Source organism: Iodidimonas sp. MBR-22 (assembly GCF_029946565.1).
Lineage (GTDB): Bacteria > Pseudomonadota > Alphaproteobacteria > Sphingomonadales > Rhodothalassiaceae > Iodidimonas > Iodidimonas nitroreducens.
The window spans coordinates 1-114209 of the sequence record NZ_JARKVQ010000005.1; the positions used below are offsets into that span (position 1 = coordinate 1).

Sequence of the window (114209 nt, forward strand, 5' to 3'; positions counted from 1 at the left end):
GGCAGCGATTAGCGAGCTGTTTGCCTGGTATCATTCACCCGACTATGCTCCCGGCGATCTCCCGCCTGAGATTGAGGAAATGATTGAGGGATGGAAGACTGACAGCGGAGGACGCTGGCGGGATGGCAAATATGAAGGCAAGCGCTATGAGGATATCAAGCGCGATTTGATGGCGAATCTGGATCGGGTGAATGCGGGCGAACTGCCTGATGCACCGGAGGCGGATGTTGCCGATTACGGCACGATGCTGTTTCTGATCGCTACCGGACGGCTGCTGCCACCACTGGGGGATGAGGGCACCATAAGCCCCTGATCCCATGATCCTTTAGGCTGCCGCCGATGCTTTTGGGCCGCCTCGGGCCCATGATCTCAATCAATCATCACGAAGCCAATGATCAGCACCCTTTTCGGGTGCTGTGGTTTTTGGCGTTCAGCATTTGTGGATCAGAGAGAAGAGGTGGCCATTGTGATGGACCAGACCGAGGCGGCTGTTTTGGCCGCGCTTGTGGAACAGGCGCGCGTGCAAGGGGCGAATGTGCCGACTTTGCGGGCATTGGTGGAAGAGGCCAGCGAGCGCGGAGCCATGCGGGTTTTGCGCCATATCGGCCTTGAGGACGAACAGGCGCTGCGGGATGTGCGGGAATTGCGTGATCTTTTGGGCGCATGGCGGGCCGCGCGCCGGACCGCCTGGCACACGGTTGTGCGCTGGATGATCACCTGCCTGATGCTCGCTTTAGCGGCTGGATTAGCGCTGAAATTTAAACTTTTGCCGCCTGCCGGCTGAGAAAGGACCCAAAGATGATGGATGAAACGGCACGCGCTGCTTTTGAAGTGAAGGCAGCCGATGAGGATGGTGTGTTTGAAGGCTATGCCTCGGTTTTCGATCTGATCGATGATGGGGCGGATATCATCTGCAAGGGGGCGTTCAGTGCGTCTTTGAAGGTTCGCCCCCCTTCTGCGGTCAAGCTTTTATGGCAGCATGATCCGGCCCAGCCTTTGGGGGTGATCGAGGCGCTGACCGAAGATAGCCGTGGGCTTTATGTGAAGGGGCGGCTTTTACCCGATGTGGCCCGGGCGGCCGAGGCTTTATCGCTGATGCGCAATGGTGCCCTTGATGGGCTTTCCATCGGCTATCGCACCCTGAAGGCCCGTCAGGATCAGAAAAGCGGGGCGCGGATGCTTTTGGAGGTGGATCTGTGGGAGGTGTCATTGGTGACATTTCCCATGCAGCGCGCCGCCCGCATCCATGCCTTCAAGGCGGCAAATCCGCAGAGCATCCGAGATTACGAAGCCTTCCTGCGCGATGCAGGGGGCTTTTCGCGGCGTGAAGCCAAGGGGCTTGCGGCGCATGGCTGGAAGGCGCTGGACCGGCGGGATGACGGGACTGGCTGGACACAGACTTTGGCGCTGATCACCGAGATGATCGGCCAAATGGAACAGAACCAACATCATGAAGGAACGAAGCATGCATGACGATATGACAACGGCCATTGAAGTGAAGGCCGCCGTTGAGCGACTGGGTAAAAGCTTTGAGACATTCAAGGAAACCAATGATGCCGCTGAGATCGAACGTCGCAGCAAAGGCTATGCCGATCAGTTGATCGAGGAAAAGCTGGGGCGTATCGGGGCGGAAATGGATCGCCTGCAAGCGCAGGTCGAAGGTTTGTCCGTGGCCTCGAACCGCCCGGCGCTCGGGCTGGGAGGCGCTGTGGTCGCGGCGGGTGGCGAGCATAAATCGGCATTTCTTGGCGGCTATGTGCGCAAGGGGCTGGAGCGCGACCTGGCCCAATTGGAGGCCAAGGCGCTTAATACGGGCATCCCGGCGGAAGGGGGCTATGCCGTGCCCTTGGAAATCGATCATCTGATCGAGCAGCGCTTGAAGGATCTGTCGCCCATCCGTTCCATTGCATCGGTGACCCAGATCGGCTCGGCCAATTATCGCAAGCTCATTGCCAAAACCGGTCCGGCTTCGGGCTGGGTGGGGGAAAGCGATCCCCGCAGCGAAACCACAAGCCCGGATTTTGCCGAGGTGGCCCCGCCTTTGGGTGAAATCTATGCCAATCCGGCGGCGACCCAATCCATGCTGGATGATGCCTTTTTCGATGTGGAAAACTGGCTGGCGACCGAATTGGCGCAGGAATTTGCCCAAAAGGAAGGCGCTGCCTTTATCAATGGTGACGGGATCAACAAGCCCAAGGGCTTTTTGACCGGGGCGACCAGCGCATCGGGGGATGCCAGCCGCGCCTTTGGCAGCTTGCAGCATGTGGCGACTGGCAATGCCGGGGCTTTTCCGGCTTCAGACCCATCGGATATTCTGTTTGATCTGATGCACAGCCTGAAGGCGGGCTATCGGGCCGGGGCGCAATTCGTGCTCAATTCCGCAAGCCTCAATATCATCCGCAAATTCAAGGATGCGGATGGCGATTATCTGTGGCGCCCGGGCCTGGCTCAGGGGCAATCGAGCACATTGCTGGGGTTTCCGGTGGTTGAAGCCGAAGATATGCCCGCCATCGGACCGGATAGCCTTTCGGTGGCCTTTGGCAATTTTGCCCGTGGGTATCTGATCACCGATCGGATGGGCACGCGCATTTTGCGTGATCCTTATTCCAACAAGCCTTTTGTGCATTTCTATACCACCAAGCGCGTGGGCGGTGGTGTCATCAATTCCGATGCCATCAAACTGCTGAAATTCGCCATCGCCTGAGCGGCGGCGAGCACGATCAGAAAAGGGGGCAGAGGCATGGTGCATGTCTCTGCCCTTATCATATGCGCGCAGGACCGTTCGTTCGGGGCGCGTGGGCTTTTGGATCAGACGAACGGGAACAGCACAGATGATGAGCCAGCTTCAGCCACCCCTTATCGAGCCGCTTGATCTGGCCGAGATCAAGGCACATCTGCGGATCGACCATGATGATGAAAATAGCCTTTTGCAAAGCTATCTTGCCGCCGCCCGGCAGCTGGCGGAACGCATTCTGGGCCGGGCCCTGATCAGCCAGCATTGGCAATATGCTTTTGCGCGCTGGCCCGATGGCCCCCTGTGCCTGCCCAAAGCGCCCCTGCAATCCGTGATGGCGGTGCGGATCGTGCATGAAGATGGCACATCCACCCTGCTTGATCCTGATCGCTATCGGGTGGAAAGCCGCGCCGAGCCGGGCTTTGTGCTTTTAAAAAGCGGTTTGGGGTTGGTCCCGTTGGGCTTGTCCCGGGATCGTTTTGAAATTGATTTTATCGCGGGCTATGGCGATCAGCCCGGGATGGTGCCTGCCCCCCTGCGCCATGCCATTTTGCTGATGGTGGCCGCATTTCATCAATCGCGGGGGACCACTGAAAATGTTTTGTCCGGGGTGGTGCGCAGTCTGCTCGATCCCTATCGCATGGTGCGGCTATGAGCCCGGTGATTGATGCGGGCCGCCTTGATCAGCGGTTGGATCATGAACGGCCGGTTGAAACGCTTGATGAAAACGGGCTGATGCAGGTGATATGGCAGCCCCTGGGCCGCCTGTGGGCTGCGGTTAAGGTGCAAGGCGGACAAGCCGCGCGCGAGGCAGAGCGGCCAACGGCGCGCTTGTCTTATGCCCTCACCCTGCGTTCGGGGAGCGATTGCATCGAAGGCGATCGGCTGCATTGGAAGGGCCGGATTCTGGATGTGGTGGCGGTGTTGGCTCATGGAAGCGATCCCCGTTTTATCGAGATTTTATGTAGCGAGACACGGCCATGATCCAACGCCAGATCACCACATCGATCCCGATCACAAGCTTGCTGTCTCGCGATATCGAGCTATTGATCAAAAGCTTTGATGATCGGCTGGCCCGGCTGGCCCGCATGATCGCTGAGGATGCCCGGGAACGGGTGCTGCTGAACAGTAGTACGAAGCCAAGCCCGGATGGCTTGGCCAATAGCCTTGATGTGCGCGCGATCACTGGGGGCCATGAGGTTTTTACCGACAAGCCCTATGCCGTATTTGTGGAATTGGGCACCGCGCGGATGGCCGCTGAGCCATTTTTGCAGCCTGCTTTCGATCAGGCGCTGCGCATTTTAACCGATCAGTACAAAGATCAGAACCGAGCAGGAGGCAACCCATGAGCGAAGCCGGATTTGCCGCTATCAATCAGGCCATCAAGGCGCATTTATTGGCAGATGGGGTGCTGATGGGCGGGCTCAAAGGGGTTTTCGATGAACCCGATCATCGGGCCAAGCTGCCTTATGCGATCATCGGGCCGCACAGTATCAGCGATTGGTCGGCGCAAAATCTTGATGGCACGAACTGGCGGATCATCATTCGCGTTTTTTCCCGCCATCCCGCCAATCGGGAGGTGCTTTTGCTGGCCGATCAGATCAGGGCGCGTCTTTTGGATGGCGGGCTGGCGATCGAAGGCTGGCATCTCGCCCATCTGCAATTTGAAGGCCTGCAAAGCCTGCGCGATGGCGATGGGGTGAGCCAGGCACAGCTTCGCTTCAAGGCCCTTATCCATCGTCTTTGAACCACCGATTTGGAAGCACCGGTTTTGAACCGGATTTCGACCTTTTTTATCATGTGAAACAACAGGAGCGTGCCATGACGGCAGAATCAGGACGTGGCTTTCTCGTCAAGATCAGCAATGGAGAGACCCCGCCGGTTTTTTCGACCCTTGCAGGATTACGATCCACTTCATTGAGCATTAACAGCACGGCTGTGGATATTACCAACAAGGATTCCGGCGGCTGGCGGGAATTGCTGGGCGGGGCCGGGGTGCGGCGGTTGACCCTTTCGGGATCGGGGGTTTTTACCAATAGTGCAGCGGAAAGCATCCTGCGCAGTCAGGCCCTGACGGGCAGCGTCTCGGCCTATCAGGTGATTTTTGAAAATGGTGAACAATTTACCGGGCAATTCCAGATCACGGCTCTGGATTATTCCGGCGATCATAATGGCGAGCGCACTTATAGCCTGTCGATGGAAAGCTCTGGCCCGATCAGCTTCACGGTGGCCCCATGAGCGGGGTGGTGATCCATGAGCGGGGCGATGTGCTGCTGATATTAGGGGATCGGCGGGTGCATCTGCGCCCCACTTTTGCCGCCCTTGCAGCCATCGAGCAGGCCCGGGCGCCCTTGATGACTTTGGTTCATGAAGCCAGCGAAGGCCGCCCGACGTTAAGCGATATGGCTCTTGTTTTTCACCATTGCTGGCTTTTGGACAAGGGGGATGAACGGCCCGCGATCGAGGCGATTGGCGAGATGATCGTGGCAGCCGGATTGATGGCGCCGCTTCATAGCTATCGGGCTTTGCTGGCGGCGATTTTGGGGGGGCATGATGCCGATAAAGGCTGATCGGCCCGATCCTGCCAAAACTGATTGCAAAAGGCTGGATTTCAGGAAATTGGCCGGTTTTGCGATGGTTCGCATGGGCTGGTCGGCCGAAGCCTTCTGGTCATCCACGCCTGCGGATTTTTTGATGGCGCTCGATGCCCTTGATCCCCATATCCGGGCCCTGCCCGATGGGGGGATGGGATCGTTTTTCGATCATCAGGATCTGGATCGACTGATGCAGAGATTCCCTGATCAGACTGTTGACGCTGACCGGCTAAAAACGTCATAAATGGGGCCATGACCCCGCATCCAAAACGAAAATCCTTAAGAGAACGTGTGGCAGCCCGCAAGGCGGGCCTGCCGGAATATGAAGGCGTTGCCGAACCCAAACCCTGGCGCCGATGGCTGCGCTATAGCGGCATGGTGATGCAGATCATCGCCTTTGTGCTTTTGGTGATTGAGGTGTTCCGCATGATCGAAACCGATTTTTTCGGCATCGATCAAAGCCGGATCATCATCTATCTCGTGGTGTTTTTCACCGGGCGTGTGCTGCAGATGATTGCAGGCTTTTCGCGCCACTGACAGAAAAGATCAAACATGACAACAGAACTGGACGCGCTTGTCGTGAGCTTGCGGGCCGACACGCGCCAATTTCGTGCGGATATCGCGCAAGCGCAATCCGCAATGAGCGATCTGGAGGCCATGGTTACTTTGCCGCAGGATGCGATGGGGCAAAGATTATCCCAACTTGCTGATTTAAGCGGGGCGATTGACCAATCGGTACGATCCAGCTTTTCCGGCCTTGATCAATTGCTTTCGCGCTTTGTGGAAACGGGCAAGCTGTCATTTGGTGATTTGCGGTCGGTGGCTTTATCAGCGCTCAATGATATTGCGCAGGCGGCTTTGCAGTCATTGTTCCCCGGTGGGGGTGGCGGCGGGGGCGGTTTTGGTGGCGGGGGGATTTTTTCGTCATTTCTATCTGGTGTGGTGGGTTTGCCGGGCCGCGCCCATGGGGGGCCGGTGACCCCCAATCAGCCCTATATGGTGGGGGAACAGGGGCCGGAATTGTTTGTGCCACGCACGGCCGGGGATATTCGCCCCAATCGTCCGGCTTCGGGGCCGGCGGCGGCGGGCGGCAGCGGGCGGCCCATTTCCATTGTTATTAATGTTGCGGGTGGCGGCGATGGGGCGGATGCCCGCCAGCAAAGCGCCACGCAGATTGCCTTGTCGGTGCGTCGGGCGCTGGCACAGGCCCAAAGGTTTGATTGAGCCATGCTGTGGCTGGCCTCAAAGGCGGATCGCTTTGACGAGCGATCCGTCACCCGGTTCGATCCGCGTTTCTGGACCGTCAATTTTCCGCGTCCGATGATGGCGGCGGTGACCAATCCCGGTGGAGAGGCGCTTCGGGCTTCTTTGGTTTTTTATCGCCGCAATGATCTGGCGGGCCTCATCTGGGATAGTGAGGATCATTTCGATCACCCTTTGCTGGGCTATGAAACGAACCGCGATTATCGGGGCCTTGTGCTGCGTTTTCGCTGGCAAAGCACGGGCTTGCGCACATTATCCGAAAGCTTTGGCCCGACCCTTACCATCGAGGGGCGGGATGCCGCAGGCGTGCCGCGCACCTGGTTTGTCAGGCTGTGGAACTATGCCGTGGGCACCGCGACAAATGCGATTATCACTCTTGATTTCGATGATCTGGACGGGGGCTTTTTCCTGCCTGCCGAGGCCGATCCGGTTTATGCCGGTGATCTGGATCGGATGTTCATTTCGATGGTCGCGCCCGGCTATGATCCTGATGATGAAGCCCCGCTCACGGGCGGTGCTGTTGAAGGATCGGTGCTGATCAGCGATCTATCGGTGCGTGGCGGGCGGGCCGATTTGGCCCTTGGTGATGACGCCATGAAGCCCCATAGCGTGCGCATCGCCAATGGCTATGATGATAGCTTTAATATCACCCCCGCCCGATTGCTGCGCAATATCGTGCAGATGGGCTATCGCGACTGGTTTACCCATTATGTGGGGATGAGCCATTATTATACGCTGGGCTGGCGGGCTGATGAGGAACGCTGGGTCGTCGATCCTGATGCTCCGGCGCTCAATCTCGCCACCCGGGCCTGGCATCAGGATCTTTTTGCCCGTTTGGTACAGATGAAGATGACTTTGGCTTTGTCTTTGTCGTTTGAGATTTTTGCCGCGAATGCCCCGGATGAATGGGCGCAGCGCGATTATGACGGCAATCGTGCCCTGACCGGCTGGGAGCCGCCTTCAACCCTGATCGCCCCCACGAATGGGGATGCGCTTTTTTATCTCGAACGGGTTTATACGGCCTTTGGCGATCTGATGATGGCGGCGGGCCTGCCTCCGGTTTTTCAGATTGGCGAGCCCTGGTGGTGGGTATCGCTGGGTGGCGGACGGGTGCCGCATTTTTATGATGAGGCCACACGCGCGCTTTATCTACTCGAAACCGGGCTGGAGATGCCTGTGGCACATCAAAGTGCCACGGAAAGCCCCGATGGTGATCAGCAGCTTTTTCTTGATTGGCTGGGGGAAAAGCTGGGGGCAGCCACCCACCGGCTGCGCGATCATGTGAAAAATCGCTATTCCGGGGCGCAGGTGACCTTGTTGTTTTTCACGCCACAAGTGCTTGATGAGCAGGCGCCGATGCTGAAAACAGCCAATTTCCCGGCCACCCATTGGGCTTATCCGGCTTATGATTTCGTGCAGATCGAAGATTATGATCATGTCATCGATGGGGATTGGTATGCCCATGAAAAGGGCATTGAAACGGTGGTGGCCGAATTGGGCTACCCGCTCGATAAAACGCAATTTTTCAGCGGCTTCGTCCTGCTTCCCGAAGATCTGCATATCTGGCCCAATATTGAATGGGCCTTGATCGATGCCGAAAAGCGCGGATTTTCCGAACGGGTGATCTGGGCCTATACCCAGATCATGCGCGATGGGGTTGTGGTTTTTGATCAGGATATGGAGGAGCCGGATATGACCGGATTTCATGATGTGCGCCTGCCCGAAGCGGTGAGCTTCGGCTCGACCGGCGGGCCGGGATTTTCCACCCGAGTGGTCTCGACAGCTTCGGGGCATGAACGGCGCAACCGGGAATGGGATCAGGCCCGTGCTGTTTATGATCTATCGAGCGGATTGCGCTCGGCCCACGATCTTTCGGTTTTGATGGCGTTTTTCCGGGCGCGGGCGGGGCGGGCCTATGGCTTTCGCTTTCGCGATTGGGCGGATCATAGCTCGGCGGCGAATATGGGGGCGCCATCCCCCCTTGATCAGCAGATCGGCACCGGTGATGGGGTGACGCGCGATTTTCAACTGATCAAGCGTTATGGGGCGGGGGAAACAGCGCATTTGCGGCGGATCACCCGGCCGGAAAAAGAAACCGTGCGCCTTGCCGTTGATGGGGTCGAGCGCCTTGAGGGCTGGAGCTGCGACGCCGCTTTAGGGCTGGTGCGCTTTGATAACCCGCCGCTGGCGGGCGCGGTGATCACGGCGGGGTATTTGTTTGATGTGCCGGTGCGCTTTGCCGAGGACAGGCTCGCCTTATCCCTCGATGCTTTTGATGCCGGGCAGATCCCGGCCATCCGCCTTTTGGAAATCAGGGAGTAGGCCATGCGCGCGATTACCCAGGCTTTTGCCCGGCATCTGGCAGAAGATGTGACCAGCCTTGCCCTTTGCTGGCGGCTGCAAAGACGCGATGGGGTTATGCTGGCTTTGACATCCCATGATCGCGATCTGCGGGTCGATGGCCTGATTTATCGCGCCGATGGCGGGCTTTCGGCCAGTGCGGCCCGAGAAACTGCAGATCTGGCCATCGATAATCTGGAAATCGATGGGGTGCTGATGAGCCGAAGCCTTTTGGCCGAAGATTTGTCCAGCGGACGGTTTGATGATGCCCGGATTTGGGTGTTTTTGGTCAATTGGATGGACCCGGATGCGGGAAGCCTGTTGATCAAACGCGGGTCATTGGGGCGGATCACCCGGATCGATGATCGGTTTCAGGCCGAAATGCGGGGGATGACCCATGGCCTTTCAGCGGTGATGACGGAAAGCTATTCGCCGGGTTGTCGCGCCGAACTGGGGGATCGGCGGTGCAAGAAATCGCTCAATGCCTTCACCGAAACCGCCGGGCTGACCGCGATCATGAATGAAACCACCTTTCGCGGCTCCTTTGGCCCGAAACCTGCGCGCTGGTATGATTTCGGGAAAATCCGCTGGCATACGGGAAAAAATGGCGGCCTGATCAGCGAAGTGCGCAGCCATCAAGGCGATCAGATCAATCTTTTACAGGCACCACCGCAGCCCATGGCGGTGGGGGATATTTTTACCATCATCGCCGGGTGCGACAAAACATTGGCGATCTGCCGCGATAAATTTGACAATATCATCAATTTTCGCGGCGATCCCTTTGTTCCCGGTACGGATGCCCTGCTTGATTATCCGGGTCTGCTTTAGGGGCAAACCCGGATCGATATCAGGCGTCTTTGCCTGATTTGGCCGCTGGTTTTTTGCTGGCCGCACTTTTTGTGGGCTTTTTGGCTTCGCTGGTTTTCGCTGCTGCCTTGGCTGGTGCCTTGGCCTCCGATTTAGCGGGGGCTTTGGTCTCAGCTTTTGCGGGAGCCTTGGTTTCCGGCTTAGCGTCAACCGGGGTCTCAGCCTTTTTGGCCTCTGCGGCCGGGCCAGAGCTTGCAGGTTCGTCGGCCAGCGGCGCATCTGTTTTCAGGGGGCTGATGCTATCGGTATCGTCCGCGCTATCATTGGCGGGTTCTTCGGCGCGACCTTCGCTGGCGCCGCCAAGGCCCATCTGCGGCCCACTGGCGGATGGAGCCGGGCTCGTTGCCGGGCCGTTTGCGCTGTCCTGACCATTGGGATTTTGGGCATTTTGCGCGGCCTGGCTTTGCTCCATGATCTGTTTCATGAGCACTTCAGCGCGGCGGCCGATTTCCTCGATGGCTTTGGCAAGATTGCCCAGATTATAGCCCACGCCCCGAAAAACCAGAATCTGGCTGGTGGTATCATAAAGCCGATACACGCTCGATTCTTTCAAACCGGGCAGATTGATGGTTTTGGGATCGCCCACGAAATCGAACAGTACGCGCTCGCCCTTCGTGGTTTTGACCCAATCATCGAGTTTTTCATCGGCATGTTCCCACAGCTCGACAAAGCGGCGGTCGCCTAAAGCATGGCTTTCGGGAAGCTGCAACTTTTCGCGCAGCACCTCGCCCCGGCGACGGGCACGGGCGCGTGATGGCCATAAAATAGCCCCGACCTGAGCCGCAGCTGAGAGCGCCGATTGCCCGGCAAACAGAACGCCCGTCTGGTTTTTCTGCTCAAGGCACTGGTTGAAAATATTCAGCGCCGAATGGGTGTAGAGGCACTGATTGCGAAGTTCGTGCAGATAGATAATGAAAGAGTTGACGTCCATGATTCCTCACTATGGTGATGAGGCGATGATCGGTTGCGGACCGGATATTGCCTGTTCAAAGAGAAGCGATAGCACAGGCAGTGCGCAAAATAGAAGAGCGGTTTCACAATCTGATATTTTAGTGACGGCCAGATCGGTCTTGGGAACCCCCTTTCGTCATCAGGGGCGGACGCCTCAACATGGTTTCGATTGCGTGGGCCTGATCTTGTGGGTGGCCTGGGAGCTTGATCTCAGCCGCTATGATCAAAGCGGATATCCGCGCAGTTTTCGCGATGATCGCCTTTTGAAAGGGGCAGTGGCGGCTGGCTTTACCCGTGTCGATTGGCCAGAATCCGGGGATATGATCTGCTTATCTCTGGAAGGCGGCGGGGTGAGCCATGCCGGCATTTCGACCGGTAAGGGCATCATCCATGCCTGCGAGCGCGTGGGCAAAGTGATCGAACATCGCATGGATGCCGCTTGGCGGCGCTCCATTCACTGCGGCTTTCGTTTTCCGGGGATAAAATAATGGCCAGTTTGCTTTTGCGTACGGTTGGGACGGCTCTTGGTGGCTCCATAGGGGGGCTTTTGGGGGCCGCAGTGGGCGGGATCATCGATCGCTCGATCTTTTTTGGCAATGGTGGGGAGCGGGAAGGGCCGCGTCTTGATGATCTTAGCGTTCAAAGCTCGGCCCTTGGATCGCCCATTCCATTGGTTTTTGGCACGGCGCGGGTGGCGGGTAATGTTCTTTGGTCAAGCGGCCTGATTGAAAAGCGCACGCAATCAAAGCAATCTTCGGGCGGCAAGGGGGCAAAATCCACCTCCACGGTGGAATTCAGCTATTCCGTCTCCATGGCGGTGGGCTTGAGCGCCCGCCCGATCATCGATATTGGCCGGATCTGGGCGGATGGTAAATTATTGCGCGATCAGGCGGGGGCGTGGCTTTCGCCTGCGCGCCTGCGGGTTTATCGCGGGCTGGAAACGCAAGAACCCGATCCCCTGATCGAAGCCCATGAAGGTGTGGCCAATGCCCCGGCTTTTCGCGGGCTGGCTTATGCCGTTCTCGAGGGCTTGGAACTGGCCGAATTTGCCAATCGCGCCCCTAATCTAAGCTTTGAGGTGATGGCGGATGAGGGGCTGACATCTGGTCGATTATTGCAACAGATCGGCGTTGAGGCGGGGATGAGGGATATTGCCCATCTCGATATGGATCAGCCGATCACCGGGCTGGCCGTGGCCCGGGATATTGCGGCGCGGGCGGCGATGGAGGGCGTTTTGGCCCTGTTTCCGGCCAGTGCTTCTGAAGGCTCGGGACGTCTTGGGTTTCGCGGGCTTTTGAGCGGCGATGAACGGACCGTGCCGCGCAAAGATCTGGGGACGGCGGCCACCGATGGCTCGGGGGATCGGTTTTCGGTGCGGATCGAGCGGGAGCAGGGTGCGGATTTATGGCAGGAAATGGCCGTTCGTTATGGCGATCCCCAGCGTGATTTCCAGCCCTCGGTTCAGCGCGCCCGCCGCCAACAAAGCCATACGGAGCGCCGCTTTACGGTTGATAGCCCGCTTTTCGTGACGGCGGATCGGGCCAAAAAACAGGCCGAGCTTTTGCTGGCCTTATCCTGGATGAAACAGGAAAATCACCAGCTTTTATTGCCATCCGATTATGCCACTTTAGAGGTGGGGGACCGGATCGTTTATCCGGTCGATGGCCGCATGATCCGCCTTTTGATCACCGAGATGACGATCGCTGCCGATCATGTGGAGGTGACCGCTCATCCCATTGGGCCCTTGCCGGATCTGGTTCTGGCGGGGGCGGCGAGCGGGACCTTTACCCCGCCGGTGGTTTTGCCCGTGGGCAGCAGCCTTGTGCATTTGCTGGATCTGCCGGGCCTGGGTTTTGGCTCGGGTGTTGTTGCGGGTACGCCCCGATTGTTGGCGGCGATGGCTGGGCCCTCGCCGGGTTGGCGGGGGGGATCGGTTTATCTGTCGCGCGATCAGGGAGAAAATTACGATCTCATCACCAGCAGCCGGGCCAGCGCCATCATCGGGGAAACGGTGACGACCCTGCCTGCGGGAACTGCGGTTTATTGGGATGAGCATCACGAGCTGTTCATAAGGCTGGTGCGCCCCGACATGGCTTTGGAAAGCCGTTCGGCTTTGGCGGTGCTTAATGGTGCCAATGTGGCGGTGGTGGGCGATGAAATCATTCAGTTCCGCAATGCCCGTTTGGAGCCGGATGGGCGCTATAGATTGAGTGGCTTGTTACGGGGTCGTAATGGAACCGAATGGGCGATGCCCGGGCATCAGGCGGGGGAAAGATTCATTCTGCTTGATGGCGGCGCGCTTTTAGAGATCGAAGCGCCCGTGGCTTTGATCGGGCAATCAACCCTGATAAAGGCGGTTTCGGTCAATGCGGCCCTTGATGACATGGATGCCAGTGTTTTCAGCTATGGTGGGCGCGCCCTGATGCCTTTGGCGCCCGTGCATGTGCGAGGCCAGCGGCTGCCTAATCTTGATCTGGCCATCCAATGGCTGAGGCGCACGCGGGTGGGGGGCGATTGGCTCGATGGCCGCGATGTGCCTTTGGGTGAAGAGGCTGAGGGCTATGAGCTTGATATCCTTTTAAACGGTGTGCGCCTGCGGACCTTGAGCACATCAACCCCATCGCTGATCTATAGCCTTGATCAGCAAATGGCGGATTTCGGCAGCCCCCAAAGCCGGATCGAGATTGCCCTGTATCAGATGAGCGCCACTGTTGGGCGGGGCTTTGCCGCATCCGGCTTTGTGGAGATGGCATAGCCAATTTCGCGATCAAATCGTCAGCTTCATTTCAAAATATGTGTACCGGAGACCATCATGACTCAATCCCCAAGATATGCCTTTCCTTTTATTTTGACCAATCAGTCTCAAAAAGAAATCACCCATAATGAGGCGATTGCCCGCATTGATCTTTTGCTGCATTTGCATATAGAAAGCGCTGTTTTGGCCGCTCCCCCTGAAGAACCGCAAAATGGTCAGGCATGGATCGTGGCGGCCGGGGCATCGGGGGCCTGGGCCGGGCATGAAAACCAGATTGCCCAATGGCTTGATGGGGGCTGGATTTTTGTGCCGCCGGTCACCGGCATGCGGGCGTGGCTTGCGGATCGCCTGTTTGATACGATTTATGATGGCACATTCTGGCGCAGCGGCGATGTGTGGGCGGATCGCTTTACCATCTGGGGGCAACAGGTGGTGGGGCCGCGCCAGCCGGCGATTGCCGATCCTGCGGACGGTGAGATCATCGATGCGGAGGCGAGAGCCACGCTGAGGCAGATTTTATCGATGCTACGCACCCATGGACTGATCGGCAGTTGAGTGGCGATTGATCTGTGCGTGCAACAACCTAAGATCATAATCATCATGATTTCGACAAATTTTAAAGGCTATAAATTAAAAGGCTTATCTGGTGCTGTTTGAGGCGGTGCGTTAGGATATGCCGCATCGGTCGGATAGACATAATATTTGCGTTTATAAGGGGATCATCGTGAGAATATCATTGGTTTTGTTGGCATCATGCAGCTTATTGCCATTCGGCGCATTGGCGATGGCGCAGGAAACAACCCAAGGCGAGGACGGAAATTTCTATGGCGCCGTTCGGGCCGGGGTCAATTGGGCCCATGACGAGGCTTTGGAAGGTAATTTCAGATCAAAAGATGATCGCGATACCGGGTTCGTGCTGGGCGGCGCTTTTGGTTATGATTTCAAGCCCATTCGTGTGGAGCTTGAATATCTTTATCGCCGCAATGATCTTGATGGTCTTGATGTGCGTGCGGATGGTGGTGCCGGTGCGGCTTTGGGCCTTGCGGCCCTGTCTGGCCCTGTAGCGCTTGATGATTCGCGGGTCAGTGCATCGACCATCATGCTCAATGCCATCTATGATGTTCCTGTGGTGCGCGGAATTCAGCCTTATCTGGGGGTTGGCCTTGGCTTGGCTGTGGTGGATACGGAATATCGTTTGGCCGGCGGACAATCCCTTTTGAACAGCAATACGACCGAACCGGCTTTTCAGGCTTTGGCTGGTTTAAGCTCTCCCTTGAGCGAGCATTGGACGGCGGAACTGGGCTATCGTTTTCTGGTGACGGGCCTCAGTGATCTTCAGGTGGCCGATAGCATCGATGCACGGGGAAAATACAAGGCGCATTCCGTGCTCTTTGGCTTGCGCTATGCCTTTGGCGGCAATGGCCAGGCGGCCCCCAAACGCACCGCCGCACCCGCTCCTGCACCGGCTCCTGTCGCAGTTAATCAACCACCACAGGCCAATGATGATCGCGCCCGGGTGATGGCGGGTGAAAGTGTTGAGATTGATGTGCTGGGCAATGATCGTGATGCCGATGGCCGGATTACCGGCATTGCCACCATTGGTGAAGCCGGGCATGGCACCATTACACGCGGCGAGTCGGGTCGTTTGCGCTATCAGGCCGACCCCCGCTTTGTTGGCCAGGATCGCTTTACCTACAGCATTCAAGACGATGCAGGCGATGTGGCAACGGCTACGGTGATGGTGGATGTTCTGGCCCCCGAAATTGGCCCCTTCATCGTGTTTTTCGATTTTGACAGCACAAAGATAACTGCGGATGCCCAGCAGATTTTGCAGGATGCAGCCGATGCCTTTGCCAAATATGGCATTGCCCGGGTTGAGCTTGTGGGCCATGCGGACAAGGCCGGACCACAAGCCTATAATGAAAAATTATCGCAAAGGCGCGCGGATCAGGTGAAAGACGCTTTGGCTCGCATCGGGGTGCCGGACGGGGTCATGACGACGCTTGCCAAAGGCGAGCTTGACCCGCTGGTGCCCACCAATGACGGGGTGCGCGAACCGCAAAACCGCCGTGTGGAGATTTTATATCCCCAACCCGGCGAATAAGCGGGCAGCGCTCTTTTTAAGCAAGGCCTGAAGCCTTATTCTGGAGGCTTTATTGGGCGGTATCGATTTTATTCGGCGTGCTTGCCCGATCATTGGACGCCAAATTATTGGATGCTGGACCACTGGAAGAGAGGATGCTGGCGGGAGCGTTGTTTCCCGCCATGCAGACCTTGGGATCGGCGGACAGCGGCACTGTGATCGGCAGATCGATCATCTGTTCCAGATCAAGCGAGCCATCCCGAACCATTTCGCCAATCCCGGCAATGCGCTGGCAAAAATCAGGCTGTGTGCGAACGGCAGCTGAAATCTGATTGGCCAATTTGGTGATGTGTTTATCCAGATGGGTTTTGTGGGCGGCTCCATATTCCCGCTTGAAATAGGAAATAAGCGCGGCTCCATGCTCGGCGAGGGCGCTTTGATGGTTTTCCACGAATTGATTATAAAGCTGCCGCTGCCCCAGATCCTTGCGCCCCCGACATTGCAAAGCGCCCACCATCATCTGGGTTTGCAGCAGCCGTACCTGATGCGCCATGCGATCATCGGCAGACAGGCATTGCGCGATGGCTTTTTCAGCCCAAAACAGGCTTCCCAAAGCTGCGATCAGAAGGACGACGGATCTACTCATCTTCATGACACCTGCTCCCATAACGACACCCAATGAGAAACCTATGGTTCAGGAGTGTCGAGGACAGAGCTTAATGAATGGTCAAACTGACAATTCATGTAAAATCTGATGTCAAATGCAGATTTATGAAGCTGGAGAGATCACCGCAAGCCAGCGTTCCACACGTTTGCGATTGGCACCAAGATCGGAATGACCATAAACGGATCGGCTATAGATGGCCAGTGTTGATCCGCTATCCCCTGCAGGATAGATGCGGACCGTGATGATATCGGGGAAGCGCATCATTGGCGTGCGTTCTATGAAATCATATTGCGCATTGGCCGGATCCATCGTTCGGGTTTGGATATTCGGGGATTTATCCACAAATTCCAAAATGCGATCCCGTAATTGTTCGGGGCTGGCTTCAAAAACCGGGGCGATTCGATCGGGGGTGGATTGAAGGCAGGTGTTTAGAGGGCAGAGCAGATAGGTATTGGGGCTATCGGGGCGTTTTAAAGTGGCAAAATCAATCTCGGGCAGGGTTTTGCTCCCAAAGATGCTTTCAAGTTGGGCCGGGGTCATGAATAAAAGCCCAAGCCCCACGATCACGATCAAAATCGACAAGGCAATGGCCGTATAGCGAATGGCATCAATGATCGACATGCGGAAGCCTTTCAGGCGCGGAGTAACAGCTTGGCCATGATATTTTTTTGAATTTCATTGGTGCCACCATAAATCGTTGCGGCACGCGAATAAAGAAAATGCGCAACGCCATTGGCCGCGCCCCGTGGCCCGCTTTCCGGCATATTGCTGCCATGGTCTCCACGGTTTGTGGGGTAGGGCAAGGCAAAATAGCCCAAAGCCTCGACATAAAGTTCGGATAGGGCCTGCTGTAATTCGGTGCCACGGACCTTCAGGATCGAAGGTTCAAAACCGCGTTCTTCGCCGCGCAATTGGGCATCGAGAAAACGCAGTTCGGTATATTCAAGGCCGCTGACCTGAATATCGAGATCAGCCAGCTTTCGGGAAAAATCGGGGTCTTGTGATAGAGGCTTGCCATTCGCATGGATTTGCGCGGCAAGAGCGCGCAAACGCTGCAACATACGTTTTTTGGCACCCAGATCGGTGATGGCCTGACGCTCATTGGCCAGCAGAAATTTGGCGCAGGTCCAGCCCGCCCCTTCTTTGCCGACCCGGTTTTCCGCAGGCACCCGCACATCTTCAAAGGTCACCTGATTGACATGATGTTCCCCATCAATGGTGATCACCGGATCGATGGAAATGCCCGGAGTGGTGATGTCCACCAATAAAAAACTGATACCTTCCTGGGGCTTTGCCTCATTCGAGGTGCGGACAAGGCAAAAAATCCAATCCGCCCAATGGGCCATGGTGGTCCAAAGCTTGGTGCCATTCAGGATATAATGATCGCCATCACGCACCGCCGCCATCCGCAGGGATGCAAGATCAGACCCCGCCCCCGGCTCGGAATAGCCCTGCGCCCACCACACATCGCTTTTCAGGATGCCCGGCAGATGCTGCGCTTTTTGCGCTTCATTCCCAAAGCTGTAGATCACCGGGCCCACCATATTGAGGCCAAAAGGAATGGGCCGCGGAGCCCCCGAAAGACCCAACTCCAGATTGAAGATATATTGCTGCGTGGCATTCCAGCCGCAGCCACCGGCCTCTTTTGGCCAGCCGGGGGCGATCCAGCCCTTTTCATAAAGAATTTTTTGCCAGCCCACATAATCGCTTTTTAAAAGCGGGGCGCCCTGATCCAGCTTGTCGCGCAGGCTATCGGGAATGGATGTAGCCAGAAACTGCCTGACCTCATCCCGAAATGCACTGTCTTCGGCGGTGAATGACAAATCCATTTTTATCCGCTCTCTTATTGCTTGGCCATATCCGGGTTGCTCGGCAAATTCGGGGTGATCGGCCCGGCCCTTTGGGCGCTGATCCCATGATCAGGCTTTGCGGCCGCGCCGATGAAGGCTTAAAGAGCGCCCGCAAGCTGCATGGCTGCGCCCATATCGCCTTCCACCTTCAGCTTGCCCATCATAAAGGCCATCTGCGCATTCTGGCTGCCATCCATGATATCGCGAAAATCATCAAGACTGACTTTGATCGTGCAATCGGCATCGCCATCTTCATTATCCACGGCGGGCGGCTTTTGGCTGCCATCAATGCGAATCACGCCGGTTTCCCCCAGATCGAATTTGATGATGCTGGAAATGCTGGAATTGGCGACTTTGCCGCGCACGGTTTCGGTCAGGTCGGTGAGGCTCATAGATCAGTTCCTGTGAAAAAGGCGGTTGCCCTGTTGATATCAAGCTAAAGGCTAGCATGGGCCGCCACGGATGACAGCCCCCCGGCAATGGGAGTGGCCAGATTTATTTGCCCTCCTCTTATCCACCGGCGGGCGGATCGGCGGGTTCTTCAGGCTTTTTCTTTTTCAAAAGGCCGCCCAGCCCCGAGTCTTTCAGGCCGGATTTGACGCTGTCCTCGATTTTATCTGCTGTGCCTTCAGGCAGTTTGTCTGTTTGTTCCTTCAGGCTATCACCCAGCTTGCTTTTGGCTTTTTCCAGTTCCTGATTAAGTTCCTGCCGGGCCTTGCCCTCGAGATTATCAAGCTTGGCGCGCGCATCGCCCAGCAATTGCCTGCCCAGATCGCTGGCCAGAGCCGCCTGTATCTGCGGCATCACCGCTTTTAAGATCAGTTGGGCGGCATCGGCGGGGGCTATGCCATTCGCGCCGCCAATATCTTCAAGATGAATATCGGCGAGTGTGAGGGTTTGATCGGAAAAACCGATGGAGCCGCCCCCGATCGAAATGACTGCGCCATTCAGGCGGAAATGATCGATAAAGATATTCGCGGTCGCGGCTTCTTCCTCTGCTGGCTGCAGGGCGATAAAGGATTCGATATTTTTCTGGATGGTTTGCAGATTGGTCGTGCCGGGCCCCGGTTCGATGTGAATTTTTGGGGCATCGATGGTGATGTCATTGATTTTGATCAGATCGGTTAGCACAGAACGCGGTTCGAGCCTGATCGATAGGCTATCCAACTGAAGCGCATTGGCATCGGAATAGCCATCGGGATTGCCGATGCGAAATCCCTTAATCCCCGCAGCGCCGCTGAAAGGCGAAAAGGAAACAGCCGCAAGGGAAACCGGCGCACCCAAAATGGGGGGTGTATGGCGTTCCAGCCCGGCGCGTATTGCTTCTTCACCTTCGGTGTAAAGCCAAAAGGCCCCGCCGCCGATCACCAGCAGCAACAAGACAACAATCGCCAACAAAATCTTGCGCATGATTATCCCTTTCTGTGCAGACAGCCTCTCCTTCAACCTTAAGGCCTGATCGCTCTGAAAGCGATACTTAATAAGTGATTAACTATTATCTTGATCCTTGGGATTCAATGGGCCATGATTAATTCATATCGGGATAAAGTACATAAATACAGTGTGTTGATGGGTTTTGTTCCAGTGATTTATGAATGATCGGAGATGCAGATGGATGGTGCATTGAGCGAGCGGAGCAAGCCGTTCCAACCCTTGACCCTTCCTTCTTTGGTGCGCAGGCCCGGTCCCTCCGGTTTATTCGATACTGTGTTTGAAGAAACTGAAGCCGGGCTTTTGCTTCTGGATCTTGATCTGGCCCAGCATCGGGTCAGGATTTCCGATGCCAATCGCGCGATTTGTGATTGGCTGGGCTGCCCAAAAACCGATCTGATCACGCAGCATTTTGTGTCACTGATTGATGATCAAACCGCGCATTCGGAAATCGAGCGTTTGCAAAAAGCCCTGATCCGGCAGTCTGAGCTGAGTATCTCGTGTTTTTTATGCCATGCTGATGGCACACGCTTTTCATGCTCCATCACCTGTCGCCCCATATCGACGGGGACAGTGGGATCTGCCGGTCCGAGGCTGGTAGCGATCATCCGGCGCGATGATCAGCAGGTGGATCAGGCTTTATTGAAAGCTCAGCAGGATCGGGATATGGCCCTGCAGGCGCGGCAAAGGATGCTGGCCCGTATCAGCCATGATCTGCGCACGCCCTTGAACGGGATATTGGGCTTTGCCGAGGTGATGGCGCTGTCGTGCAATGGCGGGACCACTTGCGATGCCCCACATAAGGATGAGGAGAAGAGTGCTGACGGTCGGCAGACCCAGATGATCCAGACCTATACCGATCACATCATGAACGCCGGGCGTGAGCTTTTGGCGCGGATCGAGGATCTTTTGGCGGCAGCCGAGGAGGGGGCCCCGGTGGTCCGGCGCTCTATCAGCCAGATTAGCCCGGCTCAGCTCATTTCCGAAAAAGCCATGATTTATGAATCCCGCCTGATCCGTGCCGATTTGCGCCTTGATCTCAATATCGAAGCGGCCTTGCCCGCTTTGCTGGCAGATCAGGGGGATTGCGATCAGATGATCGCAGCCATGTTCGAGCATGTGCTTTTATCGGCCCCGCGCCATGGCACCATCAGCATATCGGCGCATCTGGATAGCACCGGCCAGTTGGTTTTCGGCTTTTATGATGACGGCCCGGCGATCAGCTTGAAGCAGGTTGATGCCGCTATCGCCAAAACGGCGGAAGACGAGGATGTTTATGCCAATCCGGTGGCGCGCACGGTGGCTGGCCTGCCTTTGGCGCAAAGCCTGGCTCTGCGCAATGGCGGGCTGATGCGAATCGGTGATCAAGCTGAAAATGCTGCACTGGCAGGCCCCAGGGCGGGCCGTTTTTCGTGCGAATTGTGCTTTTCCGCTGATTGTCTGGGCGGTTAATCCTAAAGCCGCTCTTTTCAGCGACCCATCCCTGCGCTAGGTTTCATCGAAATGTCTGAGGGGCGCAGAGATAGCATGACAATTTTTCTTTCCTTTCTGGTTTTTTTTTCTTTGCTGGCCACCGCCATCGCGGCCACGCTGATCGTGCCATCCTATGCTGCCTGGCCCCAGTCTTTGGTGGCATTGGTCGCTTTTTCTCTGCTTGCCGGCTTCGTAGTTTTGCTGATGCTGCTCAATCGCCGCCATGTGGATAAGCGCCTTGCCGGTCTTGAACGATCCATAGATCGTTTGGCGCGGGAATCGGATCGTTTGGCCCTGCGGGTCACATCGGTGGACCGGAACAGTGAGCTAGATGATGAAAAATCAGGCGATATGATCCGCGAAATGCGGGTTTTGCAAACCCTTCTGGGTCAGATTATTGGCCGGAGCGGGGTGGGATTGCGCAAAAGCGACATCAATATCGATGCGGTTTTGAAGGGCGCTGCGGTGACAAAAGCCGCGCGCGAGACCCTTCCCCCGGAAATCGAGGCGGATATCCTGACCGTGGTGCAGGGGGCCTTGTCAGAAAATCGGGTGGATCTCTATCTGCAGCCAACCGTTGCCCTGCCGTCGCGTCGTCCGCAATATTATGAATGTTTTTCAAGGGTGCGAGGCGAGCATGACGAGGTGATCTATCCCCAGCAATATTTGCCGGTGGCGGAAAGCTCGGGTCTGATCGGCACGCTGGATAATCTGTTGCTGTTTCGCTGTATTCAGCTTGTGCGCAAATTGGGGCCACGGCGCCCGAATGTGAAATTCTTTTGCAATATCTCGTCGGCATCGGTTCTGGATGAAGATTTTTTTCCCCAGTTCATCGATTATATGGCGTCGAATACCGAATTGGCCGAGCGGCTGGTGTTCGAATTTCCGCAGGCGGATCTGCAGGCTTTGGATCGCAAAACCCGCAATCGGCTGATCGCTTTGGGGGATCGCGGCTATGCTTTTTGCATGGATCATGTCACCTCGGTGCGTCTTGATCCATCAGAGCTGAAAAGCTGGAATATCCGCTTCGTCAAGATCGATGCCGATCTGCTTTTGGGCGATAAGATCGATATCCATCCCGCAGATATTCGTCGCAGTCTGAAAAAACAGGGCATCGACCTGATCGCCGCCCGGGTGGAAGATGAAAATCAGGTGCCCGAACTGCTCGATCTGGACGTGTCCTTTGCTCAAGGCTATGTCTTTGGCAAGCCGCGCCTCAATCGCGAAGACGCCGGCACCGAGGATGAATAAGCCTATGTCTGTTCCGCTTTTGCCCGGCTTGTCTGCTTTGGTCGCGGATCATCCTTATATCATCTGTGATATCTGGGGTGTTTTGCATGATGGCGAGGTGGCTTTTCCCCTTGCGGTTGATGCTTTGTGCCGGGCGCGGGCGGCGGGGGCGATGGTCGTTCTTGTGACCAATTCCCCCCGACCGGCGCAAAGGGTGGCGGCGCAATTATCGGCTTTTGGCATCGATCAAACAGCTTATGATGGCCTTATCACGTCAGGAGAACTGACCCGCCATCATCTGCAGGCGCATTTCACTGGGCAGCGTTTTTTCCATATCGGGCCTGATGAGGATCGCGAGACGCTGGCAGGCCTTGATCTTGTCGAAGGCGCTGATGGCGATGATGCCGATGTGCTGGTGGCGACCGGGCTTTTTGGCCCTGATCTTGATGCTCATGCGGCCCTGCTCGCCCCCGCCGCCCGCAAAGGCGTGCCCATGCTCTGCGCCAACCCCGATCGCGTGGTGCGGGATGGAGGCAAAATTTTCATCTGTGCAGGGGCTGTTGCGGATCTTTATGAAGAGATGGGCGGTTCGGTGCGGTGGCTGGGCAAGCCTGCACCGCCGCCTTATGAGGCCTGCCATAAAATGTTCAGTAAAAAAGCCGGACAATCGGTAACGCCGGATCAGCAATTGATCATTGGCGATGGATTGGCCACCGATATTACCGGCGCTTTGGGGCAATCGATCAAGGCCATTCTGATCGAATCCGGCATTCATCATGATGATCTGCGGGCCCATGGCCTGGATCATCTGATTGGTCATCATCGGGCCGCACCGGATTACCGGATGCACAGCCTGGCCTGGCAGGATCAGGGCTGAAACGCCAAAAGCGGGCTTTAGAGGTCTTGTCCCCTAATTGAACAGGGCGTCGATTTCGTCCTGACTGCTGGAAACCGGTGCACTTGCGCCTGATGTTTCAGCTGCTTTCTCAGGGGCTTTTGGGGGGGCTTTTTCGGCAGGTTTTTCTGCTGCTTTGGCCGCTGGCTTGGGTGGCGCTTTAGCCGCTGGTTTTGCTGCTTCCGCTTTGGGCTTTGGGCTTTGCGGTTTTGGCGCGGCCTTTGCCTCTGGTGCCTCTGTTGCCGGGGGCGGTGCGACGACAGAAGGCTTCGCCGGGGCAGGCTTGGCCGATCCCATCAAGGCATCCACAGCATCCTGATCGATGCCTTCACCTGCCAAAGCCGGGCCACGCAACAGGCTGCGATCATCGCCTTCAGGATAACCCTCTTCCGCAGCTTGCGAGACATCATCATCGGTGATGCCCAACAGATTGCGCAATTCATGGATGCGGGTTTCCACATAGGTCAGGGTTTGCACAACCTTGGAAATGCGTTGGCCGGTAATATCCTGAAAAGAGCAGGCTTCGAATATCTGCATGATATTCTCCTGCACCGTTTCCTGAAATCCTTCCACATCACTGGGATCGGCCCCCATGATCGCTTCGGCCGATGACATGATGGTGTTGGTGGCTTCTTCGGTTTGCTGAACGATGGCATCCAGCTCCATCCCGGCGCGGGGGATTCGGTCGGTTTCCAGATCCTTGGGCTGAAGCGCGGCAATTTCCTTCCGGGCATTGCCGATATAATCGCTCAAGGTGCGACATTCCCGATAGATATTGGTATCGATCGAGCGGAAATAGGTGCGCATAGTGCCGATCAGCACTTCGGTGACCGAAGCCACATCGGCAAGCGAGAATGTTTCATCCCGTTTCCCCCGAAGATGATCGACCAGAGCCTCGATCTTTTCCGGGAGTTCTTCGGCACCCATCAGAAATCTCCAAGCACAGCCGAGAGCTTTTGCTTGAGCGTCGCAGCGTTGAAGGGCTTGACGATATAATTGTTCACGCCCGCTTTTTTCGCAGCGATCACATTATCGGTTTTTGATTCCGCAGTCACCATGATGAAGGGCAAGCCTTTGAGCTGGCCATCAGCACGGACTTCTTTCAAAAGCTCATAGCCGGTCATTGGTTCCATATTCCAATCGGAAATGACCAGGCCATAATTCTTGGTGCGAAGTTTTTCCAGTGCCTGTGATCCATCAGTGGCTTCATCCACATTATCAAAGCCGAGCTGCTTGAGCAGGTTACGCACGATTCGAAGCATCGTCTTATAATCATCGACGATAAGGATGGGCATCGCCTTATCTACGGCCATAACTGTTCAAACCCTTGAAATTGATACTGAATTGAGACGAGAAAGTGCCCCCGCCGGCTAAGAGGACATCAGATTAATACCGGTCATCTAAAAAACTGGTTAATTGCTATCAAACAATATCCATCTCTGCTATCGGCTTTTTGAAAGGCATGCCGGGCTGATAGCCTTGTGCGTTTTTTGGCCCAGCGCTTATAGTGCACCGCCTTAATAGACGATCCGATCATGGGATCACGATCCGATCCCCAGCTTGTGGGCATCTTTTTATACCAAAGATCAAGGAGCCAGATACCCCGTGGACCTCATAAGCCAGCCTGGCTCTCTTCCCGATGATTTGCGCGGATCGGTGGCAGCATTAGGCAATTTCGATGGATTTCATTGCGGCCATCAGGTCGTTGTGGGTGAGGCGGGCCGCTTGGCGCGGGCTATGAATCTGCCCTTGACGGTGATCACCACCGAACCGCATCCGCGCAGTTTTTTCCGGCCCCAGGATCCCCCCTTCAGGCTCACCCCCCATAAGGATCGCGCATGGCTCCTGCAGCAATTTGGTGTGGATCTGCTGGTCAGCCTGCCGTTCGATCAGGCCTTATCGCGCCTTTTACCCCAGGAATTTGTGGAAACAATTTTATGTGCAGAACTGGGGGTGATGCATCTGGTGGCGGGCTATGATTATCGTTTTGGGGCGAAAAGGGCGGGCGGCACCGATCTTCTCGCTTATATGGGCCAGATGGAAGGCTTTGGCCTGAGCGTGGTGGAACCGGTGCGCTTTCCAGCTTTTGATAATGCCGAGGATGGTTCTCCTGAAGGCGGAGTGGTTTATTCCTCCAGTCTGGTGCGGGAAACTCTGAAGGCTGGCAATCCCCGGCTGGCCGCCCGGATGCTGGGCCATTGGTGGTCCATATCGGGGACGGTGGAGGAAGGCGACAGGCGGGGCCGCACCATCGGCTTTCCCACCGCCAATCTCAGGCTGAAGGATATTATGGAACCGGCATTCGGGGTTTATGCCGTGCGGGTCGAGCTCGTGAAAACGGGTCAGGTTCATGAGGGTGTCGCCAATCTGGGCCGACGGCCGACCTTTGCCAAAACAGATGTGATGCTGGAAGTGTATCTGTTTGATTTCGAGGGCGATCTTTATGGGTGTGAGCTGCGGGTGGATATGGTTGATTTTATCCGACCCGAGCAGAAATTTTCGGGCCTCGATGCCTTGAAAGCGCAGATTGCCATGGATTGTGATCGGGCGCGGCTGATTCTGGCCGATCCGGCCCATGATCGCCGCCATCATCGGCCTCCCCGCCTTGAAAGCTATCTGGCGCAGAACCCCACCCCCTTGGCCCGCTTACGCTAAGGCGCGACAGGGGGCTTAATGGGGCCTGACCCCAGGGTCGTGATCAGCAGGCTTGCCCGTTTCATGCAGCATTGATAAAAGGCAGGCCATGAGAATGAAACCGATCTGCGGCATGGCTTTCGGGCTTGGAAAAAGCGCGCGAATTACCGGCCCGGCTCTCGATCAGGGGGCCGGGGCGTCTGTATTCCACGTGATCTTTTGCCTGATTTGAGTGAGAATTGAAAATGTCTGGTGATGAAGCCGCCAAAGCCGATTATCGCGCCACTGTTTTTCTGCCGGAAACCGATCTGCCCATGCGCGCCGGATTGCCCCAGAAAGAGCCGCAATGGCTCGCCCAATGGGAGCAGCAATCCCTTTATCAAACTTTACGCACGGATGGCCGGGGGCGTCCTCGGTTCATTCTTCATGATGGCCCGCCCTATGCCAATGGGGATATCCATATCGGCCATGCGATGAACAAGATCCTCAAGGATGTGATCATCCGTTCACAGCAGATGACCGGCCATGATGCACCTTATGTGCCCGGCTGGGATTGCCATGGCCTGCCCATCGAATGGAAGATCGAGGAAGCCTATCGCAAGAAGGGCCGCAATAAGGATGAGGTGGAGCCCATCGAATTTCGCAAGGAATGCCGGGCCTTTGCCGCCGATTGGATCGATCGCCAGCGGGAACAGTTCAAGCGCTTGGGGATTTTGGGGGATTGGGATCACCCCTATACCACCATGGCTTATGAGTCCGAGGCGAAAATCGTTGAGGAACTGTTGAAATTTGCCACGTCCGGGGCGCTTTACCGGGGGTCAAAACCGGTGATGTGGTCGCCGGTGGAAAAAACCGCTTTGGCCGAGGCGGAAGTGGAATATCACGATCATAGCTCGACCCAGATCGATGTGGCCTTCCCCGTGATCCACAGCGATCAGCCTTTGCTCAAAGATGCCTCCATCATCATCTGGACCACAACCCCCTGGACCATTCCGGCCAATCGCGCCATTTGTTTCGGACCCGAAATCGATTATGTGCTGGTCGAGGTCGAAAGTCCGGGCGAGGGGGCGCTGCTGGCGCGTGGGGCGCGCTTTGTGGTGGCCGAAGCCTTGCTGCCGGCTGTTCTGGATCGCGCCAAAATCACCGGCCATCATATTCTGGGCCGGATGACGGGGGCCGATCTGGCCGGAACCCTGTGCGCCCATCCATGGCGCGGGCAGGGTTATGATTTCGATGTGCCGCTTTTGCCGGGGGAGCATGTCACGGTGGAGGCCGGCACCGGCTTTGTGCATACCGCCCCCAGCCATGGCGAGGATGATTTCATCATCGGTCAGCGCCATGGCCTTGAAACCCCGATGACGGTGGCCGATGATGGCCGCTATTATGATCACATGCCGCTGGTGGCGGGGGATCATGTTTATAAGGTGGGCGATAAAATCTGTGCTCTGCTCACCGATGTGGGCTGCCTGCTGGCCAGTTCAAATTTCATCCACAGCTATCCCCATAGCTGGCGGTCCAAGGCCCCGCTGATTTTCCGCAATACGCCGCAATGGTTCATTTCGATGGAAAAAAACGGCCTGCGCGATAAGGCGCTGGCGGGGATTGAGGATGTCCGCTGGATTCCGGCGCGGGGGAAAAACCGTATTCGCGGCATGGTGGCGGATCGCCCGGATTGGGTGATCAGCCGTCAGCGCGCCTGGGGGGTGCCGATCACCGTGTTTGTAAAGCCGGAAAGCGGTGAAATCCTGCTAGATCCGGCGGTCAATGCGCGGATTGTGGCCGCCGTGCGTGAAGAAGGCGCGGATGCGTGGTTTGCGGGTGACCCCAAGCGCTTTTTGGGGCCGGATCATCAGCCCGATGATTGGGACGCGGTGACCGACATTCTCGATGTCTGGTTTGATTCGGGCTGCACCCATGCCTTTGTTTTGGAATCCCGTGATGACTTGGATTGGCCTGCCTCCCTTTATCTGGAAGGGTCAGATCAGCATCGCGGCTGGTTTCAATCAAGCCTGATGGAATCATGCGGCACACGCGGACGGCCCCCTTATGAAGCGGTGCTCACCCACGGCTTCACCCTTGATGCCGATGGGCGGAAAATGTCGAAATCGGCGGGCACCGGCCTGTCGCCGCAGGATATCGTCAATGAATATGGGGCCGATATTCTGCGCTTGTGGGTGATGTCCACCGATTATTTTGATGATGTGCGGATCGGCAAGGAAATCATCAAGGGCCAGGTGGATGCCTATCGCAAGATCAGGAACACCCTGCGCTTTTTGCTGGGCAATCTGGCGGGATTTGAAGAAGCCGAACGCCTGCCCTATGATCAGATGCCGCCATTGGAACGCTGGGTTTTGCATCGCACCGAAGCCCTTGATCGGCTGGTGCGGGAAAAGATTGCCGATTTTGATTTCAATCCCTGTTTTCAGGCCTTGTATCAATTTTGCATCCTCGATCTTTCGGCCTTTTATTTCGATGTTCGCAAGGATGCTCTTTATTGCGATCAGAAAGACAGCATCCGCAGGCGGGCGGCGCGCACCGTGCTTGATCTTCTCTTCTATCGTTTGACAAGCTGGTTCGCCCCGATCCTTGTTTTTACCACCGAAGAAGTGTGGCAGGCCCGCTTTGGGGCAGAAGCACTGAGCGTGCATCGCCAGCAATTCCCCGAAACCCCTGCGCATTGGCGCAATGATGCTTTGGCCGAACAATGGGCTGGCGTGCGGGCTGTGCGCCGGGTGCTGACGGGGGCGCTGGAAGTGGCCCGGCGCGAAAAACAGATCGGGTCATCATTGCAAGCGGCCCCCATCCTTCATGTGGCGGATGAAACGTTGCATCAGGCTTTGCAGGATGTGGATCTGGCCGAGATCTGCATCACCTCATCGGTTAGGATCATCGCGGGCGAAGGCCCGGCGGATGCCTTTCGCCTCGATGATGTGGCCGGGGTCAGTGTGGAGATGGCCATGGCATCGGGTGAAAAATGCCAGCGCTGCTGGGTCGTTAGCGAAGAGGTGGGCAGCCAATCGGATGCGCCCGATCTGTGCACACGCTGTGCAAAGGCCGTCGCCTCGATGGATGAGGGATCATTATCCGGCCAAAATGGGCCGGGTCGGGATCAGGGGTGAAACCGCTTTTTGCATCCTCCTTACGCGCCCAGCGCGCCGCCCGCCGCATCGGCTGGTCGGTGGCGCTTTTGGTTTTGGTGCTCGATCGGCTGAGCAAGCTGTGGATTTTGCGTGATCTGGCGATGCAGCCCGGGGATAGCCTGCCCCTGTTGCCCTTTTTAAGCCTGACTTTTGTGTGGAATGAAGGGATCAGCCTTGGTCTTTTACAACAGGGCAGTGATGGCGGGCGGCTGGCTCTGATCCTTGTCACCGGGCTGATATCACTGCTTTTGGCGGTGTGGCTGCAACGCACCCGCCTGCGGCTCCCGGCTATGGCCCTGGGCCTTATTCTGGGGGGGGCGGTTGGCAATATCTGGGATCGCGTGGTTTATGGCGCGGTGGCCGATTTCGTCCATGTCCATAGCGCTGGCTGGTCTTTTTATATTTTCAATGTGGCGGACGCAGCGATTTCCGTCGGCGTTGTTTTGCTGCTTTTGGATAGTTTTGTGCACCCGCATGATAAAAATCCCTGAATGATTTTTTGATGCGCCTTGTTGTTTGCGCGGAAAGTCCCTAAAAACAGAGACAACGTTTCTTTGATCTCATATGATGAACGAGGAAAATCTTTGACCTTCTCATCCGGTTTGCGCGTTTTGATGCGGCTTTTGGTTCCGGGGTCCGTGATGCTGGCTCTTTCGGGCTGTGTCTGGGTTGGTGAGCTTGTGGGCTCGGGCAAAAATCCCCCTGATGAATTTGTGGTGGTGGATAAACGCCCCCTTGTGGTGCCGCCCGATTTCCAATTGCGTCCGCCGCGCCCCGGCGTGCCGGTGCCGCAGGATATTCAGCCCACGGCGCAGGTGATCGATGCCTTGTTCCCCGGCCATACATCGGTGCCCCCGGCGCCATCGGATGGCGAGATTGCCTTTCTAGAGAATTTTGAAGCCACCAGCCCGGATGTGCGGTCGCAGGTGGGGGGCGATACCAAAACAGTAGATAAGGGGCCGATGCTCTCTGAATTGCTGAGCATGGAACCGCGCCGATTGGAAAGTGATGGTGCCACCATCGAGCGGATCAAGCCTAAGCGCCGCTGAAAATCCGGCGCCGCTGAAATCCGCTGCTGGTAACCAGCGTGAAGGCGGCGCTGAGCCCGGCGCGCTTCCCTGCCGGACTTGGTCCTGATGCAAGATGAACATGGATAATCCCCCAACAGGCAAAATCCATCGTCTGGATGAACGCACGGTCAATCAGATTGCCGCAGGCGAGGTGATCGAGCGTCCGGCCAGCGCGGTCAAGGAACTGGTGGAAAATGCCATCGATGCCGGGGCGCAGCATATCGAAATCACGTTGCGCGAAGGTGGGCGGCGGCTGATTTCCGTTAGCGACGATGGCTGCGGGATGACCGGCGATGAGCTTCTGACCGCTATCGAGCGTCATGCCACGTCAAAATTGCGAACAACCGATGATCTGGCCGCCATTGCCACTTTGGGCTTTCGGGGCGAGGCGCTGCCCTCCATTGGCTCGGTCAGTCGTCTTGGTTTGCGCAGCAAGGCACAAGGCGAAAAAGACGCTTGGGCCTTGGACGTGGATGCCGGGCGCATCGGCGATCTGTTGCCCGCTGCTCAGTCCGAAGGCACCCGGATCGAGGTGCGCGATCTTTTTTATGCCACCCCGGCGCGCCTCAAATTTTTAAAAACCGACCGCACCGAAACCGCCAATTGCCTTGATGTGGTGAAGCGTTTGGCCATGGCCTCGCCGCAGGTGGCCTTCAGCCTTTCGGATGGGGATCGCATCCTGTTCAAGGTGGAACGGTCGATGGCCGAACCTTCGGCAGCCCTTAAAAACCGTCTGGCCGATATTCTGGGCCGGGTCTTCAGCGACAATGCGATGGCTGTGGATGCCGAACGCGAAGGCATTCGCCTTTATGGGCTTGCGGGGCTTCCCACCTATTCAAGGGGCAATGCCCAGCAGCAATATCTGTTTGTCAATGGCCGTCCGGTCAAGGATCGCCTTCTGGTGGGGGCCGTGCGCGGGGCCTATGCCGATTTTCTCGCCCGCGATCGCCATCCTGTTTTGGCCCTGTTTGTCGATCTTGATCCCCGCTTTGTGGATGTGAATGTGCATCCGGCAAAGGCCGAGGTGCGCTTTCGCGATCAGGCGCTGGTGCGGGGGTTGATCGTCTCGGGCCTGCGCCACGCCTTGGGGGATGCCGGGCATCGGGCATCCAGCTCGATCAGCCATGCCGCCTTGGGGGCGGTGCGCCCCGGCGGGTCCATCCCTTATCGCGGGGGCGCAGCCTATCCCGCGCGCCCCGCAGGTGCCGGGTTTCATGATCCCATGCTGCATTGGCAATCCCCACCCCAAGGATCGTCTCCCCCGGCTGTTTCGCCCGCACCCACCCCGGATGGCTCCGGCTTTTCCTTTGCCCCCTCGGCCCGCCATGAAATGGCCCCCGAAGATGGAGCCGTTCTTGTCGGGGCCTCTGGGGCATCCGAAGACCGCTATCCCTTGGGCGCAGCTCGCGGGCAATTGCATGAAACCTATATCGTGGCGCAAAATGCCGATGGCATCATCATCGTTGATCAGCATGCCGCCCATGAACGGCTGGTTTATGAACGCATGAAAACAGCGCTGGCCACCGCATCCGTCCCCCGCCAGATGCTGCTTTTGCCCGATGTGGTGGAACTGGAGTCCACGGCTTGCGAGCGATTGACCGCGCGAATCGATGAATTTGCCGAATTGGGGCTGGTTCTGGAACCCTTTGGCGAGGGTGCGATGGTGGTCCGCGAAGTGCCAGCGATGCTGGGCAAGGTGGCAACGGATCGGCTGGTGCGGGATCTGGCCGATGATCTGGCGGAACTGGATCAGGGGCTGAGCCTGAAAGAGCGGCTGCTCGATATCTGCGCGACCATGGCCTGCCATGGCAGCGTGCGCGCCGGGCGTCGGCTGACATTGGATGAAATGAACAGGCTTTTGCGGGATATGGAGGCAACCCCCCATTCCGGCCAGTGCAATCATGGCCGCCCCACTTATGTGGAATTAAAGCTCAAGGATATCGAACGGCTTTTCGGCCGCCGATAAGGTCAGTTTTCAGGGCGGAAAAACCACAGCCTGCTTTTGCCAATGGCACGGCTGTCGTCCATAACCAGCCCGGCCACCGGCGGCAGGATGCTTTTGCCGTCGCTTTCCACGATGATCAGGCTCGAAGGCTTGATCCAGCCCCCCTTTTGCAAGGATTGCAAGGCCGGGATGGCCAGATTCTCGTGATAGGGCGGATCGAGAAAGATCACATCGGCGGGGCGCTGCGCCTTGGGCAGGCGGGTGGCATCCACGGCCAGCAGATTGGCATGGGCGGTGGCCTTCAGTTTGGCCAGATTGCTTTTGAGCAGAGCAAGGCTTTGGGGCGCGTTTTCAACAAAGGTCACATGCGCCGCCCCGCGAGACAGGGCTTCCAGCCCGAATGCCCCGGTCCCCGCGAAAAGATCCAGCATATGCAGCCCGGCAAAGGGGCCATCCGGGTCATTGTCCCCGATAGCCTGATGGCGCAGGCGGTGGGAGAGAATATTGAACAGGCTTTCGCGCATCCGATCACTGGTGGGGCGGATGCTGTCGTCTTTGGGGCTGTTGAGGGATTGACCGCGAAAGCGCCCGGCGATAATCCGCATCAGTCGCGCCCATCTTTCGGCCTGTTGCCCCGCACGGGTTTCGCTGCCCCTTTGGCCGCACCTTTGGCTTTGTCATTCACTTTGGTAGCGGATTCAGCGGATGCCATGGGATCGCGGGGGGTGGATCGCCGCGACCTCAGCTTTGCTTTCGGTTTGGCCTTGGCCCATTTTTTGGGATTGGGGATTTTGCGGTTCTGCCCGGCAATGGATTGATCGGCCATTTGCCCCAGAATGCCGCCGCAATGCGTATAAAGCGCTTTGGTGGCGATTTCCACCACCGCCCCGCGCGGCAGGCTGCCAAGGGTGAAGGGGCCATAAGCGGTACGGATCAGGCGATTGACTTCAAGCCCGATCGAGGCCAGAACCCGGCGGACTTCGCGATTTTTGCCTTCGCGCAAGCCCACGCTGAGCCAGGCATTGCTGCCCGATATCTTGTCGAGCCGGGCCTCGATGGGTTCATAAACCACGCCATCCACCACCACCCCTTCGGCCAGGCCCTGCAGCTTTTTTTCATCGATGGCGCCATGTACCCGCACCTTGTAACGCCGCAGCCATCCGGTTGTGGGCATTTCCATCCAGCGGGCCAGCGCCCCATCATTGGTCAGCAGCAAAAGCCCTTCGGAATTGAGATCAAGCCGCCCCACCGAAATCACCCGGGGCAAATGGCTGGGCAGGCGATCAAAAACCGTGGGCCTGCCATTGGGATCATGATGGGTGCTGACCAGTCCGCGCGGCTTATGATAGCGCCAAAGCCTGGTGGCTTCGGCCTGCATCACCGGCTTGCCATCCACTGCGATCCCATCCAGAGTTTCGATCACGCAGGCGGGGCTTTTCAAAATCTGGCCGTTGATTGCCACCCGCCCGGCTTCAATCATCCGCTCCACCTCTCGGCGCGATCCAATACCGGCGCGGGCCAAAGCCTTGGCGATTCGTTCCTGCGTGGCCTTGGGGGTGGGGTTGTCTTTGGTCATATCAAATGGGCGCTCATATCGGTCCTGTTTTTTCGATTGCAGACCATAAGCCCGTGCAGGGCCCACGGCAATCATCTATGCAAGCTTTCAGGGCTTGACCGCGGATGCCGGCCTTTCCATGGTGATCTGATGGATAAAAACGACCCAAGTCCCATGGCGCTGGCTTTGGCTGAAGCCCGCAAGGCTGCGGCCCGCGGCGAAGTGCCGGTGGGGGCGGTGATCTTATCGCCTTCGGGCGATCTTCTCGCCCGGGCGGGGAATGAGGTTCTGGCGCGCAAAGACCCCACCGCCCATGCTGAAATGCTGGTGATCAGGGCGGCGGCGGCGATGATCGGTTCCGAGCGCCTGATCGGCTGCGATCTTTATGTGACGCTGGAGCCTTGCGCCATGTGTGCCCAGGCCATCAGCCTTGCCCGTATCCGGCGGCTTTATTATGGCGCCGATGATCAAAAAAGCGGCGGCGTGCGCCATGGCGGGCGGATTTTTTCCCAGCAAAGCTGCCATCACAAGCCCGATATCTATTCCGGTTTTGCCGAGCGAGAGGCGCGCGATCTGTTGCGCGGATTTTTTCGTGATCGCCGGGATACCGGTTGAGCCCATCATTTTGCTGGTTTTTCCACGCGTTCGCTTTGATACTGCGGCCATGGAACCGAACGCCCCCGCCCCATCGCTTGAACATTTAAATCGCCTGTCCGAAATCATCGGAGCATGGCTTGGCAGTGATGTGTTTTCTTTGGCGGGCGGCCTTCAGGGCCTGGTCCTCGGCCTTTCCTTGGGGCTGGCATGGCTTTTAGCGGGGATCATCCATCAAAGTTTTGAACGGGCCTCTTTTGAACAGGCGGTGGTGCGTCGTCTTGGCCAGATGATCCGGCCTCTGATGCTCCCCTTGCTGGCCTTGCTGCTGTTGGCCTTGGGGCGCATCCTCCTCGCCCAAACCGGATTTCCCACAGGGCTTGTGGCCGGGGCGTCCAGCCTCATCACCGCATGGCTGGTGATCCGCTTTGCCGTCACCTTCATCCGCTCGGCCCTCATCGCCCGGCTGGTGGCGCTTTTTGCATGGTCCTTGGCGGCCCTTGATATTGCCGGGTTGCTCGATCCCCTGACCGGGGTTCTGGATGCGGTCCGCTTTTCGGTGGGAAGTTTATCGATTTCCGTGCTCGCGGTGATCAAGGGCTTTTTGGCCTTCGTTCTGCTGATTTGGCTGGCTCTGGCTTTGTCGCGCTTGCTCGAGGGACGTCTCGACAGCCTTCATGAAATCAATGCATCGACCCGCGAACTGATCAAGAAACTGTCGCGCATCACGCTGGTGATCCTTGCCCTTTTGATTGCCCTCAATGCCACGGGTATCGATCTCACGGCATTGGCGGTTTTTTCCGGGGCTTTGGGTGTTGGCCTTGGTTTTGGCCTGCAAAAGGTGGTGGCCAATTTCGTATCCGGTGTGATCTTGCTGATGGATCGCTCCATCAAGCCCGGGGATGTGATCGAAACGCAGGGCACCTATGGCTGGATCAATCATCTCAGCGCCCGCTATACCTCGATCATCACCCGCGATGGCACGGAATTTCTTATCCCCAATGAGGATATGATTACCCAGCCGGTGATCAACTGGTCTTTTTCCGATAGCCGGGTGCGGCGCAAGATCGCCTTGGGGGTGAGCTATGATAGCGATATCCGCAAAGCCATGCGCCTGATGGAGGAAGCGGCTTTGGGGGTGGATCGCGTGCTCGAAAATCCGGCTCCTGTGGCGCGGCTGATGGGTTTTGGCGAAAGCAGTGTGGATCTGGAATTGCGTCTTTGGATCAATGATCCGCAAGCGGGCGTGGTGAATGTTTCCAGCGATGTGATGCTGGCCATCTGGGATTCGTTTCATCGCGAAGGGATCGAATTTCCCTTTCCCCAAAGGGTGGTGCATATGGCCCCGCATCCCCAGTCTCAGGATAAGTCTCAGCCCTAAAGGCCGACAATCGCATCGGCATGAAGCCTCAGCATATCGCCGATCATGGCATTCACCTGATCGGGCATCACCAGATGATTGAAATGTCCGGTGCCGATGGTGCGCCCCCAATGCAGGGTTTTGACCAGCGCCCGGATATCCTCCTCGCGGTTTTGCGGACGATCCGCATTGATGAATAAAAGCGGCACGGTCACGCTTTGCAATGGGCTTTCGGCCTGATAGCCCACAATCGCATCCCATGTTCTGATGGCGGCGTCCTCATCGGTTTTCGCGGCGATGCGCTGCACCTCATCGGGCAGTTCCGGGGGATCAGTGCGGCGAAAAAACACCTTGTCGCCCAAAATCTGCTGGGTACGGCGTCGCCCTACCTCCTTGATCATCTGCTGGGTGCGGGCGAGCGAACGCTGCACCGATGGGCTGCGGATGAGGGGGGCGGGATCGATCAGGATCGCCAAAGGATGGGCCGCATCGGGCCGGGCGGCCAATTCCAGCGCCAAAATCCCGCCGAGGCTGTGGCCAATGGGGATGATGGGTGTTTGCGCCAAGCCCAAAGCGGCGATGAAGGCGGAAAGCCTTTGGGTATAAAAAGCGATGTCATAAGCCGCCCCGGTTACCGGATCGCTCTCCCCATGGCCGGGCAGATCCACACAGATGGTGCGATAGTGCGGCGCAAAATGGGCGACCTGTTTTGCAAAGGTGTTGTGATCGGATGTCCAGCCATGGATGAACAGCAGGATGGGCGCATGGCCCGCGTCATGAGGATTGCCGCCCTCAGCACTGCCGCTGTCGATATAGGCGATGGCGGCCCCATCGATCAAAAGCCTGTGCATCAATATCAGCCCTTTTGGATTTGCGACCAGGCAAGATCGGCCAAAGGCCCACACATCTGGCCCTGAGCTTCGGCATGTTTGCTGGCTGCGGTGCCGCGCTTTACCCGCCCCCTGATGCCGTGCAAAATAGCCGCCAGCCGAAACATATTGAAGGCGACATAAAAATTCATGTCGTGATCGGGAATGGGGGCGCGCCCCGTGCGGGCGCAATAGCGGGCGATATAATCGCTCTCAGATGGGATATTGAGGGCGGCAAGATCGGTGCCCAAAAGCCCGGTAAAGCCGGTGGGGGGCATCCGATACATCATCAGATGATAGGAAAAATCGGCCAATGGATGGCCCAAAGTTGATAATTCCCAATCCAATATCGCCAGCACCCGTGGCTCGGTGGGATGAAAGATCATGTTATCGATGCGGAAATCGCCATGCACGATGGTGGTTTCATCGCCAGGGGGGATATTGTCGGGCAACCATTTTACCAATCGGTCCATGGCATCGAAGCGCCCGGCCTCTTCGTCTTGTTCATATTGCCCGGCCCAACGGGCGATCTGGCGGGCGAAATAATTGCCCGGCTTGCCATAATCCCCAAGGCCGATGGCCTCATGATCAACAGAATGAAGGGCGGCGATGGTGGCATTCATGGCATCAAACAAGGCGGCGCGCTCGTCATTCTCAACCTGCGGAATGGCGGCATCCCAGAAAATCCGCCCCTCCACATAATCCATGATATAAAACCATGTGCCGATCACCGTCTCATCGGTACAAAGGGCATGGGTGCGGGCCACCGGCACGCTCGTCTGCTGGCCAAGGGCGGTAACGACGCGATATTCGCGATCCACGGCATGGGCGGATTTCAGCAAGACCCCGGGGGGTTTGCGGCGCAAAACATAACGCTTCCCCGCCCCATCGATCAGCCGATAGGTGGGATTGGATTGCCCGCCCTTGAATTGCTCCACATGAAGGCCGGGGGTATAGCCCGCCACATGCGCGGCCATATAGGCATCGAGGGCCGCCTCATCAAAACGATGGCGCTCCCGCACATCCATGGTGCCGGAAAAGGTCTCCTGACGACTGGTCATGCTTTGCGTCCTTTATCTATTTCTGCGCCTATTTCGCGTGCACATCATGGAGGCCTTGTTTTTTTGAGGAAGAATTTCGACCTCAAGAAAAAGGGCCTTCATTATAATTGATTTGCGTTTTGGTTTCATAATCCTCATTTTCAAACCTGTTCATGCGTGCTGTCATGCTGTTTTTTTGCAGCAGTTTTTTTAAAGGGAATGGAGCGAGACAATGCAACATAAGGAAAATTGTGAGTCTTTCCCGCCCGAATTGCAGGACTTATACGAAAAAGCCAGAAACATACCTGTTTCGGCAGGCGCTGCAGAAGCCCAGCGGCAAAGTTTTGCCTATGGAAACGCAAAGATTGAAAACGATAGAATCACGCCCAATATGATCGCTCAGGCAGCAGATCATTTAAAGGGATAGGTGCGTGGGGGCCGATGATCGCGAAAGCATTGCGCAAGCGCCGAACATTATAAATGATCCGGATGCGATAGCCCGGAAAGAAGCGGAAAATGCCCTGCGTCAGTTTGATGCGGTGCTTGATACCATAGATAGTGTTTCACGTGACGGTAGAGATTTCAAGCTCAGGCCATCCCTGATTTTGGGCTTGCATCGGCTTGCGCTGGCTGATCTGTCGGAATATTCAGGTGTTTTTCGGCCCGGGTCTGTAAGCATCGGGAAAAGCCGTCATCAGCCACCGCCCGCCCATCTTGTGCCCAGTCTCATTGAAGAGATGTGTGATTAGGTGAATGATCATTGGCAGTCCGAGGCGCTTCATTTATGCGCCTATGTGATGTGGCGTTTGAATTGGATACATCCCTTCACCGATGGCAATGGCCGAACCTCACGGGCTATTTCCTATGTGGTTTTATGTTGCCGCATCGGGGATCGTCTGCCGGGGCGTCAAACCATACCGGAAGCTATCTCAAATAATAAAACACCTTATTATGAAGCGCTGGAAGCCGCGGATGAAGCTTTCACCAAAGGCCCGGTGGACGTGTCAAAATTGCAGGAACTCTTGAAAACCTATCTTGCGCAGCAGCTTAAAAGCGTTTTCGAGGATGCCCTAGCCGAAGGCGGCAACAACTTTTCGGATCGCAAATTTCACTGATCACCCTCAAATGGCCCGCCAGCCGATATCGGATCGGCAGAAACCCTGCGGCCAATCGATCTCGCGGATCGCTGCATAAGCCCGCGCCTGTGCTGTTGCCACGCTTTTTCCTGTGGCGGCGATATTAAGCACCCGCCCGCCATGGGCCAGCACCTCGCCCGCAGGCGTGCTTTTGGTTCCGGCATGAAAGATTTCCACCCCCTCCATCAGGGCGGCCTTATCCAATCCCTTGATCACGGTGCTCTTTTCATAAGGGCCGGGATAACCCTTGGCGGCCATCACAATGGTGAGGGCTGCATCCTCATGCCAGCGGGGCTTTTGATCGCCCAGCGTGCCATCGATGCTGGCCAAAAGCAGGGGCACCAGATCGGATGCCAGCCGCATCATCAGCACCTGACATTCGGGATCGCCAAAGCGGGCATTATATTCGATCAGCATCGGCCCTTCGGCGGTGATCATCAGCCCGGCATAAAGCACACCCTTATAAGGGCAGCCTTCGGCCTTCATGGCGGCCAATGTGGGCGCGATAATGCTGGCCATCACCTGATCTTCGAGCGCCGCATCAAAGATCGGGGCGGGGGAATAGGCTCCCATGCCGCCGGTATTGGGGCCCTGATCGCCATCGCCCACCCGCTTGTGATCTTGCGCATTGCCAAAGGAAATGGCCCGCTCGCCATCGCATAAAGCGAAAAAGCTGACCTCTTCGCCCTCCAGAAAAGCTTCGATCACCAGTTCGGCCCCGGCCTCGCCAAATTGCCCGCCTAAAATATCGTCAATGGCGGCCTCGGCCTGGCGATGGCTATCAGCGATGATCACCCCTTTGCCAGCGGCCAGCCCATCGGCCTTGATCACCAGAGGCAGCGGCTGTTGGCGGGCATAGATGCGGGCGGCATCCGCATCATGAAAGCGGCGATAGGCCGCCGTGGGGATATGATATTTGGCGCACAGATCCTTGGTAAAGCCTTTCGATCCTTCGAGCCGCGCCGCCAGAGCCGAGGGGCCAAAAGCCTTGATCCCGGCGCGGGCCAGATCATCCACAAGCCCGGCCACAAGGGGCTGTTCCGGGCCGATGACCACAAGGCCAATGGCCATGCTGCGGCAAAAATCGATGATCGCCTGATGATCGGCCAGATCAAGGCTCACCGCGCGCGCCAATTCGGCCATGCCGCCATTGCCCGGCGCGCAGAAAAGCGCTGCGCAGGCAGGGGATCGGGCCAGGGCCCAGCACAGGGCATGTTCGCGCCCGCCCGCACCGATGACAAGGATGTTCATGGAAGGCGTTCCTTTTGTGATCGTCATCTTGCGATGATCCATGCCGATGCGCCCTGCTTTTAAGGGCCGGGGGCGAGGCTGGCAAGGGCCGGAGATTCTGGCGGAGATTCTGGCAATGATTCTGGCAATGATTCTGGCAGAGATTATGAATGAGCGGCATTGAAGCCGGGCCCGGCGCGGTTTACAAGGGGCTATGATTGAACCCAGCCACAATATTCATGAATTCACGGTCTCGGAACTGGCTGGCGCCCTGAAGCGCACGGTGGAAGATACCTATGGCCATGTGCGCCTGCGCGCCGAGTTGTCTGGGGTGAAGCTCCATGGATCGGGCCATCTTTATTTAAGCCTGAAGGATGATCGTGCCGCTATTGATGGGGTGTGCTGGCGCGGGGTGGTGGCCAAGCTGGGTTTTCGCCCCGAGGATGGGCTCGAGGTGTTGGTCACCGGCAGGCTCAGCACCTATCCTGCACGTTCCAAATATCAGATGGTGATCGAACAGATGGAGCCAGCAGGGGCGGGGGCCCTGATGGCGCTTTTAGAGGCGCGGAAGAAAAAGCTGGCCGCTGAGGGGCTTTTTGCCAGCGAGCGCAAGCGGCCCTTGCCCTATCTGCCGCAGGTGATTGCGATTGTCACCTCGCCCACGGGGGCGGTGATCCGGGATATTCTGCATCGCTTGTCGGATCGCTTTCCGCGCCGGGTGATGCTTTGGCCGGTGCCGGTTCAGGGCGAGGGGGCGGCCGAGAAAATCGCCGCCGCCATTCGCGGCTTCAATCAGCAGGCCGAGCAAGGGGCGATCCCCCGGCCCGATGTGATGATCGTGGCGCGGGGTGGCGGTTCGATCGAGGATCTCTGGGCCTTCAACGAAGAAGCGGTGGTGCGGGCGGTGGCCGAAAGCGCCATCCCGGTGATTTCGGCGGTGGGGCATGAAACCGATACCACCCTGATCGATCATGCCTCTGACCGTCGCGCCCCCACGCCCACGGCGGCGGCGGAAATGGCGGTGCCCGTGCGCAGCGAATTGCTGGCGCAACTGGCCCAGCTCAATCATCGCCTTGATCATGGGAAATCGCGGTTTTTTGTGCGGCTGGCCGATCAAATACACAGTCTGGGCCGCGGCTTGCCCCGACCACAGGATCTGTTGGGGCTATCCCGGCAAAAGCTTGATGATCTGGCGGATCGTCTGCCCCGCGGCTTGCGCTTTGTGGCGCAAAATCGGCGGCTGGCTTTGGGGCAGGTGGCCCCGGCCCTTGGCCCGGCCCGGCTGCAGCAGATGCTGGTTTATAAACGCCATGAAATGCAGGCGGTTTCCCGTCGGCTTGAGCCCGCGCAAAAGCAGATTTTAACCGGCGGGGCGCAGCAGATCAGCGCCCTTGCCCGGCTTTTGCAAAGCCTGAGCTATCAAGGCGTGCTGGCGCGCGGCTATGCGGTTTTGCGCGATGAGACAGGCCGCCCGATCAGCGAGATTGCCGCCCTGAAGCCCGGCAGGCCGGTCGAGGCCGAATTGCATGATGGTCGGGCGCGGCTTTTGGTTGAAGCCAAGAGCACGCGATCCAAGGCCGAAGCCCCAGCGAAAGCCCCAACAAAACCTAAACCCAAACATAAAAGCACGACCGGGCAAGGATCATTGTTTTAAAGGCTGGGGTCGCTGTTTTAAGCACTAAAGAAGGCCGTGCATTTCGGTGATGCGGGCTTCCGCCTCGGCCATGGTGCGGCGGATAATTTCGGCGGCGGGCACGATATCATGGATGGCACCGGTGCCCTGGCCTGCGGGCAGGCAATCGCGGGCGATATCCAATGGCTCCAATATCCCGGCGATGCCGCCCAAAACACCGGCCTGCTGGCTCATCATCGCCTGCATGGGAAAGGGTTGGATATCCTGGGGCCGGTTCTCCCAATCTGCCACATAAGCATTCTGCACAACCCGCATGGGCTTGCCGGAATAGCAGCGGGTGACGATGGTATCGGCCTCGTTCGCCGTGATCAGGCGATTTTTATAGGCCGCCCCGGCATGGGCTTCGCTGGAGGCGATGAACCTTGTGCCCATCCACACCCCCGCAGCGCCCAAAGCCAGCGCCGCCGCCAATCCCCGGCCATCCACAATGCCCCCTGCCCCTAAAACCGGGATGGAAACGGCATCCACGATCTGCGGGATCAGCGCCATCCCCGCCACCTTGCCGGTATGGCCGCCGGCTTCAGTGCCTTGGGCGATCACGATATCAACGCCCGCATCCTCGGCCTTTTTGGCATGATCCACCTTGCCGCACATGCTCATCACCAAAAGCCCGGCTTCATGCAGGCGTTCGATGATCGCTGTGGGCACCCCAAGCCCGGCAATGAAGGATGATGCCCCTTCTTCAATGATCACATCTACCGATTGGGTGAGGGATTGCGGCAGGGCGGTAAGCAGATCAACACCAAAGGGCTTATCGGTCAGGGTGCGCACCCGGCGCATCTGATCGCGGATGTCATCGGGCCCCAGCATCGCCATGCCAAGGGTGCCATAACCCCCCGCATTGGAAACGGCAGCGCACAGCTCGGCATAGGAAACGCCGCCCATCCCGGCGAGCAGGATGGGATGATCGATTTTCAGTTGATTACAGATCGGCGTTTTCAATGGCATTGCTTTTCCCCCAACAGATGGTTGACTTGCCAGCCCGGCACGCGCAAGAGCATAAAGGCGCAGGGCACGCTGTCGCCATCCCGTTTTTGGCGGGTGCGTGGCGACGGGGCAGAGGACCATTAAAGGATCATGGATAGCACAAAACACGAAACACCAGCACCCGCTTCACCGGAAAGCCCTGCTGAAAATGCAGGAGAAACCCCTGATCTGAACTGGGTGCAATGGCGTTTGAGGCGGCATCTCACCGAATTGCTGCGCCTGTCGGCCCCGGCGATGGCCACCCGGCTTGGCATATTGGCGCTGGGTTTTGTGGATACGGTGATGGTCAGCCGCTATGCCACCGCCGAACTCGCCTGGCTGTCTTTGGCCAATCGGTCGGTGATCTCGTTTCTGCTGGTGGTGGCCATCGGTCTGTTGATGGGGGTGATCGTGTGCACGGCTTCGGCCTATGGTCGGGGCGATGAAGCCGAATGTGGCCGGGTGTGGCGGCGGTCGATGCCTTATGCTTTGTGGATCGGCGGCATCATGCTGCTGTTATCCCTGCCTGCGCATTTTTGGATGCGGCTTTTGGCTGCCGATCCGGTGATCGCGGCGCAATCGGCGGATCTGGTGATCATTTTGGGGCTGGGCCTGCCCGCGCATCTGATCTTTTTCTGCTGCACCGGCTTTTTGGAAGGCATCAGAAAACCGATCATCCCGATGCTGGCGCTGATCGGGGCCAATGGCGTCAATGTGTTTTTGAATTATGGGCTGATCTATGGCCATTATGGCTTTCCGGAACTGGGGGCGGCGGGATCGGCCATCACCTCCACTTCAGTGCGCTGGGTGCTCGCCTTCATGCTTTTGGGCTATTTATGGTATGCCCCGGCGATGCAGCGCTTTGGCCTGCGCCGCCCCCATGGCCTATCTTGGCGCGATTGGGCCCATCAGCGTACCATCGGCTATGCCTCGGCGGTCAGCATCGGGGCCGAGGTGGGGGCTTTTTCCGGGCTTGTGGTGATTGCGGAAAAACTGGGGGCTTTAAGCCTTGCCGGGCAGGAAATCGTGTTCAATGTGCTGTCTTTGCCTTTCATGGTGGCGGTGGGCATTGGTTCGGCCACGGCGGTGCGGGTGGGGATTTCCCATGGGCGCGGCGATCCTCTCGATACCGCCCTTGCGGGGTGGACGGGGCTTTTCCTGTCATTTCTGCTGATGGCGGCGGCGGCTTTGGTGATCCTTGCCGTTCCCGAATGGATCTATGCCCTTCATTCCGATGATAAGCTACTGGCGGCGATCACCATTCCGGCGATCATCTTCGTGGCTTATGTCACCATTTTCGATGGCGGGCAGGCGGTGATTTCCATGGGTTTGCGCGGTTTGGGGGAAACCTGGTGGCCCACCGCCATTCAGGGCGTGGCTTATCTGGGGTTGATGCTGCCCTTGTCATGGTTTTTGGCGGTGGAATGGGATCGCGGCCTGATCGGATTGCTGGAAGCCACCCTCATTGCCAGTATTTTTTCGGTGATCGTGCAGTCGATCCGCTTCTGGTGGCTGACCGGGCGGGAAAAAGCCTTTGAAAGCAGTGCCGGATAAATTCATGCGGGGTTTTTCTTCGCAAGATCACATATTTCAATTGACAAGCTGTTTTTGATCCTTAGTTTCCCCGGTGGGCCACGCCTCCCCAATGAGGCGCGCGCTCTCTGTAAGGAGAGGAAACAGAATGAAACCGACGAACCGTCCTGCGCGTCCCCTGTTTTCATCAGGGCCTTGCGCCAAACGGCCGGGATGGACGCCCGCCGCTCTTGCCGATGCACCCATTGGCCGTTCCCACCGTTCTGCTGTCGGCAAGAAAAAGCTTGCCGCTGCCATTGAAAAAACCCGTGAAATCTTGGGCATTCCCGCTGATTATCAGATCGGCATCGTTCCCGGCTCCGATACCGGTGCCGTTGAACTGGCGATGTGGAATGTTCTGGGGGCCCGCCCGGTCGATCTGGTGGCATGGGAAAGCTTTGGCGAAGGTTGGGTGACCGATGCGGTCAAGCAGCTTCGCCTCTCAGATACCCGGGTGCTGACCGCCGATTATGGCCAGATCGTTGATCTGTCGCAGATCGATCCGCGCCATGATGTGGTTTTTACATGGAATGGCACGACCTCGGGCGTGCGCGTACCCCATGGCGATTGGATCGCCGATAATCGCGAGGGGCTGACCATCTGCGATGCCACCTCGGCGGCTTTTGCCCAGCATCTGCCTTGGTCAAAGCTCGATGTCACCACCTTTTCATGGCAAAAGGTGCTGGGCGGGGAAGCCGCCCATGGGATGCTGGTTTTATCCCCCCGCGCGGTCGAACGCCTGCGCAGCTATACGCCCTCCTGGCCCCTGCCGAAGATTTTCCGCATCAAAAAGGGCAATGATCTCAATGCCGGGATCTTCAAGGGTGAAACCATCAATACGCCCTCGATGTTGTGTGTTGAAGATTATCTCGATGCCCTTGCCTGGTCGGAATCGATCGGCGGGCTGGATGCCCTGATTGCGCGGGCCGATGCCAATCTGGCGATTGTCGCAGATTGGGTATCGCGCACCGATTGGGTGGATTTTCTGGCTGCCGATGCCGCGATCCGCTCCAACACCTCGGTGTGTTTATCGATCATCGATCCCTGGTTTATCGCCCTTGATGGCGATCAGCAGGCATCTTTGGCGAAGGCCATTGCGGCGATCCTCGATCGCGAAGGCGTAGCCTTTGATATCGGCGGCTATCGTGATGCCCCCCCCGGCCTGCGCATCTGGTGCGGGGGCACGGTTGAAGCATCGGATCTAAAAGCTCTGATGCCCTGGCTGGATTGGGCCTATGCCACGGTGAAGGCGCAAGCGGGTGATGATCAGGGCTGAGTGCCCCCCGTTGCTGATGAAAGTCGCCTATGATCGGGCCTAACGGCCCAAGTCGTTCATGATCGGGCCAAAGGCCCGGTCAGCAAAGATTAAACCCTGATATTTGATCACATTGTGTGGCGCCCCCATGGCAGCCGCCTATAAAGGATGAACCCATGCCTAAAGTTTTGATTGCTGATAAAATGAGCCCTCGGGCGGCGGAGATTTTCCGTGAACGTGGGGTTGAGGTTGATGAAAAGCCCGGTCTCGATAAGGATGAATTGGCCGCGATCATCGGGCACTATGATGGCCTTGCCGTGCGCTCATCCACCAAAGCCACGGCAAAGCTTCTGGAAGCCGCCGGTAATCTGAAGGTCATCGGCCGGGCCGGGATCGGGATCGATAATATCGATCTGGCGGCCGCCACCAATCATGGCATCGTGGTGATGAACACGCCTTTTGGCAATTCCATCACCACCGCCGAACATGCCATTGCGATGATGTTTTCGCTGGCCCGGCAGATCCCCGATGCCAATGCCTCAACCCATGCGGGCAAATGGGAAAAATCGGGCTTCATGGGGGTGGAACTCGCCGGGAAATCCCTTGGGATCGTGGGTTGTGGCAATATCGGCTCCATCGTTGCCGATCGCGCCCAGGGCTTGAAAATGCGGGTGCTGGCCTTTGATCCATATCTTTCAGCCGAGCGGGCCAAGGAAATGGGTGTCACCAAGCTTGAATTGGATGAGGTGCTCAAGCGCGCCGATTTCATCACGCTCCACACGCCGCTCACCGATAAAACCCGCAATATCATCGATGAACGGGCTTTGGGCCTGATGAAAAAAGGGGCACGGATCATCAATTGCGCCCGGGGCGGGCTGATCGATGAAGCGGCTTTGAAAAAAGCCCTGGAAAGCGGCCATATCGCCGGGGCGGCCCTTGATGTGTTTGCTCAGGAACCGGCCACCGATAATCCGCTGTTCGGCACGCCCAATCTGATCGCAACCCCGCATCTGGGGGCATCCACCACCGAAGCGCAGGTGAATGTGGCCATTCAGGTGGCGGAACAGATGGCGGATTATCTCCTCACCGGCGGGGTGACCAATGCCCTCAATATGCCCTCCATGACCGCCGAGGAAGCCCCCCGGCTTCAGCCCTATATGGCTTTGGCGCGGCAGATCGGCGGCTTTGCCGGGCAGCTCACCCGCAATGGGGTGACCAAAGTCACCATCGAATATGAAGGCCATGTGGCAGGCCTCAATACCCGCCCATTAACAGCAGTGGTGCTGGAAGGGCTTTTAAAGCCCATTCTGGAATCGGTGAATATGGTCAATGCGCCGGTGATTGCGCGGGAACGCGATATCGATGTATCGGAAGTGGTGCATGAACGTGAAGGCGATTATCACACCCTGATTCGCCTGACCGTGACCACCGATGCCCAGACCCGGACCGTTGCCGGAACCCTGTTTTCGAATCGGGCGCCGCGGATCGTTGAGGTGCATGGGGTGTCGCTCGAAGCCGAGCTTTCCGATCATATGCTTTATATCATCAATGATGATCGGCCCGGCTTTGTGGGGGCGCTGGGGGCCACTTTGGGCAAATATGATCTCAATATTGCCACCTTCAATCTTGGCCGATCACAAAAGGGCGGTTATGCAGTCGCTTTGATTGCCGTGGATCAGGAAATTTCCAAAGAGATGCTCGACGCGGTGCTTGCACTGGATTATGTCCAGCAGGCAACGTGTCTTCGCTTTTAAAGGCAAGCGCGCCAGAGCTGTTCTGATCAATGGCCTGAGCTGTTCTGATCAATGGAGAGTGGATCATCATGACTGCGCCCAACCGAGCCCCACGCGCCTTGTTGCCCGAAGGCTTGCGCGATGATCTGCCGCCCTGGGCGGAATATGAAGCGCAGATGGTGGATCGGCTGATGGCGGTGGCAGCCCAGCATGGCTATCGACGGGTTGCCCCGCCTTTGGTTGAATTTGAAGACAGCCTTTTGGCGTCCTCCGCTGATCAGCGCGCCCATTTTCCCGATCATGCCAAGGCACGGATGGCCGAACGGGCGCAATCCATGTTTCGGCTGCTCGATCCGGTGAGCCAGAAAATGATGGCCGTGCGCTCGGATATGACCTTGCAGGTGGCGCGCATTGCCACCGCCCGAATGGGGGCATGGGGGCGGCCCTTGCGCCTGTCTTATGCGGGCCATGTTTTACGGGTGAAGGGCACCCAATTGCGCCCGGCCCGGCAATTTCGGCAGGCGGGGGTGGAATTGATCGGCTCTCGCAGCCTGGCGGCTGATCTTGAAATCATCGCGCTGGCCACTCTGGCTTTGCGCGATCTGGGGATTGCCGGGCTTTCGGTCGATCTGGTTTCCCCCACATTGGTGTCGGCGATTGCCCGGCAATTGGGGCTTGATGATGCTGCCGCCCATGAAGCCCGCCGGGCGCTGGATGCAAAAGATGCGGGGGCCCTGGCCGATTTCGATGATGAAGCGCGCGGCCTTCTCACCGATCTGATGGCGGTGGCGGGATCAGCGGTCGAGGCCCTTGGGCGCCTCGATGCCTTGCCTTTATCGGGCGAGGCGGCGGTGATCCGCGATAATCTGGGTGATCTGGCCCGGGCCGTTTCTGATGGCATCGATGATCTGGCGGTGACCATCGATCCCGGTGAAAGCCGGGGCTTTGAATTTCAAACCGGGGTGGGCTTTGCTTTTTTTGCCGCGCATGTCTCGGGCGAACTGGGCCGTGGCGGCCGTTATGAGGTGATCGCCCCCGATGGCCGCGAGGAAAGCGCCGTGGGCTTTTCCATGTATCTCGATAGCCTGTTGCGGGCGGTGCCGGAACCAACGGAAAAGCCGCGCATCTACCTTCCTTTCGGAACCGAAATGGCTGATGCCCAGCGCCTGCGGGTCGTGGGTTGGCGAACGGTGCAGGGTTTGGAGCCGGTGGATGATATCATTGTGCAGGCTGGCCTTGAAGGCTGCTCGCATGTCTATGAAAACGGATTGGCCCGGTCTCTTGATGATCGCACGCCACTGAGTGAGGAGTAACGGACGATGGCCAATGTCGTGGTGACGGGTTCGCAATGGGGCGATGAAGGAAAAGGCAAGATCGTTGATTGGCTGAGCGAACGCGCCGATGTGGTGGTGCGTTTTCAAGGGGGCCATAATGCCGGCCATACGCTGGTCATCAATGGGGTTGTCTATAAATTATCTTTGCTCCCCAGCGGCATTGTGCGTTCGGGAAAAATCTCGGTGATCGGCAATGGGGTGGTGATCGATCCCTGGGCGCTTAGGGATGAAATGGCGCGCCTGCGCGGGCAGGGTGTGGAGATTTCGCCCGATAATCTTAAAATCGCGGAAAACGCCACCCTGATCCTACCCTTTCATCGCGAGCTTGATGCCCTGCGCGAAGATGCAACATCGGGCGTGAAAATCGGCACCACAAGGCGCGGCATTGGCCCTGCCTATGAAGATAAAGTGGGCCGCCGGGCTTTGCGGATGTGCGATCTGGCGGATCGCAAGGCGGTGGAAACCCGCCTCGATGGCCTGCTCACCCATCATAATGCCCTGCGCGCCGGATTGGGGGCCGAAGGCATTGATAAAGCCGCCCTCGCCGATGATCTGATGGCCATTGCGGGGGAAATTCTGCCCTATCTGGCGCCGGTGTGGCGCACCTTGGCCGAGGCCCGGGCGGCAGGAAAGCGGGTTCTGTTTGAAGGGGCACAAGGCCAGATGCTCGATGTGGATCATGGCACTTATCCCTTTGTCACCTCATCCAATACCGTGGCGGGGCAAGCCGCAGGTGGTGCCGGTGTGGGGCCGGGCAGCCTCGATTATGTTTTGGGGATCACCAAGGCCTATACCACCCGCGTGGGATCGGGGCCTTTTCCCACGGAATTATTCGATGATGTGGGCCGCCGATTGGGCGAACGGGGCCGCGAATTCGGCACGGTCACCGGGCGATCGCGCCGCTGTGGCTGGTTTGATGCGGTGCTCGTGCGTCAGGCGGTTCAGATCGGAGGCATCGATGGCATTGCCCTGACCAAGCTTGATGTGCTCGATGGTCTGGATGAAGTGAAAATCTGCATCGGCTATCAGCTGAATGGAAAGAGGCTCGATTATCTGCCTTCCGATATGGAAGGTCAGGCGGCCGTGGAGCCGGTTTATGAATCCCTTGAAGGCTGGTCGGAAAGCACCGAAGGGGCGCGGAGCTGGGGCGATCTGCCCGCCACAGCGGTGAAATATGCCCGGCGGATCGAGGAACTGATCGGCGCTCCGGTGGCCATGCTGTCCACAAGCCCCGAGCGCGATGATACGATCCTGATGCGCGATCCCTTCCAATAAAAGGCCTTATCGAAGGGGGCCTGTTTCCCTCGTAAAATCAGCGCAGGTTAACGCGTATTTAAGGGCCATTGGGTTTAAATCGGGATTAAATGATGATCCTGGTGAATAAAGCCCCATGGCCGAAGCAAATCTGCAAATCAGAAAAGATAAAATCCCGGGCCCATCCGCCGGGAAAGCTTCGGTTGAAGGCGGGGTCAAAGCCCCTCGATCAGCAGAAGATACGCCCGATGAAAAGGCTGATGATCAGGCACATGAAAAGGCAGGCGGGGATGGGCAGGGATCATCTGCCACCACACTTTTGGATGGTCGTTATAAAATCAATCTTGATCGGCCTTTGGTCTGGCTCAGCAGCCCTTGCGCCGATGCCTATTCGGTAACCGATATCAAGGATCATGCGGCCAGCTTTTATGCCCTGATCATGCGGCCCGGCACCACCCATCGGGACGATGTGCTGGATGCTCTATTGAAAGCACCTACCACCAGTCTTCTCAATCCGGTGCGCAAACAGATCATGCGTCCGGTTCCCAAAGGGCCTGAACGTCTGGTGATCATGGTGCAGGCCCCCACCGGGCCATCTTTGAGCGAAGTGGCGGCCAAGAATGTCATCAGTGGCCATCATTTGCGCAAATATGTCATTCCCTCGCTCATTCAGGCGCTATCGGCCCTGCACGCCCGGGGCATCCCCCATCGCGCCATTCGCCCCGATAACATCTTTTTCACAAGTTCCGGGCTTGAAGATGTGGTTTTGGGGGACTGTTTCAGCGCCCCCCCCGCAGCGGCGCAACCGACGCATTTCGAACCGCTGGAACGATCTTCGGCAGATAGTCTGGGGCGGGGCGAGGGCAGTTTGCACTGCGATCTCTATGCCTTGGGGGCAACCTTATTGTCGTCCCATATCGGGCGCTTGCCGGATGCGGTGAAGGATCAGGACAAGATGTTTGCGGCCCGCATGGGTCAGGGATCGTTCTGGGCCCATGCCGCAGGGGTCGAGGTTCCGGGTGTGATTGGTAATCTTTTGCGCGGTCTGCTCAATGATGATCAGGAAGAACGCTGGACCCTGAAAGAAGTGCGGGCCTGGGCGGAATCGACCATGCCCAATCGCCGCTCGGTGAATGTGTTATGGACCTTTGCCCGGCCGGTCACTTTTCGCCGGATAAGCTATTCTGATCGGCGGCTTCTCGCCCGCGATTTCGCCCGCAATCCCCTGGATGCCGCGATTTTTTTGCGACAGATCGATTTTGTGTCCTGGGCGCAGAATATGATCACCACCGAGCTTTTCAGCGAAAAATTTGAAAAGCTGATCGATGTTCGGCGGGAAGGCGATCTATCGAGCGGGCGGCATGGGGATCATGCTTTGGTGGCGCGGGCCTGTGCCTATCTCGATCCCATGGGGCCCTTGCGCTATCGCGGCATGTCGGTTTGTCTCGATGGAATCGGGCCAGCGATGGTCGATGCCTTTCATGCCGAAGATGAAACCCGCCAAGCCATCGTTTCGCATATTTTCGATAATAATGTGCTGCCAGCTATCGTTGAAATCACCCTTGATCGCAATCCCGCCGCCAATGCTTTGCAGATCGAATTGAGGCAGGCGGTGGATATGATGCGCCGGAATAAAGGCCGGATGGGGCTTTTGTGCATTTTATATAAGATGAACCCCAGCCTGCAATGCCTAAGCCCGCGCTTGAAGGATTATTGGATCACCTCGCCTAGGCGGTTGCTGATGGTTCTCGATCATGTGGCGAAAAACAGCTCCGAGCTATCGCCTTTGCTGGATGAGCATGTTCTGGCCTATTTCTGCGCCCATACCGAACAGGCCGAACGCTATGTGCGCCGCCTTGATATCAGCCGCCGGGATCCCGTGCAATTGATGGCGGCGGTGGCGGATCTTCTGGCCTTTTTGCAAAGCAAGCTGAAGGCGGGATTGCTGGTCAATCTCAGCGAACATCTGGTGAAAAGCCTGAAACCATTGGCGAACACCCTGAAAAGCCGCACCCGCCGCCGCATGGTGGTAGAGCGTTTGGATGAACTGGCCAAAACCGGCGATCTGGGCAGGCTCACCGCGATCATTGATCTGGCGCATCTGAAAATGGTGGATTATCGGGGTTTTTCCGAAGCGAAAAACAAGGTTTTTCATCTGGAACAGGCGATGAAGCGCCTGCGGCGTGGGGTGAAGCCATCGGATAAAGGGGCCCGTTTGGCAGGCTTTCGGGCGGCATCGGCGCTGGGCTGGCTGGTGGTTTTGATCACCATCACCATTTTATCATTGCAGGCGCAATAAATGGCCAAAAAACCGACATCACCCAAAAAAACCAAAACAGGGGCAAAAAAAGCCTCGGCCCGGGGGGCGGGCGGCAAACGCTATGGCGGCGGCGGGCGGCTCATTGCTTATATGGCTTTTGCCGGGATGCTGTTCACGGCTCCACCGATTGCGGCTTTGCTGATCATCGGCCTGTTGCCCACATTGGTGCTGCTGTTGGCGGATGTGACGCCCGAGCGGGGGATCAGGCTCAATGCCATGTTTGCGTTCAATCTTTCGGGGGTTTTGCCCTATCTGGTGAAAATGTGGGAAGCGGGCCCCAGCTTCGTGATGCTGATGGAGATTCTCACGGACCTGATGGCCTGGACGGTGATGCTGGGGGCTGCGGGGGCGGGGGCTGCGCTTTTATGGGTTTGCCCGGTGATAACCGCAGGCATCCAGCATTATCTCAATCAGGGCCACGCAGAACGCTTGGGCGAACAGCGTAAGGCCATGATCAGGGAATGGGGGGAGGGCGTCTCTTCTTTGGAAGAACGCCCCGCCGAGACTTAAGGGGTCACGACCCTCGTTCAGGCCACAGGCTGATGATCGATTTCGGCCGTGCCATAGTGCTTCAAGGCGGCATTGCGCATGGCCTTTTGCAGCTTTTCAAAGGCGCGCACCTCGATCTGGCGCACGCGCTCGCGGCTGATATCATAAACCTTCGATAAATCTTCCAGGGTCATCGGATCATCTTTCAGCCGCCGCTCGGTAAGGATATGGCGTTCCCGCTCGTTCAGGCTTTTCATCGATTCCAGCAGCATGAGCCGGCGATCATCAAGCTCTTCGCTTTCGGCATAGCGGCTTTCCTGATCGGGGGTATCATCCACCAGCCAATCCTGCCATTCGCCATCGCCATCGGCGCGCATGGGGGCATTGAGGGAATGATCGCCTGCCGACATGCGGCGGTTCATCGAAATCACCTCATCATGGGTGACCCCAAGCTTGGTGGCGATATGCTCCACCTGTTCGGGGCGCATATCCCCTTCATCCATGGCCTGAATCTGCCCCTTCATCCGGCGCAGATTGAAAAACAGCTTTTTCTGGGCGGCGGTGGTCCCGATCTTGACCAAAGACCATGAGCGCAGAATATATTCCTGAATGGCCGCCCGGATCCACCACATGGCATAGGTGGCCAAACGAAAGCCTTTATCGGGATCAAAGCGCTTGACCGCCTGCATCATCCCCACATTGCCTTCGGAAATCAGCTCGGCCACCGGCAGGCCATAGCCGCGATAGCCCATGGCGATCTTGGCCACAAGGCGCAGATGGCTGGTCACCATGCGATGGGCGGCTTCGGAATCTTCATGCTCGGCCCAGGCTTTGGCCAGCATATATTCCTCATCGGGCTGGAGCATGGGAAATTTGCGAATTTCCTGTAAATAGCGCGTCAGGCTGCCTTCGGGGGAAAGGCTGGGAAGATTGATGTCGGCCATCATGTGGTCTCCTGATCTTGACAAGCGATCTTTCGCAGCTTTTGCCGCAGTCACTTGTTGATAACAGCCGGGATGAGCCCGGTTCTGTTTTATCCGCTCAACTGTCGATTTCTTATACACTGGAAAAACGTCAGGCGCTGCCAAAACGTTCCAAAAGACGTTCAAGATTGTCCATATCATATGGCAAAGGGCTGCTGAATTTCAAGAATTGGCCGTTTTCGGGATGGATGAAGCCCAGATCGGCGGCGTGCAGAGCCTGGCGTTTGAAGCTGCTGATCGCTTGGGTCAGCAGGGGAGGGGTGCGGGCAGGCGGGCGCAGGCTGCGGCCATAAAGCGCATCTCCGATCAGGGCGGTGCCGATATGGGCCATATGCACCCGTACCTGATGGGTGCGCCCGGTTTCAAGGCGACATTCCACTTTGGCGGCAAAAGGCGATCCCCCGGCCACCCACCATGCGGCCAACATCTGATAATGGGTGATGGCGTGTTTGCCGCCCCGCTCGACCACAGCCATTTTCTTGCGATTGACCGGATGGCGGCCAATGGCCCCCTCGATGCGCCCCGCCTGTGCCGGGGGATGGCCCCGGGTAAAGGCGATATAGCGCCGTTCCACATCATGGGCGGCAAATTGTGCGGCCAGCCCCTGATGGGCCTGATCGGTTTTGGCAACCACCAGAAGGCCGCTGGTATCCTTGTCGATCCGATGCACGATCCCGGGGCGGCGCACCCCGCCGATCCCCGAAAGGCTATCGGCGCAATGATAGAGCAGGGCATTCACAAGGGTGCCATCGGGCGCCCCGGGGGCGGGGTGCACCACCATGCCCACGGGCTTGTTGATCACGATCAGGGATTGATCTTCATACACGATATCAAGGGGAATATTCTGGGGCTGCGGCGTGGCGGCTTCGGGCTGCGGAAGATCGAGGCTGATCCGATCTTGCGGTTTGACGCTGGCCGAAGGGTTCAGTATCGTCTGCCCGTTCAAGGTAACGGCCCCGCTTTCGATCAGCCCCTTGATCCGCGAACGGGTGAGTTCGGCCACATGCGCGGTCAGCCAGCGATCAAGGCGATCCGGTGCCGATTGCGCATCGGCAATCCCGATGAAGCGGGTGTCGGCGCTGTCTGCTTCATCCTCAAGAAAATCCGGGGGCGGAAGGGGCGGTGTCATGGCAATCCTGATAGGGCTTTAAAATGCAAAAAAACGAAAAGGATCAGATCGGGGGCACAGACCATTCCCCTGTCGCCCAAACCGTCGCCCAAAGGGACGTTGATCGCCAGGACGCCAGCTTGTCCGATCATCAGCAGCGCAATCGGCGCGCCCTTAAAATCATGTTGGTGGTTTCAATCGTCACAGCCCTTGGGTTCGTGGGTTTGCTGGCTGCCATTCTTTACAAGATGATGGGGGATGGGGAAAGCCCCAGCGCGGCCCATTGGTCATCTTCCCAAGCGGGGGAAGTCGCACGGCCATGGGATGGCGGCGATCCCGGCTGGTTATGAACCGCCTTCAGCTTGGCTCGCATCTTCTGGCGCAGATCGAGGATGCCGCCCGCGCCGCCGCCCCGATGGAATGTTGCGGCCTGTTGATCGGGGTGGGGCGCAGGGTCACAAGGGCGGTGGCCTCAGCCAACAAGGCGGCAGAGCCCAACCGGTTCGAGCTGGATGCCCGGGTGCATCTGCGCTGGCAGCGGGATCTCAGGGGGCGGGATGAACAGATCATCGGGATTTATCATTCCCATCCGGGCGGGCTGGCCCGGCCATCATCCACCGATCTGGCCGCGGCCATTTATCCCGGCTGGATCTGGCTGATCACGGCCCTCTCGCCAAATCCGGCGAAAAAGGCGGGTTCGGCTGCGGCCATGGGGCAGGACGCCTGTGTGACCACCGCTTGGCTTCACCGGCCCGAAGGGTCTTTCGAGCCGGTGGAGATCAGCCTGATTGATGGCCGCTTAGAGTAAGCGCAAAAACCGGGGATCATTCCCAGCCCTTAAGCTCATCCCCGGAAATCCAGGCCAGATGCAGCACATTGGTGGCCCCGGGGGTTCCAAAAGGCACACCTGCGGTGATGGCAATGCGATCCCCGCCGCTGACGAATTTATAGCGCAGAGCCATGCGCTTCGCCTTTTGATACATTTCCTCGAAACTATCGACATCGCGGGTTTTCACGGCGAATAATCCCCACACGATGCACAGCCTGCGGGCCACCCGTTCATTGGGGGTCAGCGCCATGATCGGCACGGAAGGCCGCTCGCGGGCGGCGCGCAGAGCCGTTGCCCCTGATGAGGTGAAGGTGACGATGGCTTTCGCCCCCACCGTTTCGCTCACCTGCCGGGCGGCGGCGGAAATGGCATCTTCTGCGGTGGCATGGGGCGTAAAGGTTTTGGCCAGCAGGCGACTTTGGCCACGATCCCCTTCTTCTTTCACCGCGACCTTGGCCATCACGGTGACCGCTTCGATGGGATAATCCCCCACCGCCGATTCCGCCGACAGCATGATGGCATCTGCCCCATCATGCACGGCATTGGCCACATCCGAGACCTCGGCGCGGGTGGGCACCGGGGATTTGATCATCGATTCCAGCATCTGGGTGGCCACCACCACGGGCTTGCCCATTTCGCGGGCAGCGCGGATGATCTTGCGCTGGGCGCCGGGCACATCTTCAACCGGCAATTCCACGCCCAGATCGCCGCGTGCCACCATCACCGCATCGGCCAGTTCAACGATGGCTTCGATCCGGTCCACAGCGCTGGGCTTTTCGATCTTGGCCAGAACACCGGCGCGCCCGGCCACGATCTTTTTCGCTTCGGCCACATCTTCGGGGCGCTGCACAAAGGAAAGCGCCACCCAATCCACATTCTGATCAAGGGCAAAATCCAGATCGCGCAGATCCTTCGGCGTCAGCGCCGCCATGGGCAAAACGGCATCGGGCACATTCACGCCCTTGCGATTGGAAAGCGTGCCGCCCACCTGCACCCGGGTGACGATGGCCTGATCGCGGCGCTCGATCACCTCGAGCCTGATTTTGCCATCATCCAAAAGCACCTGCATGCCCGGCTCTAAAACCTCGATGATTTCGGCATGGGGCAGATAAACCCGTTTGCCATCGCCCGGTTCATCAACCAGATCAAGGGTGAAACGCTGTCCTTTCTTGAGCAGGATCGAGCCTTCGGCAAAGGTGGCGATGCGCAATTTGGGGCCCTGCAGATCGGCCATGATCGCGATGGGTCGCTTGATCTTTTTCTCGATTGCCCGGATTCGCGCCACGATATCGGCCTTGTCGGCATGATCGCCATGGCTCATATTCAGGCGGAACACATCAACGCCCGTGTGCCAGAGCTTTTCCAGCATTTCGGCGCTTGATGAGGCAGGACCAACGGTTGCAATGATTCGCGTGCGGCGAAGGCTTCTGTTTTCGTTAGGGGAATGGCTCGATGACATGGGGTCTCGCGCTTCGGTGAGTGGACAGGAAAGAGTGAAGACCGATAGGCTTACCGATCAGACCGGAAAGGTCCAGACATAATCTTTACAATCGGATGCACATTTTTGCGATGATGGATGAACAAAAGGCGGCCCCGCATTTTTATCGACCCGAAGGCCGGGGCGGTGTGCTGATTTTATGCGATCATGCCAGTGCCCATATCCCTGATGATTATGAGGGGCTTGGCCTTGATCGCGCGGTGCTCTCCACGCATATCGCGGTGGATATCGGGGCGGCAGAGGTCAGCCTTTTGCTTGCTGATCTCCTTGATGCACCGGCTCTTCTGGCCCCGGTTTCGCGCCTTGTGGTGGATCTCAATCGCGATCCCGAAACCCAGGATCCCTGCCCCCCGATCAGCGATGGCATTCCCATTCCCGGCAATACGGCCCTTGATGAAGCGGCCCGCGCCGCCCGCCTTGATCGCTGGTTTCACCCCTATCACAAAGCCGCCGAAGATCAACTGGCGGGCATGATGGCGCGGGGCGAGCGGCCCATTGTCATCGGCCTCCACAGCTTTACCCCGGTGATGAAGGGGGAGCCGCGCCCGTGGCAGATCGGCTTTCTTTATGCAGGCGATGATCGCCTCTATCGGGCCATGCAGCCGAAACTGGCCAGCGATTGGGGCCTTGATGTGGGCGATAACCAGCCTTATTCAGGGGCCGAGCTTTATTATACCATGCACCGCCATGGGGAACGCCATGGCCTGATGCAGGCCACCATCGAAATCCGTCAGGATCTGATCGCCAACGCTGAAGGCCAAAGGCAATGGGCCGATATTCTGGCCCAAAGCCTGCGGCCGCTTTTACTCAAAAGGGATTGAAGGTGCTTTCCCGGGTGATTTTATAGGAGCCGATATTGGCCCCCGCCCGCAGGCCCACACCCAGCCGGATGGGGGCAATGATCACATCACCGCGCTGATGATAGGAAACCCCCAATCCGCCGATGAAGTAAAATTGCCCTTCTACCTGCGGAAAACGGCGATAGATATCGGCGGTATCATAAAGATTATAAACCAGCGTAAACACCTTGGCGGCATCGCCCCCCACATCAAAGCCGATGGATGGCCCGGTCCAGTGCACCGGCATGGCGCCTTCGATCTTGTGATGCAAGGTTCCATTGCCATAGCGCAGGCCCACGATCAGGGCACCCCCCGCTTCTTCGCCCGCGATATAGGCATTGGGCCGCCCCAGATCGGCGAAAATGGCTTCGATGATGCCGCCAAGGCCTTCGGCCCCTTCGCCGAACACATCTTTGCTGGCATCAAGGATCGTGCGCTGATCAAAGCTGTTATCATCGGTTTGCTGGGTTCTGTCGGTTCTTGGGGTCGCCCCATCATTGCTTGTCGAGGCGCAGGCAGACAGAAGGGCAAAAAACAGACCGATTGTGGCCCACCGCAAAGATGCGGGAACAGTCTTGATCATCATGTGAGCTTTCAGCATAAAATTCGCTTTGGATAAAAAGGGCGGAAAAGGTTTCAGACCCTAACATGTTTGCAGGAAGATGCGGCAGAAGTTTGGCACCCTTGGGCGGAGACGGGATGCAAGACATCACGCTATCCTCGCATCCCATCCTCGCAGCCCATCCTCACAGCAGTGGGAGGCCATGCGTGTTTCGATTGCGCCCTTTGGCCAAGTGCCTACAATCAGGCCCAAGGATCACAAGAATTGATGGATCAAGAAGGGGAGTATGATGCAAGGATTGATGCAGGATTGGCCGCTTTTGCAATCGAAATTGATCGACCATGCCGCACGGGCCCATCCCGAACGGGAAATTGTCACCTATTCCGTTGAAGGGCCGGTTCATCGCACCAATTACCGGGAATTGCATCTGCGATCAAAAAAATTGGCGCAGGCTTTGCAGCGCTTAGGGGTGGGGCTTGGGGATCGTGTGGGCACGCTGGCGTGGAACACATGGCGGCATGTGGAACTGTGGTTCGGGGTCTCGGGCATGGGGGCGGTGGCACATACCATCAATCCGCGCCTTTTTGCCGAACAGATCACCTATATCGCCAATCATGCCGGCGATAAGGTGCTCTGCCTTGATCTCACTTTCATTCCGCTGATCGAACCCCTGCTCGATCAGCTTCAAACCATCGAACATTTCATCATCATGACGGATCGGGCGCATATGCCCGCTGCCACCAAAATTCCCAATCCTTTGTGCTATGAAGATCTCATTGCCCATGAAGATGGGGCCTATCCATGGCCCGATCTGGATGAAAACACCGCCGCCGGGCTTTGTTATACATCCGGAACGACAGGCGATCCAAAAGGTGTTTTATATTCACATCGGTCGAATGTTTTGCATACCTTTGCCGCCGCCGCCACCGATACGCTGGGGGTCAGCGCCCGGGATGCGGTTTTGCCGGTGGTGCCGATGTTTCATGCCAATAGCTGGGGCGTGCCCTATCTGGCAGCGATGGTGGGGGCAAAGCTGGTGCTGAATGGCCCCCATCATGATCCCGAAACCATGTGGACCCTTCTGGATAGCGAACGGGTGAGTGTGACCGCTGCGGTGCCAACCGTGTGGCTGGCTTTGCTCACCTATCTGCGGGCCAGCGGCAAATCCTTGCCTTATCTCAAGAAGGTCACCATCGGCGGCTCGGCGGCCCCGCGTTCGATGATCGAAGCGTTCGAGCGCGATTATGATGTGCGGGTCTGCCATGCCTGGGGGATGACCGAATTAAGCCCATTGGGCACCGTGGGCACCCATAATGCCCAGACCGCCGAACTCGATTTCGATGGCCGGATGGATGTGCAGTGCAAGCAGGGCCGGGCTGTTTTTGGCGTTGAACTGCGCATCGTCGATTCTGAAGGTCATATCCTGCCCCATGATGGCAAGGCATCGGGGCATTTGCAGGTGCGCGGACCGTGGACGGCCAAAGCCTATTTCAATCGTGATGACGATATTCTTGATATGGATGGATTTTTCGATACCGGCGATGTCTCGCAAATCGATCCCTATGGCTTCATGCAGATCACCGATCGCTCGAAAGATGTGATCAAATCCGGAGGGGAATGGATCAGCTCCATCGATCTTGAAAATGCTGCCGTGGGCCACCCGGATGTGCGGGAAGCGGCGGTGATCGGGATCGCGCATCCCAAATGGGATGAACGCCCCTTGCTCATTATCGTGCCCGAACCGGGGAAAAGCATCAGCAAGGATGACATGCTGGCCTATCTGCACGGGCGGGTGGTGAAATGGTGGATGCCCGATGATGTGGTGTGCCGTGATAGCATCCCCCATACCGCCACCGGCAAAATCCATAAAATGGCCCTGCGTGAACAGTTCCGCGATTATCGCTTTCCGGGCTAGCTTTGCGGTCAATCTTTTTTTGCTGACCTCCGTCCGGCGCGGCGCAAGTTGATGACGTAAGTTATGAGCGCCGCGAACCGGCGTTCAAACCGGCGTTCAGGCCGGCGTTCAGGCCGGCGTTCAAACCAATGTTCAGGCCCCCAAAAGGGCGGGCAGGGCGCTGAGATCCCTGATGATATGATCGGGCCGGGCGGGCAAGCGTTCGATGGCATCATCATGACGATTGACCCAAATGGTTTTGAAGCCGAAAGCCGCGGCCCCGGCAATATCCCAACCATTCGAGGACACAAGGCACAGCCGGTGGCGATCAAGATGCAGGCGATCACAGGCCAGTTGATAAACAAGAGGGTGCGGCTTGAAAACGCCGGCATCGCGGGCCGAGATCAGGGCTTCGAAATGATCAATGATCGCGCAGGATGTCAAAACCGATGTCAGCATGGCGGGGCTGCCATTGGATAAAACGGCCCGGCGCAGGGCAAGGGATGCGGGCAAATCCGCCAAGGCGCACAAAGCAGGGGCCACATCATCAAAAGCCGAAAGCTTTTGATAGCTGGCCATCATTTTATCGCGCCAATCGCCGGGCAGGCCCAAGGCCGCCAGAGCATAATCAAGGGCATCTTGGGTGACATCGGAAAAATCGGCAGGGCGGTTCATCAGGCTGCGCAGCCAGCTATATTCAAGCTGCTTGCGTCGCCACAGATCGGCAAGTTCCCGCGCACCATCCCCAAGCTCTGCCTGCGTTTCCAGCAAAGCGCTATCATGATCGACCATGGTGCCGAAAACATCGAACAGGATTGCATCAACGGATAAAGCTCTGCTGGCCATGATGTGCTTCCTTTTGAAAAAGCTTCAGAACCGGCCGTTTAGCCCTTTTTATCGCTGCTGCTGCGGCCCTTGCCAATCCATCTGAGCAGCCAGCGCGCGGGCCACAGCCATAAAAGCCCGGCAAAGACATAAAAGGGTGTTTGCAGCCAAAGCGATGCCAAAGACAGATGCACCCCGATCTGGATGATCCCAAGGGCATAGATCACCAGCCCGAGCACCAGCCCCAAAATGCCCACAAGGCTGCGATAGGAGGCGCGTTCTAAAGCCATGATGTTTGTGCTGCCTGCTGTTGCATCACATGCCCCATTGCACGCTTTTATCATTGGATCGGCTCAACACCCGATAGCGCGACAGCGCCCAGATCGGGAAATAATGACTATAGCCATGATAGCGCAGATAAAAAACCCGGGGAAAGCCCACGGCATTATACCAGGGTTCTTCCCAGCGGCCATCCTTGGTGCGGGGATGATCCAAAAGCCAGCCAATGCCGCGGGCAACGCATTCGTCTTCGGTTTCGCCAGCGGCCATCAGGCCCAAAAGGGCCCATGATGTTTGGGAAGGCGTGCTGGGCGCGGGATCGCGTTTTTTGTCGTCATAATAGCTATCGCCCGATTCACCCCAGCCGCCATCGGGATTTTGCCGGACTTTCAGCCATTCCACGGCTTTGCGCACATAAGGTGCGGTCATATCCTCGCCCACGGCATTGAGCGCCGCCAGAACCGACCAGGTGCCATAGATATAATTGGTGCCCCAGCGCCCGTACCAGCAGCCATCGTCTTCTTGCAGCTTTTTGAGATAGGCAACACCGCGCGCTACGGCTTCATGGCTTTGATCATGGCCAAGCTGGCCCAAAAAGCTGAGGCAGCGGGCCGAAACATCCTCGGTGGGTGGATCGAGCAGGGCCCCATGATCGGCGAAGGGGATATGATTGAGATAATCATCATGATTATCGATATCGAACGCACCCCAGCCGCCATTGCTGCTTTGCATGCCGATGATCCATTCTTCGGCGCGATCAATGGCCTGCTTATAGCCGGGATCCTGAGTGCGATGCAAAGCCATGGCCACCACGGCGGTATCATCCACATCGGGATAATGATCATTGTTATATTGAAAAGCCCAGCCGCCGGGGCGCAGATCGGGGGCCTTCAGCGCCCAATCGCCCTTCACATCCAAAATCTGTTTGGACGCCAGCCAATCGCCTGCCGCTTTCACGGTTTCGCCCGCCGGGGCTTCCCCCGATTCGAGCAGGGCATGAAGGCTCAGGCTGGTATCCCAGATCGGCGACAGACAAGGCTGCACAAAGCTTTCGCCTTCGCCGTCCGTTACCAGCAGGCGGATCGATTCCTTGGCGGTGACCAGGGCTTCATGATCCTTGGGATAGCCCAAAGCCTCCATCGCCATCACCGAATTGGCCATAGCGGGGAAGATCGCCCCCAAACCATCCTCGCCATTCAGCCGTTCGGTAAAAAAGGCAAGCGCCCGCTCGATGGCTTTGCGGCGGGTTTTGGCGGGGAAATGCGGCTCCAGCTTTTGCAGGATTTTATCAAGCTGCAAAAAGGCCTTGCCGGTCCAGCGACCGGTGGGGTTCTGCTGCCAATCCCTGATCAATTCCGGGGGGGTGATAAATAATTCCCGGATATGGGTATCGGTGGGATTGATGGCCCGGGGCTTTAAGGCAGCCAAAATCAGCAGGGGCGCGATCACTGTGCGCGACCAATAGGAAAAACGCCACATATTGGCGGGAAACCAGCGAGGCATCAGCATCAGTTCCACCGGCATCACCGGCACCGCACGCCATGGCACTTCGCCAAACAAGGCAAGGGCATAGCGGGTAAATACATTGGTTTTTTCGGCCCCGCCCAGATTTTTGATCAGCGCCCGCGCTTTTTTCATATGCGGCGCATCGGGATCATCGCCGGTAAGCTTCAGGGCGAAATAGGCCTTGACGCTGGCGGAAATATCCGGCGCCCCCCCATGATAAAGCGGCCAGCCCCCGCCATCTTGCTGAATCGACCGGATATAGCGCGCCAGCTTTTGTTCCAGTTCGGGCTCGCGTTCATCCAGAAAATGATTGAGAAAGATATATTCCGCCGGAATCGTGGCATCGGCCTCCAGATCGAAAACCAGATGCCCATCCTTTTGCTGACGGGTTTTGAGCGTGGTCAGGGCGTCACCGATCACCTGATCAAGGCGATCATCCACGTTTGTTTGTTTTAACGCTTCACTCCTCACGTCGTTCTCACTCCGCTTTGGATGGGCGCCTTTGCCTCTTGGCCCGATCCCGCATTATATGTGTGTTGGTTATTTAAGGGCGGTTTGTGCTGTTGAAAAGCCCGACTTTTCTGAAGGCATATATGGGCCGCCTTATGGCCCGAGCGAATGGCCCCCTCGATGGTCGATGGCAGGCCGGTGGCTGTCCAGTCTCCGGCCAGCACCAGATTGGCCCATTGCGTGGCGGCACGGGGGCGCAGAGCGTCGGCTTCGGGGGTGGCGGCAAAGGTCGCGCGCTTTTCCTTGATCACCCGAAAGGGCGGCAGGGGCTGATCGCTAAGTTGCAAGGCCCGGCTCACTTCGCCCCAGCAGATGCGGGCGATCTCATCGGCGGGCCTTCGGGCAACCTCATTGGCCGCTGAAATGGTGACGGAGGCAAGTTCATCACGCAGGAAAATCCACTGCGACAGCCCACCCACAAGGCCGATGATCTCGACCGATGCACCATCCTGCACCGGATCGGCCGCCTTGGGGGGGAGCCGGAAATGGATATTGACGATGGCCTCGCCATCGGGCGGGGTGGAAAGATCAGGCAGCAGGGTGCGGGCAATCGGGGCGGGGGTGGCGCAGATTGCCTGATCCTCGGCCCCGAGCGGGATCAGCTCATCCCCAAGATGGAGGGCCTGAAGCCGCCCATCAGCCAGATCAAGGCGGTTGATGCGGCTGTGGAAGCGAATGGTGGCACCGGCTTTTTGCAGCTTTTCCAGAGCCGGATCGATCAGGCAGTGGGCAAGGCTCAGGCGCGCCATGCGGGGCTGGCAATAGGCACCGCCACGGGCAAAACTTTCGCGTAAAACCCGGCGCAAAAGATGGGCCGAGCCTTCTGCCGGGGCGCAATTCAACACCGCTACCACCAAAGGTTCCCACAAGCGGCGATAAAGGGGATGATTGACCGACAATCGATCGGTGATGCGTTCAGACCTGCGCGCCATCAAAAGGCTGAGAGCCGACAGATAATCGCGCGGCCGGCTGCCCGGAATCCGTCGCTTGCGATCAAAAACCCAGCCCTGCCACAGTCCTTTATCAAGGGCGAGGGTCCAGCGTTCGCCGCTTTCCAGATCGAAAAAGGGAAAGCGCGCTTCGTCTGGCCCGATCAGGTGATGTGTCGCCCCGCTGATCGGATCGCGTTCGCCGATTTCATCGAGATAGGCATGTAATGATCGATTGCCCGAGAGCATCAGATGATTGCCATTGTCGATCAAAAGCCCAAGCTGCTCATCATGAAATGAGCGACAGCGCCCCCCGGCCCGGGCAGCGGCTTCATAAAGGGTGATCTGATGCCCGCACGCGACCAAACGCGTGGCCGCCGCCAGCCCCGCCAGGCCGGCACCGATTATGTGGATATGCGCCATGATCGGCCTCCCAGGGCAATCTTGGCCGCGATCCACAGCTTTTCGCCTTTGCTCATCAGGGGGCCGAAACCGGATCGGTGCGGGGCCTTGAACCCCTGATCGCGCATCCGCAGAAAAATCTGGTGATACACATGCATCATGATCGCCGCCGGGCGCAGATCGCCTTCATGGCAGGCCTTGAGCGCGCCCCGGGCGGCGGTGAATTCCGCCTCGGCTTCTTTGGCCAAAGCCTGCCGGGCCAAAGAAAGGCCGGGCGCACGGGCAACGGTTTTGGGATCGGTTTCGGGAATCCCGGCTTCAATCAGCAGATCGCGGGGCAGATAAAGCCGCCCCATATCCGCATCTTCTTCCACATCGCGAATGATATTGGTCAGTTGCAGGGCCTTGCCCAGATGATCCGACAAGCGCCGCCCTTCGGCCTCGGGGGCCCCGAAAACCCGCACACACAGCCGCCCCACAGCGGATGCCACGCAATCGCAATAATCGATAAGCTGCTCATAAGATGGCGCCCGGATCGGCCCTTCAGCATCCATTTCCATGCCCCGGATCACGGCGATGAAATCCTCTTTCAACAGCCCGAAATCCCCGATCGCGGCCAAGAGCTGACGATCGAGAGGATCATCGGCCGCCCGGCCATCATAAAGCCCATCGATGCGCTGGCGCCAGGCTGCAAGCGCGGTGATCTTGTCGCCATTCGAGAGAAGACCATCGGCAATATCATCCACATCCCGGCAAAAAGCATAGATGGCAAACAGCGCGGCACGGCGCTCTGCCGACATCAGGCGCATCGCCCAATAAAAAGATGATCCGGCGGCCCGTACCTGTTGGGCCAGCCGGCGCCGATCTTCATGGATGGTTGTCTGTGCTTTCGGTGTCACGGTGCTCATGGCTTCATGTTGATCCTGCCCAGACCAAGGCAATTATCCCGTGCAGCCTTGGCAATCAAGGCCCGCCATCCGGTTCATGGCTATCTAAGGTGCCATGGCGATCATAATCACGCCCCTTCCACTGGCTGCCCTTGCCCCGCCAATGATCGAGGGCGGAATGGACCGTCATCATCGCATAAAGCCCGGCAATCAGCCAAAGGCCGAAGGCTTCCAAGGGGTTGCGCCGATAATCGCGCAGGGTGGGGCGATAGGCAATGATCATCAAAAGCCAGCTCATGGCACCGCTCAGCATCAGATCGAGCCGCCCGGTCACAATTCCGACAACTGTGGCAAAGGGGGGAAGCAGAAAAACGATGGCGAGACCCAGAATCGTGCCAAGCAACAAAAATGACGAGAAATGCAATTGGCTGAAGGCGGTGCGTTTTACCATCATCCATAAAGGCTTCAAGCCATCGGCGCCGCGCAAAGAGCGGCTGTCATCCGCCAGCCCCAGCCATAAACGCCCGCCCGCATCGCGGATTTTAGCGGCCAGCGTGCAATCATCGATCAGCGCACCGCGCAGGGCAGCCAGCCCACCGATCTGATCGAGCAGATGGCGGCGAACGAGAATACAGCCCCCCGCAGCCCCTGCGGTTTTCTGGCTGGGATTATTGATGGCGGGAAAGGGGTAAAGCATCTGGAAGAAAAAAATGAAGGCCGGGATCAGCCAGCCTTCCCAGAAGCCTTCAACCCGCAGCCGGATCATCAGGGAAACGAGATCGCGATCATCGCTTTCGGCCTTGTGCACCAGCCGCGCCAGCACATCGGGGCCATGCTCGGCATCGGCATCGGTGAGCCAAAGATAGCGGGCCGTGTCGCCTGCTTTGGCCACCCCATGGGATAAAGCCCATAATTTCCCGGTCCAGCCCTTGGCCAGTGGCGGTCCGCTCAGGATCGTGAGGGATCGGCCCGTGGCACAGTCATCGGCGGCTTTCTGTGCCAAAGCGGCGGTGCCATCCCGGCTGCCATCATCCACCAGAATGACCTGAAAATCCCCCTCATAGCGCTGATTGAGCAGGCTTTTGATCGCGCGGGCGATGCTGTGGGCCTCATCGCGCGCCGGGATGATGGCCACAATCGGGGGCAGATTGTGTAAAGGCGCGCCTGTATTTTGGGGCAGGCGCTGATCGGCACGCCAAAAGCCATGATGGGCAAACACCAGATACGCCCAGGCCAACAGGCTGATCAGCGATAAAATGAGGAGGAGTTCCATCAGCTTTGCGGCTTTTTGGGTGAAGGTTGTTGGGGGCGCGAGACAAGGGCGGAGAGCAGCCCGCCGCCCGCCGCCATGGCGATTTGCCAGCGGCTGAGCCTCACGCGCTCGGCCAAAGGATCGCGCCGGGCAAGCTCGGTGGTCAGCGACCGGGCGATATTGAGGATCACCGCCGATTCTGCGGCCAGCCTGCGGCTTGTCAAAGCTTTGGGCAGGCGCGCTGCCTGATCATTCAGTTCATGCACGCTGTCGATCAGGCGGTCGATCACCACGCGCAAAGCCGGGCTCGTTTTCGCCTTGCCCAGATCCGTATCCATCGCACCCGCTTCGCGCAGATAGCTTTGGGGCAGATAGAGGCGGTTCATCTGGCGAAAATCATCGCCGCAATCCTGCAGATGATTGATGATCTGCAAGCTGTTGCACAAAGCATCGCTGATCGGCCAGAAGGCCTGATCTTCGCCATGCAGATCCAGCAGATAGCGGCCCACGGGGGCGGCGGATCGATTGCAATAATCGATCAGGTCCTCAAGGCTTTCATAGCGATTTTGCACGGCATCCTGCTTGAAAGCGGAAATGAGATCGAGACAATGGCGCACCGGCACGCCGGTTTCCTTGAGGCTTTCATGAAGGCGCCGGGCGGTGAGGGGGGTCTCATCCAAGGCCTCGCCCATGACCGTGGCAGCAAAAATATCGAGCCGGGTGCATTTGTCTTCGGGGGCGAGATCGGGATTATCGGCGATATCGTCAATCGCCCGGGCAAAGGCATAAAAACGCCCCACATGGGGCCGCAAATGCGCCGCAATGAGCCGCGATCCCACGGGAAAATTCTCGGTCTCCGCCGATTTGCCAGAGGGTGTTTCCAGAGGGTGGTCATTTGCGGGGACCGCCGCCTTGTTATTTTCTGTCATCGCGCACCGATCATTTTCCGTTATGCTGGGGGCTTTATCGTTCGATGCCATGAAATCCGCCCACACTCAATGCCCCATGCGCCATTGGGGCGATCATTGAAAGCCAAGCCATGTTGCCACCCTATCAGCGGCGATCCGCCTTTCCTTCCGCCAGCGAAGATGAGGCCCGGGCCAAAAAGGTGCCCGATACCCCGCAAACCCGCTCATCTGCCTATGGGCTGGCTTATAGCGATCTTGATTTCATGAAGCGCGAAGACTTGCGCCCGGTGCGCTTGCAGCTTGAACTGATGAAAGCGGAATTGATGCTGCAGGATCATGGGGTGGAGGCCACCGTGGTGATTTTCGGCAGCGCCCGATCAAGGCCCGATGATCTTGCCCCCGATGATCCCAGATGCGCCGATTATGCGGCGGCGCGGCGTTTGGGGCAGTTGATTTCATCGGCGCAAAATGGCTGCCCGGAACGCTTGCGGGTGGTGACCGGGGGCGGACCGGGGATCATGGAAGCGGGCAATCGGGGGGCCGATGATGTGGGGGCGGAAAGCATCGGGCTGAATATCATCCTGCCCCATGAACAGGCCCCCAACCCCTATATCACCCCCGAATTGTGCTTTCAGTTTCATTATTTTGCGCTTCGCAAGATGCATTTTCTGATGCGCGCCCGGGCTTTGGTGTGTTTCCCCGGTGGCTTTGGCACGCTGGATGAACTGTTTGAAACCCTGACCCTGATCCAGACCGGCAAGATCGAGGCGATGCCGGTGTTGCTTTATCGCCGCGATTGGTGGGAGCGGATCATCAATCTGCCCGCCTTGGCAGAAAGCGGGATGATCGCCGCCCGGGATCTTGATCTGGTGCGCATGGTGGAAAGCGCGGATGAAGCCTGGGACATCATCAGGGACTTTTGCACCGAGCGGTGCGGCGAAAGTCAAGCCTGACCCGATTTGGATTGCGGCCTTAGATCGGCTTTTATAAGCTGGGCCGGGTGTTCAAAAATAATATTGATGGATCAATAAGGATCAAAGCTGATGGGCAAAGGGAAAATTCTTGCACTATTACTGGTGGTTTTGGGGGCTGTTCTGGCCGTGTCGCCCTTGGGATCGCTGCTTTATATGAATGTGCGTGGGGCCGATCCTTTGCTGGCGCAATGGCAGGATTATGAACCGGTGGCTTTCGAGGGCGCGTTGCAGGCTGGCGATCCGGTGCTGGTGCAGATCTATGCCTCATGGTGCCCTACATGCGAGGCGCAGCATCAAAGCTTCACGGCCCTTGAAAATAAAGGGCGGGTGCCCGATGCGCGGCTGTTTCGGGTCGATTTTGATCGCGATGGAGCCTTTCTTGAAAAGCATGAGGTTCAAAGCACCGGATTGCTTTTGGTGTTTCGCAATGGGGTTGAGGTCGCCCGCCAAGGAGGATTGGTGGATGAGGGCAGCATTTTAAGCTTTCTTGAAAGCCAATCGGTAGATATTTAGCCGGATACGGCACCCTTCAAAGCGCGGCTGTCAGAAATCTTTCCCGGGTTTTGTTCAGGGTTTTGGGGGGCGCGATCTGTTGTTTGATCCGGCGGCGGGCGGATTGCATTTCGCTCAGCACATCGCCCGGGGAAAGCCTGTCATAGCGCATCAAGGTTTTGCAGATGGGGTCGGACAGCAGATTATCGAGGCTTGCTTCCTGATAAAAGGCTTGATCATCGCTCATGGGTCTTGCTCCTTGATGGTCGGCGCGATTTCACAAATCCATCCGGTTCAGAGGCTTTCGCATCTCCTCAAACCGGATTGTAGATGGGGTTTCATCAAGCGCTTTGCCAGAGTGGGAGGCTTGATGCTGGCGTCAATTTTTGGTTACTGATCGCAGGCCACAGGCTCCCCAATCAGCGATATGCTGGGGGGTTTAGCACCGGCTTGTGACAGGAAAGCGGCAATGCGGTGCCACTTTCGCGACAAAAGCTGTTTTTTTGCTTATGGTTCTTGGCTAAAGGACGCGCACCAATGGTTCATGCCACAATCTTGAAATTCGGATATCCGCAAAGCCTTGTGCGAAGCTATGATCATTGGATGGTGCAGCTTCGTCCCAAACAGGCAACCCTTGGCGCTTTGGTGGTGATCTGCACCGAAGATGTGACAAGCTTTTCCGCCTTGTCGCAGGCGGCGGCTGCCGAATTTCATCAGGTGGTGTGCGATGTGGAACAGGTGCTGGGGCAGGTTTTTGCCTTTCAGAAAATCAATTGGCTGCTGCTGATGATGGTTGATCCCCATGTGCATTTTCATGTTTTGCCGCGCTATGATGGCCCCCGATCATGGGGTGGGCATGTTTTCACCGATCCCGGCTGGCCGGGCTTGCCCGATCTTTCTCATGCCCCGCCGGATGACGGGCCTGTTCATGAGGCTCTGCTGGACGAACTTCGCGCGGCTTTCCCTCGCCACAGGACTTCGGATGCGCCATCCTGATATCTCGACCCATTACCTTCATGGCCTTTGCCCCTTCTTGATTTCCCCTTTGAATGGATGCCCTTTATGCCGCCCTTGCCCTATCGCGCGCTGATCCTTTCAGGCCGCCGATCCTCTGGTGATCCCGTAGCCGAGGCGGAACAGGTGAGCTGCAAGGCTTTCGCCCATGTGGGGGAAGGGCCCATGATCGATCATGTGATCAGGGCGGTTGAGGGGTCGGGCCGCATGGCGGATATTCAGATCAGCCTGCCCTATGATTGCCCGATCGAAAGGGAAGCCCCCGGCCTTGCGGCGCGTCTCGCCAGGGGGGAGTTGTTGCGCCATCAATCAAAAGAGGGGCCGAGCGGCAGCGTTCTCTCGGTTCTGCAGGCGATGAAGCCCGGCGAGCGGCTGTTTGTCACCACCGCCGATCATCCGCTTTTGACCAGTGATCTGGTCTGCCGCTTTTTGGATGAGGCCGATAAGCTGGATGCCGATATTGCTGCGGCTTTGGCCCCCCTCGATGTGGTGGAAGCGGCACGTAAAGCCGATCCCGCGGATCTTCCCCCGCGCCGGGGCCGCCGCACCCGGCTGGCCTTTAAGGACGGTGTTTTTTCCGGGTGCAATATGTTTGCCCTGAAAGCCCCTGCTGCCGAGCGGGGCATCGCCCTGTGGCAGCGCATCGAACATGATCGCAAAAAGCCGGTGCGTCTGGTGGCGCGTTTGGGGGTTTGGGGCTTGCTCAATTGGCTGGCCGGGCGGTTGACCCTGGCCGATGCGCTGGGGCGGCTTGGTCGCCGGGTGGATCTGCTGGCGGTGCCGGTGATCATGCGCGATGCCGATGTCGCCACCGATATCGATAGCCTGGATGATCTGGCCATGGTGCGGGCGGTTTTTGCCCGTCAAAAAGCGCGGGCCGCCATGCCCTCTTTGGTCAATTCCGGGATCGAGTGATGGCTCAGGATGCCTTGGCTGCGAAAGCTTCCATCCGGCTGTGGTCAAGATCGGCGCGGTTCCAAAGCGAGATGGCTGTGCGGGCTTTTTGCAGGTCCACCGGAAAATCCACCTCGCACCAATCTTGTGAGGGCACATCGGCGATATGAATGGCCTGCGTATGGGCAAGGCGATCAATCACCGAAAGATACCATAGCCGATCGCCTTCACCGCTCTCGATGATGCGTTCAACCGCCTCGCGAAATAGCGAAACCCCGGATTTCATGAAGCGGATCATACCGATGGATTCAGCATCCACGGCCTTCACATCCAATGTTTTCCCGATATGGCGCAAAAGATTTTCGTGCAGGATCACCTTCATATCATCGGTATCATAGCGATCCTTGCGCGATGTGGTGAGAGTGATCGGCTGATCGGGCCGGGCCATCAGGCTGCGGGCCACCGGGGCGCGAAACAGGGTATCGCCATTGAGCAGGATGAAATCTTCGGTCATTTCATCACGGGCACACCACACGCTGCGCAAATTATCGGAATTGGCATAATCGGGATTATGGATTGCGCGAATGGAAAAGGCGGGATCGCTGGATTGATGGCGCGTGGCGATGAAATCGGCGATTTCACGCTCCACCTTGTCTGCCTTGAAGCCGGTCACCACCACGATGTCATCAATCCCGGTTTCCAGCAATTGCGCCAATTGCCAGCCCAGAAGAGAAATGCCGCCGCCCAGATTAAGCAGGCATTTGGGCGTATGTTCGGTATAGGGCGACAGGCGTTTGCCCTGACCCGCGCTGAGAATGATGGCTTTCACGGCAATCCTGTTCTTTTATTGAAAGCGACGATCCACAAGAAATTTTATGACCATTTCATGACATTTACGACTAGCCAACCCTGTTAGGCAATTCATAGAAGCGTGAAACCTGTGATTTAAAGTGCGTGATCACAAGCCACAACGAAACATCTAATGCAGAGCATTGGAAGGAAAAAAAGCTTTTTTTGTGGCGTCATAATGGCGATGTTCCACACGGATCCCATCAGATTTGGCGGAGGGATCGATGGTCAGGCGGTAATAATGCCCCGGGCCCTTATGCGAGCCGATGGATGACGATGACCCGCAGCCCAAAATCGGCACCGGGCCATCGGGGCCTTTGATGCTGGCCTTTAAAGCCCGATGGGTATGGCCATGAAGGATCAGCCCCGCCCCGGAGTGGGCGATCATCGCACGAAAGGCTTTGGCATCGCTCAGCGCCTTGCGCGGGCTTTCCGCACCGGGCTGGGGTGGATGATGGATCATGATCAGGGTGAACTGGCCCGCCTGATGCTCGGCATTCAGCAGGGCTTCCAAAGCCATCAACTGCTTTTCACCTAATCGCCCACTGGCCATGGCGGGCAGGGTCGCCACCGCCGACGAGGTGCCGATGATCGATAGTTTGCCCCGGCGGCGCAGATAGGGAAAGCCCATCCGGCCATCATCCCCGGTCACCCATTCGGCCCATTTCGGCAGTCCCTCTTCTAAAGCCCCCGCCACATAAGCATCATGATTACCGGGGATGATGCTGATATGATCGGCAGGGCCCGCCTGCAAAAGCCAGTGTCGCGCGGTTTCAAATTCACCCCCAAGGGCGATATTGGTGAGATCCCCGGTCACGCAGATATGATCGGGTTGATCGGCTTTAAGGTCGTTTAATAAGGCGTCGAGCACCTCGGTGCGATGTTCGTGCTTGCGCTTTCTATGCCATGAAAGATATCCAAGAATGCGCTTGCTGATCAGCTTTTGTGCCGCCACTTTGGGCAAGGGTGCAAAATGCAGATCGGATAGATGGGCGATGGTGATCATGGCTGAGGGTTCATTCCGGGCTAATCGAATAAGATGGGCACATTGAACAAGATGACGGCGAAGATCGGGCCGCCATGAACAGACAAAGGACATAAGAATTTGACGACCGCAGACAAAGCCCCGATCACCCTTGATTTTGTGCCTGCCCGATCCCCTGTCAAGCTGTTTGGTTTGAGCGGACGCGAGCGGATCATGAAGATGATCAAAGATCGTCGGGGCGATGGCGTGGTCATCGGGGCGGATGATCCGCAGGCTGCAACTACAGGCGATTGGCTGATCATGGATGAAGATTGCCTTTATGATGGCCCGGTGATCGATTGGCTTTTGGCCGGGTCTGATCGGGCGGTTGATGCCGATGGCGCGCGCGCCGGGCGCGTCAGTTCAAAAGGCCAGCATCAGGATGCCGTGCGGGCCTGGATAAAGGGTGCGGGCCGCCTGCCCGAAGGCATCGACCTTGCCAGCCCGGACAGCATCGGGGCGGCCTATCGCACGGCCCTGCGCAAGCGCGAAACCCCCTATTGCCTGCGGATATCGGCCATTGGTCGGGAAAAGGCCGAGCAGCGCCTGTTTGCCGGTTCCTATAAAGGGGTGACGGATTTTGTCACCAAATATGTCTGGCCATGGCCGGCTTTTCATCTCACCCGGCTTTGTGCCGCCCTAAAAATCAGCCCCAATATGGTCACAAGCCTCAGCCTTGTTTTGGTGCTGGCGGCGTTCTGGTTTTTTTGGCAGGGCGATTTTGCGTCCGGCCTGTTGGCGGCTTGGGGGATGACCTTTCTCGATACCGTTGATGGCAAGCTGGCCCGCACCACCCTCACCTCATCGAAATGGGGGAATATCTTTGATCATGGAATCGATCTGGTGCATCCGCCCTTCTGGTATTGGGCCTGGGCGCATGGCTTGAGCAGTGGGTTCGGGCGTGATTTAACCAGTGGGCCCGAGCCATCATGGCTGGGGTTTTCGTCGCTGGATTGGGCGCTTTGGGTGATCCTTGTGGGCTATGTTGTCGGGCGTTTGTTTGAAGGCTATTTCATTGCCCGCTTCAAGCTGGAACTGCATATCTGGCGGCGGTTTGACAGCTTTTTCCGGCTTATTGTTTCGCGTCGCAATCCCAATCTCATTCTGCTCAGCCTTGGGCTTTTGCTTGGGGCTCCGGCGTCCGGTTTTTTATGGGTGGCGCTGTGGACCATTGCAAGCCTTGCGGTGCATGGGGTGCAGATTGTCCAAGCCGAACGGGCGGCGCGGAATCACCCCTTATCCTCCTGGCTCGATGGGGCCTTGAGGCAGGATTCTTAAGTGATGCGCATCGGGTTTTTATTCAATCATTATGCGGGCCATCAGCTTTTGCACGCCGCCCCCACCGCCTTTGCGCTATCGCGTCTTTATCCCCGGCACCGGGTTTTCATGTTCGTGCGCGGCAAGGCTTTGGCCGATCTGGCAGACAAGATCGCCCAGCGCTATCCCGGCCATCGCGTCGAGATCATGATCATTGATGCGCCCCTGATTGCGCGCCTCGCCGATCCCCTGATCCGGCCATTTGCCTTTGCCGGAAAGCAGGCGGCGCTGGAGGCCAATCTCGATCTGTTTCGGCCCCTCGATGTGCTGGTGGTGCCCGAGAAAACCAGCCTCAGCCTGAAGCGTCATCAAAAGCTTGCCCATCTTAAATTCGTTTATACCCATCATGGGGCGGGGGATCGGGCAGACGCCTATTATCCCCAATTGGCGAATTTCGATCTGGTTCTCGCCCCGGGTCGAAAGATCGCGGATCGCCTGATCAGTTCGGGTCTGGTGAAGGCGGAAAACTGCGCCATCGTCGGCTATCCGAAATTTTCCGTGCGGCAATCCCTGGGGGTGGCGCCGCCCAGCTTTGCGCAAAAGCGGATCACCGTGCTTTATAATCCCCATTATAGCCGCCGCGAATCCTCATGGGCTCCATGGGGGCGGGATATTCTTGATTTTTTCCGCCGATCAGATCGCTATAATCTGATTTTCGCGCCGCATATCCTGCTCTATCAGCGCTGGCTGCGGCATCGGGCCCGGCCTTTGGGGCGCTGGCGGGGGCAGCCGCACATGCATCTGGATACCGGCAGCGATGCGATGATCGATATGACCTATCTGGATGCGGCCGATCTCTATCTGGGGGATGTGAGTAGCCAGATTTATGAATTTCTTCTTCGCCCCCGGCCTGCGGTTTTTCTTGATCCCCGCGCGATTGCTGCATGGCAAAGGGATGAAAGCTTTGTTATGTGGCAGGCGGGGGATGTGGTGACCCATCTTGCCGATCTGCCCAATGCCCTTGATCAGGCCCATGATCGCCATGCACGCTATGCAGCCGCGCAGCGCGGGTTATTTGATGAAACCTTTGATCGCGGGGATCAACCCGATGAAGAACGCGCGGCACAGGCCATTGTGGCGCATTTTACAAAGAAAAGCCCCTGATCAGGGGTGGCGGGAAAAAGGATAAAGAGGATGCTTCCAGATCATAACCCCCAGAAAAAGCCCTTGCGCCTGATGGATATTGGCCCGGCTGTTTTTGCGCAGATTCGTGGCCATGCCGAAGCTTTTGTGCTGTTTGTGGTATTATGGGCGGTGCTCAGCACCATCGTGGCTTCGCCCATGATGGCCGATCTCACCTTATGGCAAAAAACCATGGAAACCGATCAGGAAGCGGGGATGGCGATGTTGTCTGATCTTGCCCCGAAGCTGATCGTGCAATCGGGGGTGAGCCTGTTTCTGGCGGTGATCATTCCGGTTTTATGGAGCCGCCTGCTGCTGATGGGGCGGGGCATGGTTTTATCGAAAGGGCTGCTGGCGGCTTATGGCAAGGCCCTGATCCGCACGGCGGCGCTTTTGGGCTATCAGTTTCTGGTGGTCATCGGCTTGCTCATCGCCTCGATTCTGGTGATGGCGGTGGCGGGGCTTATAGGCCTTGGCGAAGGGGCGGCTTCCACCTTGATGGTGATGCTGGTGGTGGCCGGGATGCTGCCGGTTTATCTGGCGTATTGCCTGTCGGTGGTGGCAGTCTCGGTGGGGGCTGCGGATGGCGGGATCGCGGGGTCTTTAAAACGGATGAAAGCCTTCTGGAAACCCTATGTGGCGCTGTCGGTGATCGTGCCTTTGGGCTTGTCTTTGCTGGGCGGGGTGATCAGCATTCCGCTCATCGGCGAAGATGGCACGCCGGGGCGGTTGGCCATTCTGGTGGGGGCGGTGTTCAATGGCATCAGCCTGCTGTTCATCTTTACGGCGGCGGTGGTGCTTCATCGTCATGATCATGCCGATCCCCTTGCCGACTGATGGCGACCTTAAAGCGCCCGCTGATCGGCATTGGCGTGGTGGTTTTGAAAGAGGATTGCGTGCTTTTGATCCGCCGGGGCAAGCCCCCCAAAGCCGGGGAATGGAGCCTGCCCGGCGGCGCGCAGGAATGGGGCGAAACCACCCATGAAGCCGCCCGGCGCGAGGTTTATGAAGAAACCGGCATCGAGATCGAGATTATCGGGCTTTTGGATGTCGTTGATGGCCTGATGCCCGATGGCAAAGGGGATTACGCCTTTCATTATACGCTGATCGATTATCACGGGCGCTGGATGGCCGGAACCCCAAAGGCCGCCAGCGATGCTGCGGATGCAGCATGGATCAGGCTCGATCATCTTGATGATTATGGCTTATGGGATGAAACGCGGCGGGTGATTGCGCTGGCGCAAAAAGCCTGAAAAAGCCTGAAAAAGCCGGATATGGCAGATGGGGTTATAGCCTCAACCGGTGCTTTTGATGGCGGCGGCGATCAGGGCTCTGGCCTCCTTGCTGTTCCAATCGGCCGGGCCGTTGAGCCGCCCCAATTCGCGCCCTTCGCGGTCGATCAGCAAGGTGGTGGGCAGGCTGATCACCCCCAGATCACCCATCAGTTTCATGCTCGGCTCGGCCCATGTCTCAAGGCTGCCCGCTTTGAATTTCACCAAAACATCCTGAGCCTGACGCACCGGGCTGCGATCAATCGAGATCGGCAGAACCCGGAAATCGGGGCCGCCAAAATGCGCATCCAAAGCTGCCAGGGTGGGCATTTCCTCGATGCAGGGGGCGCACCATTCCGCCCAGAGATTGATCAGCAGAACCCGCCCGCGTTCATCGCTCAGGCTTTGGGGGCCATCGGGGCCTTCCATCATCAGATCGGTGGGCAGGGGCACAGGCTCGGTTTGGCCCTCGAATGTTGCCATCTCGCCCGTGGTCAAACGAGCAAGCTGCGACGAAAAAGACACAGAATCCGCATTTTCATTGATCGCGGCGCTTTCGCCCCGCGTGATCATCTCATATGCTGCCCATCCGCCAAGGGCCAAAGCCCCGGCGATCAGAATTATCCACAAGCCCAATTTGTTCATCATAACCGATCGCAGTTGAAATCCATGGCCTCAGACATTAGCAAAAAAACCGACACCAATCAAAGCCCTCTCGCAGCATCGGCCGCCAGCCAATCCAATGCCTTATGGGGCGGGCGCTTTGCGGGCGGGCCATCGGATATCATGCAAAGGATCAATGCCTCTATCGAGATTGATCAGGCCCTTTTTCGGCAGGATATTGCCGGATCGCGCGCCCATTGCACGATGCTGGTGGCCTGCGGCATTTTGCACGAGGCCGATGGCGCGGCGATCCTCGCCGGGCTCGATCAGGTGGAAGGCGAGATTGCGCGCGGTGAGATGCGCTTTGATCCGGCGCTTGAAGATATTCACATGCATGTGGAGCACCGCCTGAAGGAAATCATCGGCGAGGCCGCCGGGCGCCTGCATACCGCGCGATCCCGCAATGATCAGGTGGCCACCGATTTCAAATTATGGACCCGCGAAACGCTGGATCGGCTGGATCAGGATCTGGCCGCTTTTCAAAGCGTTCTTCTGGATCGTGCCGAAGAACACAGCGCCACCCTGATGCCCGGCTTTACTCATCTGCAATCCGCCCAACCGGTGACTTTTGGCCATCATCTGATGGCTTATTATGAAATGATCCGCCGGGATCGCGGGCGTCTCAAGGATTGCCGGGCGCGGCTGAATGAATGTCCTTTGGGCTCGGCGGCTTTGGCGGGCACCTCCTTTCCCATCGACCGCAGCATGACGGCCGAGGCTTTGGGTTTTGATCGGCCCACGGCCAATTCCCTTGATGCCGTATCGGATCGCGATTTTGCCCTTGAAATGATGGCGGCGCTCAATCTGGCGGCCATGCATTTAAGCCGGTTGGCGGAAGAACTGGTGATCTGGACAAGCGCCGGTTTTGGCTTTGTCAGATTGTCAGACAGCTTTTCCACCGGCTCTTCGATCATGCCGCAAAAGCGCAATCCCGATGCCGCAGAATTGGTGCGGGCCAAGCTTGGGCGGGTGAATGGGTCCTATCAAAGCCTGTTGATGGTGATGAAGGGCCTGCCTTTGGCCTATTCAAAGGATATGCAGGAAGATAAAGCCCCGGTTTTTGATGCGGTGGAGGCTTTTACCTTGTCGCTTGCCGCGATGACCGGGATGATCGGCGATCTCGACGTTGATAAAAAGCGGATGAAGGCGGCCGCCGGGGCCGCTTATGCCACCGCAACCGATCTGGCCGATTGGCTGGTGCGGGCTGCAGGATTGCCCTTTCGCGATGCCCATCACATCACCGGCCGGGTGGTTTTTTATGCCGAAAAAAAGGGCGTGGCTTTAGAAGATTTAAGCCTTGATGAATTGCGCGCGGTGGATGCGCGGATCACCGCCGATGTGCTGGATGTTTTGGGGGTCGAGGCGTCGGTGGCTTCGCGCACCAGCTTTGGCGGCACCGCACCGGTGCGGGTGCGCGCGGCCATCGATCTGGCGCGGCGCGCATTGGCCGCAGACAAGGAATGAGGGCGATGGGCCAAGGGATGAACAGGGTCATAGGCCGGGGCGGATTATGGGGGCTGCTGGTGCTGAGCCTGATTTTATCAGGCTGTGGTCGGCGGGGCGAGATTTTGCCCCCCGATGGTGCCCCCGAAGACCCCCGGATCGAGACGTTCCGCAAAGATATGGATCGCCAGGAGCCCCGCCGTGCGCCCCGTCCTTCGCCCCGACCGTCTGCGCCGGAAACGCAAAATTCTTTGCCGCCCGATCCTGTTGATTCCACTCCCGTCGATCCTGATGCGGCGCTCGAAGATCAGCCCAATTTTGAAAGGGCGCGCTGATGGATCATTTTCAGTATAAAAACGGCAGTCTTCATGCCGAAGATGTGCCCTTGGCGCGGATTGCTGCCGAGGTGGGCACCCCGGTTTATGTGTATTCCACAGCCACGCTTTGCCGCCATTATCAGATTTTCGACGAGGCCCTTTCAGGGACCGATCATCTCACCTGTTTTGCGGTGAAGGCGAATTCCAATCTTTCAGTTCTGGCCAGTCTGGCGCGCCTTGGCTGTGGTGCCGATGTGGTGAGCGGTGGCGAATTGGCACGGGCTTTGGCGGCGGGCATTCCGGCCCGGCGGATCGTTTTTTCCGGGGTGGGGAAATTGCCGCAGGAAATGGATGCGGCCCTTGATGCGGGCATCCACCAATTCAATGTGGAATCGGAACCCGAGCTTGAAGCCCTGTCGGCGCTGGCCAGCGCCAAGGGGATGAAGGCCCCGGTTTCTTTGCGGATCAATCCCGATATCGATGCGAAAACCCATGCCAAAATTTCCACAGGGCGGGCGGAAAACAAATTCGGCATCGCCTGGAGCCGGGCCCATGAGGCCTATGCCCATGCCCAAAGCCTGCCCGGCATCGCAATTGTGGGCATCGATGTGCATATCGGATCGCAGCTCACTGAATTGGGGCCTTTTCGCGCCGCCTTTGATCGGGTCGCTGAATTGGTAGCCAGCCTGCGTGCGGCTGGCCATCGGATCGAGCGGATCGATCTGGGCGGTGGCCTTGGCATTCCCTATCAGCCCGATCAGCCCGCCCCGCCTTTGCCCAGTGCCTATGGTGCGATGGTGAAAGAGGTGGCATCGGATCTGGGCTGCCAGATCATCACCGAGCCGGGGCGGCTGATCGCTGGCAATGCCGGTGTTTTGCTGACACAGGTTATTTATGTGAAAGATGGCGAGGATCGGCGTTTCGTGATTTTGGATGCGGCGATGAACGATCTGCTGCGCCCCGCCATGTATGATGCCTATCATGGGATTGCGCCGGTGATCGAACCCGGGCCTGATGCCGGGCGGATGATCGCTGATTTCGTTGGCCCGGTCTGTGAAACCGGGGATCGCTTTGCAAAGGATCGCCAAACGGTGACGCTGGTGGCTGGCGATCTTGTGGTTTTGCGCTCTGCCGGGGCCTATGGCGCGGTGATGGCTTCGAGCTATAATACCCGGCCCCTTGTGCCCGAAGTTCTGGTGCATGGGGCGGATTATGCAGTCATCCGGCCCCGGATCGATGTGGCGGCTTTGCTGGCGCAGGATCAACTGGCACCATGGCTTGCCTGACGATTGCTTTCGAGAACCGCTTGAATATCGATTGTTCATGACCGACATTCTATCTGAAATGATAGAAGGCCAACCCTATAGAAGGCCAACCCTATAGAAGGCCAACCATAAAGAAGGAATGCCGCGCCGCATGGCTCCATCGGCCCACATGAAACGGACCCGCGAGATCCGGGCGCATTTGCGGCGGCGGATCGCCCTGACCCGTGTCTGGCTTTTGCTGGAATATTTGTGGCGTAGTTTGTGGCCGGCTGTGGCGCTTTTGGGGCTTTATGCGGCCCTTGGCCTGTTTGGCTTATGGCAGCATCTGGGGGGCTGGCAGCATCTGGGGGCTTTTGCCGTGCTTGTGCTGGCCATGCTGGCCCTTGCATGGGGGCCGATCCGCCAGCTTGCCCTGCCCGGTGAACAGGCGGCGCGCCGTCGGCTGGAAGATGATGGAAAAGTGCGCCATCGCCCGATTGATGCGGTGTTTGATAGCCCGGCGCTGGTAACGGGTGGGGCACTTTTATGGCAGCGCCATCGCGAAGCCATGGCAAAGGTCGCGATGGGGCTGAAGGTGCGGGGGCCGCGCCTGTCTTTGGTGGCGGCCGATCCGTGGGCTTTGCGTTCGCTTGTGCTTTTGGTCCTGTTCATCGGCTTTCTTTATGCCGGGTCTGATAGCGGGCGGCGGCTGACGGCGGCTTTTCAGCCGCCCTTATCGGGCGCAGCGGTGCAGGTGGCCATTGATGCCTGGCTCACCCCGCCCGCCTATACCGGCCAAAGCCCGGTGATGCTGGCTCAAGGTGAACTCTTTCCTGTTGGCGCTCCTCGAGCCGCACCATCTCAGCCGATCAGCATAGCGGAAGGGTCGGTGCTCACCGTGCGGCTCAATGGCGGGCGGCAAAGCCCGGTTTTGCGGCTGGGGGATGCGGAAAGCCGCTTTGAGCGCATGGGCGAAACCGATCATCAGATCGAAAAAACGCTGGATGGGGCGGATTTAGAGGCCATCGAGATTATGCAGGCCGGGCGATTGCGGGCCCGCTGGCCTTTGGCGATCATCGCCGATCAGCCACCCGGCATTGCTTTTGCCAAACCCCCGTCCCAAAGCCGGCGGCAGGCTTTGCGCATCGATTATCAGATCACCGATGATTATGGGGTGGCGCAGGCCTTTTTGCGGCTCACCCCGATGGGGGGGGATGAAGCCAGCAGTCTCAGGATCGATCTGCGCGGCGGGCAAACCATGGATGGCCCGCAAAAGCTGGTGGCTTATGAGGACCTCACCGCTCATGCCTATGCCGGGCAATTGGTGACCGGGATTTTGCAGGCCGAAGATGCAGCAGGCCAGATCGGGGAAAGCGAGCCGCTGGTTTTCCGCCTGCCCGAGCGCCAGTTCAGCCATCCCGTGGCCAAAGAATTGGTGGCCATTCGTAAAGATATGCTGGCCGCGCCGCCCTTGGCTTTCAAGGAAGCGGATCGGCTTGATCGGCTTTCACGGGCGGTGGATGCTTTTGAGGGGGATTTCACCGTTTTTTCGGCCATGCGCAGCGCTTTTTGGCGGCTGGCATCGGATCGCAGCACGCAGGCCGTAGATGAGATCGCGGCAATCTTGTGGGAAACCGCTTTGCGTCTTGAAGATGGCCGCATGTCTTTGGCCACCCGCTCCTTGCGCGATGCTTTGGATCAATTTGAACAGGCTTTGAATGGCGATTTATCCAGCCTCGATGAATCAGCCGATGCCCTGGAAGCGATGATGCAGCAGTTTTTATCGCAAATGGCCCGGCAGCAGGCTGAAACCGCCCCTATGCGCTCGGATGGCCGCCAGCAATCGCAGGTGATCGGCAGCGATATGCTGCAACAGATGATCCAGCAGATGCGCGATCTGGCCGCCGCCGGAGATCAGGACGGGGCGCGTAAGATGCTGGAGCAATTGCGCGATATCATGGAAAATGCGTCGGTCAATCAGATGTCGGCCGAAGATTATGAGCGGATGATGGCCGCCAGCAAAGCCGCCGATACCCTGAAGGGCTTGAGCGAGGATCAGCGCCATCTGCTTGATGAAACAAGCCGCCAGACCATCCGCAATCGCCTGCGCAGCACTTTGGGCCAGCCGGAGCAGGATTTCGGTGATCTGGAACAGGCGCAACAGGCGCTTTCAGAGCAATTATCCGAAATGCTGAGCATGTTGGGGGAACACGGGCTGGAAGCACCCGAGGGGCTTGGCCCCGCAGGCCAATCAATGGGTGAGGCGCAAGAGGCTTTGGCCCGGCAATCGGGTGCCGAGGCGATCAAGGGGCAGGCGGAAGCCCTGCAAAAGCTCGAAGATGCCGCCGATGCCATGCAAAAGATGCTGGATCAGGCTTTGGCCCAAATGCCATCGGGCAATGGCCTTGATCCTTTGGGACGGCCCCAGCCGGGCTTTAATACGCGCGGCTTTGATCTGCCCGATGCCCTTGATGCCCGGCGCGTGGAAGAAATTCTTGAAGAATTGCGTAGGCGGATCAGCGATCCCGATCTGGGGGAAACCGAACGCCAATATCTGCGCCGGCTGTTGCGCCGCTTTTAACCGCGTTTTTCGGTCCGATAGATCGGGCCGGTTCGTTTTAGAATGGGCGGCTCAGCGCGTGGGGGTTGGCTCTTCGGTGCTATAATCATAAAAGCCACGGCCAACCTTGCGGCCGATCCAACCGGCTTCCACATATTTCACCAGAAGCGGGCAGGGGCGATATTTGGTATCGGCCAGCCCTTCATACAGCACCTGCATGATCGACAGGCAGGTATCAAGCCCGATGAAATCGGCCAGTTGCAATGGCCCCATGGGGTGATTGGCGCCCAGCCGCATGGCTTTATCGATGGCTTCCACCGATCCTACCCCTTCATAAAGGGTATAGATGGCTTCATTGATCATCGGCAGCAGAATGCGATTGACGATGAAGGCGGGGAAATCTTCGGCGATGGCAACATCCTTGCCCAGATCGGAGACGAATTCCCGCGCGATCTTGTAGGTTTCTTCGGATGTGGCAATGCCCCTGATCACTTCCACCAGCTTCATGATCGGCACCGGATTCATGAAATGCATGCCGATGAATTTTTCCGGACGGTCGGTGGAAGATGCCAAACGGGTGATGGAAATGGATGAGGTATTGGTGGCCAGCAGGGCTTCGGGCTTCAGCGTTTCGCACAGTTCCTTGAAAATGGCGACCTTGACATTTTCTTTTTCCGATGCCGCTTCAATCACCAGATCGGCATCTTTCATATGGGCAAGATTATCGGTGATGCTGATGCGGGCAAAGGCTTTGTCCATCTCATCCTGGGTGATCAATTCGCGATTGACCTGTCGTTCCAGATTGTGACGAATAATGCCCAGCCCCTGTTCGGCGCGTTCTTTGGCAATATCGGACAGCACCACTTCATGACCGCCAAGCGCAATCACATGGGCAATACCATTTCCCATCTGACCCGCGCCAACGACACCCACTATACGCATTCTGACATCCATTCCTTTGAAACGATGGGCTTCATAAGTCCTGCCCGATCCTGAAGCGTTCGGGCTATGAAAACACCTGTTTCTGGTTCTTTCAAGACAAACGCCCCGATAACAAGGTCACCGGGGCGTTATGACTGATTTTTCAGTTTCAAGACAGTTCTTTTTCAAGTTCGGGAAGGGCCGTGAACAGATCGGCGACCAGCCCATAATCGGCCACCTGAAAGATCGGCGCTTCTTCGTCTTTGTTGATGGCGACGATGATCTTGCTGTCTTTCATCCCCGCCAGATGCTGGATGGCCCCGGAAATGCCCACCGCGATATAAAGCTCGGGGGCGACGATCTTGCCGGTTTGGCCTACCTGATAATCATTGGGCACATAGCCCGCATCCACGGCGGCGCGGCTGGCCCCGATGGCCGCCCCCAGCTTATCGGCCACCTTTTCAACAAGGGCGAAATTCTCACCCGAGCCCATGCCCCGGCCCCCGGAAATGATGATATCGGCGCTGGTCAGTTCCGGGCGATCGGATTTCGAGAGTTCCTGGCTCACAAAAGAAGACAGGCCCGGATCGGCTGCGGCATCAAGGGTGACGATTTCTGCCGAACCGCCGCTGGCTTCGGCCTTTTCAAAAGCCGTGCTGCGCACCGTGATCACCAGACGCTGATCCGTCGTTTCCACCGTGGCGATGGCATTGCCCGCATAAATCGGTCGCTTGAAGCTGGTTTTCCCTAAAACTTCGACGATTTCGGAAATCTGCGCCACATCAAGGGCAGCGGCCACCCGGGGCATGACATTCTTGCCCGCCGTGGTGGCTGGCGCCATCAGCACATCATAATCATCGGCCACAGCCAAAATCACCGCCGACAGGGATTCCGCCGTGGGATGCTCCAGATGCGCGCCATCGATATGCAAAACCTTGCTCACGCCATCCACAGCGGCGGCGGCTTTTGCCACATCGCCCGCGCCATGGCCGGCGACCAGCACATGCACATCCGAAAGCGCCTTGGCGGCGGTGATGGCCGAACGGGTGGCATCATTGAGCGCCTTATTATCATGTTCGGCAAGAACCAGAGCTGTCATTTGATCACTCCTTTTTCCCGCAATTTGCCCACCAGTTCGGCAACGCTTTCAACCTTCACACCGGCTTGGCGTTTGGGCGGTTCTTCAACCCTGGTGATGGTGATGCGCGGGGTCATGTCGCAGCTGAAATCATCGGGGGTTTTGGCATCGATGGGCTTGCGCTTTGCCTTCATGATATTGGGCAGAGAGGCATAGCGCGGCTCATTGAGGCGCAGATCAGTGGTGATGATCGCGGGCAAATTGAGCCTGATGGTTTCAAGCCCCCCATCCACTTCGCGGGTCACATCCACATGCTCGCCATCGATCACGACTTTCGAGGCAAAGGTGCCCTGCGCCCAGCCCAGAAGCTGCGCCAGCATCTGCCCGGTTTGATTGGCATCGTCATCGATCGCCTGCTTGCCCAGAATGACCAGCCCGGGCGCTTCGGCATCAATGATGGCTTTGAGGCATTTGGCCACCGCCAGCGGCTCGGTCGGGCCATCATGCTCGATATGAATGCCGCGATCAGCACCCATGGCCAAGCCCGTGCGGATCGTTTCCTGTGCCTGTTTGGGGCCGATGGAGACAATGACGATCTCTTCGGCTTTGCCTGCCTCTTTGAGGCGAATGGCTTCTTCCACGGCGATTTCATCGAATGGGTTCATCGACATTTTGACATTGGCGAGTTCGACACCCGACTGATCGGATTTCACCCGCACCTTGACATTATAATCAACCACCCGCTTGACAGGGACCAGCACCTTCATGATCGATCAAAGCTCCTTTATTTGGCCGCATCCAAAGGAAGAAAGCGGCCCGGTATCATTCACGTGATCGCGCTTCATATCAACTTTAAAAGCAGCGCACCCAAAATTGTGATGCAATGCAAAAAAGATGATCCGGCTTTCCCCGAGACATAGGTGAAGGCCTGGTTCAAGTCAACGCGCCCACGGATGCGTGCGCCTAGCCCTTTTGCCGCGTGGCGCCGGGTTTCCACAAAACATCCTGTGCGCCATTTTCGTTGGCAATCCGCGATAAAACAAACAAATGATCGCTCAGCCGATTGGCATATTTGCGCGCTGCGGCATTGATTTCGGTATCCTGCCCCGCCAAAACCATGAGGCGTTCGGCGCGGCGCACAATGGTGCGGGCCAGATGCAGATAGGCCGCCACCGGGCTGCCACCGGGCAGGATAAAGCTTGAGAGGGGCGAAAGCCGCTCGTTCATGACGTCGATTTCCTGCTCCAGCCGGGTCACCTGATCATCGGTGATGCGCAAAGCCCCGGCTTCCTGCGCGCCATCAAGGGGCGGGGTGGCGAGATCGGCCCCCAGATCAAACAGCTCATTCTGAATACGGGCGAGCATGTCATCGATGATCCCCGAACTGTGCAGCCGCACGATCCCGAGCACGGCATTGGCTTCGTCGATACTGCCAAAAGCCTCGATCCGGGGGGCATATTTGGGCACCCGCGAGCCATCCACCAGCGAAGTTTCCCCCTGATCGCCGCCGCGTGTATAGATTTTCGTCAGCTTGACCATAAAGCCTTCACCCTGCTGCCATGAAAAATAAAAGACCCATCAGGATCACGGCAATGAACTGGAATAAGACCCGATATTGCATCAGCTTGTTGGAGCGCTGCTGACTGGCCTTGCCCTGCCGCGCCATATTCAAAACCCCCAAAAGAACCGCCCCAAGGGCAGCGATCATGAAGATCGGAATCAAAATGAGAAAAATGGAAGACATCGTGCTCCTGACTGGTGATCTGACGCTAAAGGACCCATCTGGCCATGCCACCGGGCCGCTTTTTCCATCCGTTTATACAGCATCTTTATCGCATTGGATTTTGCTGCCGTCATCCTCTCTCATATGATAAGCCTTGGGGATGAGCACAATGTCGCAGGCAAAAGGAGCAGAAGCATGAATAAAATGGCGCGCCGGATGATAGCGCTTTTAGGGGTATCGTGGCTTGGCCTGTCGCTCATCGCGGCTCCCGCTTTTGCCTGGGGCAAAACCGGCCATCGGGTGACCGGGGCGATTGCCGAACGCTATTTATCGCAAGAAGCGCGCGCCGCCATCAGCGCCCTCATCGGCACGGAAAGCCTTGCTCAGGCCTCAAGCTGGCCTGATGAAATGCGCTCTGATCCCGATCCCTTCTGGCAGGATGTGGCGGGCCCCTTTCATTATGTTACGGTTCCGAAAGGAACATCATATCACGTAAAAAATGCCCCGCAATCAGGAGATTCTTTCACCGCGCTTGCGCAATTTTCAAAGGACCTCACCGATCCTGAAACATCGCTTGCGATCAAGCAGCGCGCCTTGCGTTTCATCGTCCATATCATCGGCGATCTGCATCAGCCTTTGCATGTGGGGAATGGAACCGACCGTGGCGGCAATGATGTGAAGCTCACCTGGTTTCGGAAAGAGAGCAATCTTCATCGGGTGTGGGATAGCGAGATGATTGATGGCGAGTTGTTATCTTATAGCGAATGGACGGCGTGGCTGACGGCACCCTTGAGCGACGCGGATGTGACGGCGCTGATGATCAGCGATCCCAAAATCTGGATCGCGGAAAGTGCGGCGATCCGGCCGGGCCTTTACCCGGATACGTCTGAGCTGTCTTATGATTATCTCTATCAGAACATGCCCATCGTGAAAGACCAACTGACCAAAGGCGGGCTGCGGATCGCCGCCTATCTCAATCAGCTTCTGGCGCAATAAAGGCTTTCGGAAAGGGTTTATGAGGCTGCGCTTTGGGCGCGATCATGGGGCACGGGCAAACACATGAGAGACGGTGCGAAAGCCTGACGCCTTAAAAAAGCCATGGGCTGCACTGTTGTGCAGGCCGCTTTCAAGAAAAAGCCAATGGCCATGCGTTTTGGCCATGACCTCATCCAGCAAGGCTCGACCTATGCCCGCGCCGCGCGCATCCGCGCGCACCACCATATCTTCCAGAACGATGTAAATCGGGCCAGCCTCATCATGCCAGGTTAAAACGGCAGCCGCCACCAGATCCTTCTTTTGATCATAGGCCGCGCATAAAAAAGGCCGTTCGGGCTGATTGGGGGGTGTTTCATAAAGCTTATGGAGCCAGGTCCGGGTTTTTTCCGGGGTATCGGCGGCCCATAAGCGGCCATCGGGGCTCAGCCCGGCCATGATTTCGCCATGCGAGATATAGGCTTTGTCGGCCATCATGGTTTTGGCCACATGCAGATAAAAACCCGCCTTTTGCTGCGCATAAGGCACGTCATCATCATGATCGGCCACCGGCTGATCAAAGATCTGCCGCAGATCAGAGGTGTAATTATCGCAGATCGTGGGCCAAACCGCCCTGAAATGCCAGTTTTGCAACAGATCGAATTGCCAGGCCACCCAGCTTGCATAAACATCGGGCTCGAAAAATCGTTTGCGGCGAAAACGGGTGGCGATTTCAAACAGATTAAGGATCTGGAAAAGCCGATTGTCTGCGATCAGCCGGTCGCTGGCTGGAAGAGCTTGGGCGGGCGGCGTTTCGTTCAAAAAAGGTGCAAGGCGATCGGCATGTTCGGCTTCAAAGCGAAAAACATCGTTCGAGGCGACTTCGAGTTCCTGATAGATTTCTCCCAACCGGGTGCGATTGGCCAGCCGGGTCTGGATGATGAAGGTGATCAAGGTGAGAAACAATCCCGCCAATATCAACCAGCCCTGAACATTCATAGCCCTGCCCCTTTTCCCGATCATGAGAAAAGAAGAAGGCCAAAGGGATCGGCGGGCGTCAAGCCCAAAGCCTTATCAGCCCTGCTCTAAAAGCCGGGTGGCAATCACATTGGCCTGAATTTCGGCGGCACCTTCGAAGACATTGAGGATACGGGCATCCACCAGCACCCGGCTGATGGGATATTCCATGGCATAGCCATTGCCGCCATGGATTTGCACCGCATTATCCGCCGCCGACCAGGCGATGCGGGCAGCCAGCAATTTCGCCATCCCCGCTTCCAGATCGCAGCGCTTGCCGCTGTCTTTTTGATGGGCGGCGGCATAGCATAATTGCCGGGCCATCATGATTTCCGCCGCCATCATCGCCACTTTGCCATAAATGCGCGGAAAAGCCAGAATGGGCTGGCCAAATTGCTGTCGATCCAGCGCATAGCCAAGGCCCAGATCCAAAGCCGATTGGGCCACACCCACGGCGCGTGCCGCCGTTTGGATGCGCGCGCTTTCAAAGGTGGCCATCAGATGCTTGAAGCCCATCCCCTCGACACCGCCGAGCAGATTATGGGCATCAACCGCAAAGCCATCAAAGCCCAGCTCATATTCCTTCATGCCGCGATAGCCCAGAACCGCAATCTCACCGCCCGACATGCCCGCCGCCGGAAAGGGATCGCCCTCGGTGCCCCGGGGTTTTTCCGCCAGCAGCATCGACAAGCCTTTATAGCCGGGCTGATCGGGATCGGTGCGGACCAGAAGGGTCATCAGATCGGCGCGGGCAGCGTGGGTGATCCATGTTTTATTGCCGGTGACCAGATACTGATCGCCCCGACGCACCGCGCGGGTGGAGAGCGACCCCAGATCAGAGCCGGTATTGGGTTCGGTGAAAACGGCGGTGGGTAGGATGTTGCCACTGGCAATCCGGGGCAGCCAATGGGCCTTTTGCGCTTCGGTGCCACCGTTAAGGATCAGTTCGGCGGCGATTTCGCTGCGCGTGCCCAATGAGCCAAGGCCGATATAACCCCGGCTCAGTTCTTCGGAGACCACGCACATCGCCGCCTTGCCCATGCCCGCGCCGCCATGGCTTTCGGGGATGGTGAGGCCGAACACGCCCAGATCGGCCAGATCTTGAATGACATCGAGGGGGATCAGCGCATCGGCCAGATGCCAGCCATGGGCGGCTTCCCGATGCTTATCGGCAAAGCGGCGGAAGGTATCGCGCACCATTTGCAGGGTTTCATCAAGGCCATCCGCGCCCCCGTGGCCCCGCGCCAGATGCTGGGCCAAAGCCTGGCGATGGGGGTCGCGCGTGCCCGCCGCGATCACCGTCTCCACATCCTCGTTTAAAAATGCGGCCAGCACGCTTTTGGGCAGGCCAAGGCTTTGGGGGCGGATGATCTCACTTTGGCTCATGGCGATGCCGCCAGCCATCTGGGCGAGATATTCGCCGCAGCCAATGGCAAGGATCAGGGCTTCGGTTTCCCCAAAAAGCCCTTCCGCCTCAAGCCTGTGCGCCCAATCGAGGGTGGCCTTCAAGGTGGCCGCATAGCTGGCATACCAGGCCAGCCCATGGGCCGCTGTTTGGTGGCGGGTGATCCGGTCTTTATCGGGGCGGCCATCCACACACAGCCTTTCAGCCAGATGCTGGCGGATATGATCCACCAAGTCCCCGGCACTGGCGATGGCGCGGGCATAGGTTTGAAGGCCGGGCAGGCGGATCGAGGCTTCGGCCGGATCGGCAGACAGGGCAGCGGCAGCAGATTGATCAGCCATTGCCTGCCTCCACCGCATCTTCAAAGGTGCGCAATCCCGGATGCCGGGCAGAGACCAGCACCGCCATATTGCCCGGCTTATGCTGATTGGCGCGCATTTTTTCATGGGCGCGGGGAATATCGGACCAACTGAAAACTTCCGACATGCACGGATCGATCCGCCGCTCGATCACCAGCCGATTGGCCTGGCTCGCCTGTTTGAGATTGGCGAAATGGCTGCCCTGAATGCGCTTTTGCCGCATCCACACAAAGCGTGCATCAAAGGTGAGGTTAAAACCCGTGGTGCCCGCACAAAACACCACCATGCCCCCGCGTTTGACCACAAAGCATGAAACGGGAAAGGTTTGTTCGCCGGGATGCTCGAACACCACATCCACATCATTGCCCTTGCCGGTAATCTCCCAGATCGCCTTGCCAAAGGCCCGGCATTTTTTCATATAATCGGCATAGGCAGCGGCATCGGAAACCGGCGGCAATTGGCCCCAGCAATCGAAATCGCGGCGGTTGATCACGCCCTTTGCCCCCAATGACAAAACGAAATCGCGTTTGCTGTCGTCGGAAATCACCCCGATGGCATTGGCCCCGGCGGTGGCGATCAACTGAATGGCCATCGAGCCAAGCCCGCCCGATGCCCCCCAGACCAGCACATGATCGCCGGGGCGCAGAATATGCGGCCGGTGCCCAAACAACATCCGATAGGCGGTAGCAAGGGTGAGAGTATAGCACGCACTTTCTTCCCATGTCAGATGCCGGGGGCGGGGCATCAACTGGCGCGCCTGCACCCGGGCGAACTGGGCGAATGAGCCATCCGGAGTTTCATAGCCCCAGATGCGCTGGCTCGAAGAAAACATGGGATCGCCGCCATTGCATTCTTCATCATCGCCATTATCCTGATTGCAATGCACAACCACCTCATCACCCACTTTAAAGCGGGTAACCCGGCGCCCCACCTTATACACAATGCCCGCCGCATCAGAGCCGGCAATGTGATAATCCGCCTTATGCACATCGAAAGGCGAGATCGGCAGGCCAAGGGCGGCCCAAACGCCATTATAATTGACCCCGGCGGCCATCACCAGAATCAGCACTTCATCCGAATCGATCTCCGGGGTTTCCACCACTTCTTCAACCATCGCCGAGGCGGGGGGGCCATGGCGTTCGCGGCGGATTGCCCATGCGTGCATTCTGGCCGGAACATGCCCCAAAGGCGGAATTTCCCCTACGTCATAAAGGTCTTTCAATGGTGCGGCGGCAGCGGCGACAGGCTGGTCGGTTTGATCCGATTGGCGTGTTGCTGCAGGGGCTGCTGGCATGGTCGTCTCCTCGTTCAGAAGGGGTCTGTAAAGGCTGTTGGCCTCAATCAGCCTATTGCATCGCACAATGAAAAGATATGCCAGTGAAAAAACGCGTAAAAGCAATTATATTTTAAATAATACAACAAAATATTCATATAATGTGTTTTTATGGCCACAGTATTAACATTTATGCGGCATTTGCCTGAATGTGCGGGGCATTATCAATGAACCCACCTGCCATAAATGGCGCAGTGCATCATTCACTTTATTGAGGGGTTGTCCCTGTTCTGGTTCATGAAAAGAGGCCGGTGAAAGCGAGGGGGAGGGGTGTCGATGGCTTCCACCGGCCTGATGCAGGTTGACCCGACGGGAAGAGATCGGGCAACCGATAAGATAAGATTATCATAAAATACAACCTGATTTCCAGATAATCCGGCCTTGGTGATGCAGGAAAGGACAGAGAGGCGGCCTTTATGGCGAAAACCCGCCAAAATGCAGGGGGTTTGACGGGTTTATGTTGGGATCAGTGCGACTTGTGCATTGCACAAAAAATAAATATCATGCCAAAGTGGAGGGCTATGGCGCAATTTTATTGCGTTCTCGGCTTCGATTTTAGGTCTTGGACAGATGAGACGAGGAGGCAGGCATGGCGGACCGGAAAAATCCCGAGAGCAATCAGGAAAGCGATCAAGGCGAGAAAGCCATGACCGCCGGTCGGGATGATCCCTGGTTGATGCGGACCTATTCGGGGCACAGTTCGGCCGAGGCATCGAATGCCCTTTATCGAACCAATCTGGCGCGGGGGCAAACCGGCCTGTCGGTGGCGTTCGATCTGCCCACCCAAACCGGCTATGATGCCGATCATCCGCTGGCGCGCGGTGAGGTGGGCAAGGTCGGGGTGCCGATTGCCCATCTTGGCGATATGCGCAGTCTGTTTCTTGATCTGCCCCTTGATCGTATGAATACATCGATGACCATCAATGCCACGGCCCCTTGGCTTTTGGCGCTTTATTGCGCTTTGGCCGATGAGCGGGGGATTGATCGGGCGCAGCTTTCGGGCACCGTGCAAAATGATATCATCAAGGAATATCTGTCGCGCGGCACCTATATTTTCCCCCCCGATCCGAGCTTGAAGCTGATCAATGATGTGGTGGTGTTCTGTGCCGATCATCTGCCGAAATGGAATCCCACCAATGTGTGTTCCTATCATCTGCAGGAAGCCGGGGCGACACCCGAGGAAGAACTGGCCTTTGCCCTTGCCACCGCCATCGAGGTGCTGGACCGGGTGCGGGCCAATCCGGCGCTCGATGCGGCGGATTTTCCGCGCGTGGTGGGGCGGATCAGCTTTTTCGTCAATGCGGGGATCCGGTTCGTTACGGAAATGTGCAAGATGCGGGCCTTTACAGAATTATGGGATGAGATCTGCCGCACCCGCTATGGCATCACAGAGGCCCGCTATCGCCGGTTTCGCTATGGCGTGCAGGTGAATAGCTTGGGGCTGACCGAACAGCAGCCGGAAAATAATGTTTACCGCATCCTGCTCGAAGCCATGGCCGTGGTTTTATCGAAATCGGCGCGCGCCCGGGCGGTGCAGCTTCCGGCCTGGAATGAAGCCATGGGCCTGCCGCGCGAATGGGATCAGCAATGGTCCTTGCGCCTGCAACAGATTTTGGCCTTTGAAACCGATCTGCTGGATTATGGCGATCTGTTTGATGGCTCGCCGGTGGTGGCGGAAAAAGTTTCGGCCCTGAAAGCCGCAGCGCTGGCGGAACTGGCCCGGATCGAGGCGATGGGCGGGGCCGTGGCGGCGATTGAAAGCGGCTATATGAAGCGCCGATTGGTCGAGTCCAATACCCGCCGTTTGCGGGCCATTGAAAGCGGCGAACAGATGGTGGTGGGGGTGAATGCCTATCTCGATAGCGCGCCCTCGCCCCTCACGGGCGAGGCGGATGAAGCGATCATGACCGTTGATCCCGGGGTTGAACAGGCCCAGATCGATGCGCTTCATCTGTGGCGGGCGAACCGGGACGAGGCCGCGGTGGCTGAGGCTTTATCGGCGCTGAAGGCGGCGGCTTTGAGCGGCGACAATATCATGCCGCCATCGATTGCTGCCGCCAAAATCGGGGTCACCACCGGCGAATGGGCGGCGGCCCTGCGCGCCGTCTTTGGCGAATATCGCGCGCCCACGGGGGTTGGCGCCGGGGCCTTGGCCAAAGATCGGGGGCTCGCCATCATTCAGGCCGAAATCAGCGATCTTGCCCAACATCTGGGGCGGCGGCCAAAATTTCTGGTGGGAAAGCCGGGATTGGATGGCCATTCCAATGGGGCCGAGCAGATCGCCACGGCGGCGCGGGATTGCGGCTTTGAAGTGGTTTATGAAGGGATCAGGCTGACCCCGGCGCGGATTGTCAATGCCGCTTTGGAAGAAGGGGTGCATGTGATCGGCTTGTCGATCCTTTCAGGCTCGCACACTGTGCTGGTCGAGGAAGTTCTGGCGCAGATGAACAAAGCCGGGATCGGCGATGTGCCTTTGGTGGTGGGGGGGATTATCCCGCCCAAGGATGCCGAACGCCTGATCGCTGCCGGGGTGGCGCGGGTTTTCACCCCGAAGGATTTCAAGATCACCGCCATCATGCGCGAAATCGCTGCTCTGCTGGCGCAAAAGGCTGCGGCCTGAAGTGCGGCCTGACGCTTTGGCTCAGCCACGGGCAAAGCCGCCTGACAGGCGTTTGATGGCGGCGCGCACATCATCGGGGGTCCAGCCTTCCTGCCGCAGGGATTGCAGGGTTTGGGCCTTGTCGCGTTTTGCCAGCCGCCTGCCCGTTGCATCTTTCAGCAGGGCATGGGTCTGATAGATGGGCGTGGGCAGATCGAGCAGGGCCTGCAACAGCCGATGCAGATGGGTGGCGTGGCGCAAATCCTCCCCCCGGATAACATGGCTGATATTTTGGATGGCATCATCCACCGTTACCGCCAGATGATAGCTGGTGGGCACATCCTTTCGCGCCAGCACCACATCCCCCAACCCTTCGGGGTAAGCGATATGGCGGCATCCCTTTTCACCCTGAAAGGCCAGAGCACCCGGCCCGCCGCTGGCCCTGATGGCAGCTTCGCTATCAAGGCGCAGGGCATAGGCTTCCCCCGATGCGATCCGGCTTTCGGCCTCGGCGCGCGAAAGGGCTTTGCAGATGCCGGGATAAAGCGCCCCTTCCGGGCCATGGGGGGCTGCAGGGGCGCGGGCGATTTCAGCGGCAATATCCTTGCGGGTGCAAAAACAGGGATAAAGCAGGCCCTTATTCGCCAATTGATCAAGGGCTGATTGATAATCAGCAAAATGCTGAGATTGCTGGCGCACCGGCCCATCCCAATGCAGCCCCAACCAGCGCAGATCATCAATGATGGCATCGCTATAAGGGGCGAGACAGCGGCTTTGATCGATATCTTCAAGGCGCAGGATGAACCGCCCCCCGGCGGCGCGGGCGGTATCATGGACCAGAATTGCTGAATAAGCATGGCCCAGATGCAGATGGCCGGTGGGGCTGGGCGCAAAGCGGGTGATCAACAAAGGCGGCATCGGTTCTTGCCTTTTCATGCTGGGGCGGGCAGATGGGGGGCATGATAATGGGAAGGCGGCCCAAAAATCGGCCGCCGCGCCCAAGCATAGCCGCCTGTGTTGCCGTTTTCAAAGGAGCCTTTTTGATCATGTCCACCATCCCCATGCTTTCCGGTCCCGAGCTTGCCCCCGCCCATGGGATCTCCCCCGATAGTCTGGTGATCTTCGCCCATGGCTATGGCTCGAATGGTGCCGATCTGATCAGTCTTGCACCGCATTTTCAAAATATTTTGCCGGGTGCGCATTTTCTCTCGCCCAATGCGCCCCAGCCCTGTCCCGGGGCGCCACAGGGTTATCAGTGGTTTCCACTCACATCCATCAGCCGCGCCGAGCGTGATGAGGGAACGGCTGCGGCCGCAGCGATATTGGATCATTATATCGATCGGCAGCTCGATCGTTTCGATCTCCCCGCAAACAGGCTGGCACTTGTCGGCTTTTCCCAGGGCACGATGATGAGCCTGCATGTGGGGCTGCGTCGGAAACAGGCTTTGGCCGGGATTGTCGGCTTTTCAGGCTCGCTTGCAAGCCCGGGCCGATTGATCGAGGAAATGGGGCCGCCACCCCCGGTTTTGCTGGTGCATGGGGCGGCGGATGATGTGGTGCCGGTGTGGCTGATGTTTGAAGCCTTTGGGGCCATGGAAGCTGCGAAAATTCCGGTGGAACGGCATATCAGTCAGAATATCGCCCATAGCATTGCCCCCGATGGCCTGCGCAAGGCGGTTGAATTTTTAAAAAAGCATCTGGCCTGAAGATTGGGCCTGAAGATTGGGCCTGAAGATTGAGCCTGAAGCCAAAATCCCGCTTGATCTGCGGCAATATGGAGTGTTGTCATAAATAGAGAACACTGTATCTTGTAAAACACTCTCGAAAGACTGGGCGGCCCGGTTTTCATTGGGAAGGGCGGGTGTCATCCGGTTCTCTTCGCAGGATAGATCACGCGATGCTGGATGGAGTCTCTCTCCCCTCGCCTGAAAGCTGCCCGGCTCTGGTTTTGAATGCCGATTTTCGGCCCTTGAGCTATTTCCCTTTGTCTTTATGGGGATGGCAAACGGCCCTGAAAGCGGTTTTTCTGGATCGGGTGAATATTGTTTCGGAATATGATCGGGTGGTGCGCTCGCCCACCACTGAAATCCGCCTGCCTTCGGTCATTTCCTTACGAACCTATATAAAGCCCGCCACCTGGCCCGCCTTTACCCGATTCAATCTGTTTTTACGGGATCGTTTTAGCTGCCAATATTGTGCGATCGGGTCTGATCTCACCTTTGATCATGTGGTGCCCCGGGCCTATGGTGGCCGCACTACATGGGAAAATGTGACCACGGCCTGTGCGCCCTGCAATCTGGCCAAAGGCGGGCGCACGCCGCAGGAAGCGGGGATGTATCCGATGATCAAACCCTTCCGCCCCAATAGCCATCAGCTCATTGAAAATGGCCGCCGGTTTCCGCCCAATTATCTGCATGATAGCTGGCGCGATTATCTGTATTGGGATAGCGAACTGGAGCCCTGATCACGCCCCCGAAAATGGGGCGGAAGGCCCGGCGCATCATCAAAGCTTTCTGGCCATGGCAATCGCCAAACGGCAGCCGCTTTTGATGGCCCCTGCCAAAAGCCCATAGCCGGGCGTATCTTCGGCCCCATGGGCAAGGGCGGTTTCGCGATGTTCGGCTTCCTCGCTCTGAAAATCGGCGATGGTCTCGGCCAGTTCCGGTTCTTTGTCGCCCAAGGCGCGGCGCTGGCTTTCATAATGATCGTCGATCACCTCTTCAACGGCGGCGGTACAGGCCATCAGGGCGCGTTCACCCAAAAGGGCGGTTCCGGCCCCCAAAGCATAGCCCGCCACATGCCAAAAGGGCGATAAAAGCGACGGGCGCACCCGGCGTTCAATCAGCAATTCATCAAAGCGCTGCAAATGCCGTGCTTCCTGCTTGGCCATATGCCGGATCAGGGGGCTGAGCCGATGCCCATGGCCCAGAACCGCAAGCTGGCCGGCATAGATGCGGGCAGCCCCATATTCCCCGGCATGATCGACGCGGATCATTTCATCAATGCTTTCCCCGGGCTGGCGATCCCCGGGCAAGGGGCGTGGTGGCACCCTTTTCGTGAGTGCGGCGCTTTTCGCGGACGGCACGATGCCGGGTGATTTTATGGATTTCGTGGGATCAGCCATGGCTTTGCCCTTTCTGGATGATGTGCCGCCGATAAAGAGCATAGCCTGAAAAACCGGCCAGCCCCAGGGCGATCAGCATGTTCCATACTGCCATTGAAAGCCCCAGAAAGGACCATGAAATATCGTCGCAGCGCACCAGCTTGGCTTTCATGATCTGCTCTAAAGCCGCCGCCGGATCGGTGGGCAGGCTTGCGCCCGAACAGGTGGATGGCCCCGCCCAGAAACCCTGCTCTACCCCGCCATGAAAGCCGCCGACGAAAGCCGTGGCAAGAAACAAAACCATCCCGCAAAACAGCGCCAGATCCAGCCCCCTGCGCCCGGGCACAAAGATCAGCAAGGGCAGCAACAGGGCCAGATAATAAGGAATGCGCTGCCACTGGCATAAGGTGCAGGGGGCATAGCCCAGATATTCAAAAAAATGCGCAGCGCCCAAAATGATCGCACTGGCAAGGGCAAGAAGGCTGGGCAGCAGGATCTGCGGGCCGCTGTTGATCAACTGATCCAGCTTTTGGGTGCGTGTCATTTAGGCTTCCGTTTCAATCTGCCAAAAGGGTGGGATCACAGATAGCGGATCGCAATGAAGCCGCCCGCCAGCAAAAGCGCAAATAGGCTGGCCAGAAGGCTCAGACGCTTTTCGATGAAGGCTTCGATGGGGGCCCCATATTTCCACAAAAGCGCCGCTTCGATATAAAAGCGCGGGGCGCGGGAAAGCAAGGCCGCCAGCAAAAAGGCCACAGGGTTCATCGCCACCACGCCGCTGGCAAGGGTGATGACCTTGAAGGGGAAAAAGCTCAGTCCAAACAGGAAAACCAGCCAGAAACCATGATCCTTGAAGCGCTCCTGAAAGATCTGGAATTGGGCCTCATAGCCATAAAAAGCGATCAGCGGCGCGCCGACCAAATCCCATAGATAATAACCGATGCCATAGCCCGCCAGCCCCCCCAAAACCGAGCTAAGGGTGCAAATAAGCGCAAAACGAAAGGCTTTCTGACGATCCGCCAAGGTCATCGGCAGCAGCATCACATCGGGGGGAATGGGAAAGATCGAGCTTTCGAGAAAAGACACAAGCCCCAGCCAGCGCTCGGCATGGCGATGGCGGGCTTTCTCCAATGTCCAGCGATAAAGCCGCGAAAGCATAATCAGATCATCCAGAGCACAATGGCCATGAGGGTGGCATGAATACCCATTTGATCTGGCAGATTGCCACCTGAAAAGCAATGCGGCGCCTTGTCAGAAGGTATGGCGCGCAGAAAATAACCGACAAAGCGCCCCTGTTGCACAGGTCGGGCTTGACGTGAGATCATTTCCCCCTAATATGCGCCGACCTGAAGGCAGACCACACAGAGCCCCTGTGGCGGAACTGGTAGACGCGCCAGACTCAAAATCTGGTTCTCGCAAGGGAGTGTCGGTTCGAGTCCGACCGGGGGCACCAATCTCAAAATCCGGCTCATGAGCCGGATTTTCAGGCTTTCTCAATCCAATGTACCGCCCACAGGGGGGAAGGGATCGATGAAGCCTTCCACGCGCGCCAGTTGATCCATCACGCCCGTGGCATTCATCCGCACCCAGGCATCAAACTGATTGAGCGCGCGAAAAGAGTCTACCTTGCCCAGATCCGCTGCGATCAGATCGGCGGCCTTTTCAGGCGGCGTGCCCGCCACCACATGCTCCATGCATAAATCGCGCAATTGGGTGATATAGGCGAGATAATTGCGCACCTCTGCCTTTCCGCCCATGCCCGCATGGCCCGGGGCAATCAATTCCCAGTCCATATCAAGCACCTGTTCGGTGCTATGAACCATGCCATCGATCTGATAGCGGGCCAGATCCATGAAGGGCATGCGATCCACCAGCACCCAATCCACGACGCTGAGCAGGGCCTGATCGGGCACTCTGAGGCTGATCGATCCACGGCCATCATTGGGGCCATGATAGCGCAGTTCCACCCGCCGGTCGCCCAGATCGATCTCCAGCCCTTCATGAAAGGTCGTATCGGCATAGCGGGTTTTGAGCCGCGAGCGCACCTGACTGTCGCGCGCCAGTTCGTGGGAGATATAGCGCACGCCATCGGCTTCCAGCATTTCTCCGCCCGAAACATGATCGGCATGATTATGACTATAGACGACATGGCTGATCGGCTTGTCGCTCATCTGGCCGAGCTGTGATTTCAGCCAGCCTGCAAATCCCTGATCGATGCTATCAAACACCAAGAGGCCCTTTTGCCCTTCGATCACGAGCCCATGATGCCTGTTTTGGCGGGTTCGCCAGAGGCCCCGGGCGATCTCGACGATCTCGCGCTCGGGATGGGCGGCTTCCTGTGCTGATGCCGCCCCGCAGCAGCCAAAGGAAGCAAGGCCCGCGCTGCCAGATCCGCCCGCGCCGATCCCCATGCCAAGACCTGCGCCGAGCCCGGCCCCAACTCCGGCCCCGATGGCTGTCAGACCGCCCCCCAAAGCAAGGCTGCCTCCCAGTATCTCTCTGCGGGAAAAATCAGGCCGTGTCCTGGATGTTTTTGACATATCGTCTCTCCTTGTTTCGAGTGGGGTTTTCTTGCGGGTGATCATCATAAATCATAGAGGGTTCAGCTTTGTAGATAAGGGATGATATCGGAAATGCGCTGGATGCCGATGGCTTCTTTTTCCTGCAGGGGAATGAAGCATTGGGCACATGCGGATGCGCGCTTGAGCCGCTCGATATAGCCTGCTTCCATGCTTTTGCGTTCGATCAGAAAGCGGTCTGACAGATGATCGGGCAAAATCTTGTTCATGACCAGCAGGCCCGGTTTCATGCGCTGTTCTTTCAGAAAAGCGAGGATGCGCTCGACCTCCAGAACCGGGAGCTTTTCCGGGGTGGCAACGGCAACAAAGGCGGCGCGGGCGGGATCGGTGATGATCTTGGCCGCCGCCCGATAAAGATCGCGACGGGCGCGCAGGATATCGGCGGTGATCTGCCGCTGCTGGGTCTTTTCGGGCGCATTGGGTTTGTTGGCGGCCTTATCGCGGTGCCCGGTGGAATGCTTGCCGCCGAGAAAATCATAGACCCGTTCCATATCCTGCATTTTTTCATGATGACCCAGCAGGGTTTCGGTCCATCGCCCGAGCAATTCGGGCAGGGTGATCAGGCGCATGGCATGGCCGGTGGGGGCCGTATCGAAAACCACATGATCATAATCCACGGCATCTTCGGTCAAAATCCGCGCCGTGCGTTCAACCAGCGCCGCTTCCGTTGCCCCCGGCGCATGGCGGGCGAGTTCGATCTGCCGTGTCACTTCTCCCATCAAAGGCCCGGCAAGGCTTTTGGCGGCATTGCGTTTCACCTGTTCGATATAATGATCGGCTTCGGCATCGGAATCGATTTCGATCCCATCAAGGCCGGGTAACAGGGTGAGCCGTCCGGCCCCGATGGCGGTTTCAAAGATATCGCCTAAGGAATGGGCCGGGTCGGTTGACACGATCAGCACCTGTCGCCCGGCTTTGGCCAGCATCATGGCCAAGGCGGCTGCGACGGTGGTTTTTCCGACCCCGCCCTTGCCCCCGACAAAAAGAAATTTGCAGATCCAATCGGGCAGGGCCATCAACAGCACCGGATATGATCGAAGGGCGAATGGTCCATCCCCATGCGGCGATGCCAATCATGAAAATCCTGTATCATCAGGGGCATCAGTTCCAGCGTATAATAATGTGCCGGATTTGGCAGGCCCAGGCTTTCCAGAAAAACCGTGGTCATGATGATATCCCGGTGCGATCGGGCTTCGCGCCCCACCGCGCTGCGATAGGGCGCATTATAATATTGATCGAGCCAGGCTGAAACCATGTCATGGGCATGATGAAGCCGCTTCATGATGTCTGCCATCGTCCCTCCTTTTAGTCTTTCGTTATGCCAAGTCTTAAGCCGAGGCGGCTTAGTCCGCAGCCGCTTTGCGATTGGCCTTGATCTGACGCGAAATGGCCGCAGAGGTAACAAGTGTGACCCAGATGGCGGCCACCAGCACGATAATATCCAATCCCAGCAGGAACCATTGTTCTGATTTGTAGAAATCGGCCATTTGAACCACCAGCGCCGTCAGGGAGACGATCAGCAGGAAGAGCATGGGCAATCCCGTATAGATCAGGGCATTTCCCTTACGCGCGACAAGCAGGGTTATGATCAGGAATGTCAGGGCACCCAAAAGCTGATTTGTGGTACCGAATAAAGGCCAGATGGTCATGCCGCCAGATCCGTCGCTGCCCCCAACCCCAAAAGCAAGAAGCAGGCAGGCACCTACCGATACCAGCGTTGCTGAACTGTTTCCGGTGAGAATTTTCAGATGATACATCTGCCCCCATTCCTGCACGATATAACGCTGCAGACGCAGGCCGGTATCCATCGTTGTGGCGGCAAATAAAACCGCCATCACCGCCAGCAGGGTCGCGCTGGCCGTTGCCGAAAGGCCGATGCCCTGCGAGACGAGGGCGCCGCCCCCAAGGACGAAGGCTTCCAGCCCGCCAGAGCCAAAGCTGGAATAAAGGGTGCGCCATTCGCCAAGGCTGGCAATCCCTGCCGTGGTGACAAGGATCGTTGCCAAGGCCAAAGAGCCTTCCCCGATGGACCCGAAATAGCCAACAAAGCGGATATCGCTTTCCGAACGGATCTGCTTTGAGGTGGTGCCCGATGAAACGAGGCCGTGAAACCCGGAGATGGCCCCGCAGGCAATCGTCACGAAAAGAAGCGGCAGCAAAGGGGGTGTGCCCGGAGGAACGGCATCATTGATGGCGGGGGCGACAATGGTTGGATTGACAATGAGAATGGAGAGATAAACCAGCCCAAGGCCAACGAAAAGCTGCAGGCCATTGATATAATCCCGGGGCTGTAACAACACCCAGACGGGCAGGATCGAGGCAATCGCGGCATAGGCGAATAAAAGCAGAATCCATTGCGCATTGGTCGATAGCCCCATGATCGGACCGGGAAGCTCCAGCGGCATCACGCTGCCCGCATAAACCGAAAGATAAAGCAAAATCACCCCAACAATCGAAAGCGTGGGCAGCCCGATCCGTCCGCGATGAATGAGCTGCCCAAGCGCTAAAGCGACAATGATCGCGGCGACGGAAGGAAAGACGCTTTCGGGAAAATCGGTGAAGAGCTGAGCGATCAGGACGGCGAAAACCGCATTGATCATCAATAAAAGCAGAAAGATCACAATCATGAACAAGGATCGGGCGCTGCTGCCGACCAGATCGCCGCTGAGCGCCCCCACCGAGCGCGCCCGGTTGCGTACGCTCGCCCATATCGCTCCTGCATCATGAACACCGGCAAAAAAGATGGTGCCGAAAATGACCCATAAAAAGGCCGGCAACCAGCCCCAGATCACCGCGATGGCCGGACCCACAATGGGGGCCGCCCCGGCAATCGAGGTGAAATGATGACCCCATAAGACATATTTATTGGTGGGAACATAATCGATCCCATCTTCCATGCTATGAGCCGGCGTTTCAAAATCCGGGTCGAGCTCGAAAATCCTTTTGGCAATGAAACGCGAATAGATGGCATAGCCTGCAATGAAGGCGGCGATGCCCGCCAGCAATATGATGATTGCGCTCATGTTGTCTCCCCTTCAGGTCATCCTGTTTTTTTGCTTGATGCGGCGAACACCGGTTTTTTAGTGATTTTATTGGGTTTTAAGGGTGATCGTCTTTTGATGGATGATATCGCCCATCTGCGAGCCGCCACCATCCGCCTGATTGACCCAGATGATCAGTTCCAATGGCTTGATCTGGCTCAAAGTGTCCGGCGCGGTCCATGTCAGTGTCCATTGGCCGGGATGATGGTTTGATTGGCTGAAATCGGGGCTGCCCGAGCGGGCGCTCGATTGATTGGTGTGAATATTGGCCCAATCGGTTTTCATGAGGCCGACCGGTTTTTTATCGGCCATGACGCCTGCGAGAAAACCGAGATGGTTCGGATCGCCTTCATTGAAGGAAAATTGCAGATCATATGACATGCCGGGCATCACAGTATCCGGCAGGCCCTGAAGCTTGATGGCGACGGAATTTCGCACCACGTCACGGCCCCAATGGCAACTGGCGCATCCGTCTCTTTCCTGCACGGAATACCAGGGTGGGCCATCGGAATAGGCCATGGATGGCCATCGCGGGATCACAATCAATGCGATCCCGGCGCAAAGCACCGGAATCGCCAGCCATCGATATGACTTATGGGGCATGGGTTACTTGTCCACCACGGCTTGTCCGATCGTGCCGGAATCCGAGCCAAACCAGATCGAGCCCGTTTCTTCATGATAATGCCCGTGACGAATATGGCCCTGGCCTTTGGGCGCGGATTTCACGGGTGAAATAGAAACGAACGCTTCAACACGCGGATCGAAGCCGACAAAGAAATTGGTTTTGCTATCATGAACTGTCGACCAGACAATATCATTGGAATCCGATAGTACCAGATAAGGCTCAGCCTCGATATCGCCCTTGGGGAAGGCCCATTCCTTCACAAAGCCTTCACCCGAACGCACAAGACCCAAGGTGCTGCGGGCAAAATCGCCATAATAGACATCGCCATTGCTCAAAACCGTGATGCGCCGGGGCCGGGCATCTTCCGCCGGCATTTTATATTCGGTGACCGCCATCGTTTCGGGATCGACTTCCGAGATCATATTGGTCCCGAAATGGGCAATCCACAGCTTGCCATCAGGCGCTTCTTCAATACCATAGGGGCGGGATGCTTCGACCGAATAGGGCTTTGTGTAGCGCAGTTCGCGGGTTGCGATATCCATCGAACCCACCATGTTGGAATGCTGGATGGAAAACCAGATCCGGTTTTCGTCCTTATCGAAAATCAAGGTGTGGGGATCTTTGGCATCTTCCCGCAGTTGGATGCGTTCCAGTTCCTCGGTTTTGGGATCATAGCGCCCGATATAGCCTTTCTGATTGCCAGCAATCCATGCGATCCCCTCAGCATCCACGATCACATTATGCGGCCCTGGGCGATCTTCAAGATCGAGCTTCCACCATTCACCGGATTCAGGATTGAGCCGTCCGAGAAAGCTTTCCTTCTGGCCGACAAACCAGATGGCCCGGGAGGATTGTGCAAAGGGATCGCGAATCCGTTCGCCTTCCTGGTAATAGGGCGAAAGCCATTCACGGATTTCGACAGGAACGCGCGGCTCCAGGCCTTGGGCTGATGCCATCCCGGGCACAAGACCGGCGGCCAATGTTGCCGACATGAGCAAGGTCTTTAGCATGTCTTCTCTCCTTTGACGTGGTTTAACAAGAACTTCTGTGTTTCCCATATGGGGGGGTACGAATGTTTCTCAAAATGTCAGACAGGGTCCGTAATCGTAATCGTCAAGGACCCAATTCCATCAATGGCTCCATAAACTGTGTCGCCCGGGAGCAGTCGGCCAACGCCTTCGGGTGTTCCAGTATAAATGAGATCACCCGGCTCCAGGATGAACAGCTCAGATACCCGCGAGATAATCGCAGGTACGCCATAGATCAGATTGGAAATATCGGAGTCATGGCGGATATCCCCATTCACGGTGAGATAGATCCGCCCGCTATCGGGATGCCCGATATCACAGGCGGGATAGATAGCGCTGATCGGTGCGGATTGGTCGAAAGCCTTACCGGTTACCCATGGATTGCCAACCTGCTTGGCCGCAGCTTGCAGATCCCGACGGGTTAACTCCATCCCCACCGCATAGCCAAAGACATGATCCAGCGCTTCATCGCGGGGAATGCGCACACCGCGCTTGCCAATGGCGATGACAAGCTCGATCTCATGTTCAAATTGCGCCGTGGCAAGGGGATAGGCAACGCTGCCGCCATCCGGGACCAAGGCATCATTGGGCTTGTTGAAAATGGAAAGTTCATGGGATTCCGCACCCCGCCCCATTTCCAGATTATGTTCCCGATAATTGAATCCGATGCAATGAACGCGCCTGACGGGGAAATATTTGGAAGACCCGGCAATGGCAACGCGGGGCGGTGCGACTTCGGGAATGGCGCTTTCAGCGCAGGATGGGTTTGATTGGGCACAGGCCGTTGTGGTGAAAATGACCGGGGCAACCGCACCGGCGGCAAGCAGGCGACGGCGCGACCAGACGCCATGGGTTTGGGGTTCGGCCTTATCGGTGCTTATATGTGTTCGGTCGCGCTTGTCAGACTCTTTTGTCATATTCGTTCTCCTTATAGACTATGGCAGGCGAATGATGAGGGTGAAGGGCGGATTGTGATCTATTGGCTGCGATCCACCGATGCGCGGACATCATCTATGGAGACGCTGCCCGTGCCCCGGCCGGTCACCAAAAGCTCTGTTTCCGGCCCGTAAAAATCGATCGCGCCAAGCAATGTGCGCACAGATTGGAAATCCTGATCTTCAGAACCCGGTTGATAGAGCAGGGGAGAGAAGACGATTTTCGCATCCGGGATATGGGTGATCAGCAAATCATAAACGGTGGCATTGGGCACATCATAAACAAACAGCTCGCGACCAAATCCCGGGAGCCGCCCCTTCTGCCAAACGGTGACGATATTCGGCGTTTCCGTCAACTGTCCGAAAATCTCCTGGAAAAACGGCAGATCGGCCTTGGGCAGCATGACCTGCACACCCGATTTGATCAGTGGGCGCAGGCCGCCGGTATCGGTTGCATGATGATGGCTCAGGATCAGATGCCTGATCGGTTTATCGGGCCATCTTGCGGCCGCTTCATCAATCAGGCTTTGTGTCCGTTCAGCATTTACGGGTGCATTGACAAGCGCAAGAGATGCCGGGCCAACCACGAGCAGGCTGTGATAGCGTGTGCCCGCAACCCTGAAAACGCCAGTGGCCTGTTCGACCAGAGTGATCTTTGAACGGTCATCGTCAATGGGTTCCGCCCGATTGGCCTGCCGCAGAAAAAAATGTGCCTGCTCGGTTCCGCGATGGGCATGGTCTGGCTCGGCGAGTTTGACCAAATCCTTCACGGGAATATCCGGCGAGCCGATGGGCGGCGGCGCATCGCCTTCATCGGTCCAGATCTGAAAATCCTGACGCAGGACGCGGCGAATGATAAATTCATCATGGCGGGTCGATGCTTCCCGCGCCGCCGGGATCAGATATTGCCCCAGCTTGCGGGGAAAAACAGCCCCATCCACAGTCGTCCAGGCCCCCATGCGATAGGTATGGTGGACGATCCCAAGCTGTGGATCGATTTCCTGAGTTTCTAAGAGCCAGGGAAAATGATTATCCGGATTGATCACGATGATCCATTTCGCATCGGCGTGATCGAGTTGAAAGGTTGGATAAAGCCGCCCGCCAAACATGCGATCATCGATCCGGACCGCGCTATCGAAAGCATAAGCCATCAGCAGGCCCGGGTTCGTGATCCAGAACTGTTTTTGTTCTGCCTTGGCCCGCGCGGCTGTGAGGGCGGTTTTGTCGGATAGGGGGATATGGCCATCCGAACCCACAAGCAATCCGCGACCCCCATGATGCATCACCTGATAGCGGCGGCGTTCCAGCTTGGGCTGATAGGTTTCAAGGGATCGCTCGATCTGAAAATCGCCACTGGCCGGATGCCAACGGGCATGGCTGTGCTCGCTGGAGACATGCCGTGGCGCGCCCCGGGATTCCAAGCCTTGGAAGGGTTCGAAATTGAGCATTTTCTCCTCGAACCGCACGGCTTTGACAGACATCAGCCGATCGCGACCGCCAAAAGCTTCCAGGCTTTTGGCTAAGGGGCGAAGGGCATGATCTGAAACTTCGGCGCGCGAAGCGTTTGCGGGCACAAGCGACAACATGATCACAAAAGCCAGAAAGGCGGCAAGATGAGAGGACCGCAAAGCGATCCGCAGCAGACGATCATGAAAAATACGATGGGAAAATAATGGGTGAAAATAACCTGACATTGAAGATCCGTTCAAACTGATGATGAATGAGCAAGGCGGAGCCCGAAGGCTCCGCCCCTGTGATTTTGAGGTTTAGAAGGCCAGATTGAGCCCCAGCAGAACACGGCGGCCAATGGCATCGCTGAAGGTCATGTCGCGGCTGAAGGCCTGAGCAAAGCGCAAGGGCCCATCGCGGTTATCAAAAACATTGTTGATGACTGCCCGCGCCGTGATGTTCTCGGTGATATCATAGGCCAGTGTCAGATTGTGAATGCGCATCGAAGGAACCTTCGATTCTTCCGGTGATCGGAATTCTTCGGATTCTTGCGCATCGAACCGGAAACCGCCCAGATGACGGGTCTGCCACATCAGCATGAAGGGGCCGCTGTTATAGCGCATATTAAGCTGGTATTTGACTTTCTCGTTAAATTGTTCGCCAGCCATGATGTCCAGATCATCGGCACCGATCGAGCGTTCCAGTTTGCTCACGTGAAAGAAGTTCCCGAATATTTCGAACTCACCCGGTGCATTGTCCAGAAAGGGCAGATCACTGGCCGCAAACAGATAGCGAATATTGGAAACCAGACCCGAGAAACGCAGTTGGGCTGCATTCACAAACCCCGTTTCAAGCCGCGAGATCTGGAAATCGCTGCCCCTTTCAAATCTGTCGCAGGCGGCAGCCCCGGGGAAATTGGCGGAGTCAAAACAGGCATTCAGGATCGATGTGGCATCCAGCACCTCGATGGCGTCATTCACCGTGATGTTGGTCCAATCGATGCTGAGCTCCAATCCGGGCAGAAAGCCGGGCGTGAGGATACCACCAACAGTCCAGGAGTCGCTTTTCTCAGGGCGAAGATTAGGATTGCCGCCGCTGATCGCGAGCTGGCGCTGATCTTCGATCAGGGCATCGAATTCAGCCAGATTGAAGCCACCCGGTGCAGCAGCCTGACAATTGGCCTGCCGTGTTGCCGGATTGGGGCCACCGGTGATGTTGTCTCTGTCGCAAGGGTCCGATGCCAGCGTCCGCACTTCCTGACGGGGCAGGAACAGCTCTGCCACTGAAGGAGCGCGAATGGATTGGGTGAAATTCCCCCGGAGCATCAGGCCTGTGCCCAAAAAGGGCAGATCAGGCACTAAACGCCCGCCCATTGTCCATGTCACGTCATTGCCGGTGAGATTATTATCAACAAGGCGCACGGCACCTTCAAGCTCAAGACTGCGGATGAAGTTCATTTCCCATGGCAGCCCCACGCCATCCTGAATGATGGGGATCAGACCTTCGGCATAAAGTTCCGTGGTATTGAACTTGCCCTCGACATCGAAAATCGGGCTGCTTTCTGTCAGCGCGTTGCGCGAGGTGCGATCCCCTTCAAAGCTGCCGCGCTCGCGCCGATGCGCTGCACCCATATAGACGGCAAGAGGACCCGCCGGGAGATCGAGCAGATCGCCACCCAGATTGACCTCATAGACCAATTGGCGGTTTTCGGTGACCCGCCGTTCGGGCTGAAGCAGAAATTCTTCCTGTTCAGGGGTCAGAGGATTAAATCCAAAAGGATTGAATGGAATACACTCATTGACCGCAGTATTGCGCGATGAGCCGGGCTGAGCATTGAAGCCCGGATCAAAGCCTTCGACCTGAACGCGACAGGCTGGCAGGCCGGTGTCCGGATCGATGACTGCATCCAGGGCAAAATTGAAGCGCTGAGCGTCGATGCCGATGGCTGTGCCGATGGCATTGGATTCACCGTAAATGAATGCGGCATCCCATGACCAATCCCGGCCAAAGACTTCAAGGCCGCCTTCAAAACCGGAAACGAAGCGGAACACATCCTGTTCACGGAAATCGGTAGGACGATCACCGTTCACATCCAGATTTGATCTGTTGACCTTGAAGAATTGCGGAACCGGATCGCCATTGGCGTCAACCAGATCGGGATCATAAGATCCATTCTGGGCCAGGATGGCCTTTGCCTGATCGGTCAGGAACGGATTGTCATTGATATTGATTGCGATACCGGGGCGAAGCTGATTATTCCCAAAGGCATCAGTGACATTGCGCGGCCGGGTGACAACATTATTGGCCTCGACCCGTGAGAACTGGCCTTCGAAAAACCATTCCGTATCTTCCATGAATTCATAGCGACCGGTCGCAAATAAATTCCAGCGGTCTTTTGGGGTCAGAATGGGATTGAAAGCCGCCAGATCGGTCACGATGGGGTTGGTAAAGCCATTGGCACCGATCGTGCTGGTCGAACCCTGCGAACCGATATCCGATCCCAGATTGGCCTGATCGAAGGTAATGAGATTGCCCATCGTATCGAAAATGAGCGGGGCCCCATTGGCGTTTCTAAGCAGATTAGGGCTGTTGAAGCCATCGGTCACAAAGGTGCTGACGACATTGCCATCCTCATCAAACAGCCTTGAGGCATTTGGTTGCCCGTTATTGTCGAGCAGCAGCAGGGGCAGGGCCGTGTTGGGATTGACAAAACGGTTGAACCCATCCTGACAAAGGCGGCGGTCGGGAACCCCGTCATTGGGGCCGGTGCTGTTTGGATTGTCGCAAAATCCATAGGCATTGGCCGCAAAGGCGCTATCCCGGGGCTCTAATCCCGGCTTTGTCGTATATTCAAGGCTGACGGTAATATTGCCCTTGCCATTTTCGGAATTGACGCCCCATAGGCCCCGAACCGTGAATTCTTCCGCATCGCCCCGCTGATCAATACCATATTGGGCATCCGCGACCAGACCTTCAAAATCCTTTTTCAAGATCAGATTGACGGTGCCGCCAATGGCATCGGTACCATAGATCGGCGCACCGCCGGTGAAAATGGTTTCAGCGCGTTCCACCAGCAGGGTCGGGATGGTATTCAGATCCACCTGTAAACCGGGGGATACCCCGCCCAGGCCCGAGCCCACAGAGGTCGTGGGGGTATTGGACGACACCACTCGGCGGCCATTGATTACGGTGAGGGTCCGTGATGAGCCAATCCCGAAAACATTGGCGAAATTCACGCCGATCAATTCGGCACCGCCTTCGCCTGCATCATTCTGGCTGGCGCCAAAAGCCGGATTTTCGTCGAAGGCCGTGATCAAATCCACATAACCGCGATCTTGCATGAACTCCGCATTCATCGTGACGGCGGGTTGAACGGTATCAAATCCGGCGCGGGCAATGCGCGAACCGGTAACGATGATTTCATCGAGCGGTATGGACGCTGACTGCTGCACCCCGGAAGAGGCCTGCGGCTGCGAGGCTTGTGCGGTTTGGACACGCTGGCTTTCCTGCACGTTATTGACGGTCATCACGCCATCCGAGAAATTATTGAGCCAGGCGCTTTCTGCCGTTCGGGATCTGATGATGACCGTCCCATATTGATCGATTTCAAAATCCAGCCCCGAGCCTTGCAGTAATTGGATCAGGGCCTCGCGGGCGCTCATGCTGCCTTTGACAGACTTGGCGATCTGGCCTTCCAGAACATCAGCAGGCATCAGAACATCCATATCCGCCTGACGCGAGAATTCATCCAGAGCAGCGCTCAGTGATTGAGTTGGAATTTGGAAATCCGAAGATTTTTCATTGGCCTGTGCAAAAGATGCGCCTGCAGACATTGCCAACAGGGGAAGGGTACAGGACATCAACGACCTGTATATTCTTGGTATCATCTTCAACTTCCCAAAGGTTTACGTTTTTGAATTTTTGGTAGCTGTCGATTTTTTATTATTTTTGTAGTAAGACGACTGAGCATAGCCGGTTTGCACATAAAAAAGATGGTGTCTGCCGAATTTGGGTTTTTCTGGAGACGACATTCATTCGGGAGAGGCATCTGCTTGTGGGAATGACCATCAGCAGTCATGCTGGCCCAGATCAAATAGTGGGGTATGAGGCTCTATGGGAGACTATGCTCAAACCGGCACGGTGTTTGTCGATAAGCCCGATCTTTTGCGGGCGAATAAGGCGGAGCATAGGAGCTTTGTTGCTCAGGCCTATGCGCGCTATCATGGGGAAATCGTGAAATTCATTTTGCGAAGTTATGGCGAGGGGCCACCGTCGCCGCAAGATGTGGTGCAGCAGGCTTTTTTAAAGCTTGCGCAATGCGAACAACCGTCACAAATTCGCAATATGCGCGCATTTCTTTACAAGACATCGATTAATATTATTATTGATCATCACCGTGGTGAAAAACGGCGGGAAAAGCTTTTGCGGCATTATAGTGCCAATGGGACATACGAAAAATGTGATCAAATCGACCCGAACGCGTCTTAAGAAGCAAGGAGGAGATGGAAATCCTCGCTAAAGTGGTTTTGTCTCTGCCGGAAAGGGAGCGCGTGATCTTCCTTTTGAACCGGGTTGAGGGCATTTCCATCAGTGACATCGCCCGCCGGACGGGATTGTCGATTTCCGGGGTCAGGCTGATCATCATGCGCTCGATGCAAAAATGCCAAAATGCATTGAGAAAAAATGGTTTGTCATGACATCCAAAGGCTACAGACAGCGTTCATACGGACAAGGCGGTTTACGTGATTAACGAGAATAGGGCGGAAAATGAGAATGAGGTTGCAGCGCTTCGATGGCTGCTGCGCGGGGAGAAAGACGCCCTGAGCCCTCGAGAGCAGCAGGAATTCGAATCCTGGCTGACGGAAAACGATGGGAATGCCTCCGCTTTTGCCCAATCGCAATCTCTTGCGGATAGTCTGGCCACTCATGCCGGTCTTCGGGGGCTTGCGCGTGTTGAAGACCTTGATCGCTATGATTTTTCTGATTTGGAGCCCACCCCTATTGTGGAGGAAAAGCGTGGGGACAAGACTTTGTTTCCGGTTTTTGCGGCGCATTATGTGGCGGGATTTTTTCGCACATTGACCGGACCGGGACCGTTGATGGCGGCTGCCGCCGCGTTTGCTGTTTTGTTCATCGTGGTTGTCGTGCAGACGATGCCGGGTTCCCCCGCAATCAACGGTCGGGTTCTGGCAACGGATATCGGGGAAATCAGAGCCTTTTACCTCCCCGATGGGAGCGTGATCACGCTGGGTGGAAAATCCCGTGCGACGCTTTTCTTTTCCGATGATCAAAGACGGGTCGAGATGGATGAGGGCGATGCCTATTTCAAGGTGGCATCACAGAGAAATAAGCCCTTCCTCGTTGAATCCGGCAGTGCCACGGTGCGGGTTTTGGGAACCGAATTTGAAGTGCGGAAGCGATCAGACCATGTGGATATCGCTGTTGCCGAAGGCTTGGTCGAGATCAGCGCCAATCTTGATCACAGGAATGCATATGCCCTCCCCGGCATGACAATGGGGGCCTCTCTTGGTGAACGGGAAGGCAAAAAATCCGTGACGCTGAGCGATGGGCAGCAGGTGAAGGTTGCCTCTTCGGGTTTGGGAGATATTCAGGAACTCAAAGCCAGTGCGGTGAGCCCATGGAGAAATGGCCGATTATTCTATGATAATGCCAGCCTTGAAGAAATGGTGAAAGATTTTAACAGATATTATGATGGCAAAATCGAGCTTGCCGATGACTCAATGAAAGACCTTAAAATATCGGGTTCCTTTAAGATCGATACGATTGAGACAAAAATATTTTCTTTAGAAAATATACTTCCGGTCAGTGTCGTGAAAAAAGACGATAAATTGATTATAATTTATCAAAAGAGAGAGAATTAAGATGATGAAATCAAGGGCGGCCATGGCTGCGTTTCTTGTTATTGTCAATGCACAACATGCTTTTTCACAAGAAGACATGGATCCTGTAGATACGATCATTTATTGCGGCAGTCTTGATAACAACGATAAGAAACTTGCCTGTTTTGATGCGGCTTATCATCATTATAGCCAGGAAAGAATGGCCCAAAAAGCTGACTCTCCAAGGGCTGAATCCTTTGCCCATGGGAAAGTCGTAGATGGAAATGCCGCTGAAGGGAAAACCCCCAATGGGAAAATCAGCGGGGGCTTGGCGTCGTCTCCAGCCAAAAACACGAAGCCAGCGCAAAGCATCGAGCAAGATGGGGTGCGGTCGCAGCATGCTGCGAAAGCGGCTCCGTCTCAGGCCATGGCCGGAAATAATCGGCGCAAGATGATCGTGCGTGAAATAACGGTCGATGATCTGGAACTGCCCCTGGAAACGACGATCACCGCTTTCAACATGAACAAAAGGGGGGATTTCAAGCTGCAGATCGCCGAAGGGTGGATATTTGCGCGCTCGGATGGGCCAACACCTCCCAACACCGATCTGACCGGAGCTTCCGTTGTTCTGGAGAAGAACTTTCTTGGCAATTGGCGGATGTCTATTCCCGATATGAAAAAGCCTTTATGGATCAAGCCCGACGAGCGCGAATAGTGCGATGTCATATGATGCAGTTGAATATGACATCTGCGATTAAAGGCGACCTGCCATCTCACGAAAATTTTAGACATATTTAATATATCCGGGTAATAATATGTTTTTATAAGCTCGGCATAAGCACTTACTGATACAGCATAAGCCCTAAGGTCATAATATGATGCAACCCAGAGCTGGCGATGTTTTCTTATAATCTGGGGGAATATACGCATCCCGATCTGCAATCATCATCCGATCAGATGTTTTGCCAGAAGATCTGTGCGGCGGCTCAATTGCTGTGCCCGTCGGTGATCATCATCAATCTTGCCGAAGATGGCCGCATTTTATGGATGAATGAGCAGGCCACGGCGAATTTTTATGGGACGGTCAATGCGAATGAGACGATGCAATTTTGTGATCTCATCTCGCCGGAAGATCAGCCATCCTGGTGGGCCAATTTCCGCACCCTGATCAGAACCCGGGTCAATAAGGTTCAGATCGCCTTTCATGGGCAAAGCCCGATTGGCAAGGCACCCCGGTTTCGCGGCCATATCATTGCCCTTGATGATGATGAGGGGGTAACCCATTATTTCGTTTCCGTGCAGGATGTGAGCCCCTTTATCAGCGAGGAGGATCATTTCCGCCATATCACCCAGCAGGCTTTGCAGGGGATCATCGTGCATCGCCATGATCGGGTTTTATACATCAACCAGAAAATGGCGGAAATATTGGGGCTTGATGATTATCGTAAGATTGGAAGCATCAAGGATATTGCCAATTTCGTGCAT

113 protein-coding genes and 1 tRNA gene (1 of these 114 running past the window's edge) are annotated in these 114209 nt (G+C 57.2%); 64 read left to right on the forward strand and 50 right to left on the reverse strand.

The window, feature by feature from the left end; all coding sequences use genetic code 11:
* From QK300_RS05095 to QK300_RS05165, 15 genes are all read left to right on the forward strand, one after another.
* Positions 1-313: hypothetical protein (locus QK300_RS05095; RefSeq protein ID WP_281300808.1), on the forward strand; the 313-nt coding region annotated here is incomplete at its 5' end.
* A 156-nt stretch (positions 314-469) separates the two neighbouring features.
* A complete protein-coding gene (locus QK300_RS05100) occupies positions 470-784 on the forward strand; it encodes a DUF6127 family protein (RefSeq protein ID WP_052371238.1) in 315 nt (104 codons plus the stop codon).
* Between the two features lie 14 nt (positions 785-798).
* Entirely contained in the window at positions 799-1473 is a 675-nt protein-coding gene (locus tag QK300_RS05105; RefSeq protein ID WP_281300807.1) for an HK97 family phage prohead protease, read from the forward strand.
* Positions 1466-2704: a phage major capsid protein gene (locus tag QK300_RS05110; RefSeq protein WP_281300806.1), complete on the forward strand. Its 1239-nt coding sequence runs from the start codon at positions 1466-1468 to the stop codon at positions 2702-2704. The genes QK300_RS05105 and QK300_RS05110 overlap by 8 nt, the downstream gene beginning before the upstream one ends.
* Before the next feature lie 127 nt (positions 2705-2831).
* A complete protein-coding gene (locus tag QK300_RS05115; protein WP_281300805.1) occupies positions 2832-3389 on the forward strand; it encodes a head-tail connector protein in 558 nt (185 codons plus the stop codon).
* Positions 3386-3718 carry a head-tail adaptor protein gene (locus tag QK300_RS05120; RefSeq protein ID WP_281300804.1) on the forward strand — a complete coding sequence of 111 codons (333 nt, stop codon included), beginning with the start codon at positions 3386-3388 and terminating at the stop codon, positions 3716-3718. Before QK300_RS05115 ends, QK300_RS05120 begins: the two co-directional genes overlap by 4 nt.
* Positions 3715-4083, forward strand: a complete 369-nt coding sequence (locus tag QK300_RS05125; protein ID WP_042087423.1) for a hypothetical protein — start codon at positions 3715-3717, stop codon at positions 4081-4083. The genes QK300_RS05120 and QK300_RS05125 overlap by 4 nt, the downstream gene beginning before the upstream one ends.
* Positions 4080-4481 (forward strand): DUF3168 domain-containing protein, encoded by a 402-nt coding sequence (locus QK300_RS05130; RefSeq protein ID WP_281300803.1) that lies wholly within the window; start codon positions 4080-4082, stop codon positions 4479-4481. The genes QK300_RS05125 and QK300_RS05130 overlap by 4 nt, the downstream gene beginning before the upstream one ends.
* Before the next feature lie 74 nt (positions 4482-4555).
* A complete protein-coding gene (locus tag QK300_RS05135; RefSeq protein ID WP_042087431.1) occupies positions 4556-4972 on the forward strand; it encodes a phage major tail protein, TP901-1 family in 417 nt (138 codons plus the stop codon).
* Entirely contained in the window at positions 4969-5304 is a 336-nt protein-coding gene (locus QK300_RS05140) for a GTA-gp10 family protein (RefSeq protein WP_281300802.1), read from the forward strand. The genes QK300_RS05135 and QK300_RS05140 overlap by 4 nt, the downstream gene beginning before the upstream one ends.
* Entirely contained in the window at positions 5288-5572 is a 285-nt protein-coding gene (locus QK300_RS05145) for a phage tail assembly chaperone (protein ID WP_281320822.1), read from the forward strand. The genes QK300_RS05140 and QK300_RS05145 overlap by 17 nt, the downstream gene beginning before the upstream one ends.
* Before the next feature lie 8 nt (positions 5573-5580).
* Positions 5581-5865 carry a hypothetical protein gene (locus QK300_RS05150; protein WP_281300800.1) on the forward strand — a complete coding sequence of 95 codons (285 nt, stop codon included), beginning with the start codon at positions 5581-5583 and terminating at the stop codon, positions 5863-5865.
* A 15-nt stretch (positions 5866-5880) separates the two neighbouring features.
* Positions 5881-6552: a phage tail tape measure C-terminal domain-containing protein gene (locus QK300_RS05155; RefSeq protein ID WP_281300799.1), complete on the forward strand. Its 672-nt coding sequence runs from the start codon at positions 5881-5883 to the stop codon at positions 6550-6552.
* A 3-nt stretch (positions 6553-6555) separates the two neighbouring features.
* Positions 6556-8913, forward strand: coding sequence for a DUF2460 domain-containing protein (locus tag QK300_RS05160; protein WP_281300798.1), 2358 nt, complete (start codon positions 6556-6558; stop codon positions 8911-8913).
* 3 nt (positions 8914-8916) lie between these two features.
* Positions 8917-9759 (forward strand): DUF2163 domain-containing protein, encoded by an 843-nt coding sequence (locus QK300_RS05165; RefSeq protein WP_281300797.1) that lies wholly within the window; start codon positions 8917-8919, stop codon positions 9757-9759.
* Between the two features lie 19 nt (positions 9760-9778).
* On the opposite strand, the gene QK300_RS05170 is transcribed toward QK300_RS05165, so the two are convergent.
* Positions 9779-10729 carry a hypothetical protein gene (locus QK300_RS05170; RefSeq protein WP_281300796.1) on the reverse strand — a complete coding sequence of 317 codons (951 nt, stop codon included), beginning with the start codon at positions 10727-10729 and terminating at the stop codon, positions 9779-9781.
* Between QK300_RS05170 and QK300_RS05175 the strand changes: the two genes are divergently transcribed.
* From QK300_RS05175 to QK300_RS05190, 4 genes are all read left to right on the forward strand, one after another.
* Complete coding sequence (locus tag QK300_RS05175; protein ID WP_281300795.1) at positions 10728-11237, forward strand: NlpC/P60 family protein; 510 nt, start codon at positions 10728-10730, stop codon at positions 11235-11237. The genes QK300_RS05170 and QK300_RS05175 overlap by 2 nt on opposite strands.
* Positions 11237-13504, forward strand: a complete 2268-nt coding sequence (locus QK300_RS05180; protein WP_281300794.1) for a phage tail protein — start codon at positions 11237-11239, stop codon at positions 13502-13504. Before QK300_RS05175 ends, QK300_RS05180 begins: the two co-directional genes overlap by 1 nt.
* A gap of 57 nt (positions 13505-13561) precedes the next feature.
* Positions 13562-14059 (forward strand): DUF2793 domain-containing protein, encoded by a 498-nt coding sequence (locus QK300_RS05185; protein WP_281300793.1) that lies wholly within the window; start codon positions 13562-13564, stop codon positions 14057-14059.
* Between the two features lie 169 nt (positions 14060-14228).
* The gene (locus QK300_RS05190; protein ID WP_281300792.1) at positions 14229-15608 is read left to right on the forward strand and encodes an OmpA family protein; all 1380 of its coding nucleotides are present in this window, start codon (positions 14229-14231) and stop codon (positions 15606-15608) included.
* A gap of 49 nt (positions 15609-15657) precedes the next feature.
* On the opposite strand, the gene QK300_RS05195 is transcribed toward QK300_RS05190, so the two are convergent.
* From QK300_RS05195 to QK300_RS05215, 5 genes are all read right to left on the reverse strand, one after another.
* Complete coding sequence (locus tag QK300_RS05195; protein ID WP_281300791.1) at positions 15658-16233, reverse strand: hypothetical protein; 576 nt, start codon at positions 16231-16233, stop codon at positions 15658-15660.
* A gap of 123 nt (positions 16234-16356) precedes the next feature.
* Positions 16357-16875: a DUF1499 domain-containing protein gene (locus QK300_RS05200; RefSeq protein ID WP_281300790.1), complete on the reverse strand. Its 519-nt coding sequence runs from the start codon at positions 16873-16875 to the stop codon at positions 16357-16359.
* Between the two features lie 11 nt (positions 16876-16886).
* The gene (locus QK300_RS05205) at positions 16887-18083 is read right to left on the reverse strand and encodes an acyl-CoA dehydrogenase family protein (RefSeq protein ID WP_281300789.1); all 1197 of its coding nucleotides are present in this window, start codon (positions 18081-18083) and stop codon (positions 16887-16889) included.
* A gap of 119 nt (positions 18084-18202) precedes the next feature.
* Positions 18203-18496, reverse strand: coding sequence for an SCP2 sterol-binding domain-containing protein (locus QK300_RS05210; RefSeq protein ID WP_281300788.1), 294 nt, complete (start codon positions 18494-18496; stop codon positions 18203-18205).
* A gap of 118 nt (positions 18497-18614) precedes the next feature.
* Entirely contained in the window at positions 18615-19514 is a 900-nt protein-coding gene (locus QK300_RS05215) for a hypothetical protein (RefSeq protein WP_281300787.1), read from the reverse strand.
* 195 nt (positions 19515-19709) lie between these two features.
* Here QK300_RS05215 and QK300_RS05220 point away from each other — a divergent pair, with 195 nt between their 5' ends.
* The 3 genes from QK300_RS05220 to QK300_RS05230 all read left to right on the forward strand — a co-directional run bounded on the left by QK300_RS05220 (position 19710) and on the right by QK300_RS05230 (position 23115).
* Positions 19710-20987, forward strand: coding sequence for a histidine kinase dimerization/phospho-acceptor domain-containing protein (locus QK300_RS05220; protein ID WP_281300786.1), 1278 nt, complete (start codon positions 19710-19712; stop codon positions 20985-20987).
* Between the two features lie 75 nt (positions 20988-21062).
* A complete protein-coding gene (locus tag QK300_RS05225) occupies positions 21063-22259 on the forward strand; it encodes an EAL domain-containing protein (protein WP_281300785.1) in 1197 nt (398 codons plus the stop codon).
* Positions 22260-22263: 4 nt separating this feature from the next.
* On the forward strand, positions 22264-23115 hold the full coding sequence (locus tag QK300_RS05230; protein WP_281300784.1) for a TIGR01459 family HAD-type hydrolase: 852 nt from the start codon (positions 22264-22266) through the stop codon (positions 23113-23115).
* A gap of 33 nt (positions 23116-23148) precedes the next feature.
* Here QK300_RS05230 and QK300_RS05235 read toward each other — a convergent pair whose 3' ends face one another.
* Both QK300_RS05235 and QK300_RS05240 read right to left on the reverse strand, forming a co-directional pair.
* Positions 23149-24060, reverse strand: coding sequence for a protein phosphatase CheZ (locus QK300_RS05235; protein ID WP_281300783.1), 912 nt, complete (start codon positions 24058-24060; stop codon positions 23149-23151).
* Entirely contained in the window at positions 24060-24446 is a 387-nt protein-coding gene (locus tag QK300_RS05240) for a response regulator (protein ID WP_042087008.1), read from the reverse strand. Before QK300_RS05240 ends, QK300_RS05235 begins: the two co-directional genes overlap by 1 nt.
* 292 nt (positions 24447-24738) lie before the next feature.
* On the opposite strand from QK300_RS05240, the gene QK300_RS05245 reads away from it, so the two are divergent.
* The 5 genes from QK300_RS05245 to mutL all read left to right on the forward strand — a co-directional run bounded on the left by QK300_RS05245 (position 24739) and on the right by mutL (position 31943).
* Positions 24739-25788, forward strand: coding sequence for a bifunctional riboflavin kinase/FAD synthetase (locus QK300_RS05245; RefSeq protein WP_281300782.1), 1050 nt, complete (start codon positions 24739-24741; stop codon positions 25786-25788).
* A gap of 224 nt (positions 25789-26012) precedes the next feature.
* Positions 26013-28886, forward strand: a complete 2874-nt coding sequence (gene ileS, locus QK300_RS05250; RefSeq protein WP_281300781.1) for an isoleucine--tRNA ligase — start codon at positions 26013-26015, stop codon at positions 28884-28886.
* Positions 28883-29398, forward strand: coding sequence for a signal peptidase II (lspA, locus tag QK300_RS05255; protein ID WP_281300780.1), 516 nt, complete (start codon positions 28883-28885; stop codon positions 29396-29398). The genes ileS and lspA overlap by 4 nt, the downstream gene beginning before the upstream one ends.
* 93 nt (positions 29399-29491) lie before the next feature.
* Positions 29492-29956 carry a DUF3035 domain-containing protein gene (locus QK300_RS05260; protein ID WP_281300779.1) on the forward strand — a complete coding sequence of 155 codons (465 nt, stop codon included), beginning with the start codon at positions 29492-29494 and terminating at the stop codon, positions 29954-29956.
* 100 nt (positions 29957-30056) lie between these two features.
* Positions 30057-31943, forward strand: coding sequence for a DNA mismatch repair endonuclease MutL (gene mutL / locus QK300_RS05265; RefSeq protein ID WP_281300778.1), 1887 nt, complete (start codon positions 30057-30059; stop codon positions 31941-31943).
* Between the two features lie 2 nt (positions 31944-31945).
* Here mutL and rsmD read toward each other — a convergent pair whose 3' ends face one another.
* Both rsmD and QK300_RS05275 read right to left on the reverse strand, forming a co-directional pair.
* Positions 31946-32527, reverse strand: coding sequence for a 16S rRNA (guanine(966)-N(2))-methyltransferase RsmD (rsmD, locus tag QK300_RS05270; protein WP_281300777.1), 582 nt, complete (start codon positions 32525-32527; stop codon positions 31946-31948).
* On the reverse strand, positions 32527-33498 hold the full coding sequence (locus QK300_RS05275) for a pseudouridine synthase (RefSeq protein ID WP_281320823.1): 972 nt from the start codon (positions 33496-33498) through the stop codon (positions 32527-32529). The genes rsmD and QK300_RS05275 overlap by 1 nt, the downstream gene beginning before the upstream one ends.
* Positions 33499-33627: 129 nt before the next feature.
* Here QK300_RS05275 and QK300_RS05280 point away from each other — a divergent pair, with 129 nt between their 5' ends.
* Both QK300_RS05280 and QK300_RS05285 read left to right on the forward strand, forming a co-directional pair.
* Complete coding sequence (locus QK300_RS05280) at positions 33628-34092, forward strand: nucleoside deaminase (RefSeq protein WP_281300775.1); 465 nt, start codon at positions 33628-33630, stop codon at positions 34090-34092.
* Positions 34070-35452 carry a mechanosensitive ion channel domain-containing protein gene (locus QK300_RS05285; RefSeq protein WP_281300774.1) on the forward strand — a complete coding sequence of 461 codons (1383 nt, stop codon included), beginning with the start codon at positions 34070-34072 and terminating at the stop codon, positions 35450-35452. Before QK300_RS05280 ends, QK300_RS05285 begins: the two co-directional genes overlap by 23 nt.
* Here the strand turns inward: QK300_RS05285 and QK300_RS05290 are convergent.
* Positions 35449-36282 carry an alpha/beta hydrolase gene (locus QK300_RS05290; protein WP_281300773.1) on the reverse strand — a complete coding sequence of 278 codons (834 nt, stop codon included), beginning with the start codon at positions 36280-36282 and terminating at the stop codon, positions 35449-35451. The two genes, QK300_RS05285 and QK300_RS05290, sit on opposite strands and share 4 nt — an antisense overlap.
* A gap of 5 nt (positions 36283-36287) precedes the next feature.
* Positions 36288-37361, reverse strand: a complete 1074-nt coding sequence (locus QK300_RS05295; protein WP_281300772.1) for a phosphotransferase — start codon at positions 37359-37361, stop codon at positions 36288-36290.
* Between the two features lie 211 nt (positions 37362-37572).
* On the opposite strand from QK300_RS05295, the gene QK300_RS05300 reads away from it, so the two are divergent.
* Together QK300_RS05300 and QK300_RS05305 are read left to right on the forward strand one after the other, a co-directional pair.
* On the forward strand, positions 37573-37767 hold the full coding sequence (locus tag QK300_RS05300) for a hypothetical protein (protein ID WP_281300771.1): 195 nt from the start codon (positions 37573-37575) through the stop codon (positions 37765-37767).
* A gap of 322 nt (positions 37768-38089) precedes the next feature.
* Positions 38090-38455, forward strand: coding sequence for a Fic family protein (locus QK300_RS05305; protein ID WP_281300770.1), 366 nt, complete (start codon positions 38090-38092; stop codon positions 38453-38455).
* A 6-nt stretch (positions 38456-38461) separates the two neighbouring features.
* Here the strand turns inward: QK300_RS05305 and purD are convergent, their stop codons facing one another.
* Entirely contained in the window at positions 38462-39727 is a 1266-nt protein-coding gene (gene purD / locus QK300_RS05310; protein WP_281300769.1) for a phosphoribosylamine--glycine ligase, read from the reverse strand.
* Positions 39728-39920: 193 nt separating this feature from the next.
* Here purD and xseA point away from each other — a divergent pair, with 193 nt between their 5' ends.
* Positions 39921-41360: an exodeoxyribonuclease VII large subunit gene (gene xseA, locus QK300_RS05315; RefSeq protein ID WP_281300768.1), complete on the forward strand. Its 1440-nt coding sequence runs from the start codon at positions 39921-39923 to the stop codon at positions 41358-41360.
* 24 nt (positions 41361-41384) lie between these two features.
* Here xseA and QK300_RS05320 read toward each other — a convergent pair whose 3' ends face one another.
* The gene (locus QK300_RS05320; protein WP_281300767.1) at positions 41385-42347 is read right to left on the reverse strand and encodes a nitronate monooxygenase; all 963 of its coding nucleotides are present in this window, start codon (positions 42345-42347) and stop codon (positions 41385-41387) included.
* A gap of 129 nt (positions 42348-42476) precedes the next feature.
* Here QK300_RS05320 and QK300_RS05325 point away from each other — a divergent pair, with 129 nt between their 5' ends.
* The 7 genes from QK300_RS05325 (at position 42477) to QK300_RS05355 (ending at position 52343) form a co-directional block, all read left to right on the forward strand.
* Positions 42477-43919, forward strand: a complete 1443-nt coding sequence (locus tag QK300_RS05325) for an MATE family efflux transporter (protein WP_281300766.1) — start codon at positions 42477-42479, stop codon at positions 43917-43919.
* Positions 43920-44046: 127 nt separating this feature from the next.
* Positions 44047-45213, forward strand: a complete 1167-nt coding sequence (locus QK300_RS05330; RefSeq protein WP_281300765.1) for a phosphoserine transaminase — start codon at positions 44047-44049, stop codon at positions 45211-45213.
* A 155-nt stretch (positions 45214-45368) separates the two neighbouring features.
* A complete protein-coding gene (gene serA, locus QK300_RS05335; RefSeq protein WP_281300764.1) occupies positions 45369-46946 on the forward strand; it encodes a phosphoglycerate dehydrogenase in 1578 nt (525 codons plus the stop codon).
* Between the two features lie 68 nt (positions 46947-47014).
* Positions 47015-48238, forward strand: a complete 1224-nt coding sequence (locus tag QK300_RS05340) for an ATP phosphoribosyltransferase regulatory subunit (RefSeq protein ID WP_281300763.1) — start codon at positions 47015-47017, stop codon at positions 48236-48238.
* Positions 48239-48244: 6 nt separating this feature from the next.
* Positions 48245-49534 (forward strand): adenylosuccinate synthase, encoded by a 1290-nt coding sequence (locus QK300_RS05345; RefSeq protein ID WP_281300762.1) that lies wholly within the window; start codon positions 48245-48247, stop codon positions 49532-49534.
* A 115-nt stretch (positions 49535-49649) separates the two neighbouring features.
* Positions 49650-51812, forward strand: a complete 2163-nt coding sequence (locus QK300_RS05350; protein ID WP_281300761.1) for a hypothetical protein — start codon at positions 49650-49652, stop codon at positions 51810-51812.
* On the forward strand, positions 51813-52343 hold the full coding sequence (locus tag QK300_RS05355; RefSeq protein ID WP_281300760.1) for a hypothetical protein: 531 nt from the start codon (positions 51813-51815) through the stop codon (positions 52341-52343).
* 17 nt (positions 52344-52360) lie between these two features.
* On the opposite strand, the gene rpoH is transcribed toward QK300_RS05355, so the two are convergent.
* A complete protein-coding gene (gene rpoH / locus QK300_RS05360) occupies positions 52361-53266 on the reverse strand; it encodes an RNA polymerase sigma factor RpoH (RefSeq protein ID WP_348651832.1) in 906 nt (301 codons plus the stop codon).
* A 130-nt stretch (positions 53267-53396) separates the two neighbouring features.
* Positions 53397-54434, reverse strand: a complete 1038-nt coding sequence (locus QK300_RS05365) for an RluA family pseudouridine synthase (protein WP_281300758.1) — start codon at positions 54432-54434, stop codon at positions 53397-53399.
* A gap of 23 nt (positions 54435-54457) precedes the next feature.
* On the opposite strand from QK300_RS05365, the gene QK300_RS05370 reads away from it, so the two are divergent.
* The gene (locus QK300_RS05370) at positions 54458-54763 is read left to right on the forward strand and encodes a hypothetical protein (RefSeq protein ID WP_281300757.1); all 306 of its coding nucleotides are present in this window, start codon (positions 54458-54460) and stop codon (positions 54761-54763) included.
* Positions 54733-55221, forward strand: a complete 489-nt coding sequence (locus QK300_RS05375) for a M67 family metallopeptidase (RefSeq protein WP_281300756.1) — start codon at positions 54733-54735, stop codon at positions 55219-55221. The genes QK300_RS05370 and QK300_RS05375 overlap by 31 nt, the downstream gene beginning before the upstream one ends.
* 16 nt (positions 55222-55237) lie before the next feature.
* On the opposite strand, the gene pyk is transcribed toward QK300_RS05375, so the two are convergent.
* Entirely contained in the window at positions 55238-56701 is a 1464-nt protein-coding gene (pyk, locus tag QK300_RS05380; RefSeq protein ID WP_281300755.1) for a pyruvate kinase, read from the reverse strand.
* A gap of 110 nt (positions 56702-56811) precedes the next feature.
* Between pyk and QK300_RS05385 the strand changes: the two genes are divergently transcribed.
* Positions 56812-57561 carry an N-formylglutamate amidohydrolase gene (locus QK300_RS05385; protein ID WP_281300754.1) on the forward strand — a complete coding sequence of 250 codons (750 nt, stop codon included), beginning with the start codon at positions 56812-56814 and terminating at the stop codon, positions 57559-57561.
* On the opposite strand, the gene QK300_RS05390 is transcribed toward QK300_RS05385, so the two are convergent.
* Positions 57548-58162: a DUF1134 domain-containing protein gene (locus QK300_RS05390; protein WP_281320824.1), complete on the reverse strand. Its 615-nt coding sequence runs from the start codon at positions 58160-58162 to the stop codon at positions 57548-57550. The two genes, QK300_RS05385 and QK300_RS05390, sit on opposite strands and share 14 nt — an antisense overlap.
* A 268-nt stretch (positions 58163-58430) precedes the next feature.
* On the opposite strand from QK300_RS05390, the gene QK300_RS05395 reads away from it, so the two are divergent.
* Positions 58431-60056, forward strand: coding sequence for a long-chain-fatty-acid--CoA ligase (locus tag QK300_RS05395; protein WP_348651833.1), 1626 nt, complete (start codon positions 58431-58433; stop codon positions 60054-60056).
* Positions 60057-60188: 132 nt separating this feature from the next.
* Here the strand turns inward: QK300_RS05395 and QK300_RS05400 are convergent, their stop codons facing one another.
* From QK300_RS05400 to hpnC, 7 genes are read right to left on the reverse strand one after another with little or no spacing between them, the layout of a single operon-like run.
* On the reverse strand, positions 60189-60881 hold the full coding sequence (locus tag QK300_RS05400; protein WP_281300751.1) for a haloacid dehalogenase type II: 693 nt from the start codon (positions 60879-60881) through the stop codon (positions 60189-60191).
* Positions 60882-60919: 38 nt separating this feature from the next.
* On the reverse strand, positions 60920-61150 hold the full coding sequence (locus QK300_RS05405; RefSeq protein ID WP_281300750.1) for a DUF2842 domain-containing protein: 231 nt from the start codon (positions 61148-61150) through the stop codon (positions 60920-60922).
* Between the two features lie 25 nt (positions 61151-61175).
* Positions 61176-63086 carry a squalene--hopene cyclase gene (shc, locus tag QK300_RS05410; protein WP_281300749.1) on the reverse strand — a complete coding sequence of 637 codons (1911 nt, stop codon included), beginning with the start codon at positions 63084-63086 and terminating at the stop codon, positions 61176-61178.
* Between the two features lie 26 nt (positions 63087-63112).
* A complete protein-coding gene (hpnE, locus tag QK300_RS05415; protein WP_281300748.1) occupies positions 63113-64507 on the reverse strand; it encodes a hydroxysqualene dehydroxylase HpnE in 1395 nt (464 codons plus the stop codon).
* Entirely contained in the window at positions 64489-65394 is a 906-nt protein-coding gene (gene hpnD, locus QK300_RS05420) for a presqualene diphosphate synthase HpnD (RefSeq protein ID WP_281300747.1), read from the reverse strand. Before hpnD ends, hpnE begins: the two co-directional genes overlap by 19 nt.
* Before the next feature lie 55 nt (positions 65395-65449).
* On the reverse strand, positions 65450-66646 hold the full coding sequence (locus QK300_RS05425) for a glycosyltransferase (RefSeq protein WP_281300746.1): 1197 nt from the start codon (positions 66644-66646) through the stop codon (positions 65450-65452).
* Positions 66646-67554: a squalene synthase HpnC gene (hpnC, locus tag QK300_RS05430; RefSeq protein WP_281300745.1), complete on the reverse strand. Its 909-nt coding sequence runs from the start codon at positions 67552-67554 to the stop codon at positions 66646-66648. Before hpnC ends, QK300_RS05425 begins: the two co-directional genes overlap by 1 nt.
* Positions 67555-67664: 110 nt before the next feature.
* Here hpnC and QK300_RS05435 point away from each other — a divergent pair, with 110 nt between their 5' ends.
* A complete protein-coding gene (locus QK300_RS05435; protein WP_281300744.1) occupies positions 67665-68486 on the forward strand; it encodes an LOG family protein in 822 nt (273 codons plus the stop codon).
* Positions 68487-68576: 90 nt separating this feature from the next.
* Positions 68577-69020 (forward strand): thioredoxin family protein, encoded by a 444-nt coding sequence (locus QK300_RS05440; RefSeq protein ID WP_281300743.1) that lies wholly within the window; start codon positions 68577-68579, stop codon positions 69018-69020.
* Positions 69021-69036: 16 nt separating this feature from the next.
* Here QK300_RS05440 and QK300_RS05445 read toward each other — a convergent pair whose 3' ends face one another.
* A complete protein-coding gene (locus tag QK300_RS05445; protein ID WP_281300742.1) occupies positions 69037-69246 on the reverse strand; it encodes a hypothetical protein in 210 nt (69 codons plus the stop codon).
* A 290-nt stretch (positions 69247-69536) separates the two neighbouring features.
* Between QK300_RS05445 and QK300_RS05450 the strand changes: the two genes are divergently transcribed.
* Positions 69537-69995: an HIT family protein gene (locus QK300_RS05450; RefSeq protein WP_281300741.1), complete on the forward strand. Its 459-nt coding sequence runs from the start codon at positions 69537-69539 to the stop codon at positions 69993-69995.
* Positions 69996-70061: 66 nt separating this feature from the next.
* Entirely contained in the window at positions 70062-70928 is an 867-nt protein-coding gene (locus QK300_RS05455) for a nucleotidyltransferase family protein (protein WP_281300740.1), read from the forward strand.
* A gap of 4 nt (positions 70929-70932) precedes the next feature.
* Here QK300_RS05455 and QK300_RS05460 read toward each other — a convergent pair whose 3' ends face one another.
* Both QK300_RS05460 and QK300_RS05465 read right to left on the reverse strand, forming a co-directional pair.
* On the reverse strand, positions 70933-71736 hold the full coding sequence (locus QK300_RS05460; RefSeq protein WP_281300739.1) for a phosphocholine cytidylyltransferase family protein: 804 nt from the start codon (positions 71734-71736) through the stop codon (positions 70933-70935).
* Between the two features lie 150 nt (positions 71737-71886).
* Positions 71887-72762, reverse strand: a complete 876-nt coding sequence (locus tag QK300_RS05465; protein WP_281300738.1) for a metallophosphoesterase — start codon at positions 72760-72762, stop codon at positions 71887-71889.
* A gap of 99 nt (positions 72763-72861) precedes the next feature.
* Between QK300_RS05465 and QK300_RS05470 the strand changes: the two genes are divergently transcribed.
* Genes QK300_RS05470 through QK300_RS05485 form a run of 4 tightly spaced genes read left to right on the forward strand, consistent with a single transcriptional unit; the run spans position 72862 to position 76472 of the window.
* Entirely contained in the window at positions 72862-74058 is a 1197-nt protein-coding gene (locus tag QK300_RS05470) for a CDP-alcohol phosphatidyltransferase family protein (protein ID WP_281300737.1), read from the forward strand.
* A 3-nt stretch (positions 74059-74061) separates the two neighbouring features.
* Positions 74062-75201 carry a hypothetical protein gene (locus tag QK300_RS05475; protein ID WP_281300736.1) on the forward strand — a complete coding sequence of 380 codons (1140 nt, stop codon included), beginning with the start codon at positions 74062-74064 and terminating at the stop codon, positions 75199-75201.
* Between the two features lie 30 nt (positions 75202-75231).
* Positions 75232-76056 carry a hypothetical protein gene (locus QK300_RS05480; RefSeq protein WP_281300735.1) on the forward strand — a complete coding sequence of 275 codons (825 nt, stop codon included), beginning with the start codon at positions 75232-75234 and terminating at the stop codon, positions 76054-76056.
* Positions 76056-76472 (forward strand): NUDIX domain-containing protein, encoded by a 417-nt coding sequence (locus QK300_RS05485; RefSeq protein ID WP_281300734.1) that lies wholly within the window; start codon positions 76056-76058, stop codon positions 76470-76472. The genes QK300_RS05480 and QK300_RS05485 overlap by 1 nt, the downstream gene beginning before the upstream one ends.
* 42 nt (positions 76473-76514) lie before the next feature.
* Here the strand turns inward: QK300_RS05485 and QK300_RS05490 are convergent, their stop codons facing one another.
* Entirely contained in the window at positions 76515-77138 is a 624-nt protein-coding gene (locus QK300_RS05490; RefSeq protein WP_281300733.1) for a TlpA disulfide reductase family protein, read from the reverse strand.
* Positions 77139-77159: 21 nt separating this feature from the next.
* Here QK300_RS05490 and argH point away from each other — a divergent pair, with 21 nt between their 5' ends.
* The 4 genes from argH (at position 77160) to QK300_RS05510 (ending at position 82738) form a co-directional block, all read left to right on the forward strand.
* A complete protein-coding gene (argH, locus tag QK300_RS05495) occupies positions 77160-78617 on the forward strand; it encodes an argininosuccinate lyase (RefSeq protein ID WP_281300732.1) in 1458 nt (485 codons plus the stop codon).
* A 17-nt stretch (positions 78618-78634) separates the two neighbouring features.
* On the forward strand, positions 78635-78931 hold the full coding sequence (locus QK300_RS05500) for a hypothetical protein (protein ID WP_281300731.1): 297 nt from the start codon (positions 78635-78637) through the stop codon (positions 78929-78931).
* Positions 78931-80199, forward strand: a complete 1269-nt coding sequence (gene lysA, locus QK300_RS05505; RefSeq protein ID WP_281300730.1) for a diaminopimelate decarboxylase — start codon at positions 78931-78933, stop codon at positions 80197-80199. The genes QK300_RS05500 and lysA overlap by 1 nt, the downstream gene beginning before the upstream one ends.
* A gap of 130 nt (positions 80200-80329) precedes the next feature.
* The gene (locus QK300_RS05510) at positions 80330-82738 is read left to right on the forward strand and encodes a DUF4175 family protein (RefSeq protein ID WP_281300729.1); all 2409 of its coding nucleotides are present in this window, start codon (positions 80330-80332) and stop codon (positions 82736-82738) included.
* Between the two features lie 51 nt (positions 82739-82789).
* On the opposite strand, the gene QK300_RS05515 is transcribed toward QK300_RS05510, so the two are convergent.
* From QK300_RS05515 to QK300_RS05535, 5 genes are all read right to left on the reverse strand, one after another.
* On the reverse strand, positions 82790-83671 hold the full coding sequence (locus tag QK300_RS05515; RefSeq protein WP_348651829.1) for a 3-hydroxybutyryl-CoA dehydrogenase: 882 nt from the start codon (positions 83669-83671) through the stop codon (positions 82790-82792).
* 136 nt (positions 83672-83807) lie between these two features.
* Complete coding sequence (locus QK300_RS05520; RefSeq protein WP_281300727.1) at positions 83808-84737, reverse strand: electron transfer flavoprotein subunit alpha/FixB family protein; 930 nt, start codon at positions 84735-84737, stop codon at positions 83808-83810.
* A complete protein-coding gene (locus tag QK300_RS05525) occupies positions 84734-85483 on the reverse strand; it encodes an electron transfer flavoprotein subunit beta/FixA family protein (RefSeq protein WP_281300726.1) in 750 nt (249 codons plus the stop codon). Before QK300_RS05525 ends, QK300_RS05520 begins: the two co-directional genes overlap by 4 nt.
* Positions 85484-85679: 196 nt before the next feature.
* The gene (locus QK300_RS05530; protein ID WP_281300725.1) at positions 85680-86255 is read right to left on the reverse strand and encodes a cob(I)yrinic acid a,c-diamide adenosyltransferase; all 576 of its coding nucleotides are present in this window, start codon (positions 86253-86255) and stop codon (positions 85680-85682) included.
* 7 nt (positions 86256-86262) lie between these two features.
* Positions 86263-86460, reverse strand: a complete 198-nt coding sequence (locus QK300_RS05535) for a twin transmembrane helix small protein (protein ID WP_042086615.1) — start codon at positions 86458-86460, stop codon at positions 86263-86265.
* A 183-nt stretch (positions 86461-86643) separates the two neighbouring features.
* Between QK300_RS05535 and QK300_RS05540 the strand changes: the two genes are divergently transcribed.
* A complete protein-coding gene (locus QK300_RS05540; protein ID WP_348651834.1) occupies positions 86644-87435 on the forward strand; it encodes a S1/P1 nuclease in 792 nt (263 codons plus the stop codon).
* Between the two features lie 42 nt (positions 87436-87477).
* On the opposite strand, the gene QK300_RS05545 is transcribed toward QK300_RS05540, so the two are convergent.
* From QK300_RS05545 to ccrA, 3 genes are all read right to left on the reverse strand, one after another.
* On the reverse strand, positions 87478-88410 hold the full coding sequence (locus tag QK300_RS05545) for a GNAT family N-acetyltransferase (RefSeq protein WP_281302276.1): 933 nt from the start codon (positions 88408-88410) through the stop codon (positions 87478-87480).
* A 75-nt stretch (positions 88411-88485) separates the two neighbouring features.
* Positions 88486-90174, reverse strand: coding sequence for an acyl-CoA dehydrogenase family protein (locus tag QK300_RS05550; RefSeq protein ID WP_281300722.1), 1689 nt, complete (start codon positions 90172-90174; stop codon positions 88486-88488).
* Positions 90167-91486 carry a crotonyl-CoA carboxylase/reductase gene (gene ccrA, locus QK300_RS05555; RefSeq protein ID WP_281300721.1) on the reverse strand — a complete coding sequence of 440 codons (1320 nt, stop codon included), beginning with the start codon at positions 91484-91486 and terminating at the stop codon, positions 90167-90169. The genes QK300_RS05550 and ccrA overlap by 8 nt, the downstream gene beginning before the upstream one ends.
* Positions 91487-92171: 685 nt before the next feature.
* Here ccrA and QK300_RS05560 point away from each other — a divergent pair.
* On the forward strand, positions 92172-94145 hold the full coding sequence (locus QK300_RS05560; RefSeq protein ID WP_348651835.1) for a protein meaA: 1974 nt from the start codon (positions 92172-92174) through the stop codon (positions 94143-94145).
* A 21-nt stretch (positions 94146-94166) separates the two neighbouring features.
* On the opposite strand, the gene gluQRS is transcribed toward QK300_RS05560, so the two are convergent.
* On the reverse strand, positions 94167-95042 hold the full coding sequence (gene gluQRS / locus QK300_RS05565) for a tRNA glutamyl-Q(34) synthetase GluQRS (protein WP_281300719.1): 876 nt from the start codon (positions 95040-95042) through the stop codon (positions 94167-94169).
* A gap of 128 nt (positions 95043-95170) precedes the next feature.
* Here gluQRS and QK300_RS05570 point away from each other — a divergent pair, with 128 nt between their 5' ends.
* Complete coding sequence (locus QK300_RS05570; protein ID WP_281300718.1) at positions 95171-95830, forward strand: alpha/beta fold hydrolase; 660 nt, start codon at positions 95171-95173, stop codon at positions 95828-95830.
* Between the two features lie 191 nt (positions 95831-96021).
* Positions 96022-96588, forward strand: coding sequence for an HNH endonuclease (locus QK300_RS05575; protein ID WP_281300717.1), 567 nt, complete (start codon positions 96022-96024; stop codon positions 96586-96588).
* 39 nt (positions 96589-96627) lie between these two features.
* Here QK300_RS05575 and QK300_RS05580 read toward each other — a convergent pair whose 3' ends face one another.
* From QK300_RS05580 to QK300_RS05590, 3 genes are read right to left on the reverse strand one after another with little or no spacing between them, the layout of a single operon-like run.
* Entirely contained in the window at positions 96628-97248 is a 621-nt protein-coding gene (locus tag QK300_RS05580) for a demethoxyubiquinone hydroxylase family protein (protein ID WP_281300716.1), read from the reverse strand.
* Positions 97241-97771, reverse strand: a complete 531-nt coding sequence (locus tag QK300_RS05585) for a disulfide bond formation protein B (RefSeq protein WP_281300715.1) — start codon at positions 97769-97771, stop codon at positions 97241-97243. Before QK300_RS05585 ends, QK300_RS05580 begins: the two co-directional genes overlap by 8 nt.
* A 35-nt stretch (positions 97772-97806) precedes the next feature.
* Complete coding sequence (locus QK300_RS05590; RefSeq protein WP_281300714.1) at positions 97807-98385, reverse strand: YqaA family protein; 579 nt, start codon at positions 98383-98385, stop codon at positions 97807-97809.
* Between the two features lie 208 nt (positions 98386-98593).
* Here QK300_RS05590 and QK300_RS05595 point away from each other — a divergent pair.
* Positions 98594-98680: transfer RNA gene (locus QK300_RS05595), tRNA-Leu, on the forward strand.
* 40 nt (positions 98681-98720) lie between these two features.
* Here the strand turns inward: QK300_RS05595 and QK300_RS05600 are convergent.
* The 9 genes from QK300_RS05600 to QK300_RS05640 all read right to left on the reverse strand — a co-directional run bounded on the left by QK300_RS05600 (position 98721) and on the right by QK300_RS05640 (position 110744).
* A complete protein-coding gene (locus QK300_RS05600; protein WP_281300713.1) occupies positions 98721-99767 on the reverse strand; it encodes an MBL fold metallo-hydrolase in 1047 nt (348 codons plus the stop codon).
* 62 nt (positions 99768-99829) lie between these two features.
* Positions 99830-100822 (reverse strand): TRC40/GET3/ArsA family transport-energizing ATPase, encoded by a 993-nt coding sequence (locus tag QK300_RS05605; protein WP_281300712.1) that lies wholly within the window; start codon positions 100820-100822, stop codon positions 99830-99832.
* Positions 100822-101100 (reverse strand): cory-CC-star protein, encoded by a 279-nt coding sequence (locus tag QK300_RS05610; protein ID WP_281300711.1) that lies wholly within the window; start codon positions 101098-101100, stop codon positions 100822-100824. The genes QK300_RS05605 and QK300_RS05610 overlap by 1 nt, the downstream gene beginning before the upstream one ends.
* 49 nt (positions 101101-101149) lie before the next feature.
* Positions 101150-102829, reverse strand: a complete 1680-nt coding sequence (locus tag QK300_RS05615; protein ID WP_281300710.1) for a carbon starvation protein A — start codon at positions 102827-102829, stop codon at positions 101150-101152.
* A gap of 66 nt (positions 102830-102895) precedes the next feature.
* On the reverse strand, positions 102896-103450 hold the full coding sequence (locus tag QK300_RS05620; protein ID WP_281300709.1) for a choice-of-anchor V domain-containing protein: 555 nt from the start codon (positions 103448-103450) through the stop codon (positions 102896-102898).
* A gap of 3 nt (positions 103451-103453) precedes the next feature.
* A complete protein-coding gene (locus QK300_RS05625; protein ID WP_281300708.1) occupies positions 103454-104482 on the reverse strand; it encodes a hypothetical protein in 1029 nt (342 codons plus the stop codon).
* Positions 104483-104559: 77 nt separating this feature from the next.
* Positions 104560-105417: a fumarylacetoacetate hydrolase family protein gene (locus QK300_RS05630; protein ID WP_281300707.1), complete on the reverse strand. Its 858-nt coding sequence runs from the start codon at positions 105415-105417 to the stop codon at positions 104560-104562.
* Positions 105418-105476: 59 nt separating this feature from the next.
* Positions 105477-107129, reverse strand: a complete 1653-nt coding sequence (locus tag QK300_RS05635; protein WP_281300706.1) for a hypothetical protein — start codon at positions 107127-107129, stop codon at positions 105477-105479.
* Between the two features lie 72 nt (positions 107130-107201).
* Positions 107202-110744 (reverse strand): TonB-dependent receptor, encoded by a 3543-nt coding sequence (locus QK300_RS05640; RefSeq protein ID WP_281300705.1) that lies wholly within the window; start codon positions 110742-110744, stop codon positions 107202-107204.
* Between the two features lie 253 nt (positions 110745-110997).
* Between QK300_RS05640 and QK300_RS05645 the strand changes: the two genes are divergently transcribed.
* The 4 genes from QK300_RS05645 to QK300_RS05660 form a co-directional block, all read left to right on the forward strand.
* A complete protein-coding gene (locus QK300_RS05645) occupies positions 110998-111372 on the forward strand; it encodes a sigma factor (protein WP_281300704.1) in 375 nt (124 codons plus the stop codon).
* 254 nt (positions 111373-111626) lie between these two features.
* Positions 111627-112766, forward strand: coding sequence for a FecR domain-containing protein (locus QK300_RS05650; RefSeq protein WP_281300703.1), 1140 nt, complete (start codon positions 111627-111629; stop codon positions 112764-112766).
* A 22-nt stretch (positions 112767-112788) separates the two neighbouring features.
* Positions 112789-113439, forward strand: a complete 651-nt coding sequence (locus QK300_RS05655) for a hypothetical protein (RefSeq protein WP_281300702.1) — start codon at positions 112789-112791, stop codon at positions 113437-113439.
* 182 nt (positions 113440-113621) lie between these two features.
* Positions 113622-114209, forward strand: partial view of a PAS domain-containing sensor histidine kinase gene (locus tag QK300_RS05660; protein ID WP_281300701.1) — the 5' portion only. The gene runs 1317 nt beyond the window's last position; only the first 588 of its 1905 coding nucleotides appear in the window; the start codon lies at positions 113622-113624; the stop codon falls past the right edge of the window.

Coding starts and splice junctions, on each gene's coding strand:
- QK300_RS05100 (WP_052371238.1), top strand. CDS start 470: ATGGACCAGACCGAGGCGGCTGTTTTGGCCGCGCTTGTGGAACAGGCG.
- QK300_RS05105 (WP_281300807.1), top strand. CDS start 799: ATGATGGATGAAACGGCACGCGCTGCTTTTGAAGTGAAGGCAGCCGAT.
- QK300_RS05110 (WP_281300806.1), top strand. CDS start 1,466: ATGCATGACGATATGACAACGGCCATTGAAGTGAAGGCCGCCGTTGAG.
- QK300_RS05115 (WP_281300805.1), top strand. CDS start 2,832: ATGATGAGCCAGCTTCAGCCACCCCTTATCGAGCCGCTTGATCTGGCC.
- QK300_RS05120 (WP_281300804.1), top strand. CDS start 3,386: ATGAGCCCGGTGATTGATGCGGGCCGCCTTGATCAGCGGTTGGATCAT.
- QK300_RS05125 (WP_042087423.1), top strand. CDS start 3,715: ATGATCCAACGCCAGATCACCACATCGATCCCGATCACAAGCTTGCTG.
- QK300_RS05130 (WP_281300803.1), top strand. CDS start 4,080: ATGAGCGAAGCCGGATTTGCCGCTATCAATCAGGCCATCAAGGCGCAT.
- QK300_RS05135 (WP_042087431.1), top strand. CDS start 4,556: ATGACGGCAGAATCAGGACGTGGCTTTCTCGTCAAGATCAGCAATGGA.
- QK300_RS05140 (WP_281300802.1), top strand. CDS start 4,969: ATGAGCGGGGTGGTGATCCATGAGCGGGGCGATGTGCTGCTGATATTA.
- QK300_RS05145 (WP_281320822.1), top strand. CDS start 5,288: ATGCCGATAAAGGCTGATCGGCCCGATCCTGCCAAAACTGATTGCAAA.
- QK300_RS05150 (WP_281300800.1), top strand. CDS start 5,581: ATGACCCCGCATCCAAAACGAAAATCCTTAAGAGAACGTGTGGCAGCC.
- QK300_RS05155 (WP_281300799.1), top strand. CDS start 5,881: ATGACAACAGAACTGGACGCGCTTGTCGTGAGCTTGCGGGCCGACACG.
- QK300_RS05160 (WP_281300798.1), top strand. CDS start 6,556: ATGCTGTGGCTGGCCTCAAAGGCGGATCGCTTTGACGAGCGATCCGTC.
- QK300_RS05165 (WP_281300797.1), top strand. CDS start 8,917: ATGCGCGCGATTACCCAGGCTTTTGCCCGGCATCTGGCAGAAGATGTG.
- QK300_RS05175 (WP_281300795.1), top strand. CDS start 10,728: ATGATTCCTCACTATGGTGATGAGGCGATGATCGGTTGCGGACCGGAT.
- QK300_RS05170 (WP_281300796.1), bottom strand. CDS start 10,729: ATGGACGTCAACTCTTTCATTATCTATCTGCACGAACTTCGCAATCAG.
- QK300_RS05180 (WP_281300794.1), top strand. CDS start 11,237: ATGGCCAGTTTGCTTTTGCGTACGGTTGGGACGGCTCTTGGTGGCTCC.
- QK300_RS05185 (WP_281300793.1), top strand. CDS start 13,562: ATGACTCAATCCCCAAGATATGCCTTTCCTTTTATTTTGACCAATCAG.
- QK300_RS05195 (WP_281300791.1), bottom strand. CDS start 16,233: ATGAGTAGATCCGTCGTCCTTCTGATCGCAGCTTTGGGAAGCCTGTTT.
- QK300_RS05200 (WP_281300790.1), bottom strand. CDS start 16,875: ATGTCGATCATTGATGCCATTCGCTATACGGCCATTGCCTTGTCGATT.
- QK300_RS05205 (WP_281300789.1), bottom strand. CDS start 18,083: ATGGATTTGTCATTCACCGCCGAAGACAGTGCATTTCGGGATGAGGTC.
- QK300_RS05210 (WP_281300788.1), bottom strand. CDS start 18,496: ATGAGCCTCACCGACCTGACCGAAACCGTGCGCGGCAAAGTCGCCAAT.
- QK300_RS05215 (WP_281300787.1), bottom strand. CDS start 19,514: ATGCGCAAGATTTTGTTGGCGATTGTTGTCTTGTTGCTGCTGGTGATC.
- QK300_RS05220 (WP_281300786.1), top strand. CDS start 19,710: ATGCAGATGGATGGTGCATTGAGCGAGCGGAGCAAGCCGTTCCAACCC.
- QK300_RS05225 (WP_281300785.1), top strand. CDS start 21,063: ATGACAATTTTTCTTTCCTTTCTGGTTTTTTTTTCTTTGCTGGCCACC.
- QK300_RS05230 (WP_281300784.1), top strand. CDS start 22,264: ATGTCTGTTCCGCTTTTGCCCGGCTTGTCTGCTTTGGTCGCGGATCAT.
- QK300_RS05235 (WP_281300783.1), bottom strand. CDS start 24,060: ATGGGTGCCGAAGAACTCCCGGAAAAGATCGAGGCTCTGGTCGATCAT.
- QK300_RS05240 (WP_042087008.1), bottom strand. CDS start 24,446: ATGGCCGTAGATAAGGCGATGCCCATCCTTATCGTCGATGATTATAAG.
- ileS (WP_281300781.1), top strand. CDS start 26,013: ATGTCTGGTGATGAAGCCGCCAAAGCCGATTATCGCGCCACTGTTTTT.
- mutL (WP_281300778.1), top strand. CDS start 30,057: ATGGATAATCCCCCAACAGGCAAAATCCATCGTCTGGATGAACGCACG.
- rsmD (WP_281300777.1), bottom strand. CDS start 32,527: ATGCGGATTATCGCCGGGCGCTTTCGCGGTCAATCCCTCAACAGCCCC.
- QK300_RS05275 (WP_281320823.1), bottom strand. CDS start 33,498: ATGACCAAAGACAACCCCACCCCCAAGGCCACGCAGGAACGAATCGCC.
- QK300_RS05280 (WP_281300775.1), top strand. CDS start 33,628: ATGGATAAAAACGACCCAAGTCCCATGGCGCTGGCTTTGGCTGAAGCC.
- QK300_RS05290 (WP_281300773.1), bottom strand. CDS start 36,282: ATGCACAGGCTTTTGATCGATGGGGCCGCCATCGCCTATATCGACAGC.
- QK300_RS05295 (WP_281300772.1), bottom strand. CDS start 37,361: ATGACCAGTCGTCAGGAGACCTTTTCCGGCACCATGGATGTGCGGGAG.
- QK300_RS05300 (WP_281300771.1), top strand. CDS start 37,573: ATGCAACATAAGGAAAATTGTGAGTCTTTCCCGCCCGAATTGCAGGAC.
- purD (WP_281300769.1), bottom strand. CDS start 39,727: ATGAACATCCTTGTCATCGGTGCGGGCGGGCGCGAACATGCCCTGTGC.
- xseA (WP_281300768.1), top strand. CDS start 39,921: ATGATTGAACCCAGCCACAATATTCATGAATTCACGGTCTCGGAACTG.
- QK300_RS05320 (WP_281300767.1), bottom strand. CDS start 42,347: ATGCCATTGAAAACGCCGATCTGTAATCAACTGAAAATCGATCATCCC.
- QK300_RS05325 (WP_281300766.1), top strand. CDS start 42,477: ATGGATAGCACAAAACACGAAACACCAGCACCCGCTTCACCGGAAAGC.
- QK300_RS05330 (WP_281300765.1), top strand. CDS start 44,047: ATGAAACCGACGAACCGTCCTGCGCGTCCCCTGTTTTCATCAGGGCCT.
- serA (WP_281300764.1), top strand. CDS start 45,369: ATGCCTAAAGTTTTGATTGCTGATAAAATGAGCCCTCGGGCGGCGGAG.
- QK300_RS05340 (WP_281300763.1), top strand. CDS start 47,015: ATGACTGCGCCCAACCGAGCCCCACGCGCCTTGTTGCCCGAAGGCTTG.
- QK300_RS05345 (WP_281300762.1), top strand. CDS start 48,245: ATGGCCAATGTCGTGGTGACGGGTTCGCAATGGGGCGATGAAGGAAAA.
- QK300_RS05350 (WP_281300761.1), top strand. CDS start 49,650: ATGGCCGAAGCAAATCTGCAAATCAGAAAAGATAAAATCCCGGGCCCA.
- QK300_RS05355 (WP_281300760.1), top strand. CDS start 51,813: ATGGCCAAAAAACCGACATCACCCAAAAAAACCAAAACAGGGGCAAAA.
- rpoH (WP_348651832.1), bottom strand. CDS start 53,266: ATGGCCGACATCAATCTTCCCAGCCTTTCCCCCGAAGGCAGCCTGACG.
- QK300_RS05365 (WP_281300758.1), bottom strand. CDS start 54,434: ATGACACCGCCCCTTCCGCCCCCGGATTTTCTTGAGGATGAAGCAGAC.
- QK300_RS05370 (WP_281300757.1), top strand. CDS start 54,458: ATGCAAAAAAACGAAAAGGATCAGATCGGGGGCACAGACCATTCCCCT.
- QK300_RS05375 (WP_281300756.1), top strand. CDS start 54,733: ATGGGATGGCGGCGATCCCGGCTGGTTATGAACCGCCTTCAGCTTGGC.
- pyk (WP_281300755.1), bottom strand. CDS start 56,701: ATGTCATCGAGCCATTCCCCTAACGAAAACAGAAGCCTTCGCCGCACG.
- QK300_RS05385 (WP_281300754.1), top strand. CDS start 56,812: ATGATGGATGAACAAAAGGCGGCCCCGCATTTTTATCGACCCGAAGGC.
- QK300_RS05390 (WP_281320824.1), bottom strand. CDS start 58,162: ATGATCAAGACTGTTCCCGCATCTTTGCGGTGGGCCACAATCGGTCTG.
- QK300_RS05395 (WP_348651833.1), top strand. CDS start 58,431: ATGCAAGGATTGATGCAGGATTGGCCGCTTTTGCAATCGAAATTGATC.
- QK300_RS05400 (WP_281300751.1), bottom strand. CDS start 60,881: ATGGCCAGCAGAGCTTTATCCGTTGATGCAATCCTGTTCGATGTTTTC.
- QK300_RS05405 (WP_281300750.1), bottom strand. CDS start 61,150: ATGGCTTTAGAACGCGCCTCCTATCGCAGCCTTGTGGGCATTTTGGGG.
- hpnE (WP_281300748.1), bottom strand. CDS start 64,507: ATGGCGCATATCCACATAATCGGTGCCGGCCTGGCGGGGCTGGCGGCG.
- hpnD (WP_281300747.1), bottom strand. CDS start 65,394: ATGAGCACCGTGACACCGAAAGCACAGACAACCATCCATGAAGATCGG.
- QK300_RS05425 (WP_281300746.1), bottom strand. CDS start 66,646: ATGGAACTCCTCCTCATTTTATCGCTGATCAGCCTGTTGGCCTGGGCG.
- hpnC (WP_281300745.1), bottom strand. CDS start 67,554: ATGACAGAAAATAACAAGGCGGCGGTCCCCGCAAATGACCACCCTCTG.
- QK300_RS05435 (WP_281300744.1), top strand. CDS start 67,665: ATGTTGCCACCCTATCAGCGGCGATCCGCCTTTCCTTCCGCCAGCGAA.
- QK300_RS05440 (WP_281300743.1), top strand. CDS start 68,577: ATGGGCAAAGGGAAAATTCTTGCACTATTACTGGTGGTTTTGGGGGCT.
- QK300_RS05445 (WP_281300742.1), bottom strand. CDS start 69,246: ATGAGCGATGATCAAGCCTTTTATCAGGAAGCAAGCCTCGATAATCTG.
- QK300_RS05450 (WP_281300741.1), top strand. CDS start 69,537: ATGGTTCATGCCACAATCTTGAAATTCGGATATCCGCAAAGCCTTGTG.
- QK300_RS05455 (WP_281300740.1), top strand. CDS start 70,062: ATGCCGCCCTTGCCCTATCGCGCGCTGATCCTTTCAGGCCGCCGATCC.
- QK300_RS05465 (WP_281300738.1), bottom strand. CDS start 72,762: ATGATCACCATCGCCCATCTATCCGATCTGCATTTTGCACCCTTGCCC.
- QK300_RS05475 (WP_281300736.1), top strand. CDS start 74,062: ATGCGCATCGGGTTTTTATTCAATCATTATGCGGGCCATCAGCTTTTG.
- QK300_RS05480 (WP_281300735.1), top strand. CDS start 75,232: ATGCTTCCAGATCATAACCCCCAGAAAAAGCCCTTGCGCCTGATGGAT.
- QK300_RS05485 (WP_281300734.1), top strand. CDS start 76,056: ATGGCGACCTTAAAGCGCCCGCTGATCGGCATTGGCGTGGTGGTTTTG.
- QK300_RS05490 (WP_281300733.1), bottom strand. CDS start 77,138: ATGATGAACAAATTGGGCTTGTGGATAATTCTGATCGCCGGGGCTTTG.
- argH (WP_281300732.1), top strand. CDS start 77,160: ATGGCCTCAGACATTAGCAAAAAAACCGACACCAATCAAAGCCCTCTC.
- QK300_RS05500 (WP_281300731.1), top strand. CDS start 78,635: ATGAACAGGGTCATAGGCCGGGGCGGATTATGGGGGCTGCTGGTGCTG.
- lysA (WP_281300730.1), top strand. CDS start 78,931: ATGGATCATTTTCAGTATAAAAACGGCAGTCTTCATGCCGAAGATGTG.
- QK300_RS05510 (WP_281300729.1), top strand. CDS start 80,330: ATGGCTCCATCGGCCCACATGAAACGGACCCGCGAGATCCGGGCGCAT.
- QK300_RS05515 (WP_348651829.1), bottom strand. CDS start 83,671: ATGGATGTCAGAATGCGTATAGTGGGTGTCGTTGGCGCGGGTCAGATG.
- QK300_RS05520 (WP_281300727.1), bottom strand. CDS start 84,737: ATGACAGCTCTGGTTCTTGCCGAACATGATAATAAGGCGCTCAATGAT.
- QK300_RS05525 (WP_281300726.1), bottom strand. CDS start 85,483: ATGAAGGTGCTGGTCCCTGTCAAGCGGGTGGTTGATTATAATGTCAAG.
- QK300_RS05530 (WP_281300725.1), bottom strand. CDS start 86,255: ATGGTCAAGCTGACGAAAATCTATACACGCGGCGGCGATCAGGGGGAA.
- QK300_RS05535 (WP_042086615.1), bottom strand. CDS start 86,460: ATGTCTTCCATTTTTCTCATTTTGATTCCGATCTTCATGATCGCTGCC.
- QK300_RS05540 (WP_348651834.1), top strand. CDS start 86,644: ATGGCGCGCCGGATGATAGCGCTTTTAGGGGTATCGTGGCTTGGCCTG.
- QK300_RS05545 (WP_281302276.1), bottom strand. CDS start 88,410: ATGAATGTTCAGGGCTGGTTGATATTGGCGGGATTGTTTCTCACCTTG.
- QK300_RS05550 (WP_281300722.1), bottom strand. CDS start 90,174: ATGGCTGATCAATCTGCTGCCGCTGCCCTGTCTGCCGATCCGGCCGAA.
- ccrA (WP_281300721.1), bottom strand. CDS start 91,486: ATGCCAGCAGCCCCTGCAGCAACACGCCAATCGGATCAAACCGACCAG.
- QK300_RS05560 (WP_348651835.1), top strand. CDS start 92,172: ATGACCGCCGGTCGGGATGATCCCTGGTTGATGCGGACCTATTCGGGG.
- gluQRS (WP_281300719.1), bottom strand. CDS start 95,042: ATGCCGCCTTTGTTGATCACCCGCTTTGCGCCCAGCCCCACCGGCCAT.
- QK300_RS05570 (WP_281300718.1), top strand. CDS start 95,171: ATGTCCACCATCCCCATGCTTTCCGGTCCCGAGCTTGCCCCCGCCCAT.
- QK300_RS05575 (WP_281300717.1), top strand. CDS start 96,022: ATGCTGGATGGAGTCTCTCTCCCCTCGCCTGAAAGCTGCCCGGCTCTG.
- QK300_RS05580 (WP_281300716.1), bottom strand. CDS start 97,248: ATGGCTGATCCCACGAAATCCATAAAATCACCCGGCATCGTGCCGTCC.
- QK300_RS05585 (WP_281300715.1), bottom strand. CDS start 97,771: ATGACACGCACCCAAAAGCTGGATCAGTTGATCAACAGCGGCCCGCAG.
- QK300_RS05590 (WP_281300714.1), bottom strand. CDS start 98,385: ATGCTTTCGCGGCTTTATCGCTGGACATTGGAGAAAGCCCGCCATCGC.
- QK300_RS05600 (WP_281300713.1), bottom strand. CDS start 99,767: ATGTCAAAAACATCCAGGACACGGCCTGATTTTTCCCGCAGAGAGATA.
- QK300_RS05605 (WP_281300712.1), bottom strand. CDS start 100,822: ATGGCCCTGCCCGATTGGATCTGCAAATTTCTTTTTGTCGGGGGCAAG.
- QK300_RS05610 (WP_281300711.1), bottom strand. CDS start 101,100: ATGGCAGACATCATGAAGCGGCTTCATCATGCCCATGACATGGTTTCA.
- QK300_RS05615 (WP_281300710.1), bottom strand. CDS start 102,829: ATGAGCGCAATCATCATATTGCTGGCGGGCATCGCCGCCTTCATTGCA.
- QK300_RS05620 (WP_281300709.1), bottom strand. CDS start 103,450: ATGCCCCATAAGTCATATCGATGGCTGGCGATTCCGGTGCTTTGCGCC.
- QK300_RS05625 (WP_281300708.1), bottom strand. CDS start 104,482: ATGCTAAAGACCTTGCTCATGTCGGCAACATTGGCCGCCGGTCTTGTG.
- QK300_RS05630 (WP_281300707.1), bottom strand. CDS start 105,417: ATGACAAAAGAGTCTGACAAGCGCGACCGAACACATATAAGCACCGAT.
- QK300_RS05635 (WP_281300706.1), bottom strand. CDS start 107,129: ATGTCAGGTTATTTTCACCCATTATTTTCCCATCGTATTTTTCATGAT.
- QK300_RS05640 (WP_281300705.1), bottom strand. CDS start 110,744: ATGTCCTGTACCCTTCCCCTGTTGGCAATGTCTGCAGGCGCATCTTTT.
- QK300_RS05645 (WP_281300704.1), top strand. CDS start 110,998: ATGGGAGACTATGCTCAAACCGGCACGGTGTTTGTCGATAAGCCCGAT.
- QK300_RS05655 (WP_281300702.1), top strand. CDS start 112,789: ATGGCTGCGTTTCTTGTTATTGTCAATGCACAACATGCTTTTTCACAA.